99 protein-coding genes and 1 tRNA gene (2 of these 100 cut by a window edge) are annotated in these 115,343 nt (G+C 75.9%); 72 read left to right on the forward strand and 28 right to left on the reverse strand.

The genetic code is table 11. From position 1 onward, the window contains the following. The 11 genes from FBY24_RS14095 to FBY24_RS14145 form a co-directional block, all read left to right on the forward strand. Nucleotides 1-482, forward strand: the end of a protein-coding gene (locus FBY24_RS14095; protein WP_142161533.1) for an ATP-dependent DNA helicase RecG. 1,780 nt of this gene lie to the left of the window's left edge; the window shows 482 of its 2,262 coding nt (coding positions 1,781-2,262); its start codon lies beyond the left edge, outside the window; its stop codon occupies nt 480-482. Between the two features lie 25 nt (nt 483-507). Next, nucleotides 508-1,200, forward strand: a complete 693-nt coding sequence (locus FBY24_RS14100) for an ABC transporter ATP-binding protein (protein WP_142161535.1) — start codon at nt 508-510, stop codon at nt 1,198-1,200. Next, nucleotides 1,197-2,804 carry a DUF6297 family protein gene (locus FBY24_RS14105; RefSeq protein WP_142161537.1) on the forward strand — a complete coding sequence of 536 codons (1,608 nt, stop codon included), beginning with the start codon at nt 1,197-1,199 and terminating at the stop codon, nt 2,802-2,804. The genes FBY24_RS14100 and FBY24_RS14105 overlap by 4 nt, the downstream gene beginning before the upstream one ends. Beyond that, entirely contained in the window at nt 2,801-3,367 is a 567-nt protein-coding gene (rsmD, locus tag FBY24_RS14110) for a 16S rRNA (guanine(966)-N(2))-methyltransferase RsmD (RefSeq protein ID WP_142163565.1), read from the forward strand. Before FBY24_RS14105 ends, rsmD begins: the two co-directional genes overlap by 4 nt. 171 nt (nt 3,368-3,538) lie before the next feature. Further along, on the forward strand, nt 3,539-4,072 hold the full coding sequence (gene coaD, locus FBY24_RS14115) for a pantetheine-phosphate adenylyltransferase (protein WP_142161539.1): 534 nt from the start codon (nt 3,539-3,541) through the stop codon (nt 4,070-4,072). Beyond that, nucleotides 4,069-4,593: a hypothetical protein gene (locus FBY24_RS14120; RefSeq protein WP_142161541.1), complete on the forward strand. Its 525-nt coding sequence runs from the start codon at nt 4,069-4,071 to the stop codon at nt 4,591-4,593. The genes coaD and FBY24_RS14120 overlap by 4 nt, the downstream gene beginning before the upstream one ends. A 143-nt stretch (nt 4,594-4,736) precedes the next feature. Next, on the forward strand, nt 4,737-5,312 hold the full coding sequence (locus tag FBY24_RS14125; protein ID WP_140458607.1) for a DUF177 domain-containing protein: 576 nt from the start codon (nt 4,737-4,739) through the stop codon (nt 5,310-5,312). 2 nt (nt 5,313-5,314) lie between these two features. Beyond that, nucleotides 5,315-5,512 carry a 50S ribosomal protein L32 gene (gene rpmF, locus FBY24_RS14130; RefSeq protein WP_140458608.1) on the forward strand — a complete coding sequence of 66 codons (198 nt, stop codon included), beginning with the start codon at nt 5,315-5,317 and terminating at the stop codon, nt 5,510-5,512. A 17-nt stretch (nt 5,513-5,529) separates the two neighbouring features. Next, complete coding sequence (gene rnc / locus FBY24_RS14135; protein ID WP_142161543.1) at nt 5,530-6,303, forward strand: ribonuclease III; 774 nt, start codon at nt 5,530-5,532, stop codon at nt 6,301-6,303. A 12-nt stretch (nt 6,304-6,315) separates the two neighbouring features. Continuing rightward, nucleotides 6,316-7,251: a bifunctional DNA-formamidopyrimidine glycosylase/DNA-(apurinic or apyrimidinic site) lyase gene (gene mutM, locus FBY24_RS14140; protein ID WP_142161545.1), complete on the forward strand. Its 936-nt coding sequence runs from the start codon at nt 6,316-6,318 to the stop codon at nt 7,249-7,251. 137 nt (nt 7,252-7,388) lie between these two features. After that, nucleotides 7,389-8,015: a response regulator transcription factor gene (locus tag FBY24_RS14145; protein WP_140459158.1), complete on the forward strand. Its 627-nt coding sequence runs from the start codon at nt 7,389-7,391 to the stop codon at nt 8,013-8,015. Between the two features lie 24 nt (nt 8,016-8,039). Here the strand turns inward: FBY24_RS14145 and FBY24_RS14150 are convergent, their stop codons facing one another. Genes FBY24_RS14150 through FBY24_RS14170 form a run of 5 tightly spaced genes read right to left on the reverse strand, consistent with a single transcriptional unit; the run spans nt 8,040 to nt 15,889 of the window. Beyond that, entirely contained in the window at nt 8,040-9,800 is a 1,761-nt protein-coding gene (locus FBY24_RS14150) for a GAF domain-containing protein (protein ID WP_142161547.1), read from the reverse strand. After that, entirely contained in the window at nt 9,797-11,602 is a 1,806-nt protein-coding gene (cydC, locus tag FBY24_RS14155; RefSeq protein ID WP_142161549.1) for a thiol reductant ABC exporter subunit CydC, read from the reverse strand. Before cydC ends, FBY24_RS14150 begins: the two co-directional genes overlap by 4 nt. Then, a complete protein-coding gene (gene cydD / locus FBY24_RS14160) occupies nt 11,599-13,281 on the reverse strand; it encodes a thiol reductant ABC exporter subunit CydD (protein ID WP_142161551.1) in 1,683 nt (560 codons plus the stop codon). Before cydD ends, cydC begins: the two co-directional genes overlap by 4 nt. 18 nt (nt 13,282-13,299) lie before the next feature. Then, nucleotides 13,300-14,349 carry a cytochrome d ubiquinol oxidase subunit II gene (gene cydB / locus FBY24_RS14165; protein WP_142161553.1) on the reverse strand — a complete coding sequence of 350 codons (1,050 nt, stop codon included), beginning with the start codon at nt 14,347-14,349 and terminating at the stop codon, nt 13,300-13,302. A gap of 16 nt (nt 14,350-14,365) precedes the next feature. After that, a complete protein-coding gene (locus FBY24_RS14170; protein WP_142161555.1) occupies nt 14,366-15,889 on the reverse strand; it encodes a cytochrome ubiquinol oxidase subunit I in 1,524 nt (507 codons plus the stop codon). Nucleotides 15,890-16,410: 521 nt separating this feature from the next. Between FBY24_RS14170 and FBY24_RS14175 the strand changes: the two genes are divergently transcribed. The 12 genes from FBY24_RS14175 (at nt 16,411) to FBY24_RS14225 (ending at nt 28,540) form a co-directional block, all read left to right on the forward strand. Then, complete coding sequence (locus tag FBY24_RS14175; RefSeq protein WP_255432403.1) at nt 16,411-19,914, forward strand: Rne/Rng family ribonuclease; 3,504 nt, start codon at nt 16,411-16,413, stop codon at nt 19,912-19,914. 279 nt (nt 19,915-20,193) lie between these two features. After that, nucleotides 20,194-20,502 (forward strand): 50S ribosomal protein L21, encoded by a 309-nt coding sequence (gene rplU, locus FBY24_RS14180; RefSeq protein WP_203793542.1) that lies wholly within the window; start codon nt 20,194-20,196, stop codon nt 20,500-20,502. A gap of 60 nt (nt 20,503-20,562) precedes the next feature. Beyond that, nucleotides 20,563-20,817, forward strand: coding sequence for a 50S ribosomal protein L27 (gene rpmA / locus FBY24_RS14185; protein WP_142161557.1), 255 nt, complete (start codon nt 20,563-20,565; stop codon nt 20,815-20,817). A 169-nt stretch (nt 20,818-20,986) separates the two neighbouring features. Next, nucleotides 20,987-22,501, forward strand: a complete 1,515-nt coding sequence (gene obgE, locus FBY24_RS14190; protein WP_142161559.1) for a GTPase ObgE — start codon at nt 20,987-20,989, stop codon at nt 22,499-22,501. A gap of 94 nt (nt 22,502-22,595) precedes the next feature. Then, nucleotides 22,596-23,783: a glutamate 5-kinase gene (gene proB, locus FBY24_RS14195; protein WP_142161561.1), complete on the forward strand. Its 1,188-nt coding sequence runs from the start codon at nt 22,596-22,598 to the stop codon at nt 23,781-23,783. Beyond that, on the forward strand, nt 23,780-25,117 hold the full coding sequence (locus FBY24_RS14200) for a glutamate-5-semialdehyde dehydrogenase (protein WP_142161563.1): 1,338 nt from the start codon (nt 23,780-23,782) through the stop codon (nt 25,115-25,117). Before proB ends, FBY24_RS14200 begins: the two co-directional genes overlap by 4 nt. Nucleotides 25,118-25,263: 146 nt before the next feature. Then, entirely contained in the window at nt 25,264-25,416 is a 153-nt protein-coding gene (locus FBY24_RS19290; RefSeq protein ID WP_174243497.1) for a hypothetical protein, read from the forward strand. Between the two features lie 2 nt (nt 25,417-25,418). After that, nucleotides 25,419-26,036, forward strand: coding sequence for a nicotinate-nucleotide adenylyltransferase (gene nadD / locus FBY24_RS14205; RefSeq protein WP_255432404.1), 618 nt, complete (start codon nt 25,419-25,421; stop codon nt 26,034-26,036). Nucleotides 26,037-26,703: 667 nt separating this feature from the next. Further along, a complete protein-coding gene (locus FBY24_RS14210; RefSeq protein WP_142161566.1) occupies nt 26,704-27,165 on the forward strand; it encodes a hypothetical protein in 462 nt (153 codons plus the stop codon). A gap of 155 nt (nt 27,166-27,320) precedes the next feature. Beyond that, nucleotides 27,321-27,704, forward strand: a complete 384-nt coding sequence (gene rsfS / locus FBY24_RS14215) for a ribosome silencing factor (RefSeq protein ID WP_140458622.1) — start codon at nt 27,321-27,323, stop codon at nt 27,702-27,704. After that, nucleotides 27,701-28,396: a histidine phosphatase family protein gene (locus FBY24_RS14220; protein WP_142161568.1), complete on the forward strand. Its 696-nt coding sequence runs from the start codon at nt 27,701-27,703 to the stop codon at nt 28,394-28,396. The genes rsfS and FBY24_RS14220 overlap by 4 nt, the downstream gene beginning before the upstream one ends. Nucleotides 28,397-28,467: 71 nt before the next feature. Next, nucleotides 28,468-28,540, forward strand: a tRNA-Ala gene (locus tag FBY24_RS14225). Between the two features lie 150 nt (nt 28,541-28,690). Here the strand turns inward: FBY24_RS14225 and FBY24_RS14230 are convergent. Further along, nucleotides 28,691-29,929 carry an alpha-amylase family protein gene (locus tag FBY24_RS14230; RefSeq protein WP_142161570.1) on the reverse strand — a complete coding sequence of 413 codons (1,239 nt, stop codon included), beginning with the start codon at nt 29,927-29,929 and terminating at the stop codon, nt 28,691-28,693. Nucleotides 29,930-29,995: 66 nt separating this feature from the next. On the opposite strand from FBY24_RS14230, the gene FBY24_RS14235 reads away from it, so the two are divergent. Next, complete coding sequence (locus FBY24_RS14235; protein ID WP_142161571.1) at nt 29,996-30,604, forward strand: TetR/AcrR family transcriptional regulator; 609 nt, start codon at nt 29,996-29,998, stop codon at nt 30,602-30,604. Between the two features lie 9 nt (nt 30,605-30,613). Here FBY24_RS14235 and FBY24_RS14240 read toward each other — a convergent pair whose 3' ends face one another. After that, nucleotides 30,614-31,294, reverse strand: a complete 681-nt coding sequence (locus FBY24_RS14240; protein ID WP_142161574.1) for a TetR/AcrR family transcriptional regulator — start codon at nt 31,292-31,294, stop codon at nt 30,614-30,616. Nucleotides 31,295-31,406: 112 nt separating this feature from the next. Between FBY24_RS14240 and FBY24_RS14245 the strand changes: the two genes are divergently transcribed. The 3 genes from FBY24_RS14245 (at nt 31,407) to FBY24_RS14255 (ending at nt 36,270) form a co-directional block, all read left to right on the forward strand. Continuing rightward, nucleotides 31,407-32,450: an NAD(P)-dependent alcohol dehydrogenase gene (locus FBY24_RS14245; protein ID WP_222117254.1), complete on the forward strand. Its 1,044-nt coding sequence runs from the start codon at nt 31,407-31,409 to the stop codon at nt 32,448-32,450. Between the two features lie 81 nt (nt 32,451-32,531). Continuing rightward, a complete protein-coding gene (locus FBY24_RS14250; RefSeq protein WP_142161576.1) occupies nt 32,532-33,515 on the forward strand; it encodes a pirin family protein in 984 nt (327 codons plus the stop codon). Between the two features lie 79 nt (nt 33,516-33,594). Then, nucleotides 33,595-36,270 (forward strand): phosphoenolpyruvate carboxylase, encoded by a 2,676-nt coding sequence (locus tag FBY24_RS14255; RefSeq protein ID WP_174243498.1) that lies wholly within the window; start codon nt 33,595-33,597, stop codon nt 36,268-36,270. A gap of 73 nt (nt 36,271-36,343) precedes the next feature. On the opposite strand, the gene FBY24_RS14260 is transcribed toward FBY24_RS14255, so the two are convergent. Together FBY24_RS14260 and FBY24_RS14265 are read right to left on the reverse strand one after the other, a co-directional pair. Then, complete coding sequence (locus FBY24_RS14260) at nt 36,344-36,880, reverse strand: NUDIX domain-containing protein (RefSeq protein WP_142161580.1); 537 nt, start codon at nt 36,878-36,880, stop codon at nt 36,344-36,346. Nucleotides 36,881-36,904: 24 nt separating this feature from the next. Next, entirely contained in the window at nt 36,905-37,291 is a 387-nt protein-coding gene (locus FBY24_RS14265) for a VOC family protein (protein ID WP_255432527.1), read from the reverse strand. A gap of 130 nt (nt 37,292-37,421) precedes the next feature. On the opposite strand from FBY24_RS14265, the gene FBY24_RS14270 reads away from it, so the two are divergent. After that, nucleotides 37,422-38,441 carry a sigma-70 family RNA polymerase sigma factor gene (locus FBY24_RS14270; protein ID WP_255432405.1) on the forward strand — a complete coding sequence of 340 codons (1,020 nt, stop codon included), beginning with the start codon at nt 37,422-37,424 and terminating at the stop codon, nt 38,439-38,441. 63 nt (nt 38,442-38,504) lie between these two features. Here the strand turns inward: FBY24_RS14270 and FBY24_RS14275 are convergent, their stop codons facing one another. Beyond that, on the reverse strand, nt 38,505-40,604 hold the full coding sequence (locus tag FBY24_RS14275; RefSeq protein ID WP_142161584.1) for a polysaccharide lyase family 1 protein: 2,100 nt from the start codon (nt 40,602-40,604) through the stop codon (nt 38,505-38,507). 216 nt (nt 40,605-40,820) lie between these two features. Here FBY24_RS14275 and FBY24_RS14280 point away from each other — a divergent pair, with 216 nt between their 5' ends. Then, nucleotides 40,821-41,459, forward strand: a complete 639-nt coding sequence (locus FBY24_RS14280; RefSeq protein ID WP_142161586.1) for a hypothetical protein — start codon at nt 40,821-40,823, stop codon at nt 41,457-41,459. Between the two features lie 37 nt (nt 41,460-41,496). Here FBY24_RS14280 and FBY24_RS14285 read toward each other — a convergent pair whose 3' ends face one another. Continuing rightward, nucleotides 41,497-42,564, reverse strand: a complete 1,068-nt coding sequence (locus FBY24_RS14285; RefSeq protein WP_142163573.1) for a glutathione S-transferase family protein — start codon at nt 42,562-42,564, stop codon at nt 41,497-41,499. Nucleotides 42,565-42,797: 233 nt separating this feature from the next. Here FBY24_RS14285 and FBY24_RS14290 point away from each other — a divergent pair, with 233 nt between their 5' ends. From FBY24_RS14290 to holA, 11 genes are all read left to right on the forward strand, one after another. Beyond that, the gene (locus FBY24_RS14290) at nt 42,798-44,561 is read left to right on the forward strand and encodes a hypothetical protein (protein WP_142161588.1); all 1,764 of its coding nucleotides are present in this window, start codon (nt 42,798-42,800) and stop codon (nt 44,559-44,561) included. 46 nt (nt 44,562-44,607) lie between these two features. Next, complete coding sequence (locus FBY24_RS14295; protein WP_174243499.1) at nt 44,608-45,408, forward strand: LLM class F420-dependent oxidoreductase; 801 nt, start codon at nt 44,608-44,610, stop codon at nt 45,406-45,408. A 111-nt stretch (nt 45,409-45,519) separates the two neighbouring features. Beyond that, entirely contained in the window at nt 45,520-47,436 is a 1,917-nt protein-coding gene (locus tag FBY24_RS14300; protein WP_142161590.1) for a metallophosphoesterase, read from the forward strand. Between the two features lie 113 nt (nt 47,437-47,549). Further along, complete coding sequence (locus FBY24_RS14305) at nt 47,550-49,121, forward strand: D-alanyl-D-alanine carboxypeptidase family protein (RefSeq protein ID WP_142161592.1); 1,572 nt, start codon at nt 47,550-47,552, stop codon at nt 49,119-49,121. Between the two features lie 72 nt (nt 49,122-49,193). Beyond that, the gene (locus tag FBY24_RS14310; RefSeq protein ID WP_142161594.1) at nt 49,194-49,892 is read left to right on the forward strand and encodes a metal-dependent transcriptional regulator; all 699 of its coding nucleotides are present in this window, start codon (nt 49,194-49,196) and stop codon (nt 49,890-49,892) included. Between the two features lie 75 nt (nt 49,893-49,967). Next, nucleotides 49,968-51,170, forward strand: coding sequence for an MFS transporter (locus FBY24_RS14315; protein ID WP_142161596.1), 1,203 nt, complete (start codon nt 49,968-49,970; stop codon nt 51,168-51,170). Nucleotides 51,171-51,179: 9 nt separating this feature from the next. After that, the gene (gene leuS, locus FBY24_RS14320) at nt 51,180-54,104 is read left to right on the forward strand and encodes a leucine--tRNA ligase (protein WP_142161598.1); all 2,925 of its coding nucleotides are present in this window, start codon (nt 51,180-51,182) and stop codon (nt 54,102-54,104) included. After that, on the forward strand, nt 54,101-55,090 hold the full coding sequence (locus FBY24_RS14325) for a DegV family protein (protein WP_142163577.1): 990 nt from the start codon (nt 54,101-54,103) through the stop codon (nt 55,088-55,090). Before leuS ends, FBY24_RS14325 begins: the two co-directional genes overlap by 4 nt. A gap of 90 nt (nt 55,091-55,180) precedes the next feature. Next, nucleotides 55,181-56,146, forward strand: a complete 966-nt coding sequence (locus FBY24_RS19565; protein ID WP_142161600.1) for a ComEA family DNA-binding protein — start codon at nt 55,181-55,183, stop codon at nt 56,144-56,146. After that, nucleotides 56,143-57,702: a ComEC/Rec2 family competence protein gene (locus tag FBY24_RS14335; RefSeq protein WP_142161601.1), complete on the forward strand. Its 1,560-nt coding sequence runs from the start codon at nt 56,143-56,145 to the stop codon at nt 57,700-57,702. The genes FBY24_RS19565 and FBY24_RS14335 overlap by 4 nt, the downstream gene beginning before the upstream one ends. A gap of 28 nt (nt 57,703-57,730) precedes the next feature. Continuing rightward, nucleotides 57,731-58,762 (forward strand): DNA polymerase III subunit delta, encoded by a 1,032-nt coding sequence (gene holA, locus FBY24_RS14340; RefSeq protein ID WP_142161603.1) that lies wholly within the window; start codon nt 57,731-57,733, stop codon nt 58,760-58,762. A gap of 59 nt (nt 58,763-58,821) precedes the next feature. On the opposite strand, the gene FBY24_RS14345 is transcribed toward holA, so the two are convergent. Together FBY24_RS14345 and FBY24_RS14350 are read right to left on the reverse strand one after the other, a co-directional pair. Further along, a complete protein-coding gene (locus FBY24_RS14345; RefSeq protein WP_142161605.1) occupies nt 58,822-59,433 on the reverse strand; it encodes an EAL domain-containing protein in 612 nt (203 codons plus the stop codon). A gap of 114 nt (nt 59,434-59,547) precedes the next feature. Then, nucleotides 59,548-60,273, reverse strand: a complete 726-nt coding sequence (locus FBY24_RS14350; protein ID WP_142161607.1) for an EAL domain-containing protein — start codon at nt 60,271-60,273, stop codon at nt 59,548-59,550. Nucleotides 60,274-60,461: 188 nt separating this feature from the next. Between FBY24_RS14350 and FBY24_RS19570 the strand changes: the two genes are divergently transcribed. After that, nucleotides 60,462-60,590, forward strand: coding sequence for a hypothetical protein (locus FBY24_RS19570; RefSeq protein ID WP_255432406.1), 129 nt, complete (start codon nt 60,462-60,464; stop codon nt 60,588-60,590). A gap of 159 nt (nt 60,591-60,749) precedes the next feature. Further along, on the forward strand, nt 60,750-62,075 hold the full coding sequence (locus FBY24_RS14355) for a helix-turn-helix transcriptional regulator (protein ID WP_142161609.1): 1,326 nt from the start codon (nt 60,750-60,752) through the stop codon (nt 62,073-62,075). Between the two features lie 217 nt (nt 62,076-62,292). Here the strand turns inward: FBY24_RS14355 and rpsT are convergent, their stop codons facing one another. Both rpsT and FBY24_RS19795 read right to left on the reverse strand, forming a co-directional pair. Next, nucleotides 62,293-62,553: a 30S ribosomal protein S20 gene (gene rpsT / locus FBY24_RS14360; RefSeq protein WP_142161611.1), complete on the reverse strand. Its 261-nt coding sequence runs from the start codon at nt 62,551-62,553 to the stop codon at nt 62,293-62,295. Nucleotides 62,554-62,697: 144 nt separating this feature from the next. Then, entirely contained in the window at nt 62,698-63,078 is a 381-nt protein-coding gene (locus tag FBY24_RS19795; protein ID WP_370510994.1) for a type II toxin-antitoxin system PemK/MazF family toxin, read from the reverse strand. Between the two features lie 269 nt (nt 63,079-63,347). Here FBY24_RS19795 and FBY24_RS14370 point away from each other — a divergent pair, with 269 nt between their 5' ends. The 3 genes from FBY24_RS14370 to FBY24_RS14380 are packed head-to-tail and all read left to right on the forward strand — an operon-like array spanning nt 63,348 to nt 66,696. After that, nucleotides 63,348-64,934 carry a circularly permuted type 2 ATP-grasp protein gene (locus FBY24_RS14370; protein ID WP_140458645.1) on the forward strand — a complete coding sequence of 529 codons (1,587 nt, stop codon included), beginning with the start codon at nt 63,348-63,350 and terminating at the stop codon, nt 64,932-64,934. Next, nucleotides 64,928-65,857, forward strand: coding sequence for an alpha-E domain-containing protein (locus tag FBY24_RS14375; RefSeq protein ID WP_142161613.1), 930 nt, complete (start codon nt 64,928-64,930; stop codon nt 65,855-65,857). The genes FBY24_RS14370 and FBY24_RS14375 overlap by 7 nt, the downstream gene beginning before the upstream one ends. Continuing rightward, the gene (locus FBY24_RS14380) at nt 65,854-66,696 is read left to right on the forward strand and encodes a transglutaminase family protein (protein ID WP_142161615.1); all 843 of its coding nucleotides are present in this window, start codon (nt 65,854-65,856) and stop codon (nt 66,694-66,696) included. Before FBY24_RS14375 ends, FBY24_RS14380 begins: the two co-directional genes overlap by 4 nt. Before the next feature lie 121 nt (nt 66,697-66,817). Here the strand turns inward: FBY24_RS14380 and FBY24_RS14385 are convergent, their stop codons facing one another. After that, nucleotides 66,818-67,687, reverse strand: a complete 870-nt coding sequence (locus tag FBY24_RS14385) for a maleylpyruvate isomerase family mycothiol-dependent enzyme (RefSeq protein ID WP_142161617.1) — start codon at nt 67,685-67,687, stop codon at nt 66,818-66,820. Between the two features lie 115 nt (nt 67,688-67,802). Between FBY24_RS14385 and lepA the strand changes: the two genes are divergently transcribed. Both lepA and hemW read left to right on the forward strand, forming a co-directional pair. Beyond that, entirely contained in the window at nt 67,803-69,689 is a 1,887-nt protein-coding gene (lepA, locus tag FBY24_RS14390) for a translation elongation factor 4 (RefSeq protein ID WP_142161619.1), read from the forward strand. 13 nt (nt 69,690-69,702) lie between these two features. After that, complete coding sequence (hemW, locus tag FBY24_RS14395) at nt 69,703-70,941, forward strand: radical SAM family heme chaperone HemW (protein ID WP_142161621.1); 1,239 nt, start codon at nt 69,703-69,705, stop codon at nt 70,939-70,941. A gap of 63 nt (nt 70,942-71,004) precedes the next feature. Here the strand turns inward: hemW and FBY24_RS14400 are convergent, their stop codons facing one another. Continuing rightward, entirely contained in the window at nt 71,005-71,403 is a 399-nt protein-coding gene (locus FBY24_RS14400) for a DUF4870 domain-containing protein (protein ID WP_142161623.1), read from the reverse strand. Continuing rightward, nucleotides 71,400-71,780 (reverse strand): DUF4870 domain-containing protein, encoded by a 381-nt coding sequence (locus tag FBY24_RS14405; protein ID WP_140458652.1) that lies wholly within the window; start codon nt 71,778-71,780, stop codon nt 71,400-71,402. The genes FBY24_RS14400 and FBY24_RS14405 overlap by 4 nt, the downstream gene beginning before the upstream one ends. A 378-nt stretch (nt 71,781-72,158) precedes the next feature. Between FBY24_RS14405 and FBY24_RS14415 the strand changes: the two genes are divergently transcribed. Next, nucleotides 72,159-72,839 carry a hypothetical protein gene (locus FBY24_RS14415; RefSeq protein WP_142161625.1) on the forward strand — a complete coding sequence of 227 codons (681 nt, stop codon included), beginning with the start codon at nt 72,159-72,161 and terminating at the stop codon, nt 72,837-72,839. A 73-nt stretch (nt 72,840-72,912) separates the two neighbouring features. Here the strand turns inward: FBY24_RS14415 and FBY24_RS14420 are convergent, their stop codons facing one another. Then, nucleotides 72,913-73,770, reverse strand: a complete 858-nt coding sequence (locus FBY24_RS14420) for a DUF3097 domain-containing protein (protein ID WP_142161627.1) — start codon at nt 73,768-73,770, stop codon at nt 72,913-72,915. 200 nt (nt 73,771-73,970) lie between these two features. Between FBY24_RS14420 and hrcA the strand changes: the two genes are divergently transcribed. The 3 genes from hrcA to FBY24_RS14435 all read left to right on the forward strand — a co-directional run bounded on the left by hrcA (nt 73,971) and on the right by FBY24_RS14435 (nt 76,954). Continuing rightward, the gene (hrcA, locus tag FBY24_RS14425; RefSeq protein WP_140458655.1) at nt 73,971-74,993 is read left to right on the forward strand and encodes a heat-inducible transcriptional repressor HrcA; all 1,023 of its coding nucleotides are present in this window, start codon (nt 73,971-73,973) and stop codon (nt 74,991-74,993) included. 81 nt (nt 74,994-75,074) lie between these two features. Further along, nucleotides 75,075-76,199 carry a molecular chaperone DnaJ gene (gene dnaJ / locus FBY24_RS14430; RefSeq protein ID WP_142161629.1) on the forward strand — a complete coding sequence of 375 codons (1,125 nt, stop codon included), beginning with the start codon at nt 75,075-75,077 and terminating at the stop codon, nt 76,197-76,199. Then, nucleotides 76,196-76,954, forward strand: a complete 759-nt coding sequence (locus FBY24_RS14435; RefSeq protein ID WP_142161631.1) for a 16S rRNA (uracil(1498)-N(3))-methyltransferase — start codon at nt 76,196-76,198, stop codon at nt 76,952-76,954. The genes dnaJ and FBY24_RS14435 overlap by 4 nt, the downstream gene beginning before the upstream one ends. 137 nt (nt 76,955-77,091) lie before the next feature. Here the strand turns inward: FBY24_RS14435 and ppdK are convergent, their stop codons facing one another. After that, nucleotides 77,092-79,803 (reverse strand): pyruvate, phosphate dikinase, encoded by a 2,712-nt coding sequence (gene ppdK / locus FBY24_RS14440; protein ID WP_142161633.1) that lies wholly within the window; start codon nt 79,801-79,803, stop codon nt 77,092-77,094. A 252-nt stretch (nt 79,804-80,055) separates the two neighbouring features. Between ppdK and FBY24_RS14445 the strand changes: the two genes are divergently transcribed. The 15 genes from FBY24_RS14445 (at nt 80,056) to leuA (ending at nt 104,544) form a co-directional block, all read left to right on the forward strand. Continuing rightward, nucleotides 80,056-81,036, forward strand: a complete 981-nt coding sequence (locus tag FBY24_RS14445) for a PhoH family protein (protein ID WP_140458659.1) — start codon at nt 80,056-80,058, stop codon at nt 81,034-81,036. Further along, complete coding sequence (gene ybeY, locus FBY24_RS14450) at nt 81,033-81,485, forward strand: rRNA maturation RNase YbeY (protein ID WP_142161635.1); 453 nt, start codon at nt 81,033-81,035, stop codon at nt 81,483-81,485. Before FBY24_RS14445 ends, ybeY begins: the two co-directional genes overlap by 4 nt. Continuing rightward, nucleotides 81,482-82,855 (forward strand): hemolysin family protein, encoded by a 1,374-nt coding sequence (locus FBY24_RS14455; RefSeq protein WP_142161637.1) that lies wholly within the window; start codon nt 81,482-81,484, stop codon nt 82,853-82,855. The genes ybeY and FBY24_RS14455 overlap by 4 nt, the downstream gene beginning before the upstream one ends. Beyond that, nucleotides 82,852-83,769, forward strand: coding sequence for a GTPase Era (gene era / locus FBY24_RS14460; protein WP_140458662.1), 918 nt, complete (start codon nt 82,852-82,854; stop codon nt 83,767-83,769). The genes FBY24_RS14455 and era overlap by 4 nt, the downstream gene beginning before the upstream one ends. A 66-nt stretch (nt 83,770-83,835) precedes the next feature. Continuing rightward, nucleotides 83,836-85,425 carry a S9 family peptidase gene (locus FBY24_RS14465; RefSeq protein ID WP_174243500.1) on the forward strand — a complete coding sequence of 530 codons (1,590 nt, stop codon included), beginning with the start codon at nt 83,836-83,838 and terminating at the stop codon, nt 85,423-85,425. An 85-nt stretch (nt 85,426-85,510) separates the two neighbouring features. After that, complete coding sequence (locus FBY24_RS14470) at nt 85,511-86,398, forward strand: PP2C family serine/threonine-protein phosphatase (RefSeq protein WP_142161641.1); 888 nt, start codon at nt 85,511-85,513, stop codon at nt 86,396-86,398. Further along, nucleotides 86,395-87,759 carry an FHA domain-containing protein gene (locus FBY24_RS14475; protein ID WP_142161643.1) on the forward strand — a complete coding sequence of 455 codons (1,365 nt, stop codon included), beginning with the start codon at nt 86,395-86,397 and terminating at the stop codon, nt 87,757-87,759. The genes FBY24_RS14470 and FBY24_RS14475 overlap by 4 nt, the downstream gene beginning before the upstream one ends. Then, nucleotides 87,756-89,267 (forward strand): serine/threonine-protein kinase, encoded by a 1,512-nt coding sequence (locus tag FBY24_RS14480; RefSeq protein WP_142161645.1) that lies wholly within the window; start codon nt 87,756-87,758, stop codon nt 89,265-89,267. The genes FBY24_RS14475 and FBY24_RS14480 overlap by 4 nt, the downstream gene beginning before the upstream one ends. Next, nucleotides 89,264-95,287 (forward strand): tandem-95 repeat protein, encoded by a 6,024-nt coding sequence (locus FBY24_RS14485; protein ID WP_255432408.1) that lies wholly within the window; start codon nt 89,264-89,266, stop codon nt 95,285-95,287. The genes FBY24_RS14480 and FBY24_RS14485 overlap by 4 nt, the downstream gene beginning before the upstream one ends. A 67-nt stretch (nt 95,288-95,354) precedes the next feature. Then, nucleotides 95,355-96,311, forward strand: coding sequence for a MoxR family ATPase (locus FBY24_RS14490; RefSeq protein WP_142161647.1), 957 nt, complete (start codon nt 95,355-95,357; stop codon nt 96,309-96,311). A gap of 30 nt (nt 96,312-96,341) precedes the next feature. Continuing rightward, a complete protein-coding gene (locus tag FBY24_RS14495) occupies nt 96,342-97,457 on the forward strand; it encodes a DUF58 domain-containing protein (protein WP_255432409.1) in 1,116 nt (371 codons plus the stop codon). Continuing rightward, nucleotides 97,454-99,832: a transglutaminase-like domain-containing protein gene (locus FBY24_RS14500; protein WP_142161649.1), complete on the forward strand. Its 2,379-nt coding sequence runs from the start codon at nt 97,454-97,456 to the stop codon at nt 99,830-99,832. Before FBY24_RS14495 ends, FBY24_RS14500 begins: the two co-directional genes overlap by 4 nt. Further along, nucleotides 99,829-101,061 (forward strand): RDD family protein, encoded by a 1,233-nt coding sequence (locus FBY24_RS14505; protein WP_142161651.1) that lies wholly within the window; start codon nt 99,829-99,831, stop codon nt 101,059-101,061. The genes FBY24_RS14500 and FBY24_RS14505 overlap by 4 nt, the downstream gene beginning before the upstream one ends. Before the next feature lie 18 nt (nt 101,062-101,079). Next, nucleotides 101,080-102,552, forward strand: a complete 1,473-nt coding sequence (locus FBY24_RS14510; protein WP_142161653.1) for a PQQ-binding-like beta-propeller repeat protein — start codon at nt 101,080-101,082, stop codon at nt 102,550-102,552. A 198-nt stretch (nt 102,553-102,750) separates the two neighbouring features. Then, the gene (gene leuA / locus FBY24_RS14515) at nt 102,751-104,544 is read left to right on the forward strand and encodes a 2-isopropylmalate synthase (RefSeq protein ID WP_142161655.1); all 1,794 of its coding nucleotides are present in this window, start codon (nt 102,751-102,753) and stop codon (nt 104,542-104,544) included. Between the two features lie 103 nt (nt 104,545-104,647). On the opposite strand, the gene FBY24_RS14520 is transcribed toward leuA, so the two are convergent. After that, nucleotides 104,648-105,277 carry a GyrI-like domain-containing protein gene (locus FBY24_RS14520; RefSeq protein ID WP_142161657.1) on the reverse strand — a complete coding sequence of 210 codons (630 nt, stop codon included), beginning with the start codon at nt 105,275-105,277 and terminating at the stop codon, nt 104,648-104,650. 132 nt (nt 105,278-105,409) lie between these two features. On the opposite strand from FBY24_RS14520, the gene recO reads away from it, so the two are divergent. The 3 genes from recO to FBY24_RS14535 are packed head-to-tail and all read left to right on the forward strand — an operon-like array spanning nt 105,410 to nt 107,314. Beyond that, entirely contained in the window at nt 105,410-106,141 is a 732-nt protein-coding gene (gene recO, locus FBY24_RS14525) for a DNA repair protein RecO (RefSeq protein WP_142161659.1), read from the forward strand. Beyond that, on the forward strand, nt 106,141-106,938 hold the full coding sequence (locus FBY24_RS14530; protein WP_142161661.1) for an isoprenyl transferase: 798 nt from the start codon (nt 106,141-106,143) through the stop codon (nt 106,936-106,938). The genes recO and FBY24_RS14530 overlap by 1 nt, the downstream gene beginning before the upstream one ends. Nucleotides 106,939-106,948: 10 nt before the next feature. Further along, nucleotides 106,949-107,314: a VOC family protein gene (locus tag FBY24_RS14535; protein ID WP_222117255.1), complete on the forward strand. Its 366-nt coding sequence runs from the start codon at nt 106,949-106,951 to the stop codon at nt 107,312-107,314. Nucleotides 107,315-107,399: 85 nt separating this feature from the next. Here FBY24_RS14535 and FBY24_RS14540 read toward each other — a convergent pair whose 3' ends face one another. From FBY24_RS14540 to FBY24_RS14555, 4 genes are read right to left on the reverse strand one after another with little or no spacing between them, the layout of a single operon-like run. Further along, complete coding sequence (locus FBY24_RS14540; protein WP_142161663.1) at nt 107,400-107,972, reverse strand: DedA family protein; 573 nt, start codon at nt 107,970-107,972, stop codon at nt 107,400-107,402. A 52-nt stretch (nt 107,973-108,024) separates the two neighbouring features. After that, nucleotides 108,025-108,999: a metal ABC transporter permease gene (locus FBY24_RS14545; RefSeq protein ID WP_255432410.1), complete on the reverse strand. Its 975-nt coding sequence runs from the start codon at nt 108,997-108,999 to the stop codon at nt 108,025-108,027. Further along, entirely contained in the window at nt 108,996-109,772 is a 777-nt protein-coding gene (locus tag FBY24_RS14550; RefSeq protein WP_255432411.1) for a metal ABC transporter ATP-binding protein, read from the reverse strand. The genes FBY24_RS14545 and FBY24_RS14550 overlap by 4 nt, the downstream gene beginning before the upstream one ends. Next, nucleotides 109,769-110,752: a metal ABC transporter substrate-binding protein gene (locus FBY24_RS14555; protein ID WP_142161665.1), complete on the reverse strand. Its 984-nt coding sequence runs from the start codon at nt 110,750-110,752 to the stop codon at nt 109,769-109,771. Before FBY24_RS14555 ends, FBY24_RS14550 begins: the two co-directional genes overlap by 4 nt. A 162-nt stretch (nt 110,753-110,914) precedes the next feature. On the opposite strand from FBY24_RS14555, the gene FBY24_RS14560 reads away from it, so the two are divergent. Both FBY24_RS14560 and FBY24_RS14565 read left to right on the forward strand, forming a co-directional pair. Then, nucleotides 110,915-112,309 (forward strand): glycine--tRNA ligase, encoded by a 1,395-nt coding sequence (locus FBY24_RS14560; RefSeq protein WP_142161667.1) that lies wholly within the window; start codon nt 110,915-110,917, stop codon nt 112,307-112,309. A 23-nt stretch (nt 112,310-112,332) separates the two neighbouring features. Then, a complete protein-coding gene (locus tag FBY24_RS14565; protein ID WP_142161669.1) occupies nt 112,333-113,187 on the forward strand; it encodes a DNA polymerase beta superfamily protein in 855 nt (284 codons plus the stop codon). Between the two features lie 19 nt (nt 113,188-113,206). On the opposite strand, the gene FBY24_RS14570 is transcribed toward FBY24_RS14565, so the two are convergent. From FBY24_RS14570 to FBY24_RS14580, 3 genes are all read right to left on the reverse strand, one after another. Next, complete coding sequence (locus FBY24_RS14570; protein ID WP_142161671.1) at nt 113,207-113,848, reverse strand: hypothetical protein; 642 nt, start codon at nt 113,846-113,848, stop codon at nt 113,207-113,209. Nucleotides 113,849-113,963: 115 nt separating this feature from the next. Continuing rightward, the gene (locus tag FBY24_RS14575) at nt 113,964-114,380 is read right to left on the reverse strand and encodes a nitroreductase/quinone reductase family protein (protein ID WP_142161673.1); all 417 of its coding nucleotides are present in this window, start codon (nt 114,378-114,380) and stop codon (nt 113,964-113,966) included. Between the two features lie 87 nt (nt 114,381-114,467). After that, a complete protein-coding gene (locus tag FBY24_RS14580) occupies nt 114,468-114,728 on the reverse strand; it encodes a hypothetical protein (RefSeq protein ID WP_142161675.1) in 261 nt (86 codons plus the stop codon). 65 nt (nt 114,729-114,793) lie between these two features. Here FBY24_RS14580 and dusB point away from each other — a divergent pair, with 65 nt between their 5' ends. Then, nucleotides 114,794-115,343: the 5' end (the start) of a tRNA dihydrouridine synthase DusB gene (dusB, locus tag FBY24_RS14585; protein ID WP_142161677.1), read on the forward strand. Its footprint extends 653 nt past the window's final position; the window shows 550 of its 1,203 coding nt (coding positions 1-550); its start codon is at nt 114,794-114,796; the stop codon falls past the right edge of the window.

The following is a 115,343-nucleotide window of genomic DNA, read 5'->3' on the forward strand; positions in this document are numbered from 1 at the left end:
GCGCCTCGCCCGTGCTGGTGTCGACCACGGTCGTCGAGGTCGGCGTCGACGTGCCCGACGCGACGGTCATGGTCGTCCTCGACGCGGACCGCTTCGGGATCTCCCAGCTGCACCAGCTGCGCGGGCGGGTGGGCCGCGGCGGCCGGCCGGGCCTGTGCCTGCTCGTCAGCCGTGCGGTCCCGGGCAGCGATGCGCACGCCCGCCTCGAGACGCTCGCCAGCACGACCGACGGCTTCGCGCTCGCGGCCCTCGACCTGGAGCTGCGCCACGAGGGCGACGTCCTGGGCGCCGCGCAGCACGGCCGCACCAGCTCGCTGCGGCTGCTGCGGGTCACGCGCGACGCCGACGTCATCGACCGGGCCCGTGCCGACGCGCGGGCCCTCGTGGGGCAGGACGTGACGCTCGCCACGTGGCCGACGCTGGTCGCCGCGATCGAGGAGTCGCTGACGGGGGAGCGCGAGGAGTTCCTCGACCGGGCCTGACGGGCGCGCGGCTACCCTGGCGCGCATGGTGACAGCCCCGCCCGTGGTCCTGCGTGACGTGTCCGTCGGGTACGGCGGGGAGCCGGTCTGCGCCCCCGTGTCGTTCGAGCTCGCCGCGGGCGGGGCGGTCGCGCTCGTGGGTGCCAACGGCTCCGGCAAGTCCACCGTCCTGCGGGCGGTCCTCGGCCTGCTCGTGCCGACCGCCGGCACGGTCGAGGTCCTGGGGCGCCCCGTCGACGAGCGCTCGGCCCGGCACCGGCGCGAGGTCGCGGGGGTCCTCGACGACGACGCGTACTTCCCCGCGCTGACCGTCGCCGAGCACCTCTACCTCACGGCGCGCGGGCACGGCGTGCTGGGGGCCCACGACGTCGTCGCCGAGGTCCTCGACGAGTTCGGGCTCGCCGAGCACGCCCGCGCCCTGCCCGTCACGCTGTCCTCGGGGCAGCGGCGCCGGCTCCTGCTGGCCGCCGGCTTCGTGCGGCCGCGCTCGCTGCTCGTCCTCGACGAGCCCGAGCAGCGCCTCGACCGGCGGATGCGCGACCGGCTCGCCGCCCGCCTGCGCGACGAGCGCAGCGCCGGCGGCGCGGTGCTCCTCGCGACCCACGACCCCGAGCTGGTCGCCGAGGTGTGCGACTCCGCCGTGCACGTCGGCGAGGCCGTCAGCGAGGTCGTCGACCCCGACGAGGCCGCCCGGCGCATCGGGCGGGCCGTGCTGTGACCGCCGACGCCCACACCGCCGACGACCCCGTCGTCGGCGGGTTCGACCTCGGCGAGGTGCCGACGGCCCGGGAGATCCGCCGCTTCACGGCCCGTGCGGCGCGCGGCCGGGCGGGTGCTCGGGCAGGCGCCCTGCTGCAGGACCTCTACGAGGCCCTCGTCGCCGTCGGCATCGCCGCGCTCATCACCGGGGGCACGGTCCGCCAGCTGCGCGACGCCCTGCCCGCCGCGCCCGAGGTCCAGGCCCCTGGCGGCCTGAGCCTCCCCGTGCTCGTGGCCGTCCTGCTCGTCGCCGGGATCGGCGCGCTGCTGTCGCTCGCGGGACGCCTCGGCCCCGTCGGCCTGGGTGGGCCCGAGGCGGGCTGGTGGCTCGACCTCCCGGTCGGGCGCCGCGGGCTGCTGCGACCGACCGCCCGGCGACTGCCGCTGCTGGCCGCCGGGGTCGGGGCGCTCGTCGTGCTCCTGCTCGAGGCCGGCATGCTCGCGCGCACCGGGGGCCCCCTCGCCCTGTCCGCGCTCGCGGGCGCCGTCGTCGCCGCCGGTGCCGTGCTCGCCGCCGCTCTGGTCCAGACGCTCGGCGCGCCCCGGCGAGCGGCCGCGCTGGCCGGCGACCTCCTCGTGCTGGCAGCGCCCGTGGCGGCAGTGCTGCTCGTCGTGACGTCGGCCGCGCCCGCCGACCTGCCCACCCCCGGGGCGGGCGTCGTCCTGGCCGGCGCGCTGCTGGTCGCGGCGGGTGCCGTGGTCGTCGACCGCCGCCTCGACGACGTGCCCGCCCGTACCCTGCGCGAGGCCGGCTCCGTCACCTCCCAGGCCCTGGGTGCCGTCGTCTCGCTCGACTCGCGCGAGCTCGGCCGTGCGCTCGGGGCCGGCGTCGCTCCGCGTGCCCGCGCGTGGGTGTCACGGCTGCGCACCGTCCGAGGGGCCGCCTCCGCCCTGGTCACGGCAGACCTCGTGCTGCTGCGCCGCTCGTCGCGCCACGTCGTGCAGGTCGTCGTCGCCGTCCTCCTGCCCGTGCTCGCCACCGTGGTGCCGCAGCTGGCGAGCCCGGTCGGCGTGCTCCTCGCCCTGCTCGTGGGCGGGTGGGTCGCCGCGACCGCGACGGCCGAGGGCGCCCGCTGGGCCCAGGTCGCACCGGTCCTGGACGCGCTGCTCCCGCTGGACGCCGGGCACGTGCGTCGGCTGCGCATGCTCGTCCCCGCCGCCGTGATGCTCGTGTGGTCCGTCGTGGCGCTCGGCGCGGTCGGCCGGTGGGCGGGTGCGCCGGCCGACTGGCTCGTGCTCGCCGTGGTCAGCAGCCCGGTGTGGGCCGCCGCCGCGGTCCGTGCCGCGTACCGGCCGTCGCCCGACTGGTCGGCCCCGCTGGTGTCGACCCCCGCCGGTGCGCTGCCGTCCGGGGTGATGGCCGTCCTCGTGCGCGGCCCCGACCTCGTCGCCCTCTGCCTGCTGCCCCTGTGGGTGGGGGTCGCCCTGCAGGCCGCCCCGCCCGTGCTCGCGAGCGTCCAGCTGGTGCTGTCCGTCGTCGCGGTGGTCGTGGCCTCGTCCACGCACGAGCGGCCCTGGTACGAGCGCATGCTCGACGACCCCGCCACGGCGGCCCCGCGGTGACCCGGATCGTGGCGGGCTCGGCCGGCGGCCGCACGCTCGTCGTCCCCTCGACCGGCACCCGCCCCACCAGCGAGCGCGTGCGCGAGGCCCTCTTCTCGCGGCTCGAGCACCTCGACGCCGTCGACGGCGCCCGCGTGCTCGACCTGTACGCCGGCTCGGGCGCCCTCGGCCTGGAGGCCGCCAGCCGCCGCGCCGCCCACGTCGTCCTCGTCGACCAGGCCCGCGCCGCCGTCGAGGCCTGCCGGCGCAACGCGCGCGCCCTCGGCCTGCAGGCGCGCACGGAGGTCGTCGCCGACCGGGTCGACCGGTACCTCGTCCGCCGCCCCGACGGCGCCGAGCCGTTCGACCTCGTCCTCCTCGACCCGCCCTACGACCTGCCCGACGACGCGCTCGCCGACGACCTCGAGCACGTCGCCCGGCACGTCGCTCCCGGAGCCGTCGTCGTCGTCGAGCGCTCCGCGCGGTCCGCCGACCCGCGCTGGCCCGCGACCCTCGTGCCCTTCGGCGACCGCCGCTACGGCGAGACCCAGGTCTGGTTCGCCGAGCCGGCACCCGACGCGTAGGGGAGCCGCGGACCGCCGTCCAGCCCGCACGGAGGGGTCGGCGGGACGGCGGTCCGCGCAGTGCCCGGCACGGACGAGGCACCCTGCCGACCGCTGCGGCCCGACCTGCGCGACCGCTCCCGGCGGTGCGGTGCGCCGGCGTGCCGGGTGCCGTGACGTAGGTTGGCAGGCGTGAGGACAGCGGTGTGCCCGGGGTCGTTCGACCCGTTGACGCTCGGCCACGTCGACGTCGTGCGGCGCGCCCGGACGATGTTCGACGAGGTCGTGGTGGTCGTCGCGCACAACGCCGCCAAGCGGGCCCTGCTCGACGTCGACGAGCGCGTCGCGCTCGCGGCCGAGGCGCTCGCGGACGTCGGCGGGGTGCGGGTCGTGGCCACGTCGGGCCTGCTGGCGGACGCGGTGCGCGAGCTCGGGGCGTGTGCGGTCGTCAAGGGACTGCGCGGCGGTGCGGACGTGGACGCCGAGGTGCCGATGGCGCTGATGAACCGCCACCTGTCGGGGGTCGAGACGGTGTTCGTGCTCGGCGACCCCGCGCTCTCGCACATCGCGTCCTCGCTGGTCAAGGACGTGGCGCGGCACGGGGGGCCGATCGAGGACCTCGTGCCCGCCCCCGTGGCCGCGGCGGTGCGCCGCGCGCTCGCGGTGCAGGGACAGCAGCGCGGTCCGGCCGACGCCGGGCCGCGCAGGGGAGGGGACGGGCGATGACGCAGGAGCCGACGGGGGCCGCGCACCAGCGCGGCGACGACGGGCCGGGACGGACCGAGGGTGTCGGGGGCGTCCTCGACGCGATCGAGCAGGCGGTGGTCGTGGCGCGGGCGATGCCGATGTCGTCGTCCGTCCTGGTCAACCGTGCCGAGATCCTCGAGCTGGTCGAGCAGGTGCGCGAGGCCCTGCCCGCGCAGCTCGAGCGGGCCGACGAGGTGCTGGCCGACGCCGACGCGGCGCGGCGGGCCGCGCACGCCGAGGCCGAGGCGGTGCTGGACGACGCCCGGACCCGGGCCGCGGCGCTCGTCGAGCAGGAGGCGGTCGTGCGCGAGGCGCAGGCGCGGGCCGCGCAGCTGGTGGCCGAGGCCGAGGAGACCGCCCAGCGCCTGCGCCGCGAGGCGGACGACTACTGCGACCGGCGCCTGGCGGACTTCGAGATCGACCTCGGCAAGGTCCTCAGCCAGGTGCAGGCGGGGCGGGCGAAGCTCGCCGGGCGCCTGCAGCCGCCTGCCGGGGCCTGAGACCGCCTGGACGGTCGTCCGCCGGTTTGGGCGACGGGCGCTCGGTGACGTAGAGTCGACGGTTGGTCCTGCCGGTTCGTGGCGTGGGCCGAGCTCGGCTGACGCAGATCAGCTCCACCAGCACCACACGAGGGGACCGGACCGTGCGCCCAGCCCACCTCGATCCCCGCTCGCCGTTCGTGCTCGAGACACACGAGCTCGGTCGACGTCCGGGATCGACGCGGACGGTGCAGCGGACGGTTCCTGCGCCCGACGAGCTCGGCAGCGGCATGATCGGCATCCCCTCCGGGGACGACGTCGAGCTGGACCTCCGGCTCGAGGCCGTCATGGAGGGGGTCCTGGTCTCCGGCACGATCCACGGCCGAGCGGTCGGGGAGTGCGTGCGGTGCCTGGAGCAGGTCGTCGAGGACGTCGACGTGATGCTGCAGGAGCTGTTCGTCTACCCTGAGCGAGCTCAGGTCGCGGTGCAGAACGGCGACGAGGAGCAGGACGTGCGCGAGATGGAGGGCGATCTGATCGACCTCGAGCCCGCGCTGCGAGACACCGTCGTGCCCGTGCTGCCCTTCCGGCCCCTGTGCCGTCAGGACTGCGCGGGACTGTGCACCGAGTGCGGTGCACGACTGGACGACGACCCCGGGCACTCGCACGAGGTGCTCGACCCCCGGTGGGCCGCTCTGGGCGGTCTGCTGAGCATGGACGACGAGAAGGAAGAGAGCTGACCGTGGCGGTTCCGAAGCGCAAGATGTCGCGCAGCAACACCCGTGCGCGTCGCTCGCAGTGGAAGACCACTGCCACGACGCTCACCACCTGCCCGCAGTGCAAGAGCGCGGCGCGCCCTCACACGGCGTGCCCGTCGTGCGGCGCGTACGCCGGCCGCCGCTACGCGGAGGCCGTGCGCAGCGAGCACGAGGCGCTCTGACCCTCGCGGCCGGCGTGATGACCGACAACGACGGGGCCCCCGCGGCTCCCGGCGCACGGACGGCGGCCGACTCGCTCCTCGAGAAGCTCGGGGTCCAGCTGGACCCCGAGCTTCTCGTGCTGGCGCTGACCCACCGGTCGTTCGCGCACGAGGCGGGCGGCATCCCGACGAACGAACGCCTCGAGTTCCTGGGTGACACCGTCCTCGGGCTCGTGGTGACCGAGCACCTGTACCGCGAGCACCCCGGCCAGTCCGAGGGTGACCTGGCGAAGATGCGGGCGGCGACGGTGTCGCAGCGCGCGCTGGCCCGCGTGGCCCGGGTGCTCGACCTCGGCGGCTACGTGCTGCTCGGCAAGGGCGAGCTCGCGACGGGTGGCGCGGACAAGGACTCGATCCTGTCCGACACCCTCGAGGCCCTGTTCGGCGCCGTCTACCTGGCGCACGGTCTGGAGACCGCGCGCGATCTCGTCGCGCGCCTGGTCAGCCCCACCCTGGAGGCGGCAGCCGACCTCGGCGCAGGGCTGGACTGGAAGACGTCCCTGCAGGAGCTGTCCGCCGAGCTCGGCCTCGGTGCACCCTCCTACGACGTCACGGGCGAGGGCCCCGACCACGCCCGGACGTTCACGGCGCACGCCGTCGTCGGCGGCCAGGCGCGGGGCACCGGCACGGGATCGGCCAAGAAGCTCGCCGAGCAGGAGGCGGCCTCCGCCGCGTACGCCGAGCTGGTGCTGCTGCGCGACGTCGCGCCCGCGCCCGTCGTCGACGGCTCGTCCGGTCCCGCCCCGGCCTGACGCAGCCCCGCCGTGCCCGAGCTCCCCGAGGTCGAGACCGTCCGCGACGGCCTGGCGCGCCACGTGCTGGGACGCGTGGTGACCGACGTCCGCGTCCACCGCGACTACAGCGTCCGGCGCCACGAGGGTGGGCCCGTCGACTTCGCGGCCCGTCTGACGGGCCGGCGCCTCGACGCGGCCGTCCGGCGCGGGAAGTTCCTCTGGCTGCTCCTCGACGACGGCGCACGCGGCGACGACGCGCTGCTGGCGCACCTGGGCATGAGCGGTCAGCTGCTCGTCCGGGAGCCGGTCGGCCCCTCGGGGCCCGGGGACCCGACCGCCCGCGTCGACCACCAGCACCTGCGCGTGCGGCTCGAGCTGGACGACGGCTCGGCCCTGGACTTCGTCGACCAGCGGACGTTCGGGTACCTCGCCGTCGCGGACCTCGTGGCGACGCCCGACGGCGGCCCCGGGGGCCTCGGTGCCGACCTCCCGGCGGTGCCCGCACCCGTGGCGCACGTGGCCCGCGACCTGCTCGACCCCGCCCTGGACCGCGCGCGCCTCGTCGACGCGGTCCGGGCCCGGCGGACCGGACTCAAGCGTGCGCTGCTCGACCAGACGCTCGTGTCCGGCGTCGGCAACATCTACGCCGACGAGGGGCTGTGGCGTGCACGCCTGCACTACGCCCGGGCGACGGACGCCCTGCGCCGCCCGGAGGTGGGGCGTGCGCTCGACGGCGCCGCGGAGGTCATGGGCGAAGCCCTCGCGCAGGGCGGCACGAGCTTCGACGCCCTCTACGTCAACGTCAACGGAGCCTCGGGGTACTTCGACCGGTCGTTGGCCGTGTACGGGCAGGCCGGCCGTCCCTGCCCGCGGTGCGGCACCCCGGTGCGCCGCGACGAGTTCATGAACCGCTCGTCCTTCACCTGCCCGCGCTGCCAGCCCCGCCCGCGGGACGGGCGCTGGTGACGCGGCCGGGGGGCCGGGACGGACGTCCGGGGCGCGCCGCCGACCTGCACGAGGACGGGATCGCGGCGCGGGGTCGATACGATGCCACCGTGCCAGCCACCGCCGCCCCCACGGGCTCCACGGGCCCCATCACCGTCATGATCGTCGACGACCACGAGGTCGTGCGTCGTGGCATCGCCGAGGTCGTCGAGCGGACCGACGGCATGACCGTCGTCGCCGAGGCCGGTTCCGTCGCCGACGGCACCCGCCGGGCCACGCTCGTGCGGCCGCAGGTGATGCTCGTCGACCTCCAGCTGCCCGACGGCACGGGGATCGACCTCATGCGTGCCGTGCGCGAGACGCTCCCGGACGCGCGCGCGATCGTCCTGACCTCCTTCGACGACGACGACGCCCTCGCCGCGGCGCTGGACGCCGGGGCCGTCGCATACCTGCTCAAGAGCGTGCGGGGTGCCGAGATCACCGACGTGATCCGCGCCGTCGCCGCGGGTCGCACCCTCCTGGACGAGCGCACGGTGACGCGGCGCCGCGCCGGGCACGAGGACCCCACGGAGGGGCTGACACCGAGCGAGCTGCGGGTCCTCGACCTCATCGGCGAGGGCCTGTCGAACCGCGAGATCGCCGAGCGCCTCGGCGTCGCGGAGAAGACCGTCAAGAACCACATCACGTCGCTGCTGGCGAAGATGGGCCTGCAGCGGCGCACGCAGGTGGCCGCGTGGGTCGCCTCGCGCAAGCACTCCGGCTGGCGGGCCGAGCCGGGGCACTGAGACCCGGCGGGGCGGCTCCGGGCCTCAGCCGAGCGGTGCCTGCCAGGTGAGCAGCGTGCCGCGTCCGGACGGGGCCGCCCCGAGCGAGAACGTCCCGCCGTGCTGGCGGGCGCGCGAGGCCAGGTTCCCCGTGCCCGAGGAGCGGTCCCGCACGGCCGGCAGACCCGCCCCGTCGTCCTCGACGTCGACCTGCACGGAGCCCGTGTGGCCGCGACCGCGCACGTGCACGTGCACGCTCACCGACGAGGCCTGCGCGTGCCGGGCCGCGTTCGCCAGGCCCTCGCGGACGACCGCGACGACGTCGTCCGTCAGCTCGGTGCCCATCCGCTCGTCGATGCGGTCCTCGGTGTCACCGTCACCCCCCTCGAACGTCTCACCGTCGAGGGTGAGCACGAGCGACGGGGCGAAGCCCAGCCCGGTGCGCGCCAGCGACGTCTCGCGGCGCAGGCGCTCGACGAGGCCGGTGGCCGCGTCGGGGTCGCGCAGCGCGTAGACGATCTGCCGGATCTGGCGCACCGAGGAGTCGACGTTGTCCAGCGCCTCCTCGACGATGCTCGTCAGCTCGGTCGCGTCGACCCCGCGCGCGGCGCGCCGCCGGACCGTCTCCAGCTGCATGCCGGTCGCGAAGAGCTGCTGGATCGCCAGGTCGTGCAGGTCCCGGGCGATGCGCTCGCGCTCGTCGAGCAGCGCCGCCACGTCCTGCGCGTGCCGGGCCTCGGCGAGCACGTACGCGAGCGCGGCCTGCGAGGCGAACGATGCGGCCGTGGCCAGGTCGCCCTCGTCGAACGGCGTGGCGCCGATCCTGCGCAGCAGCACGAGCACGCCGACGCCGCGGCCCGAGGACTGCAGCGGGGCGTACATGGCGGGTCCGAACGCGCGCATCTGGTCGACCTTGACGGTGCGCGAGGCGCTCAGGGACGGCGTGAGCAGCCCCTGGTTCTCCTCCAGCGCGGTCCAGGCGCGCCCGCCACGGGGCATGACCAGCCCCGTGAGCTCGTCCGCCTTGTAGCCGTCCGCGAGCTCGAGGTACAGCTCGCCGCCGAGCCCGGGCAGGGCCAGGGCCGCGGTGTCCGCGCCCGCTACCTCGCGAGCGGTCCGCGCGATGTGCTCGAGCGCCTCCTCCTCGTCGATGCCCTCCAGCAGCATCGTCGTGATGTCCTGCCCGGCGCGCAGCCAGTGCTCGCGACGCCCGGCCTCGGCGTACAGCTGGGCGTTCGCGACGGCGACGCCCGCGGCGGCGGCGAGCGCCACGACGATCTCCTCGTCGTGCTCGGTGAACGTGCCGCTGCGCTTCTGCGACAGGTACAGCTGGCCGTACACGTGCTCGCCGACCCGCACGGACGCGCCGAGGAACGAGCCCATCGGCGGGTGGTGCGCCGGCCACCCCCGGAACGCGGGGTGCTGGGTGAGGTCGTCGAGCCGCAGCGCGCCGTCGAGGGGGATCTGCCCCAGGACGCCCTGCGCGTGAGGCGGGTGGCTCATCATGCGGGCCACGGCCGTCGGGACGCCGGTGTACACGAACGTCACCGACGTGCCCTGGTCGTCGAGCACGTTGATCGCCCCGAACTCGGCGTCGGTGAGCTCGGCGCTGACCTGGACGAACCGGTCCAGCACGGCGGGGAGCTCGAGCTGCCCGGCGACGGCGAGGATCGCGTTGAGGAGGTCGGTCAGGGCGTCGCCGGTGAGCGGCACCGGCAGCGGTGAGACCTCCGTGAGCACCCCCCGCTGGAACGGCGCGTGCTGACCTCCGCGCTCCCCGGCACGTGCCTCGGCCCGCTCGCTCATGCCCGCCCCGCGGCCGTCTGCTCCACGGCCTCACGGTAGCCCGGCACGTCGGCCCGCAGGGCCTCGTGGGTCCCGCGCGCCGCGACGCGCCCGTCCTCCAGCCAGAGCACCTCGTCGGCCGCCGCGAGGGGGCCCAGCCGGTGGGTGACCACGAGGACGCCACGGGCGGTGCCGTCACGCGTCGGGGGTGCGTTCCAGAGGGCGTCCAGGACGGCGTCGGCGGTCGCGGGGTCGAGATGCTCGGCGGGCTCGTCGACGAGCAGCAGGGGGGCGTCCGCGACCAGGGCGCGGGCGAGCAGCAGGCGGCGCCGCTCTCCGCCCGACACGGTGCGGCCGTCGGCGCCGAGCACCGTGGCGAGGCCGTCGGGCAGCGTCCGCAGCCACGCGCCGAGCCCGGCACGCCCCAGGGCCTCGACCGCCTCGTCCTCCGTCACGTCGCCGCGCGCCACCCGCAGGTTCTCCAGCACGGTGGTGCCGAACAGGTGGGCGTCCTCGGGGGTGGCGACGACCGCGCCGACGACGCGTGCGCGCTCGACGTCGGTCAGCGGCGCGCCGTCCAGGGTGACCGTGCCGCCGACGGGCGGGAGCAGCCCGGCGAGGGTGAGCAGCAGGCTCGTCTTTCCGGCGCCGCTCGCGCCGGCCACGCCGACCCGTCGGCCCGGTGACAGGTCGAGGGTGACGTCGCGCAGCGCGGGCGGCCGCCCGGGCCAGCCCACGTCCAGCCCGTGGGCGACCAGGAGCGGCCCGGCCGTCGTCGTCGGGGCCGGCACGACCGGACGGGTCGTGGCCGGAGCAAGGTCGGCGTCCGCGGCGTCCGCGGCGTCCGCGGCGTCGAGCAGGGCGAGCACGCGGGCGGCCGCGGCGCGTGACCGGTGCACCTGGACGGCCGCGGCCGGCAGGACCGACGCGGCCTCGAACGCGGCCAGCGGTGTGAGCACGACCACGGCCAGCGCGACGGGGGAGAGCAGACCGGCCGTGACGGCGGGGACGCCCGTGACGAGCGCGGACAGCACGGCCAGGCCGACGGCGAGCTGCCCGAGCGCGGCCCCGACGGCCGCGGGCCGTGCCCCGGCGTCGGCCGCGGCAGCGAGGCGGCGGTCGGCGTCCGCCAGCGCGTCGAGCTCGGCGCCCAGCCGTCCCGAGACGGCGAGCGGACCGGCGTCGTCGAGGACGGTGAGCGCGGCCGCGCTCATGTCGGCCCGCGCGACGCTGCCCTGCTCCTCGACCGTGCGGGCGCCCCGGGCCGCCATCAGCGGTGCCACGACCGACGCGAGCAGCAGGCACAGCGCCAGCGACAGCCCGGCGGGCGGCCACAGGACGGCCATCGTGACGCTCGTCAGCACGCCGAGGACGGCCGCCACGGCGGCCGGCACGAGGCCGCGCACCACGACGTCGCCCACGGTGTCGACGTCCGCGCCGACCCGCTGCAGGAGGTCCCCGCGCCGGACCGCGAGGACCGCCTCCGGGCGGCCGGCGGCCAGGCGCTCGTACAGCGTGGTGCGCAGCGCGACCATGCCGCGGAGCGCGACGTCGTGGGAGACGAGCCGCTCCAGGTAGCGGAGCAGGCCCCGGCCGATCCCGAAGGCCCGGACCGCCACCGTCGCCACGGACAGCTCGAGGACGGGGGGCATCTGCGACGCGCGGGCGATGAGCCAGGCCGCCGATGCGGCGAGGGCGACCGCGCAGCCGAGCGCCAGCGTGCCGAGGGTCACCGCCAGGGCGACGCGGCGCGGGTCGACGTCGAGCAGGCGCACCGCCCGGCGCAGGGTCCCGCGCGGGGGGGCCGGCCGTGGCGCGTTCATGCTGCTCCCGGGGTCGTGGCGGGCATCGCGTCGGGGAGCGCGGCCGCGGTGACGGGCACCACGACGTCGGCCCGTGCGGCGAGGGAGGGCCGGTGGGCGACGAGGAGCACGGCGCTGCCGGCGGCCCGCAGCGCGTCGACGGTGCGCAGGACGACACGCTCGCCCACGGCGTCCAGGTGCGCGGTCGGCTCGTCCAGCACGACCAGCGGTGTGGGGCGCAGCAGCGCCCGGGTGAGGGCCAGACGCTGACGCTGCCCGACGCTCAGGCCGGTGCCCCCCGCGCCCAGGCGGGTCCGCCAGCCGTCCGGGAGGCCGGCGACGACCGTGTCGAGGCCGGTGAGCGCGGCAGCCCGGTCGCGGTCGGCGCCGGCGGGGGAGCCGAGCACCTCGGCGACGGTGCCGGGTTCGAGGACGGGGCGCTGCGGCAGCCACGTGACCTGCGACCAGTACGTGCCGGGGTCCACGTCGCGGACGTCGACGCCCGCGCCGTCCGGCCCGACGAGCTCCACGCGGCCCTGGTCGGGCTCGACGAGGCCGAGCAGGACCTCGACGGCGGTCGTCTTGCCGACGCCCGAGGGGCCGGTGAGGGCGACGACCCGGCCCGGGGCCAGCTCGAGGTCCAGGCCGTCGGGGGTCAGCCCGCCGCGGCTGCGCACCCCCACGCCGTGCACGCGCACGCGCCCGGCCGACAGGTCCGGCGCGGGTGTGGTCCCGTGCGGGACCGCCGGGCCCTCGATGACCGTGAACGCCCGGTCCGCCGCGGCGATCCCGTCGGTGGAGGCGTGGAACTGGGCGCCGACCTGGCGCAGCGGTGCGAAGACCTCGGGCGCGAGCACCAGCACGGCCAGGCCAGTGACGAGGTCGATGTCGGCGTACACCAGCCGCAGGCCGACCCCGACGGCCACCAGGGCGACGCACAGCGTCGTCAGCAGCTCGAGGACCATCCCCGACAGGAACGCGATCCGCAGGGTGCCGGTGGTCGCCCGGCGGTGGGCGTCGCCCAGGTCGCGGACGCGGGCGCCGGGTCCGTGCTCGCGGCCGAAGGCGCGCAGCGTGGGCAGCCCGGCGAGCAGGTCGAGGACCTGGGTGCCGAGCCGGGCCATGATGGCCAGCCCCCGGGCGGACCGTCCCTGGGTCATCACGCCCACGAGCCACATGAACACCGGGACGAGCGGGAGGGTGCCGAGCAGGATCGCGAAGGAGATCCAGTCGAGCCCGAGCACGACGAGCAGCGTCGCGGGCGTGAGCGTCGCGGCGAGCACGAGCTGGGGGAGGTAGCGCACGAAGTACGGCTCGAGGGCGTCGAGGCCGCGGGTCGCCAGCGTGACGACCTCCGGGCCCTCGTGCGACCCGAGCAGCCGGGGGCCGGCCGCCGCCGCCCGGGCGACGACCTGCTCGCGCAGCTGCGCGACGGCCCGCGTCGCGGCCCGGTGCGCGTAGCGCTCCTGCACCCAGGTGACGGCGGTGCGGGCGGCGACGACGGCACCGAGCACCGCGACCGCAGCCCCGAGCGCCGGCAGCGTCGCTCCGTCGGAGACGGCGCTGCCGAGCGCGCGGGCGAGGACGAGGGCCTGGACGACCACGAGGGCGCCGGTGAGCACGCCGAGCGCGACGGTCAGCGCCAGGTAGGTGCGCGCGGCGTGCGCGTGGCGCAGGAGCCGGGGGTCGAGGGGCTTCACACGGACCAGCAGACCACGTCAGTCGCGGGCGACGACGCGCTCGAAGGTCAGGCCGATGTGGTCGGGGATGTGCTCGACCGTGAGGCGCTTGCGGAACACCCAGTACGTCCAGCCCTGGTAGAGCAGCACGATCGGGGTGAGGATCACGGCGACCCACGTCATGACGGTCAGGGTGTAGTCCGTGGAGGAGGCGTTGTCGACCGTCAGGGAGTTCGCGGGGTCGAACGCGGGCATCACGGCCGGGAACATCGCGCCGAAGATGAGCACGACGGCCGCGACGATCGCGACGGCGGAGGCGCCGAACGCCAGGCCCTCGCGGCGGGTCCGGGTGGCGGCCACGAGCAGCACGAGCGCGGCGGCGGCGACGAGCACCGCGCCCCACGTCCACACGTTGCGCGAGTAGGCCAGCTGCGCCCACACGGCCCAGCCGCCGGCCAGGACGAGCGTGACCACGGAGCTGCGGGCCGCGAACGACGCCGCACGCTCGCGCATGTCGCCGTCGGTCTTCATCGCGAGGAACGCGGCCCCGTGCGTGAGGAAGATCGACAGGGTCACGAGTCCGCCGAGCAGCGCGAACGGTGACAGCAGGGCGAAGAACCCGCCGACGTACTGGTGGTCGGCGTCGAGCTCGACGCCCCGGACCAGGTTGGCGAACGCCACCCCCCAGAGCAGCGACGGCAGGAACGACCCGAAGACCAGCGCCCGGTCCGCCCAGGCGCGCCACCGGTCGTCGTTGATCTTGCCGCGCCACTCGAACGCCACGACGCGCACGATGAGGGCGACGAGGATGAGGAACAGCGGCAGGTAGAACCCGGAGAACAGCGTCGCGTACCACTCGGGGAACGCGGCGAAGGTCGCGCCGCCCGCGGTGAGCAGCCAGACCTCGTTCCCGTCCCAGACGGGGCCGATGGTGTTGATCATCAGCCGGCGCTCCTTCTCCCGGCGGGCCTTGTCGCCCCGGGGGAGGATCGCGAGCAGCATGCCGACACCGAAGTCGAACCCCTCGAGGACGAGGTAGCCGGTCCACAGGACGGCGATGAGGAGGAACCAGACGGTCGAGAGCTCCATGGCGGTCGTCGTCTCCTCAGTAGGCGAAGGACAGCGGGCGGTCGGTGCCGTCCGTCGGCCTGTTGTCGGGGTTGTCAGGGCTGGGGTCCTTCTCGGTGTCGGCGACACCCTCCACCGCGTACCGCTTCATGAGGCGGAACCAGGCGACCGCGAGCACGCCGTACAGGGCGGTGAAGCCGATCATGGAGAACCACACCATGCCGGGGCTGACGACCTCGCTGACGCCCCGTGCGGTGAGCAGCCAGACGCCGTCGACGCCGGACGGGTCGGGGTTGGGCGCCACGACCCAGGGCTGACGGCCCATCTCGGTGAAGATCCACCCGAAGGCCGACGCCAGGAACGGGGTGGCGATCGCGGCGATCCCGAGCCGGCCGAACCACACCTTGCCGGTGACGGAGCCCTTGCGGCGCAGCAGCCACAGCGCGGCGAGCGCGAGCGCCGCCGAGCCGGCGCCGAGGCCGATCATGAGCCGGAAGGACCAGTAGGTCACGAAGAGGTTGGGGTAGAACTGCGTCGACTCGTCGATGGTGGGCTCGACGCCGTTCTCGGCCTCCCACGTGGTGATCCACTCGGTGTACTCGCCCTGCAGCTCCTCGACGCCGCGGATCGGCGCGTCGAACGTGCCGGTCGCCAGGAACGAGGTCAGGCCCGGGATCTCGATGAGGTGCCGGACGCCGGCGCAGTCGTTGTTGAGGTCGCCGACCGTGAGGATCGAGAAGGCGGCGCCGCCCTCGGTGGACTCGCACAGCCCCTCGGCGGCGGCCATCTTGGCGGGCTGCTGCTCGAACATCAGCTTGGCCTGCCAGTCGCCCGTGACCGCGACGCCCGCGCCCGAGACCAGCATGGTCACCAGGCCCAGCACGACCGCCGGGCGGTAGACGTCACAGGCGGTGGCCTCGTCGCCGGAGCGGACCAGGCGCACCATCCACCACGCGGCGATCCCGGCGACGAAGGTGCCGGCCGTGAGGAACGCGGCCGCGATGGTGTGCGGGAACGCGGCGAGCACGGTGGGGTTGGTCAGCACCGCGCCGATGTCGACCATCTCCGCGCGGCCGGTCTCCATGTTGAAGATCGCGCCGACCGGGTGCTGCATCCAGGAGTTCGCCGCGAGGATGAAGAACGCCGACAAGTTCGTGGCGATCGCGACCGCCCAGATGCACGCGAGGTGGATCTTCCTGGGCAGCTTGTCCCAGCCGAAGATCCACAGACCCAGGAACGTCGACTCGACGAAGAACGCCGCGAGGGCCTCCATGGCCAGCGGTGCGCCGAAGACGTCGCCGACGAACCGCGAGTACTCGGACCAGTTCATGCCGAACTGGAACTCCTGCACGATGCCGGTGGCGACGCCGATCGCGAAGTTGATCAGCAGGAGCTTGCCGAAGAACTTGGTCAGGCGCAGCCACCGCTCGTTGCCGGTGCGGTACCACGCCGTCTGCATGATCGCGACGAGCGGCGAGAGCCCGATCGTCAGCGGCACGAAGATGAAGTGGTAGACGGTCGTGATGCCGAACTGCCAGCGGGCCAGGTCGAGGGCGTCCACGTGGGTCTCCGTGGTGGTGCGGGCGGGGGGTCTGCCGCGGCGGGTGGGGCGGGCGGCGCGCCCGTCGGCGGACGGTCGCGCTGCCGTTCTGTGAACGGTAGGACGAGTGCCTCCGGGAGGCCAGGACGAAGGTCCCGGGTGCTGACGGGACGTCGTCTCCCGGGGGTCGTCCTGGGCGTGGCGGTCGTCACGCGGGCGGCGGGGCGTGACGCGGCCCACGCCCCCGGCCGCGTCGGCGGGCGTGTCAGAGCCCCTGTGCGATACTGACGCACGGCCCTGACGCCCACACCGTCAGGTCCGAACGAGCTCGCCGCACCGACGTCCCGTGCAGCCAGCCGCCGCCCCGCCCTCGTCGTCATCCGGAGCCTCCGGGTCGCGAGCAGGCCCGGCAGGCGATGGCGCCGCGGCCGGGGTGGTGGCCGTGACCGACGACTTCCGTCGCCGCCAGAGCGCGCGACGACCGACCGCCCGGGGGCGTACGACGTGTGGACGGGGCCTCCCGGTACACAGGAGCACCCCGCGTGACCCACGAGACCACCCCCGACAGCACGGCAGCGACGACGACGGACGGGGGAGCGGCGCCGGCGCCGCGACGCCGCCGACGGGTGACGCGGGACGTGACGACCCCGGCTCCCGCGGCGCAGGTCCCGCCCGCGCCCGTGGTGGACGCCGTCACCGACGACGTGACGACCGACGACGTGACGACCGACGACGTGACGACCGACGAGGGTGTGCCGACGAGCGCGGCCGCCGAGCCCGTCACGGAGGTCGTGGTGACGGCCGGGCCGGACGCCGAGTCCGGTGAGGACGACGTGCCGCCCGCTGCGACGGAGCCCGTCGTCGCCCCGCCCGCGTCCCGTGCCCGCCGGTCCCGTCGCGTCTCCCGCACGGTCGTGGTCCCTCCCGGTGACGAGGCCCCGGCCGTCGCGGTGACGCCCGAGCCGGTGGCGGTCGTCCCCGCGGCTGCCGCCGCGGTCGAGCCGGCCGCGGCGTCCGCGGACGCCGACGTGGTGGGCGCGTCCGACGACGGGGTGCCCGAGACCGTCGCGCCGGCCCGCCGGCGTCGACGGGCCGGTCGTGCGACCGGTGCGGTGGGCGCGAGCGCCGCCGAGCAGCCCGACGCACCGGGCACGACGCCGGTCGTGGAGCCTGCCGCTCCCGACGTCCCCGACGCCGACGCACCGGCCGACGCCCCGCGCGGGCGGGCCGCAGCCGGCCGCCGCAGCCGCCGCAAGACCGCCGAGGCGGCCGCACCGGCCGACGAGGCGACCGCTCCCACGCCGGCCGCCTCTGTCGCCGACCCGGCGACCGGCGGCACCGACGACGAGCCGGCCCGTTCTCTCGACGTGCTCGCCGAGTTCCGCGCCGCCGCCCCCGTCGCCGGTGAGCCGCAGCCGCCCGCCCGTCCCCGTCTGGCCACGACCGCGGTGCTCTTCCAGTCCCCCGAGGCGTCGACGCGCCCGCGCCGTCGCCGGGCGCAGGCCTCCGCGGGCTCGCCCGAGGAGATCTCGCAGGCGGCCCACGCCGAGGAGTCGCTGGCACCCGAGCCGGCCGACGAGAGCGGCGCGAACGCCGAGCAGCCGGCCGAGCAGGAGGGCACCGGCCGCGGCCGACGTCGTGGCCGGGGCGGACGCAGCCGGTCGCGTCGCGAGGAGCAGGTCGCGGACGACGCGACCGTCGAGGACGTGCCCGGGGCGGCCGCCCCGTCGGCCACCGACGCGCAGGACGCCGACGTCGACGACGTCGACCCCGACGACGCCGCGGACGACGCCACGGTCGACGGGGACGACGACGGCAGCACCCCCCGTCGCCGTCGGCGCCGTGGCGGTCGCGGGCGCCGTGGTCGCACCGACGCCGCAGGGACCGACGAGGACGACGCGAGCGCGGACGAGGGCGAGGACGAGCAGCCCGCGGACGGCGAGGCGTCCGACGACGACGCCGCGGGCGACGACGAGCAGGGCGGCTCGAGCCGCCGGCGCCGTCGTCGACGTCGCGGGTCGCGCGCGGAGACCGGCGACGCCGAGCCCCGCCGCCGTCCGGCGTCCGACGAGGTCACCGCGCTGCGGGGGTCCACGCGCCTGGAGGCGAAGCGGCAGCGCCGGCGGGAGGGCCGTGACGCCGGTCGTCGCCGCCAGATCATCACGGAGTCCGAGTTCCTCGCCCGGCGCGAGTCGGTGGAGCGCACCATGGTCGTGCGCGAGCGGGCCGGCCGCACGCAGATCGCGGTGCTCGAGGACGGCGTCCTCGTCGAGCACTACGTCTCCCACCAGGCCCAGGCCTCGATGGTCGGCAACGTGTACCTCGGGCGCGTGCAGAACGTGCTCCCGAGCATGGAGGCCGCGTTCGTCGACGTCGGCAAGGGGCGCAACGCCGTGCTGTACGCGGGCGAGGTCAACTGGGACGCCGCCGGGCTCGAGGGGCAGCCGCGCCGCATCGAGCAGGCCCTCAGGTCGGGCGACCCCGTGCTCGTCCAGGTCACCAAGGACCCGATCGGTCACAAGGGTGCGCGCCTGACCAGCCAGGTCACGCTCGCGGGCCGGTACCTCGTGTACGTGCCCGGTGGCGGGATGACCGGCATCAGCCGCAAGCTCCCCGACACCGAGCGCTCCCGCCTCAAGAAGATCCTGCGCGACGTCGTCCCGGACTCGGCGGGCGTCATCGTGCGCACCGCGGCCGAGGGGGCGAGCGAGGAGGAGCTCACCGCCGACATCGCGCGCCTGCAGGGCCAGTGGGAGGCCATCGAGAAGAAGTCCCGCACGGCGTCGGCCCCGGCGCTGCTGCAGGGTGAGCCCGACATGGCGATCCGCGTGGTCCGGGACATCTTCAACGACGACTTCTCGACCCTGGTCGTCCAGGGCGACGAGGCGCACGCGACGATCGCGTCCTACGTCGGCGACCTGGCGCCGGACCTCGCGACCAAGGTGTCCAAGTGGACCGGGACGCAGGACCTGTTCACCGTGCACCGCGTCGACGAGCAGCTCGCCAAGGGCATGGACCGCAAGGTGTGGCTGCCGTCGGGCGGCTCCCTGGTCATCGACCGCACCGAGGCGATGACGGTCGTCGACGTCAACACCGGCAAGTTCACCGGTGCCGGCGGGACGCTCGAGGAGACGGTCACGCGCAACAACCTCGAGGCCGCCGAGGAGATCGTCCGGCAGCTGCGCCTGCGGGACATCGGCGGGATCATCGTCATCGACTTCATCGACATGGTCCTCGAGTCGAACCGTGACCTCGTGCTGCGCCGCCTCGTGGAGTGCCTCGGCCGCGACCGCACGAAGCACCAGGTGGCCGAGGTCACGTCGCTCGGCCTGGTGCAGATGACGCGCAAGCGCGTGGGGCAGGGCCTGGTCGAGGCCTTCAGCGAGACGTGCGAGCACTGCCACGGTCGCGGCTTCATCGTGCACACCGACCCGGTGGAGAAGAACGTGCGCCCCGACGCGGGAGCCGTCCAGGCCCCCGAGGGCGAGTCCAAGCGCGCGCGGCGCAAGCGCGCCACGGCGGAGCAGGCCGCGCCCGCGGCCGCGCTCCCGGCCGTGCCCGTGCTCCCCGAGGCCCGTGAGGCGGTCAAGGCCACCCTCGCCACGATCGCGGCCGCGGCGGCGCACGCGCACGAGCACGAGCACGACCGGCACGAGGCCACCGACGAGCCCGGCGACGAGGCGTCGGCCGCGGCGCAGGACGTCGACGCTGCTGCTGCCGACGAGCCCGCGCCGGCCGAGCGGCTCGACGTCCTCGCCGAGCTGGCGTCGGTCGGCCGTCTCGCGGTCGACCCGGAGCCGACCTCGGAGGCAGACCCCGTGCTCGAGCTGCACGCGGTCGCCCCGGAGGTCTTCGCGGTCGACGAGGCCGAGGACGAGGCCGTCAGCCCGGTGGCCGACGGGCAGGAGCACGCCGCGCCGTCGGCGGAGGCGGAGGCGCTCGGCGAGCCGGTGGCCGACGAGCCGGCCTCGGACGAGCAGGGGCCTGACGAGCAGGGGCCTGACGAGCAGGTGCCCGACGAGACCGAGGCGGGCACGGTGCCCTGATCGTGCGAGCGGGCACCGCGCACCGGACGGGTTTGACCCCGGCCGAGCGGGTCCGTACGCTAGAACGTCGGTGCGTCGCGTGCGTGCTGGTCGGGCCTGCTGGTTCAGCACGGTCCGCACCGCCGCCGCGCAGCCGCTCCGGACGCCGACGCGAACCCCCATCCTCACGGGTCGGGTGGCGCGCGGGCACCGGCCGACGGTGAGCAAGTGGAAGACCAGCAGGGCCCGGGCAGGGTCCGGCAGACCAGCAGGGTCCGACGAGCAGAGATGAGCAGCAACGTGGTGTACGCGATCGTGAAGGCTGGCGGCCGCCAGGAGAAGGTCGCGGTGGGCGACGTCGTCGTCGTCGACCGCCTCGCCGCGCAGGCCGGTGCGACGGTCGAGCTGCCCGCGCTGCTCCTCGTCGACGGCGACAAGGTGACGACGGACGCTGCGGCGCTCGCCGCGATCACCGTCACCGCGGAGGTCGTCCGGGACGAGAAGGGCCCGAAGATCGACATCCTCAAGTACAAGAACAAGACCGGCTACCGCAAGCGTCAGGGTCACCGCCAGCGGCTGACCCGCCTGAAGGTCACCGGCATCAAGTGACCCGACGGCCGCACCGCGGCCCTCGAACCATCGTCTGAGCACGCAGAGAGCAGGGCAGTCATGGCACACAAGAAGGGCGCGAGCTCCTCGCGCAACGGTCGCGACTCCAACGCGCAGCGCCTCGGCGTCAAGCGCTTCGGCGGTCAGGTCGTGAAGGCCGGCGAGATCATCGTCCGCCAGCGCGGCACGCACTTCCACCCCGGCGCGAACGTCGGCCGTGGCGGCGACGACACGCTCTTCGCGCTGACCGCCGGGTCGGTGGCCTTCGGCACGCGTCGTGGCCGCAAGGTCGTCGACATCGTCGCGAGCCTCTGAGGTCTCGCGGCACCTGAACGCTGCACGAAGGGGCGCACCGGTGCGGTGCGCCCCTTCGTCGTTCGACCGCAGCCCGGTCCGCCACCGCTGATCGGGCACACGTGCACGGCCCTGCGCCGACGCACACCCGGGACCGTGACGGTCCCGGCTACAGGACGGGAGGTCCGCCGTGGCGACGTTCGTCGACCGTGTCGTGCTGCACGCGACCGGCGGTGACGGTGGGCACGGGTGCGCCTCCATCCACCGCGAGAAGTTCAAGCCCCTGGCGGGGCCCGACGGCGGGAACGGCGGGAACGGCGGCTCCGTCGTCCTCGAGGTCGACCCCCAGGTCACCACGCTGCTGCCGTTCCACCACCTGCCCCACCGGCACGCCCCCAACGGCACGCAGGGGATGGGCGACCACCGCAACGGCTCCACCGGCACGGACCTCGTGCTCGGGGTCCCGGACGGGACGGTCGTGAAGTCGCCGCAGGGCGAGGTCCTCGCCGACCTCGTCGGCCTCGGGGCGCGCTACGTGGTGGCCGCCGGCGGTCGTGGCGGGCTCGGCAACGCCGCCCTGGCCTCGACGCGCCGCAAGGCACCCGGGTTCGCGCTCCTCGGCGAGCCGGGCGACGAGGCCGACGTGGTCCTCGAGCTCAAGACGATCGCGGACGTCGCCCTCGTCGGCTTCCCGTCGGCCGGCAAGTCCAGCCTGGTCGCGGCCGTCTCGGCGGCGCGGCCGAAGATCGCGGACTACCCGTTCACGACGCTCGTCCCGAACCTCGGCGTGGTGCAGGCCGGCGACGCCCGGTACACGGTCGCCGACGTGCCGGGGCTGATCCCGGGCGCGTCGCAGGGCAAGGGGCTGGGCCTGGAGTTCCTCCGGCACATCGAGCGGTGCGCGGTCGTCGTGCACGTGCTGGACTGCGCGACGCTGGAGCCCGGCCGCGACCCCGTGAGCGACCTCGACGTCATCGAGGCCGAGCTGGCGGCGTACGCGGAGGACCTCGAGGTCGCGGCGGGCGGCGTCCCGCTCGCGCAGCGTCCGCGCGTCGTGGTGCTCAACAAGGTCGACGTGCCCGAGGCCCTCGAGCTCGCCGAGCTCGTGCGGCCCGAGCTCGAGGCCCGTGGGCTGCCGGTGCACGAGGTCTCGACCGCGAGCCACGTGGGGCTGCGCTCCCTGACGTTCGCCCTGGCCGAGCAGGTCGAGGCCGCGCGTCGTGCCGCGCCCGCACCGGAGCCGACGCGTGTCGTGCTGCGCCCCCGCGCCGTCGACGAGAGCGGGTTCACGGTCACACGGCGCGAGCAGGGCGGCGCGGTGTGGTTCTCGGTCCGCGGCGAGAAGCCCGAGCGGTGGGTCCGCCAGACGGACTTCACCAACGACGAGGCCGTCGGCTACCTGGCGGACCGGCTCGCACGCCTCGGCGTCGAGGACCAGCTCTTCGCCGCGGGAGCCGTCGCGGGCGACGAGGTCCGCATCGGCCCGGACGAGAACTCGGTGGTCTTCGACTGGGAGCCGACGCTGCTCACCGGCAGCGAGCTGCTGGGCGGGCCCCGCGGCACAGACCTGCGCCTGGAGGACCGCAGCCGTCCCACGCGCGGGGAGAAGCGCCAGGAGTACAAGGAGCGCATGGACGCGAAGTCCGCGGCCCGTGCCGAGCTGTGGACCGAGCGCGAGGCCGGCGTCTGGACCGACGAGGGCTGAGCCGCGCCCACGCCCCCGCCCGTGCCCGGGCGGGGGCGTGCACGGCCGTCCGGCCCGTGGCCCTCGGGGCGGTGCCGGGCCCGGGCGCGGCATCATGGCCCGCGTGAGTGCTGCAGCGCTGACCGGTCGGGACCAGCTCGCGTCCGCCGGTCGTCTCGTCGTCAAGGTCGGCTCGTCCTCGCTGACGACCCCCGACGGGCACCTCGACCCCGGGCGTCTCGACGCCGTCGTGGCGCTCCTGGCCGCACGGCGGGCGGCGGGCGCGCAGGTGGTGCTGGTCTCCTCCGGGGCGATCGCCGCCGGCATCGGGCCGCTGGGGCTGGCGGCCCGGCCCCGCGACCTCGCGACGCAGCAGGCGGCCGCGTCGGTCGGCCAGGGGCTGCTCGTCGCGCACTACACGCGGGCGTTCGCCGCCCACGGGCTCGGGGTCGCGCAGGTCCTCCTCACCGCGGAGGACACCTGGCGGCGCGGGCGGTACCGCAACGCGCACCGCGCCCTGACGCGGCTGCTGGACCTCGGCGTCGTGCCGATCATCAACGAGAACGACGCCGTGGCGACGGACGAGATCCGGTTCGGCGACAACGACCGGCTCGCGGCGCTGGTGTCGCACCTGGTGCACGCCGACGCGCTCGCGCTGCTGACCGACGTCGACGCGCTCTACACCGGCCCGCCCTCGCGGCCCGGGTCGCGACGCGTCGCCCACGTGCACGGACCGGAGGACCTTGCGGGCCTGGACGTGACGGCCCGGGGGAGCGCGGTGGGGACCGGCGGCATGGTGACCAAGCTCGACTCGGTGTCGATCGCGACGCAGTCGGGGGTGCCCGTCGTGCTGACGTCGGCGGCGCGTGCCGCGGAGGCGTTCGCCGGCGAGGACGTCGGGACCTGGTTCGCGGCCACGGGGCGCCGCGCGTCGATCCGGCTGCTGTGGCTCGCCCACGCGGCCCGCACGCGGGGACGGCTCGTGCTCGACGACGGTGCCGTCCGCGCGGTCGTCGAGCGGCGCACGTCGCTGCTGCCCGCGGGCGTCACGCACGTCGAGGGCGCGTTCGAGGCAGGTGACGCGGTGGACCTCGTCGACCCGCTCGGCGTGGTCGTGGCCCGCGGGCTCGTGGCGTACGGTGCGGACGAGGTGCCGCAGCTGCTCGGCCGGTCCACCGGCGAGCTGCGCGGTGCCCTCGGGCCCGGCTGGGACCGGGAGCTCGTGCACCGCGACGATCTCGTGCTGGTGCGCCGCGGACGGCCCCGGGGGGCGCGGGGCGAGCGGACTACGCTGGCCCCATGAGCCTCACCGTGGACCCGGGCGCCCCGACGACCGCCACCGGCGCGGCGCCGGCCCCGCGGTCGCCGGACGCCGACGCCGTCGCCGCGGTCCGGGACGTCGCGACGCGGGCGAAGGTGGCGTCCCGCCGCCTGGCGACCGCCACGCGCGCCGCCAAGGACGCCGCCCTGCGCGCGATGGCCGACGCGCTCGTCGCCGCCACCGCCGACCTCGTCGCGGCCAACGCCGTCGACCTGGAGCGGGGACGGGCGCGGGGCATGACGCCCGGCCTGCTCGACCGTCTCACGCTCGACGCCGCGCGCGTGGCCGCGATCGCCGACGCGCTGCGCGAGCTCGCGGCCCTGCCCGACCCGGTGGGCGAGGTGGTGCGCGGCTCGACGCTGCCCAACGGCCTGCGCCTGCGACAGCTGCGGGTGCCGATGGGTGTCGTCGGCATGATCTACGAGGCCCGGCCGAACGTCACGGTCGACGCGGCGGGCCTGGCGCTCAAGAGCGGCAACGCCGTGGTCCTGCGCGGCGGGTCCGCCGCGGCGGCGAGCAACGCCGCGGTCGTGGCCGTCCTGGCCGACGCCCTGCGGGGCCAGGGGCTGCCCGGTGACCTGGTGCAGTCCATCGACGCGTGGGGCCGCGAGGGTGCGGTCGCGCTCATGCACGCGCGGGGGCTGGTCGACGTGCTCGTCCCGCGCGGCGGGGCCGACCTCATCGCGACGGTCGTGCGCGAGTCGACCGTGCCCGTGATCGAGACCGGCGTCGGCAACGTGCACGTGTACGTCGACGCGGCCGCCGACCTCGGGCAGGTCCTGCCGATCGTGCTCAACGCCAAGACGCAGCGGGTGGGCGTGTGCAACGCCGCGGAGACGCTGCTGGTGCACGAGGACGTCGCCGACGAGCTGCTGCCGTCCCTGCTCGCGGCGCTCGCCGACGCGGGCGTCACGATCCACGGGTGCGACCGCACGCTGCGGCTGGCGCCGGAGGAGGTCGCGGTCGTGCCCGCGACCGACGAGGACTGGGCCACGGAGTACCTGTCGCTCGACCTGGCGGTCCGGGTCGTGCCGGACCTGGACGAGGCGCTCGAGCACATCCGGCGGTGGAGCTCGGGGCACACCGAGGCGATCCTCACGAACGACCTCGCGGCGAGCGAGCGGTTCGTGGCCGAGGTCGACTCCGCCGCGGTGATGGTCAACGCCTCGACCCGCTTCACGGACGGCGGGCAGCTCGGCCTGGGCGCGGAGATCGGGATCTCGACGCAGAAGCTGCACGCCCGCGGGCCCATGGGGCTGGCCGAGCTCACGACGACGAAGTGGGTCGTGCACGGCGACGGTCACGTGCGCCCGTGACGCCCGGCACGGGGTACGACCCGCGCGTGTGACGTCGCACGCGACCGCCCGCACGCCCCGGACCGAGGTCCGGGTCGTGCGACACTGGGGCGCTGCGCCGCCGACGCCGGTGCAGGACGCCAGCACCACCACGAGGAGGATCGACCGTGCACGCTGCACTGATCGCCGCGGCCGAGGAGGCCGCGCACGGGAACGAGCTGCCGTTCGCGCCGGAGGTGTTCGGCGTCGGCGGCTTCGTGGGTCTGCTCGCGCTGCTGCTCATCACCTACGCCTTCCGCTCCGTCGGGTCGCGCCACTGACCGTGCAGGCCGCCGCGCAGGGCCGAGCCCGCACCCGGCTGGGGGTGATGGGCGGCACGTTCGACCCCGTCCACCACGGCCACCTGGTCGCCGCGAGCGAGGCCGCCGCGCAGTTCGACCTCGACGAGGTCGTCTTCGTGCCCACGGGCCAGCCGTCGTTCAAGCAGGACCGTGACGTGACGGTCGCCGAGCACCGCTACCTCATGACGGTGATCGCCACGGCGTCGAACCCACGGTTCACCGTCAGCCGGGTCGACGTCGACCGGTCGGGTCTGACGTACACGGTCGACACGTTGCGGGACCTGCGGGCGCAGCGTCCCGAGGCCGACCTGTACTTCATCACCGGTGCCGACGCCGTCGCGCAGATGCTGACGTGGAAGGATGCTGCCGAGCTCTTCGAGATGGCGCGGTTCGTGGCGGTCAGCCGCCCCGGGCACGCGCTGTCCGTCGCCGGTCTGCCCGCCGGGCGGATCGACGTCCTGGAGGTCCCCGCCCTGGCGATCTCCTCGACCGACGTCCGTGCGCGTGCCCGCGCGGGGAAGCCGGTCTGGTACCTCGTCCCGGACGGGGTGGTCCAGTACATCGCCAAGCACAGGTTGTATCGAGGTCGCCATGAGTGAACCGGGAGAGCGCCGCCGCCGTCGTGAGATGGAGCGGTCGGCCCAGCAAGGTCCGGGTGGTCCCGTGCCCCCCCGTGACGACGTGGACGCCGCGCGCGGGGCAGGCCGTGCGGCTCCCGCGCCGTCGGGCACGCCGTCGTGGTCCGCCGGGCCGGTCGGACCCGACCCCGACGGGTCGCGGTCGCGCCGCTCGTACCGTGACGCGAACCTCGACCCGGCGTCCGCGCCGCGTCCCGCCACCCCGCCGGCAGCCCGCCCGATGCCGGCTCCCGGCCCCCCCGCGGGTCGGCCCGCGGGGCCTGGCGGCCGCGCGCCCTGGGAGCAGCCCGCACCTCAGGGGCCCGGCGCCCCCGGCGGGCGCTTCGCGGGCCCGTCGCCGGCCGGTCCTGCGGGCCCGCAGGCGTCGCCCGGCGGCGGCCCGTCCGGCTGGGCCGGTGGCGCGCCTGCGCCCGCACGGCGGTCAGCGCCGTCCGGCCCCGGTGCGCCGTCGGGTCCCGGTGCCCCCTCCGGCCCCGGGACGCCGGGCGACGGCCGGTCGTGGGGCGGGCGTGGGCCCGCCGACCCCGCGTCGCCGTCCGGTCCGGGCTGGACCTCGTCGGCTCCCGCGGCCGGTGCGCCGCGGACCTCGGCCTGGGGCGCTCCGGCGTCGGGCGCGGCCGGTGCGCCGGTGCGCGCGCCGTCCCCCGGGCCTGGTCCGGCAGGACCGTCCGGCTGGACGCCGGGCCAGCCTGCTCCCGCGCCCGAGGACACGCCGCGGCCCGTCTGGGCGGCGTCGGCACCGGCCGCGGCGCCGGCTCCCGCACCCGGACGGTCGACGGCGCGCTCGACCGCACCCGGCCGGGCTCCTGTCGACGGTCCGGGCTCCCCGGAGGGCGCGTGGCCCGGCGCAGGTGGCGCCGAGCAGCCCGCCGCAGCCTCCCGAGGATGGTCCCCGGAGGAGGACGACGACGAGGACGACGAGCCGCGCCGCCACCCGTACACGTGGCTGCACCTGCTGGTGCTGGCGCTGGTCGCGTTCGTCCTCGGCTTCCTCATCATGCTGCTGCTGATCAACCGGCAGGGCGACGCCGCGGCCGCCGCGCAGGCGCTCGCGCCCTGGGCGCCGCTCGCGGGCCCCACCCTCAGATGACCCGACCGACGGCACCGGACACCGCCCCCCGGGGTGGCCCGGTGCCGTCGCGGCCGACGCCGCACCCGACCGTCCGGCCCGTGCATCCCGCAGGCCGGTGCACGCCCCGACACCCCGCCCGACCGGGCGGTGTGCCCCTCACCCCTGGAGGACCTGTGACCGCGAGCGACCGCGCGCTGGAGCTGGCCGTTGCTGCTGCGCATGCCGCGTCCGACCTCAAGGCGCAGGAGATCATCGCGCTCGACGTGAGCGAGCAGCTGGTGCTCACCGACGTCTTCCTCATCGCCTCCGGCACCAACGAGCGGCAGGTCGGCGGCATCGTCGACGCCGTCGAGGAGCGCCTGCACGCGCTGGGCGCCAAGCCGGTGCGCCGCGAGGGCAAGGCGCAGGGCCGGTGGGTGCTCATCGACTTCGGCGAGATCGTCGTGCACGTGCAGCACGCCGAGGACCGGGTCTACTACGCCCTGGAGCGGCTCTGGAAGGACTGCCCCGTGGTCGAGCTCCCGCCGGAGGCGCGCGGCGAGCAGCAGGACGCGTGAGCGGCGCGCTGCTCCTCTGGCGGCACGGGCGCACCGCGTACAACGCGGGCGCGCGGCTGCAGGGGCAGGTCGACATCCCGCTCGACGAGGTCGGCCGCTGGCAGGCGCGCACGGCGGCGGCGACGATCCGCCGCCGGTACGCCCCGGCGCGGGTCGTGGCGTCGGACCTGTCCCGCGCGGCCGACACGGCGCGGGCGCTCGGCGCGCTGCTGGACCTGCCCGTCGAGCTGGACCCGCGGCTGCGCGAGCGCGGGTTCGGCGAGTGGGAGGGCATGGCGGGGCACGAGATCGAGGCGCGGTGGCCGCAGGAGTACGCGCGCTGGCGCGCCGGGTCCGACCCGGAGGGCGTCGGTGCCGAGTCCCGTGCCCAGGTGGCGGCCCGTGTGGGCGGTGCGGTGCGCGAGCACGCCGCCGACGTCGTGGACGGTCGCACGCTGGTCGTGGTGTCCCACGGTGCGGCCATCGGCTCGGTCGTCGCCGACCTGCTCGACCAGCCGCCGGGCTGGCGCGGGGTGTCCGGGCTGCGCAACGCCCACTGGGCCGAGCTGGCGCACGGGCCGTCCTCGACGCCGCGCTGGCGGCTGCTCGGGTTCAACCTCGGACCGACGGACGCGTCGTCGGACTGGGACGCAGGACCGGACGTCCCGCCGGCCCCGGAGACGGCCGACGACAGCACCCGGGACCCCGATTAGCGTTTCAGGGCTCCTTCGTCCTAAAGTATCCAGGCGCCCCACGGGGCGCACGAGGCCCGGCAACGGGTCACGGGGCTGTGGCGCAGCTGGTAGCGCACCTGCATGGCATGCAGGGGGTCAGGGGTTCGAGTCCCCTCAGCTCCACCCGTCGACGAAGGCCCGCACACCCTGGTGTGCGGGCCTTCGTCGTGCGCCGGCCTGAGGGCGCACCGCTCACCGCCGGGCGCAGCGCCCTTCACCCGGTCGCCGTGGCGGGCGGAGCCCGCGGCGACCGGGACGGGACGGGGCGGGCGGTCAGTCGCTCGCCGAGGACCACAGGGTCGAGCCGTCGGCGGCTCGGACGTGGGCCGTGGGGGTGCCGGTCAGGTCGAGGTCCACGTCGAGGTGGTCGGACCCGTCGCGGGCGGTCGAGCGGTACGTGCAGCGGGCGTTCTCGACCGCGAGCACCCGCGTCCGGGCGTCGACGAGCCACGGATGGCGGCGGCGCAGACCGATGAGCTGCTGGTGGGCGCGCAGCACGTGGGTGCCCCAGGGGGCGAGGTCGGCGGGGTCGTCGGGGAACGCCGGGCGGACGGCGTCGTCGCCGCCGACGCGGTCCTCCTTGACGCCGGTGAAGCCGTGCTCGTCGCCGGCGTAGACGGACGGCACGCCCGCGAGGGTCATGAGCACGGCCGCCGCGACGACGGCGCCGTCCTGGCCCACGCGGCTGGCGATGCGCGTCACGTCGTGGTTGCCGACGAACGTCTGCGGGACGAAGTGGTCCAGGAGGGCGTCGTGCCGGCCCAGCGTCCAGGCCAGCTCGTGCGGGTTGCGGTCGACGAGGCTGGACCAGACGGCCTTCCACAGCTCGTACTGCGTGACCGTGTCGACGCCGCTGGCCTCGACGAACGCCGGGTAGTCCCCGTGGATGACCTCGCCGAGCACCCAGACGTCGGGGTGCGCGGCGCGCACGCGGGGGAGGACCTGCGCCCAGAACGCGGGGTCGACCGAGTAGGCCGCGTCCAGGCGCCAGCCGTCGGCGCCGCGGTCGAGCCACCAGGTCATGACGTCGACGACGAGGTCCACGGTCGCCGGGTGCGTGTGGTCGAGGCGCACGAGCTGGTCGTGGCCCTCGAACACCCGCAGGCGCGGGCCGCCGGGTGCGTCCCGGTCGAGGTCCACGACGTCGCCGTCGGGCTCGCCGCGCAGCGCCGCGGCGACGGCGGGGTGGTCGCGGCCGACGTGGCTGAAGACGCCGTCGAGCACGACGCGCAGCCCGCGCGCGTGGCACGCGGTGATCAGGTCGTCCAGGTCGCGGTCGCCGCCGAGGCGCGGGTCCACGGCGCGGTGGTCGAGGGTGTCGTACCCGTGGGTCGAGGAGCGGAAGACCGGTCCGAGCAGGAGGCCGGACGCTCCGAGCCCGACCGCGTGGTCGAGCCACCCGAGCAGGCGGCGCAGGCGCGGGCCGGGGGAGGGGTCGGGCTCGTGGACGGGGGCCCCGCAGAAGCCGAGCGGGTAGACGTGCCACAGGACGGCGTGCTCGACCCAGCCCACGGGTACCTCCTACTGAGTTGATCTCACTAACGGGTCCACCGTACCCCCCGGTCGTAAGGTGTGCCAGTGACACGACGCGACGCCCGCCCGCGCCGCCGCCTGGACCCGCAGGAGCGCCGCGAGGCCCTGCTCACCGCCGCGGCCGACGTCTTCGCCGGTCAGGGCTACGCCGCGGCCACGATGGGGGCGGTCGCCGCCGCCGCGGACGCGTCCGAGGCGCTGGTCTACCGGTACTTCGCCGGCAAGGACGAGCTGTACGCCGCGGTGCTCGCACGGGAGGTCGACGCGCTCGTCGCCGCCGAGGAGCGGGCGCTGTCCGCCCTGCACCCGGGGGTGCCCGTGCGCGACCGCGTCCGGGCCGTCGTGCTGACCCGTCTCGACCGTGCCGCGGCCGACCCCGACGCCTGGCTGCGGCACGTCCGGCACCCCGCCGCCGAGCCGGTCGCCGCCGGGGTCGTGCGGGCCCGCGCCCACACCGAGCGGGTGGCACGCGTCGGCGCCCTGCTCGTGCCGCGCGCCGACGCCCGGCACGCGTACGCGGTCCCGGGCTGGCTCGCGTTCGTCGACGCCGCCTGCGAGCGGTGGGCCGAGCAGGGCTGCCCGCCCGACGACCGGTGGCCGCTCGTCGAGGCCTGCCTCGGCGCGCTCGAGGGCGCGCTGGGCGACTGGGGCTGAGCCCCGCGCTCACGCGTCGGTGACGCCTCCCCGCGCACCGGCCGTCGCCCCCGCGTGCAACGAGGCGATCGCGTCCAGCACGAGCTGCAGCCCCACCTCGAACTCGTCGCCGAACGCGTACCCGTCGCGGACCCGCTCGCGCGCGAACCGCACGAGGTGCGGGTACGCCCCTTCGGGCAGGGCGGTCACGATCTCGTCCGCGAGGTCGGTGGCCTGCGCGTCGTCGAACGGCAGCGTCGACTCCTGCAGCACGAACCCGTAGACGAACGCGTCCAGCAGCGCGTACGCGTGCCCCGCCGCCGGGACGTCGAAGCCTGCGTCGAGGAGCGTGCCGAGCACGGCGTCGTGGTGCGCGAGCGAGACCGGTCCCGGCGAGCGCCGGCTCTCGAGCAGCACCAGCGCCCAGGGGTGGGCGCGCAGCACCTCGCGGGCGGACCGGCACCGGACCGCGAGCGCGTCGCGCCACGGCGCTCCCGACGGCGGTGGCGCGACCTGGGCGAGCACCTCCTCGACCAGCAGGCCGAGCAGGGCGTCCTTGTGCGGGATGTGGTGGTACACGGCCATGGGGCGCACGCCGAGCCGCTCGGCCAGCGCGCGCATGGTCAGCGCGGCGAGGCCGTGCTCGTCCGCGAGGGCCGTGGCGGCCTGGACCGCGCGCTCGCGGGTCAGCGGTGCGCGTCGCGCCGTCATGCAGCCTCCCGGTGTCTGGCGCGCCCAGTCTAGGGCGTGCTGTACTTAGTACGTTCGTACTTAGTACAGGCGAGGTCGGGCGCGACGCGGGCACCGACGAGAGGTGGGCACGATGACGGAGCAGGCGCAGCGCCCTGACGCGCAGGGCGACGCACGGTCGGGGGGCACGATGCGCGCGGCGGTGCAGGACTCCTACACCGGACCCTGGCGCACGGCCGACGTGCCCGTGCCGGTCCCGGGTGCCGGCGAGGTGCTCGTACGCGTCGAGGCGGCGGGGGTCGACCGGGGCACCTGGCACCTGGCGGCGGGCGAGCCCTACCTCGTGCGCCCGTTCTTCGGCGTGCGGGGTCCGCGCCGGCCGGTGCCCGGGCGTGACCTGTCCGGCGTCGTCGTCGCCGTCGGCCCCGGCGTCACCCGCATCGCCGTGGGCGACCGGGTCCTCGGGGTCGGCCGCGGTGCGTTCGCCGAGCTCGCCGTGGCGCCCGAGCGCACGCTGGTGCCCGTCCCTGCCGGCCCCCACGGGCTGACCGGCGTGGAGGCCGCCGCGCTGCCGACGTCGGGGCAGACCGCCTGGCAGGCCCTGCACACCGCCGGCCGCGTCGAGGCGGGGCAGCGGGTGCTGGTGCTCGGGGCGTCCGGCGGGGTCGGCACCTTCGCCGTCCAGGTCGCCCTGGCCGCGGGCGCCGTGGTCACCGCCGTGACGAGCGCCGCCAAGGCGGACGTGGCGCGGGCCCTGCACGCCGACCACGTCGTCACCCACGACGTCGACGGCGACGGACCGCTGCTCGACGCCCCCCACGACCTGGTCGTCGACGTCGGCGGGTGCCGGCCGGTGGGCCTCCTGCGCCGGCTGACGACCCGCGACGGGACGGTCGTCGTGGTCGGCGGCGAGTCCGGCGGGCGGTGGACCTCGGGCTACGAGCGCCTGCTGCGCGTCGCGGCGGTGAACCCGTTCGTCCCGCAGCGCCTCGTCCCGCTCACGGCCCGGGACGACGCGCAGGACCTGGCCCGGCTCGTCGCGCTCGTCGAGGAGGGCCTGCTGCGGCCGGTGGTCGACCGCGTCGAGCCCCTCGACCGGGCCCAGGACGCCGTCGCCCACGTCGGTGCGGGGCGCGCACGTGGCAAGGTGGTCGTGCGCGTCGGCCCGACCGGCTGACGCCGGCCACGCCCGGCGGCCCGCCCCCGGCTCCCCCCGAGCCCGGGCCGGCCGCTCCGGGCCCCGACGGACGGAGGCGTGATGACCACGACCGAGGCGGGCCCCGAGCTCGCGCTGTGCCCCGCCGGTGCGCGCCCCGGCGTGCAGGTCCTCGCCCCGCGCGACGTGCCGCTGGGCGGGCCGCGGGCCATGGCCGTGCGCCGCACGCTCCCGCACCGGGACCGGTCCTTCGTCGGCGCCTGGTGCTTCGTCGACCACTACGGCCCCGACGACGTCGCCGCGACCGGCGGCATGGACGTCCCCCCGCACCCGCACACGGGTCTGGCGACCGTCTCGTGGCTCTTCGAGGGCGAGATCGAGCACCGCGACTCCGGGGGCGTGCACGCCGTCGTGCGCCCCGGCGAGGTCAACCTCATGACCGCCGGCCACGGCATCGCGCACTCCGAGGTGTCCACGCCCGGCACCGCACGCCTGCACGGCGTGCAGCTGTGGGTCGTGCTGCCCGCGTCCGCACGGGACGGCGAGCGGGGCTTCCAGCACCACGCCGCGCCGCTGGTCGACCTCGCGCCCGGCGTGCGCGGCCGCGTCTTCGTCGGGTCGTTCGCGGGGCACGCCTCGCCCGTGCGCACCGCCACACCGCTGCTCGGCGTCGAGGTGCACCTCGACGCCGGGACCCGCTGGGCGGCCCCGGTCGACCCGGCCCACGAGCACGCCCTCCTGCTGGACCGGGGGAGCGTCACGCTGGCGGGGACGACGCTCGCGCCCGGAGACCTCGGCGTGGTCGACGCGGGGCCGGGCGTCCTGGAGGTCGTCGCGCACGAGCCGGTCCGTGCCGTCCTGCTCGGCGGGGCGCCCTTCGAGGAGGAGGTCGTCATGTGGTGGAACTTCATCGCCCCGACGCACGACGACGTCGTCGCCGCCCGCGACGCCTGGCAGGCGCGCTCGGCCCGGTTCGGGCAGGTGCCGGGGTGGGACCGGGAGCCCGGGTGGCTGCCTGCCCCCCAGATCCCGCCCGTCCGGCTGCGCCCGCGCGGCCGCTCCGGGCGCGGCGGGCCGCCCGCCTGACGTCCTGCCGGGCCGGTCCGTGATCCGCCAGCCGGATCACGGACCCGCGCACGGGTGACGTTCCTCTACGGTGGGGCCCGTGACAGCGACGGAGAACGGGCCCGAGGTCCCTCGCGGACTCGCCCGCCACGACGTACCCGAGCCCCTGCGCAACGACGTCAGGCTGCTCGGCGAGCTCCTCGGCCGCGTCCTGCGCGAGTCGGGGGGCGAGGACCTGCTCGCCGACGTCGAACGGCTGCGCGAGCTGACGATCCGGTCCCACGCGGAGCCCGACGGCGAGGCGCTCGCGCAGGCGGAGGCGCTCGTCGCGGGCTTCGAGCCCGGACGGGCCGAGCAGGTGGCACGGGCGTTCACGTGCTACTTCCACCTGGCGAACCTCGCCGAGGAGTACCACCGCGTGCGCGTCCTGCACGAGCGCGAGTCGCGCCTCGCGCCGCACGAGCTCGCGCCCGACGACTCCCTGCCCGCCGCCTACCAGCAGCTCGCGGACGAGATCGGCGAGGACGCGGCGCGCGAGCGGCTGCGCTCGCTGGAGTTCCGGCCCGTGTTCACGGCGCACCCGACCGAGGCGCGCCGCCGGGCCGTCGCGCGGTCGATCCGACGGATCGCCGAGCTCGTGGCCGAGCGCGACGCCCTGCACCTGGGCGGCACCACGCTCGCGGAGAACGAGCGCCGCCTGCTCGCCGAGATCGACACGCTGTGGCGCACCTCGCCGCTGCGCGCCGCCAAGCCGACGGTCGTCGACGAGGTCGCGACGGTCCTGTCGATCGTCGACTCCACCCTCGCCGACGTGCTGCCGACCGTGTACCGGCGCCTGGACGACTGGCTGCTCGGCGACCAGGCCGGCACCACCGCACCCGTCGTGACGCCCTTCGCCCGCCTGGGCACCTGGATCGGCGGCGACCGCGACGGCAACCCCAACGTCACCGCCGAGGTGACCCGCGCGGCAGCCGTCCTGGCCTCCGAGCACGCGCTCGCCGCGCTGGAGGCCTCCGCCGTGCGGGCCGCGGGCGGCCTCACGCTCGACGGCGTCGGCACACCGGCGTCGTCCGAGCTGTCGGCCCTGTGGCAGCGCCAGCGTGCGCTGTCCGAGCAGCTCACCGCCCGGGTGGCCGCCGACGCGCCCAACGAGCCGCACCGGCGCGCCCTGCTCGTCATCGTCGAGCGTCTCGCGGCGACCCGCCGCCGCGACGCCGACCTGGCCTACGCCGGCCCCGACGAGCTCGAGGCCGAGCTGCTCGTGGTCCAGCAGTCCCTCGTGCAGGCCGGTGCGCCGCGCGCGGCCTACGGCGACCTGCAGCGGCTGCTGTGGCAGGTGCGGACCTTCGGGTTCCACCTCGCCGAGCTCGAGGTGCGCCAGCACTCCCAGGTGCACGCCGCCGCGCTCGCGGACATCGAGGCGCACGGCGTCGACGGCGACCTGGCCCCGCAGACCCTCGAGGTCCTCGACACGTTCCGCGCGCTCGGCACGGTCCAGCGCCGGTTCGGCGAGGCGGCCGCCCGGCGGTACATCGTCTCGTTCACCCAGTCGGCCGAGCACCTGGCCGCCGTCTACCGGCTCGCCGAGCACGCGTTCGGCGGTCCCGAGCACGCCCCGGTCATCGACGCGATCCCGCTGTTCGAGACCTTCGCCGACCTGCAGGCCAGCGTCGACATCCTCGAGGAGGCGCTGACCCACCCGCGGGTCCAGGAGCGTCTGGCGGCCAACGGCCGTCGTGTCGAGGTCATGCTCGGGTACTCCGACTCCTCCAAGGACGTCGGACCCGTGTCCGCGACGCTCGCGCTCGACGACGCCCAAAGGCGGATCGCCGAGTGGGCGCAGCGCCACGACATCGTCCTGACCCTCTTCCACGGCCGCGGCGGTGCGCTCGGCCGCGGCGGCGGCCCGGCCAACCGCGCGGTGCTCGCCCAGCCGCCCGGCTCCGTCGACGGCCGCTTCAAGCTCACCGAGCAGGGCGAGGTCATCTTCGCCCGGTACGGCGACCCCGACATCGCGACGCGGCACATCGAGCAGGTCGCCGCCGCCACGCTGCTGGCCGGCGCGCCGAGCGTCGAGCAGCGCAACGACGAGGCCGCGCAGCGCTTCGCCGACCTCGCCGCACGCCTCGACGCGGCGTCGCGCGAACGGTTCCACGCGCTCGTGCGGTCCGACGGCTTCCCCGCCTGGTTCGCGCAGGTGACCCCCCTGGAGGAGGTCGGTCTGCTGCCCATCGGGTCCCGCCCGGCCCGCCGCGGGCTGTCGGTCTCGTCCCTGGACGACCTGCGGGCGATCCCGTGGGTGTTCTCGTGGTCGCAGGCCCGGATCAACCTGGCCGGCTGGTTCGGGCTCGGCACGGCCCTCGCGGCTGTCGGGGACCTGGACGAGCTGCGCACCGCGTACGAGCGGTGGCCGCTGTTCGCGACGATCATCGACAACGTCGAGATGTCGCTGGCCAAGACCGACGAGCGGATCGCGGCCCGCTACCTCGCGCTGGGCGACCGCGACGACCTCGCGGGCATGGTGCTCGAGGAGATGCGCCTGACCCGCGAGTGGGTGCTGGCCACGACGGACTCGACGGCCGTGCTCTCGCGCCGGCGGATCCTCGGCCGGGCCGTCCAGCTGCGCTCGCCGTACGTCGACGCGCTGTCGCTGCTCCAGCTGCGTGCGCTGCGTGCGCTGCGCACCGCCGAGGCCGGGGACGTCCTCGACGAGCCCCGCCGGCTCATGCTGCTCTCGGTCAACGGGGTGGCTGCTGGTCTGCAGAACACCGGCTGAGCCGTCCCGTCCCTCGTCCCCGCCCGGCCCTGGTCCCGGCGGGGACGGGGACGCCGTGCCGAGGCGGGAGGCGTCAGGACGGCAGGGAGACGAACGGCGGCGGGGTCGTGCCGGCGGCGAGCGCGTCGAGCACCAGCCGCTCGTGCGGCACGACCTGCGCCGGCAGCGACCGCAGCGGCCACCAGCGCACCTGCTCGGCCTTGTCGGGCTCGCGCAGCACGGGCTCGCCCGTCCAGTCCTCGACGACGAAGAAGGCGTCGAGGCGCTGCTCCACGGGCGGGCCGGTGCGCTCGAACCGGTGCAGCGCCGTCAGCGGGCGCAGCGCGCCCGGGGCGACCGTGACGCCGGCCTCCTCGCGCGCCTCGCGGACCGCGGCCTCGTGCACGGACTCTCCGGGGTCGACGTGCCCGGCGAGCGTCGCCCACCAGCCGTCGCGGTACCCGGTGCCGCGACGCAGCTGCAGCAGCACCTCGGGGCCGTCGGGGCCGTGGCGCAGGAGCACGACGTAGGCGGCGGCGACGAGCAGCGTCCGCCCGGCGGCGTGGTCGTCGGGCGCGTACCGCTGCGCGTGCTGCGAGGGGTCGTGCGGCGGGGGTGCGGTGGCCGGCATGGCGGGCAGTCTGGCACGGCGGCGTCAGCACGTGCCGTCGGTGTGCAGGAGCTCCCACACGTGGCCGTCGGGGTCGGCGACCGTCCGCGCGTAGGTGCCCTGGTCGTCGAACGCCGGCCGGGGCTCGGTGCCGCCGAGCGCGAGGGCCAGCGCGGCGAGCGTGTTCACCTCGTGCCGCGAGCCCGCAGCCAGGCACATCATCACCTGCGTCGCTCCGCGCGCGTCGGGCACGGGGTGCGGCGCGTGCGCGGCGAAGCACGGGCGGGGGAGCACGACGAGGACGACGCCGGGCGCCAGCCGCACGGCGAGCGTGCGGGCGTCCGAGGACCGTGCGTCGACGCCGAAGCCGAGGCCGCCCCAGAAGCGCCGGGCCCGGTCGAGGTCGTGCGTCGGGAGGTTGACGACGACCATCCGGTCCACGGGTGCCTCCTGCGGTGGGCGCGGTCCGCGGTGCGCGGGCGCAGGGGTACGGACCTGTCACGTCGTCGGGACTCGTCGGTCGGGGGTGGGCGATGTCGGACGGCGGCGCTACCGTCGACGTGTGACGCTGACCACACCGCCGCCGCAGCCCTCCGCGCCCGACCCGCCGCCGACGTCGCCCGAGGAGTTCGCCGCCCGGCTCGCGCCGATGCGGCGCGAGATACTGGCGCACTGCTACCGCATGACCGGCTCGGTGCACGACGCCGAGGACGTGCTGCAGGAGACGTACCTGCGCGCGTGGCGCGCGATGCGCGGGTTCGAGAACCGGTCGTCGCTGCGCACCTGGATGTTCCGCATCGCCACCAACGCGTGCCTGACCCACCTCGACGGGCGCCGGCGCCGGCCGCTGCCCACCGGCATCGGCGCGCCGCCGGCCGACCCCCGCGACGAGCCGCGCGTGGACGCGGGCACGCCGTGGCTGGAGCCGCTGCCCGACGCGCTCGTGTGGTCCCACGCGCCGGCCGACCCCGCCGAGACGGTCGTGGACCGGGACACGGTGCGGCTCGCGTTCGTGGCGGCGCTGCAGCACCTGACGGCGCAGCAGCGTGCGGTGCTGCTGCTGCGCGACGTCCTGGCGTGGTCGGCCGCCGAGGTGGCCGAGGCGCTCGACCTCACAGTCGCGGGCGTGAACTCGACCCTGCAGCGGGCCCGTGCGCACATGGCGAACGTGCAGGACGTGACGCCGCTCGAGCCGACCGACCCGCGCCGTCGCCAGCTGCTGGAGCGGTACGTGGCGGCGTTCGAGGCGTACGACGTCGCCGCGATCGTGGACCTGCTCGCCGCCGACGTCGTCTGGGAGATGCCGCCGTACCCCGGCTGGTACTCCGGCCCGGCCGCCGTGGGCGAGCTCATCGCGACGTGGTGCCCGGCGACGGGCCCGGGGTCGATGCGGCTGGTGCCGACGGCGGCGAACGGGCTGCCCGCGTACGGCCTGTACATGCGCGACGCGGACGGCGCGCACCGGGCGTTCCAGGTCCAGCAGGTCACGGTCGGCGAGGACGGCGTGCGGCACGTCACCGTGTGGTTCGGCGCGCCGCTGTTCGCCCGGTTCGGCCTGCCCGAGGTCCTCGACCCGGCCTGAGCACCGCGGCCGTGCCCCGCACCGGGTGGGCGGGGCACGGCCTGTGCGGGGCACGGGGCCGGGTCAGCCGGGCACGACCACCCGGACGGGAGCGCTGTCCGTCGCGCCGGCCGCGTTGACCAGGCGGGCGACCACCTCGTGCGTGCCTGCGGTCAGGCCGGTGAGGGTGGTGGTGGCCCGCTGCCGGTGCGGGGTGCGGGCCTCGAGCACCTGCCGGTCGACCTCGACGCCGTCGACGAGGACGACGAGCTCGGTGCCGTTCGTGCCCCACCACAGGGTCGTCGTGGCGGTCGCGGACCCGTCGCGCACGGGTCCGACCGTGACGGTCGGGCGGCCGGGGGCGGCGTCGCGCACGGTCACCGTGAGGGGTGCCGAGCGCGCGGTGTCCCAGGGGTTGAGCGCCTCGACGACGTACGTGCGCGTCCCGTCGGTGCGTCCGGTGATCGCGAAGGTCGCCTGCTGCCGGGCGGGCGAGCCCCCGTCGACGGCCTGCGCGTCCACGAGGACCCCGTCCTCGTACAGGCGCAGCACGGTGGCGTTCTGCCCCCACCACAGGGTGGAGGTGATCGTGTAGTCGCCGTCGTGCAGGCCGGTGCCCCACCCGTTGTCGTGGGTCAGCCGGGGTGCGTCGGGCGCGCGCTCGGCGACGGGCGTGCCCGAGGGCAGGGTGGCGCCCGCGCCGGCACGCACGGCCTCGGCGACGTCCTGCGTCGCCTGGACCTGCGGGTCGTAGTGCTCGGCGGGCGTCCACCGTGCCGTCGGCGCCAGGGGTCGCGGTGCGGTGGCGTTGAACGCGGCGACCAGGTCGGCGGGCGCGCCGTCGACCAGGGTGCCCGTCTCGAGCAGCTGGGTGCCCTTCCACTCCGTCACGACGCGGGCCGGGTCGACGCCGTCGACGAGCTCGACCGCGTTGTTCTCCGCGACGATGCTCGACTCGATGCCGGCGCCCCACCAGTACACGAAGTGACCTTCGCGGGTCTGCTCGTACAGGTTGTTGTAGACGTGCACGTCGCCGAACCGCACGCGGGGAGCGCGCTGGCCGATGTCCGTCCACCGGTTGTGGTGGTAGGTGACGCGGTGCTGGCCGCGGTCCTGCAGGCGTGAGTCCGAGGAGCCGACGATGCTCGTCTTGTCGTGGTCGTCGAAGTGGTTCCAGGACACGGTCACGAGGTCCGAGCCGTGCGTGACGTCGAGCAGCCCGTCGTGCACCTCGAAGGGGCGTCCGAAGACCGTGGGCAGCGAGCTCGGCGGGTTCTCGCCGTCGTCGAGCGTGAGGTGGTCCGCCCACACGCTGGTGGACGACCAGACGGACAGGTTGTCGTACGCGGAGTTCCAGTTGCCGGCGGCGGTGTCGCCCGGGTCCCACTGCGGGAAGCAGTCGTACGCGTCGGAGAGGGTCAGGTTCCGCACGATGACGTTGGACGCGTCGCGGATCCGCAGGTTCGCGCCGGTGATCCCGGCGCCGGGGCCGACCCCGACGATGGTCACGTTCGACCCGACGTGCTGCTGGGTCGCCCGGGCCTGCACGGCCGCGGCCGCGACGCGGGCGTCCTCCAGCGGGCCGCTGGGGTCCACGCGGCCCCACGGGCCCTCGGGGTCGTAGTGCGCGATGTAGTCGTCCATCGAGAACGGCTCGCCGGTGCCGGCGACGGTCACCTGGGACGCAAAGTCGTCGCAGGTCAGCGGCGTGCCGTCGGCTGCGGTGAACGCGTCGAGCGTCCCGCGCACGTAGATCACGCGGGGCGTGGTGCTCGTGCGCGCGTCGGTCTGGGTGCCGCCGGGCCGGCCCGCGAGGGCGTCGCGCAGCTGGGCCCAGGTCTGCACGACGTGGACCTCGGCGGGCTCGGCCGCGGCGCCGCCGGTCGTGCCCCGCGCCTCGACGACCCGCCCGTCGGGACGGGTGGTGCCGTGCCAGGACGCCCAGCCGTCACCGTCGGCGAGCACCTCCCGGCCCAGGTCCCGCACCTCGCCCGGGCCGCCCGAGGGGGTCGGGGCGGCGTGCGCGGCGGGGCCGACGAGCAGGCCGGCGACGACCAGGGCCGCGCCGCTGCCGAGCGCGGCGGCCCGGCGGGCGGACGACGGTGCGCGGGCCGGCCGGTCGGTGCCGGTCGGGGCGGGGCCGGTGGGCCGGTCGGGTGCGGGCAGGTGGGGGGTGGCGCGCATGCCGGACTCCCTTGTCTCGGTCGCGTCGGGCGGAAACCGGTTTCTCGCCCTGCGCGGCGAGCCTTTCACGGCGCCGGCGGGAAGCGCAATCCCTCGGGCCCGCCGACCTCGTCGCCGAGCCCTGCACCGCCTCCGCGCCGCACCCCGTGGCGTGCGCACTACGGTGAGCCCTGACGGGTGCGCACCCGGGCGGCGACGGCGAGCGGTGGACGGACGATGAGCGACACGGGCAACGGGGACTTCGAGTTCGAGCGGCGCTTCCTCGCCCGCGACGTCCCTGCCGACATGCTCGACGACGCGCCCGCGCTCATCGTCCAGAGCTACTTCCTCGCCGAGGACGGCTACGCGCTGCGCGTCCGGGCCCAGGTGCCCGCCCTGCCCGTGCTGCCCTCGCCCCCCGGCCCCGGCGCCGACGAGCGCACGCTGCTCGAGGCGTACGCCGAGCACGTCGACTTCTGCGCCGTCACCGTCAAGGGCCCCATGGTCGGCGGCACCCGCTACGAGGCCGAGCGCGAGCTCGACCCCGAGGTCGGGGTGGAGATGGTCCGCCGCGGCGGCGCGCGGGTGGCCAAGCTCCGGCACGCCGTCTGGCTCGGCGACGACGGCTGGGTCGTCGACGTCTTCCTCGGCGCCAACGCCGGCCTGGTGATCGCCGAGGTCGAGCGCGGCGGCCCCGTCACGGACCTGGCCATCCCGTCCTTCTGCGTCACCGAGCTGACCGCCGACGCCCGCTTCGCCAACGACGCGCTCGCGGTGCGCCCCTACCGCGGCTGGGCCGGGGAGTGGGAGGCCGAGCTCGCCCGGACCGGCCCACGGTTCCTGCCCGGGTTCGGGCACGACCACCGCATGGTCTGACGTCGCACGGCCGGGCGCGCGGGCTGGTCGGCCCGGCTCAGGGCGCCTGCGGGGCGTGGTCGGCCGGCACGGCCTCGGACGCGTGCACCGGCCCCGGCGGGGTCCCGTCGCCGAACGGCCGCCCGCCCAGCTGCTCGCGGCCGTGGGGCGTCCACCACCCGCTCAGGTCCGGCCCGCCCGGCACGATGCCCGACGGGTTGATGTCCCGCTGGACCCGGTAGTAGTGCTCCTTGATGTGCACGAAGTCCACCGTGTCGCCGAACCCCGGTGTCTGGTAGAGGTCCCGGGCGTACGCCCACAGGGCCGGCATGGCGCTCAGCGTCGACCGGTTGCACCGGAAGTGCCCGTGGTAGACCGCGTCGAAGCGCACGAGCGTGGTGAACAGCCGCACGTCCGCCTCGGTGATCGTCTCCCCGACGAGGTACCGCTGCGTGCGCAGGCGGTCCTCCAGCCAGTCCAGGCGCGCGAACAGCCGCGCGTAGGCGCGGTCGTAGGACTCCTGCGAGCCGGCGAACCCGCACCGGTACACGCCGTTGTTCACGTCGGCGTACACGAGCGCGGCGACCTCGTCGATCTCGTCGCGCCGCGCGTCCGGGTACAGGTCCGGCGCGCCGGGCCGGTGGTGCGCCGTCCACTGCGTCGACAGGTCGAGCGTCATCTGCGCGTAGTCGTTGGTCACGACCTGCCCGCTGGGCACGTCCACGATCGCGGGCACGGTGATCCCGCGCGGGTACTGCGGGTCGCGCGCCAGGTACGCGTCGCGCAGGCGTTCGATGCCCAGCACGGGGTCCACGCCGCCCGGGTCGAGGTCGAAGGTCCACGACCGCCAGTCGTGCGTCGGCCCGCACACGCCCATGGGCAGCGCGTCCTCCAGCCCCAGCAGCCGGCGCACCACGATCGCCCGGCTCGCCCACGGGCAGGCGCGGGAGACCACGAGACGGTAGCGGCCGGCCTCGACCGGCCAGCCGTCCCGGCCGTCCGTGGTGATCCTGGTGGTGATGTACCGCGTGTCGCGGGAGAACTCGGCGCCCGGTGTGACGTAGACGCCCTGGTCGGCGGGCCTCTCCTCGGTCGTGCCCGGCGCGGCGGCGCCCTCCGTGGGCACGTCTGTGTCCGTGGTGCCTGTGGTGGTCGTGGTGGGGGTCTCGTCCGTCGTCGTCCGCGTCGCGTCGTCCACCCGCCCGATGATGCCCCGACCCGTCCTCTCGCGCAGGGTCGGCGCGCGAGGCGTCCGTGGGGCCGCCTACAGTGGCCGCGCACGATCGCCCGAGACCGGACCGAGGAGGACGTGTGCCGCGACCCGCTCGCCCCGGTGCCCGAGCCGACTCCCGCCGCGTCGTGACCGGCGGAGCAGTCCTGGTCGCCCTCGCGCTGCTCGCCGGCTGCACCTGGCTCGCCGATCCGGCCGCGCAGACGACCCATGCGGCGACGGCGTCGTCTACCAGGTCGCCCGACCCCGTCGCGGCCGTCCTGGCGGCGCCGACCGGTCCGGTGACGAGTCTCGTCCCCGCCGGTCCTGGTCCCGAGGCCGCGGCATCTGCCGCCGTGGCTGCGTCGCGCGCCCTGTTCGCGTCCGCGCCCGTGGTCGTGCTCGCCGCGACCGACGACCCCGCCGCGGGGCTGACGGCCGCGTCCGCCGCCGTCGCGCTCGGCGCACCTGCGCTCGTGGCCCCGCCCCGCCCGGAGACCGGCGCCCCCGCGCCTACGGGGGTCGAGGAGGAGGTCGTCCGCCTCGGCGCGACCGCGGCCCTCGTCGTCGGTGGCGCGCGCGTCGACGTGCTCCCGCCCGACGTCGCCGTCGTGCGCGTGCCTGCCGGGGCGGACGCCACGGCGCTGGCAGCCGCCACCGGGCTCGACGTGGGTGAGAGCGAGCCCGTGCCCGACGACGGGGTCGGCGCCGCTGTCCGGGCGCTCGACCCGGCGGAACCGACCGCGCTCGTCCGGCAGGTGCCCGAGGGCGGAGAGACGGCGCGCGCCACGGCCGCTGCCGAGGGAGCCGTGAGACCGACGTCGACGCAGGAGGCGGCGGTCCTGCCTCCGACGCTCCCGCCCGTCGCCCCCGATCGCACGACGGTCGCGCTGGCCGGCCGGGGTGGCACGTCCCCGGCGGTCCTGGCCACCCTCACGGCCGCCGGCGTCGACGTGCTCGACGTGCCGGGCGGCGACCCGCGTGCCACCAGCGCGACGGTCGAGGCCCTGGCCGAGGCCCGTCCGGACGCTGTTCTCCAGCTGACGGACGACCTCGGTCCGCCCGAGGCGCTGGCCCGGCGCGTCGCGTCCGCGTCGACGGGCGTGCAGCTGCCCGGCGGCGGCCAGCTCGTGTTCCCCGAGGGCGACGGTGTGCCCGGCAAGCGGTACGTGGCGCTCTACGGCACCCCCGGGACGCCGTCGCTCGGTGTGCTGGGCGAGCAGGACGTGCCCGCGACCCTCGCACGTGCGCAGCAGCACGCCGCGCCGTTCCGCGATCTGACCGACGACGTGGTCGTGCCCGCCGTCGAGATCATCGCGACCGTCGCCTCCGCCGGCCCGGGGGACGACGGCGACCACTCCCAGGAGCGGTCGGTCGACGACCTGCGCCCGCTCGTCGACGCGGCGCGCGAGGACGGCGCCTACGTGGTGCTCGACCTGCAGCCGGGGCGCACGGACTTCCGCACCCAGGCGCAGCGGTACGCCGACCTGCTCGACGAGCCGCACGTCGGGCTCGCCCTCGACCCCGAGTGGCGGCTCGCGCCCGACCAGGTGCACCTGCGCCAGATCGGCTCCGTCAGCGCCGCGGAGATCAACCAGACCTCCGAGTGGCTCGCCCGGTTCACGCGCGAGCGCGACCTGCCGCAGAAGATGCTCGTCCTGCACCAGTTCTCGCTGCGGATGATCAGCGACCGGCAGGACGTCGACACCTCGCACGACGAGCTGGCGGTCGTCATCCACGTCGACGGGCAGGGCACGCAGCCCGCCAAGCGCGGCACGTGGGACGCGCTGCGCACGAACGCGCCCGACGTGCACTGGGGCTGGAAGAACTTCTACGACGAGGACGAGCCGATGCTGGACCCGGCGCAGACGTACCAGGTCGACCCGGTGCCGGACCTGGTCACCTACCAGTAGGCGTGGGACGGGTGACGGCGCGGCCCGCCGCGTCTAGCGTGGCCGGGTGACCGGAACCGCAGCCCCGTCCCAGCCCCGCGTGCGCGTGGGCGTCCAGCTCCAGCCCCAGCACGCCGGGTACGGCCAGATCCGCGACGCGGTGCTGCGTGCCGAGGATCTCGGCGTCGACGTGATCTTCAACTGGGACCACTTCTTCCCGCTCTACGGGGACCCCGACGGTCGGCACTTCGAGTGCTGGACGATGCTCGGGGCCTGGGCGGAGCAGACCGAGCGCGTCGAGATCGGTGCGCTCGTGACGTGCAACTCGTACCGCAACCCCGAGCTGCTGGCCGACATGGCCCGCACGGTCGACCACATCAGCGGCGGGCGGCTGATCCTCGGCATCGGCGCCGGCTGGTTCCAGCGGGACTACGACGAGTACGGGTACGAGTTCGGCACGCCGGGCACGCGGATCGCGGACCTGGCGCAGGCGATGCCGCGGATCCGGGCGCGCTGGGCCGCGATGAACCCGGCCCCCACCCGCGAGATCCCCGTGATGATCGGCGGCGGCGGCGAGCGCAAGACGCTGCGGATCGTGGCGGAGCACGCGGACGTGTGGCACTCGTTCGGCGACGTGGAGACCCTGCGGCGCAAGAGCGGGATCCTCGACGATCACGGCGCCGCGGTCGGCCGCGACACGGCGTCCCTCGTGACGCGCTCGCTGGGCGTCGACGGGCAGGAGCCGGGCGAGGTGGGCGCCGACCTGCTCGCGGCCGGCGTCGGGCTGGTCACGCTGAGCACGAGCGGCCCGGACTACGACCTCGGCCTCGTCGGGCGCTGGGTGCGCTGGCGGGACGCGCAGGGCTGACCCGGGGCGGGCGCAGGGGTCTGACGTGCGACGACGCCCCGCGTGCGGCGCGCGGGGCGTCTGCGCTGCTGCCCGCGCGGGGTGCGGGGGCGGCGTCTAGGCTCGGTGCCGATGAACCGTCCCACTCCTCCGGCAGACCCGCCCGGACGCCCGTCCGCACGGTCCGCCGGTGCGTGGCGGGACGTCCTCGCCTCGCCCCGGCTGGACCCGCGCGGCTGGTGGCGCGCGGTCCGCGCCGTGCCGGCGTCCCGGTGGCGCCGCGGCGCCGCGCTGGGCGTGGTGGCCCTGCTCGCAGCGGGCACGTTCGGGGTGACGACGGCCTCGGTGCAGGCGTCGCTCGGGCCCCACCTGGCGCGGTACGACGTGACCACCGACGCGACGGTGACCATCGACCTCGGGCCGCTCGGCACGTTGCAGATCGACTCCCCGCTGCCGCTGACGCTCGGCGTGCGGGCCACCGTGCAGGAGATCCCCGCCGACCTGACCGAGCTGACGCAGGCGACGACGCTGCAGGCCCTGTCGGGCGACCTCGCGGCGTACCTGCAGTTCTTCTCCGGCCCCGAGGCCGCGGTGCAGGATGTCGCGATCGCGCTCGCGCAGGACGCGGCGCTGCGCACGGGCCTGGCGCTGCTCGTCCTGGTCGGTGCGGGCCTGGGCCTGGGGGCGCTCCTCGGCGGGGCGCGGCGCCGCGACCTGCGCGCGGCCGTGCACGCACGGCGGCGGGCGATCGCCGGGGGCACGGCGGTGGTCCTCGCCGGGGCTACCGTCCTCACGTCCAGCCTCGCCCCCGACGACCGGCCGACCGTGACGCGCACGACGTCGGCGGTGTTCGACGGGACGCCGCTGGCGGGGGCGCGGGTCACCGGTCGGCTCGGCGGTGTGATCGACACGTACGGCGGCTACGCGGTGGACGTGTGGCGGCAGAACGAGCAGTTCTACCAGGCGGCCGACGACGCGCTCGTCGTCGCGTGGGGCTCGTGGCAGGCGGAGCAGGACGCCCTGGTGCAGGGCGCGACCGGCGACGGGGCGACCCCTGGGGCGACGGCCGGAGCCGGGTCGGACGCCGTGGGGCCGACCTTCGCGGCGAGCCTGGAGCCGACGGGGTCGCCCACAGCCGCTGCCGCGCCCCCGACCGCCACGGCCACGCCCACCGAGGGTCCGGTCGTGGACCCCGTCGTCCTCGTCCTCGTCTCGGACCTGCACTGCAACGTGGGCATGGCCCAGGTGATGGGCACCCTCGCGACCCTCGCCGAGGCGGACGCCGTGATCGACGCGGGCGACACGACGATGAACGGCACGTCCGTCGAGCAGTACTGCGTGACCTCCTTCGCGCGGGCCGTGCCCGCCGGGGTGCCGCTCGTCACGTCGCCGGGCAACCACGACTCCGCCGAGACGTCGCGCGTGTACGCCCGGGCGGGCGCGACGGTGCTCGACGGCTCGGTCGTCGAGGTCGCGGGGCTGCGGCTGCTCGGCGACTCCGACCCGAACGAGACGCGGATCGGCGGCGGCACGAGCACCGCCGCCGAGGAGAGCGCCCCCGAGGCGGGACGCCGCCTGGCGGAGGTCGCGTGCGACGACGGGGACGTCGACCTGCTCGTGATCCACACCCCGACCGTCGGCGACCAGGCCCTCGAGGACGGGTGCGTGCCGGCGCAGGTGTCGGGGCACTACCACCGGCGCGTCGGGCCCGAGCCCGTGGGCGCCGGGGTGCGGTACATCAGCTCGAGCACCGCGGGCGCGACGCTCGGGCAGCCCACCGTCGGACCGCTGCGGGGCGTCGCGACGCTGACCGTGCTGCGGGCCGACCGCGAGACGGGGGCGCTGCTCGACCTGCAGGTCGTCGAGGTGACCCCGCAGGCGACCGTGACGGTCCGCGACCGCGAGCCCTGGCCCCCGCTGCCGGAGCCCGTCGAGGAGGACGGCGCGTCGGCGGACCCGACCGACGGCCCGACCGGCGGTGCGACGGCGGAGACCACCGGCGGACCCACGCCCCGCCCGACCGGGACCGGGGGCACCGGCGGCGGGTGAACCCGGCTGCTCGGCGCGCGCACCGTGCGGCAGGTCTTGCGCACCGGCCCCGCGCGTGCTCGCCTGGACGGGCGGGGACGCGCACGCGCCGCGTCGCCGCGCACGGGGGTGGCATGCGACGGCGACCGGGGGACCAGGGCGCCGGCCCGGCGCGTGCGCTCGCGCGGGCGGTGCCGGTGGCCGTGGTGGCCGGCGGGCTGCTCCTGACCGCACCGCTCGCCGCGTCGGCCGGGCCGGGGGAGGACGTGCTGCGCCCCGGCGAGACCCTGGCGCCGGGGCAGGCGCTGCTCGCGCCCGGCGGTGCGCAGACCCTCGTGGTCCAGCCCGACGGCTCGCTCGGCCTCTACGGGCTCGACGGCGTCGCCCGCTGGTCCACGGGCGCCGGGGTGCCGGGGTCGCGCCTGACCGCCACCGACGCCGGCGACGTCGTCCTCACGGCTCCCGACCAGACGGTGGTGTGGAGCACCGCGACCACGGCGGCGGGCTCGGTGCTGCGCGTGCAGGACGACGGCGAGGTCGTCGTGGTCGACGGCGGTGGGGCCGTGCACTGGTCGGCCGGCACGGCCCTGGTGCCCTCGTCGCTGCGCGCGCCGGCGCGGCTCGCCGCCGGTGGCACGCTGGCGTCCCCCGACGGCCGGCACCTGCTGGTCGTCGACGAGGGCGGCGACGTGCGCCTGCTCGGCCCGGACGGTCGCGAGCGCTGGTCGACCGCGACGCAGGGCGACGGCGTGGGCCTCGAGCTGCGGGCGAACGGGAACCTCGTCGTGGCCGACGAGGACGGTGAGCGGCTGTGGCGCAGCCGCACCGCCGGGCAGGACGCCACGACGCTGACGCTCCAGGACGACGGCAACCTCGTGCTCGCACGCGACGACGGGTCGGTGGTCTGGAGCAGCGGCACGCCCGTCGGGCCGTCGCGGCTCGGGCCGGGCGGGTCGATGGCGGCCCCGGCGTCGCTCGGGTCGCCGTCGGGCCACGTGCGGGTCGACGTGCGGGACGGGCGTCTGGTCGTGGCCTCCGACGGCGAACCCGTGTGGGCCTCGGACCAGGACGTGCCCGGCGTGCAGGTGCGCGTCGGCGAGGACGGTGACGTGGTGCTGCTCGACGCCGCGGGGGAGCCCGTGTGGCGCACGGGGACCGCCGGGCAGCCCGGGGCGGCGCTCGTCGTGGAGGACCAGGCCCTGCTGCTGCGGGCCGCCGACGGCGCGACCCTGTGGCAGGTCGCCGTCCCCGAGCCGCCGGCTCCGGCCGGGGTGCAGCCGACCCGCTGCGAGGACGTCGACGGGCCTGTCGCGCAGGAGGCCACCGTCGTGACGCGGGCGGGGATCCGCGTCCACCCCTGCCTGGCCGACGCGCTGGACGCCATGCTCGCCGCGGCCGCCGACGACGGGGTGGTGCTGCAGGGCGGCGGGTGGCGCAGCGCCGAGCAGCAGGTCGCCCTGCGGCGGGCGCACTGCGGCGCGTCGCCGGAGGCGGTGCACGAGGCCCCCGCGAGCGCGTGCACCCCGAGCACGGCGCGCCCGGGCACGTCGCGGCACGAGCGCGGCCTGGCCGTCGACCTCACGCAGGGGGGTCGGTCGCTGACGGCGTCGTCGACGGGGTACGCGTGGCTGGTCGAGCACGCGCACGCGTACGGCCTGGAGAACCTGCCGGGCGAGCCGTGGCACTGGAGCGTCGACGGTCGGTGAGCGGCCGCGCCCCGGGTGCTGGCGCCGGGACGGCGCCGACCGGTGTCGGGGGCGCCCCCTACCCTGGTGCGCGTGAGCGTGGAGAGCCCCGCACCGCTGAGTGCCGTCGTGCAGGACTACCTCAAGGTCATCTGGGGTGCGCAGGAGTGGTCGGCGACGCCGGTGACGACCAAGCTGCTGGCGACCCGTCTCGGGGTCGGTGCGTCGACGGTGTCCGAGACGGTACGGCGGCTCGCCGACGCCGGGCTGGTGAGCCACCGCCCCTACGGTGCGGTCGAGCTCACCGACGCGGGGCGCGCGCACGCCGTGGCGATGGTGCGTCGGCACCGCCTCCTGGAGACGTACCTCGTCGAGCGCATGGGCTACGGCTGGGACGAGGTCCACGACGAGGCGGAGGTGCTCGAGCACGCGGTGAGCGACCGCTTCGTCGAGCGGGTCGCCGAGCTGCTGGGGCACCCCGACCGGGACCCGCACGGCGACCCGATCCCGGGCCCGGACGGCACCGTGCACCTGCCCGACGCCCACCCCATGTGGGAGGTGCCGGCCGGTCCCTACACGGTGGCGCGGATCTCCGACGCCGACCCCGAGCTGCTGCGCTACCTCGAGGGCGTGGGCGTCGTGCTCGACGCGCGCGTCGACCTCGACGAGCGGCGTGCCGTGACCGGTGTGGTGAGCGTGCAGGTGATGGCGGGCGCACCGGCCGCGACGGCCGGTCGGGTCGAGCTGGGGGAGGTCGCGGCGCGGGCGATCTGGCTCGCGCACGTGCGCTGACGTACTCTCGGTGCATCCCTGCGAGGCGGTCGACGGCGCCCCCTCCTCCCGCATCGAATCGTTTCGAGGAGCGTCGTGACCACCACGAGCGCGCGTCCGGCGCCGCCGTCGGCCGCCCCCGGTACCCGCCCGGGCCTGGCCCTGCTCGCGCTCGCGCTCGGCGGGTTCGGCATCGGGACCACCGAGTTCGCCACGATGGGGCTGCTGCCCGAGATCGCCACCGACCTCGGCGTCGACATCCCCACGGCCGGGCACACCATCACCGCCTACGCCGTGGGGGTCGTGCTCGGCGCTCCCACGCTGGCGGCCCTCGGTGCGCGCCTGGACCGGCGCCGGCTCCTGCTCCTCCTCATGGTCGCGTTCACCGTCGGCAACGTGGCGTCCGCGTTCGCGCCGACCGCCGAGTCCCTCGTCGTCGCCCGCGTGCTCGCGGGCCTGCCGCACGGGGCGTACTTCGGCGTCGGCGCCGTCATGGGCACGGCCGTCGTCGGCCCCGCGCGCCGCGGCCGCGCCGTCGCGTCGATGATGGCCGGCCTCACCGTGGCCTGCGCCGTCGGCGTCCCCCTGGCAGCCGTCGTCGGGCAGTCCGTGGGCTGGCGGTGGGCCTTCGTCGGCGTCGGCGCCCTCGGCCTGCTCACGCTGGCCGCGCTGGCCGCCTGGACGCCGTCGCTGCCGGCCGACCCCGCCGCGAGCGTGCGCAGCGAGGTCGGCGCGCTGCGCAACGGGCCGCTGTGGGTCGCGTTCGGCGCCGGCGCCGTCGGCTTCGGGGGCATGTTCGCCGTCTACTCCTACGTCAAGCCCCTGCTCACCGACGTGACCGGGCTCGACGTGGCGCTCGTGCCCGCCGTGCTCGCCGCGTACGGCGTGGGCATGACCGCCGGCACGCTCCTCGGCGGGCGCCTGGCGGACCGGTCCGTCCTCGGCACGGTCGTGGCCGGCATGGTCGCCACGATCGTCGTGCTCGTCGTCATCGCGCTGGTCGGCCCGTGGGCGTGGGCGGCCGTGCCCGCGATCGTGCTGCTCGGCGTCACGTCGCAGGTGCTGGGCCTGGCGCTGCAGACCCGCCTCATGGACCTCTCCCCGGACGCCCCGTCGCTGGGGGCCGCGCTGTGCCACTCGGCGCTCAACCTGGGCAACGCCGCGGGAGCCTTCCTCGGCGGCCTCGTCATCGCCGCCGGGTGGGGGCTGCTGGCCCCCGCGTGGGTCGGTGCGGCGCTCACGGCCGTGGGTCTGCTGGTCGTCGTCACGGTGGGGCGGGCGCCCGCGCCGCATCGGTAGGATCGACGGGTGAACGCCCAGCCCACACCCGCCCCCGCGAGCCCCGCCGACGACGTCCCCTACCGCTACACCGCGGCGCTCGCGGAGACGATCGAGCTCGCGTGGCAGGACGAGTGGGAGCGGCGGGGGACCTACCACACGCCCAACCCCGTCGGCCCGCTGACCGACGGCGAGGGGCGGCACGCCGCCCCCGGCGCGCGGCCGTTCTTCGTGATGGACATGTTCCCGTACCCGTCGGGCGCCGGGCTGCACGTCGGCCACCCCCTGGGGTACATCGCGACCGACGTCGTCGGCCGGTACCGGCGCATGTGCGGCGACAACGTGCTGCACGCCCTCGGCTTCGACGCGTTCGGCCTGCCCGCGGAGCAGTACGCGGTGCAGACCGGCGCGCACCCGCGCACCACCACCGAGGCGAACATCGCGATCATGCAGCGCCAGCTGCGCCGCCTGGGCCTGGCGCACGACCCGCGCCGCTCGTTCGCGACGATCGACCCCGAGTACGTGCGCTGGACGCAGTGGATCTTCCTGCAGATCTTCGGGTCCTGGTACGACGAGGACGCCGTGCGCCCCGACGGGGGCCGCGGCCGGGCGCGCCCCGTGACCGAGCTGGTCGCCGAGCTGGAGGCCGGGACGCGCGCCGTGCCCGACGACGTCGAGGGCGTCACGCCCGGTGCGACCTGGGCGGACCTGGACGAGGCGACCCGCCGTCGCGTCGTGGACTCGCGGCGCCTGGCGTACCTGTCGCAGACCCCGGTGAACTGGTGCCCCGGCCTGGGCACGGTCCTGGCCAACGAGGAGGTCACCGCCGACGGCCGCTCCGAGCGCGGCAACTTCCCGGTGTTCCAGCGCAACCTGCGGCAGTGGAACATGCGGATCACCGCCTACGCCGACCGCCTGACCGACGACCTCGCGCTGATCGACTGGCCCGAGAAGGTCAAGGCCATGCAGCGGCACTGGATCGGCCGGTCCACGGGCGCGCGCGTGCGGTTCGCCGTGCAGGGCGGCACCGAGGTCGAGGTGTTCACCACCCGGCCCGACACGCTGTTCGGCGCCACGTTCCTCGTCGTGTCCCCCGAGCACCCCCTGCTGGACGAGGTGCCCGAGGCCTGGCCCGACGGCACGCACGGCGCCTGGACCGGCGGGCACGCGTCCCCGGTCGAGGCCGTCGCCGCGTACCGCGCGCAGGCCGCCGCCAAGACCGCCGTCGAGCGCCAGCAGGACGCCGGCCGCAAGACCGGCGTCTTCACGGGGCACCTCGCGGCCAACCCCGTCACCGGCGACCTGCTGCCGGTGTTCACCGCCGACTACGTCCTCATGGGCTACGGCACCGGCGCGATCATGGCGGTGCCGGGCGGCGACGAGCGCGACTACGCGTTCGCGCAGGCCTTCGAGCTGCCCGTCGTCTACACCGTCGACGCCCCCGAGGGCACGCCCGACGGCGCCCGCACGGGTGACGGCGTCCTCGTCAACTCCTCGAACGAGCACGTGCAGCTCGACGGCCTGGACGTGCCGACCGCCAAGGAGCGCATCGTCGCGTGGCTGTCGGACCAGGGCGTGGGCGAGGGCACGACCACCTACCGGCTGCGCGACTGGCTGTTCAGCCGCCAGCGCTACTGGGGCGAGCCGTTCCCGATCGTCTACGACGAGGACGACACGCCCCTGCCGCTGCCCGAGTCGGCGCTGCCCGTCGAGCTGCCGGACGTCCCGGACTTCTCCCCGCGCACCTACGCGCCCGACGACGCGCAGTCCGAGCCCGAGCCGCCGCTGGGCCGCAACACCGACTGGCTGCACGTCGAGCTCGACCTGGGCGACGGGCCCCGGACGTACCGGCGCGACGCGAACACCATGCCCAACTGGGCCGGGTCCTGCTGGTACTACCTGCGTTACCTCGACCCCACGTCCGCCGAGGTGCTCATCGACCCCGCCCTCGAGGAGTACTGGATGGGCGGCGGCCACGGCAGCCAGCCCGAGGGCTCCGTGGGCGGCGTCGACCTGTACGTCGGCGGCGTCGAGCACGCCGTGCTGCACCTGCTGTACGCCCGGTTCTGGCACAAGGTGCTGCACGACCTGGGGCACGTCCGCAGCGCCGAGCCGTTCTACCGGCTGTTCAACCAGGGCTACATCCAGGCCTACGCCTACACCGACGCCCGCGGCGTCTACGTCCCCTCGGCCGAGGTCGTCGAGGACGACGCGTCGCCCACCGGGTTCACCTGGCAGGGCGAGCCCGTCGAGCGCGAGTACGGCAAGATCGGCAAGTCGCTGAAGAACGCCGTCTCGCCGGACGAGATGTACGAGGCGTACGGCGCGGACACGCTGCGCGTCTACGAGATGTCGATGGGCCCGCTGGACCTGTCGCGCCCGTGGGAGACCCGGGCCGTCGTCGGTGCCCAGCGGTTCCTCCAGCGCCTGTGGCGCAACGTCGTCGACGAGCGCACCGGCGAGACCGTCGTGGGTGACCAGGAGCCCGGCCCCGACACGCTGCGGCTGCTGCACCGCACGATCGCCGACGTCCGCGAGGACATGGCCGCGATGCGCATCAACACCGCGATCGCCAAGCTCATCGTGCTGAACAACCACCTCACCACCCTCGAGCCCGCGCCGCGCTCGACCGTCGAGGCGCTCGTCGCCATGACGGCCCCCGTCGCGCCGCACATCGCGGAGGAGCTGTGGAAGCGGCTGGGCCACGACACGTCCGTCGTGCACGCCGCCTACCCCGAGGCCGACCCGGCGCTGCTCGTCGAGGACACTGTCACGTGCGTCCTGCAGGTCGCGGGCAAGGTCCGCGGCCGTGCCGAGGTGCCCGCGTCCGTCGGGGACGACGAGCTGCGGGCGATCGCGCTCGCCGACCCCGGCGTGCAGCGCGCCCTCGACGGGCGCGACGTGCGGACCGTGGTCGTGCGCGCGCCCAAGCTCGTCAACGTGGTGCCCGCCTGAGCCGGCCCGCCGGCCCGGCCCCGCACGTCGCGGTCGTCACGGACTCCACCGCCGCGCTGCCGCCCGGGCTCGCGGCGGCGGCCGGGGTCCGCGTCGTGCCGCTGCGCGTCGTCGTCGACGGCGAGGAGCACCGCGAGGACGACCTCAGCGGCGACGCGCTGGCCGAGGCCCTCGCGCGCGGCGCCCGGGTGAGCACGTCGCAGCCGCCGCCCTCGGCGTTCGCCGCGGCCTACGAGGACCTGGCCGCCGCGGGGGCGACGCACGTGGTGTCCGTGCACCTGGCGGGCGGGCTCTCCGGCACCGCGGACTCGGCGCGCACCGCGGCGACCGTGAGCCCGGTGCCGGTGCACGTCGTGGACTCCGGGACCGTCGGGCTCGGGCTCGGGTACGCGGTGCTCGCCGCCGCCCGGGTCGCCTGGCCGGCACCCGCCACCGAGGTCGCCCCCGGTGCCTGGGCGCGGTGGCGGGCCGCGCTCGCCCGGCCGGGCATCCCGCTGCCTGCACCCGACCCCGCACCTGTCGTCGCGGCGGCCCGTGCGGCGGCCGACGGCGCCCGCGTCTGGTTCCTCGTCGACTCCCTCGAGCACCTGCGCCGCGGCGGCCGTCTCGGTGCGCCCGCCGCCGCCCTCGGCACCGTGCTCGGCCTGCGCCCCCTGCTGACCGTCCGCGACGGGCGCCTCGTCGTCGCGGAGAAGGTCCGCACGCGCCGTGCCGCCCGTGAGCGGCTCGAGCAGGTCGCGCTCGACGACGCCGCCACGCGAGGTGCCGTGCGGGTCGGGATCCACCACGTCGGCCCGGCCGACGCCGCGCGCGAGGTCGCCGCACGGCTGAGCGCCGCGCTCGGCGCGCAGGCCGTCGAGGTGCACGTCACGGACGCGGGCGCCGTCCTCGCCGCCCACGTGGGACCCGGGACGCTCGCCGTGGTGCTCACCGACGCCGTGCCGACCGCCGCAGCCGTGCCGCCGGACGTGACCGAACCCCGCTGAGCCGCCCTCAGCCCGGTGCGCGCGTGCCGGGCCCGCCGGCGCCACCCCTCGACGCGGCGCCCGTGGCCCAGCGCCCTAGCGTCACCGGCGATGACCGCCGACCCCGCCTCCGCACGGGAGGACGTCGCCCGCCGCCTCGCCGCCCTCGCCCGGGCGCCCCGCCCGGCGGTGACGCCCGCCCTGCCGACCCCCGTGCCTGGGACCCCCGTGCCTGCGACCTCCGTGCCCGCGACCCCCCTGCCTGGGACCTCCGTGCCTGGGACCTCCGGGGCCGGTGAGCCCGCGACACGCTCCGTGCCGTGGGTCCCCACGTCGGTGGACGCGCTGGCCCACGCCGCCCGGACGGTGCGCGACCCGGCCCCGCAGGGCCGACCCACCGCACCCCCGCCCCGGGGCCGGGCGCCGGGCCGCGCACGGTGGGCCGTCGACGCCCGGACGGCGGGCGCCGCGATCGGCGTGGTCGCCCTCGTCGTCGGTGCGGTCGTGCTGCGAGCCGCAGCTGCCCCCGCCGGGGAGGCCGTGGCGTTGCCCACGCCCGCGGTCAGCGCGGGGGTGCCGGCAACGGTCGCCGGGACCGCGCCGACCCCGGGGGCGACGACCGCCCCGACCACCGCCCCGGCGACGCCGGCGGACCTCCTCGTGCACGTGGTGGGTGCCGTCGCCCACCCCGGGGTTGTGCACCTGACGGTCGGCGCACGGGTGGCCGATGCGCTCGACGCCGCGGGTGGCGTCGTCGACGGGGCCGACCCGGCGGCGCTGAACCTCGCGCGCACCGTGGTCGACGGCGAGCAGGTCCGTGTCCCCCTCGTCGGCGAGGTGCTCGCCCCGCCGGTCGACGCGCCCCCGGTCCCCGTCACGGGCGGGGAGGTCGCCGGCACGCCGGTGGACCTCAACACCGCGGACCTGGCCACTCTCGAAGGGCTGCCGGGTGTCGGACCGGTCCTGGCCGGACGGATCGTCGAGGGCCGCCCCTACGCGAGCGTCGACGCGCTGGACGACGTGCCCGGCATCGGACCGACGCTCATGGCCGACCTGCGTGACCGGGTCCGCGTGTGACCGCGCGCACGGACCTGCGTCTGCTCCCGGGCGCGGCGGCCGCCTGGTGCGCCGGCCTGGTCGGCACCCGTGCCCCGGTGCCTGCCGCCGCCGCGGGCGTCCTGGTCGTGGCCGCCGTGCTGGCGGCGGTGCTGCTCGCGGCTGTCCTGACGGTCCCGCCCGCCCGCCGGGCCCCGAGGGCCGGTGCGCGCGACCGTGCGGCACCGGACCCTCTCGCCCGCCTGCGCGGCGCGGCACCGTCGGCGGCGCTCGTGCTGGCGGTCGCCGGGGCGGTGCTCGTGTCGGCGCTGGTGCAGCGCGCGGCCCACGACCCGCCGGTCGTCCGTGCCGCGGTGGTGGCCGGCGACCGCGTCGACGTGCGTGCCCGCGTGCTCGCGGAGCCGCAGCCCCTCGCCGGCGGTGCCGGCATGCCGCCGCGGGTCCGGGTCGACGTCGTCGTCGAGCAGCTCACCACCGGGGGGAGGCGCGTCGCGGTGGCGGTCCCGGCGGTGGTGCTCGCGCCGGCGGGCGCCGCCACGGGCAGCGTCGTCACCTGGTCGGGCACGCCACGGGCGGCCGGGCCGGGGGAGCGTGCGGCGCTCGTGCTGGTCGCCCGCGAGGCGCCCGAGGTCGTCGCCGCGCCCCGCGGCCTGCACGCGTGGGCCGGGGAGGTCCGCGCCGCGGCGGCCCGGCTCGGGGCCGACCTGCCGGGCGATGCGGGGGCCCTGCTCCCTGCGGTCACGGTGGGGGACACGACGGCGGTCCCCGCGGACCTGCGCGACGCGATGCGCGTGGCGGGGCTGGCGCACGTGATGGCGGTCTCCGGCGCGCACTTCACGATCGTCGGCGGGCTGCTGGCGGCCGCGGCAGCCGCAGCAGGGGGTCCGGCCCCGGTGCGTGCGGGTGCCGTCGCGGCCGCAGGTGCGCTCCTCGTCCTCGTGGTCCAGCCGCAGCCGAGCGTCGTGCGCGCGGCCGCCATGGGGGCGCTCGGGCTGGTCGGCGTGCTCCTGGGCCGGCGGGCGGCGGGGCCCGCCGCGCTGGCGTGCGCGGTCGTCCTGCTGCTCGTCGTCGACCCGTGGCTGGCGGGCGAGCCGGGCGCCGCGCTCTCGGTCGCGGCGACGGCTGGCCTGGTGCTGCTCGGTCCGTCCCTCGTGCGGCGGTGGTCCGGCCTGTGCGGGCGCGGGGTCGCCACGGCGCTCGCTGCGCCCGTCGCCGCCCAGCTGGGCTGCCTGCCGGTCGTGCTCGCGCTGTGGCCGACGCTCAGCACGTGGGCGGTCGCGGCGAACGTCGCGGTCGCGCCGGCGGTCGCCCCGGCGACGGTGGTCGGCCTGGGGGCGGTGCTGCTGGCGCCGGTGTGGCCCGCGGGGGCCGCCGCGTTCGCCGCGGCGGCGGGCGCGGCGTGCTGGTGGGTCGGGGCGGTCGCGCGCGTCGTGGCGCAGGCACCGGGTGCCGGGCTGGCGTGGGCGCCGGGCGTGACGGGGGCCCTGTGCGCCCTCGTCGCCGCAGCGGCCGGTGCGCGGCTGCTGCTCGTCGGACGCCGGGGCGCCCCGCCCGGGGCCGAGGGGACGGTCGGGTGACGTCGGCGGCGTCTGGCAGGCTGTCCCCGTGGCAGCCCGTACCCCCGCCCGACGTCCGGCACGCGGCGGGTCCGGACGCGCCGGGACCTCCGGGGTCCCGTGGACCCAGGCGGCCCCGGCCCCCGTCGTCCTGGTGCAGGGCTCCGAGGACCTGCTGGCCGAGCGCGCGGTCGAGCGCGTCGTCTCCCTCGCCCGGGAGCAGGACCCGCAGATCGAGGTCACCCGGCTCGACGCGGGCACCTACGCGACGGGCGAGCTGAGGGTCGTGACCAGCCCGTCGCTCTTCGCCGACGACAAGGTCGTCGTCGTCGAGGGCGTCGAGCGGGGCACGGACGACCTCATGCGGGACCTGGAGGCGTACGTGGGCGCCCCGGCGGAGGGCGTCGTCCTCGTGGCCCGGCACGGCGGCGGGCAGCGGGGCAAGCGCCTGCTCGACGCGATCCGCGCGGCGGGCGGCCCCGTGGTGGCCTGCGACCCGGTCCGCACGGACGCGGACAAGGCCGCGTTCGTCGCGGACGAGCTGGGGCGTGCGGGACGGCGCGCCCACGCGCGGGCGGTGCGGGCGCTGGTGGACGCGGTGGGCAGCGACCTGCGCGAGCTCGCGGCGGCGTGCGCGCAGCTGGTGGCGGACACGACGGGCCTCATCGGTGAGGAGACCGTCGAGCGGTACCACGGGGGCCGGGTCGAGGCGACCGGCTTCCAGGTGGCCGACGCGGCGGTCGCCGGTGACCCGGGCCGGGCCGTGGCGCTGCTGCGGCACGCGATGGCGACCGGCGTGGACCCCGTCCCGGTGGTGGCGGCCCTGGCTGCGCGCCTGCGCACGCTGGCTCGTGTGGGTGCCGTCCGCGGCCGCGGTGCCGGTGCGGCCCGTGACCTCGGCATGGCGCCCTGGCAGGTCGACCGGGCGGTCGCCGATCTGCGCCGCTGGACGCCGGAGGGGCTGGCGACCGCGATCTCGGCGGTCGCGCAGGCCGACGCCGAGGTCAAGGGGGAGAGTCGCGACCCGCGCTTCGCGGTCGAGCGGGCCGTGCTCCGGGTCGCGGGGGCCGTCGAGCGCTGAGGCGGGCGGTGCGTCGTGCGATGGTGCGGTGCGGTGCGGTGCGGTGCGGTGCGGTGCGGTCAGGCGCAGAGCGCCGGCATGCCGAGGGCGTTGCCCTGCAGCAGGTCGAACCGCAGCAGCCGGCACACGTCGACGAGGTCGGGCCCCGAGACGCGCTCGGCCACGAGGCGCGCGCCCCCGGACCGGGCGCGGTGAAGCCCGCGCGGCCCGAGCCGGTGCAGGTCGCGGCAGTCGACCTTGACGTAGTCGGCCAGCGGCAGCATCGCGAGCTGCGCCGGGGTCCCCGTCCAGTCGTCGAGCGCGATCCGGTAGCCCGCGGCGCGCAGCGCGGCCAGGCCGTCGAGGACCGCGGCGTCGGCGTCGACGGTCTCGACGACCTCCAGCACGAGCCGGGTGTCCGGTGCGGGCAGCGGCAGCCCGCCCACGAGGAACGTCCGGGTGACGTTGACGAACACCAGCGCGGTGCCGGCCGGTGGTCCGTCGTCGTAGAGCGCGGCCAGCACGTCCCGTGTGGCCAGGTCCTGGCGGGCGGGTTCCCACCGGTCGACGCCGGCGGGCAGCCCTTGCGCCGTGCGGTAGAGGTACTCGTGCCCGAGGAGCCTGCCGTCAGGGGTCCAGATGGGCTGCCGGGCGACGTGCCGAGGGCGGTGGGCCCTGGTGCGAGTGGTCACACCTGATGAGAGGGGGCGCCGGCCGGATCATGACGCCGCTGCCGCGTGCCAGTCATGGCGTTCACTCGTCCGAGTGCGTCCGGACGGGGTCCGCGTCGGCGGAGCAGGTGCCGCTCAGTGCCCGACGAGGCGGGCGTTCGCGCGGTCGAGCACACCGGCGCGCTCGATGAGGTTCCCCTGGAAGAGCGTGAAGCCGAGGTCGCGGGCGTGCGCGAGGGAGCTGCCCTGCTCCACGTACTCGGCGATGAGCAGCGCGCCGAACGACCGCGCGACCCGGACCACGGGGTGCCCCTCGACGTCGAGGTCGCGGACGTCGACCTTGACGAAGTCGGCGTGGGGGAGCAGGCGGCGCTGCTCGGGGTGGTCGGCGAACGACGGGACCGCGATCCGGAAGCCCTGCTCGCGCAGGCGCCGCAGCCCGGCGATGACCGTGCCGTCGATCTCGGTGGTCGTGCTGACCTCGATGACGAGGCGGTCGGGCCGGGGCGGCACGGGCAGGTCCCCGACGAGGTAGGCGCGGGGGCACCGGACGAACAGCAGCCGCCCGTGGGCGACGGACTCCAGGTCGGTCCTGCCGAAGGTCGCGCGCAGCACGTGCGCGGTGGCTCGCTCGTGGTCGAGCGCGCCCCACCGGCTGACGAGCTCGGGGTGGTGCCCGGGTGCGCGGTACGACACCTGGTACGCGAAGGGGCGCCCGTGCGCGGAGTAGATGCCCTGGCGAGCGACGAGCACGGGCTCGTTCGAGACGTGCGTGGCCCAGGCGTCGCGCAGCTCCGCGGGGATCGCTGCGTCGACCGCCGCGCCCAGCTGCTCGAGCGCCGACCCGTGCTCCGATGTCATGATGACTATGACATCACATCTTGGGGCTTGTGATCCCCCCCGTAGCGGGTGGAAAACTAGGGTCCGTCCCGTTCGCGGGAACCCGCCGGGCGGAAGGAGCGCGCCTGCGTGGTGCTCCACCGGCGTCGACGGTGCCCGAGGTGCCGTCGGCCGCTCGACCCCGATCGCAACGACAGGAGACCGTCACCATGAAGAAGTCCCTCACCGCTGCACTCGCCGCCCTCGTCCTCGCAGGCTCGCTGGCCGCTGCCGCTCCCGCGGTCGCCGCGGGCTCGACGGTCCACGGCGGCATCGGGTGCTGCAAGAACGCCCTCTGACCGAGCCCTCGGACTGCCTCGCACCGGGTGCGGCCCGGCCCCGTCGGGTCGACGTCGCGCCCGGTGCGCGCCGCGTGGCACGCGGCTGATCCTGTGACTTTGCTGCAAGTTCGGCGTGGGGGATGTCTTCCGCGATCGTCACACGTAGAATGACCGACCATGACGACTATCGGTGACCGTGTGCGCGAGTCGCGGCTGGCGGCCGGGCTCTCCCAGACCGCCCTCGCCGGCGAGGCCTTCTCACCCAGCTACATCTCGCTCATCGAGGCCGGGCACCGCGACCCGACCGACTCGGCGCTGACCGTGCTGGCCGAGCGGCTCGGCACGACGCTCGAGTACCTCAAGCACGGCGAGGACGGCCCGAACGAGGCCCGGACGCGCCTCGAGCTGGACTACGCGCGGCTCGACCTCGCGAACGGCGACGCCGCGGCCGCGGCCCGACGCATCGCCGAGCTCGACCTGAGCGTGGTCACCCCGACCCTGCGGGTCGACGCCCTCGCCACGCTCGCCCGCGCGCACGAGCTGTCCGGCGAGCTCGAGGACGCGATCGGGCTCCTCGAGCCGCTCCTCGCCGAGACGCAGGGGCGGGCGGACCACCTGCGCTCGGCCTCGATCGCCATGGCGCTGGTGGGGTGCTACCTCGAGGCCGGCGACCTGCACCGCGCGGTCGAGGTCGGCGAGCACCAGGTCGAGGCCCTCGACCGCGCCGACCTGGTCGGCACCGACGAGCACCTGCGCCTGGCGTCCACCGTGCTGTGGGCGTACGTGGAGCGCGGCGACCTGCTGTACGCGACGCACCGGGCCGCCGAGCTCGTGCGGCTCGCGGAGTCGCTCGGTACCCCGCGCGGGCGCGGGAGCGTGTACTGGAACGCGGCGTTCGTCGCCGAGCAGCGCCGCGACTACGACCTGGCGCAGCGCTACACCGAGCGCGCCCTCGCGCTGCTCTCCGAGGGTGAGCCCGACCGCGACCTGCCGCGTCTACGACTGAACTACGCCTGGCTGCTGCTGCGGTCCGAGCCCGCCGAGCCCCAGGCGGCGCTCGACCAGATCCGGCTCGCGGAGCCGGGGCTGCGGGCCATCGCGTCGATCCTCGACACCGCGCGCCTGCTCGTCGAGCGGTCCCGCGCGCACCTGCTGCTCGACGACGCGGAGGCGGCGGAGCGCGACGCGCGCGACGCGCTCACGGTCCTCGGCACCGGGCCCCGGTCGGCGGCGGCGATGGCGCGTATCGCGCTCGGCGACGTGCTGGCGGCCCGGGGCGACCTCACGGGCGCTGCGGCCGAGTTCGGCTCCGCGGCGGACCTGCTCGGCATGATGTCCGCGTCCCGCCAGTCGGCCGCCGTGTGGCGCGACCTCGGCGACCGCTACCTGCGCCACGGCGACGCCGAGGCGGCCGCGCGGGCCTTCGACCGGGCGCTGCGCGAGGCCGGGTTCCGGGCGTCGGCCCCCGCGGGCGCGCCGCACGAGACCTGGTCGATCGGCTGACGTCGCCCGCACCACGGTCACCGACGCCGCAGGCCCCGTCGCCCACCCGGGCGGGCGGGGCCTGTGCGCGTCTGCCTTCGCACGGGGCAGGGCGGGCAGCACGAAGGGCGCCACCCTGACGGGGTGGCGCCCTTCGGCACTGCTGGTCGTGATGCCGTCACGGGCGGTGGAAGCGCACGGGACGGGGTGCGCGGCCGACGGGGGCCGCGCGACGATCTCAGAGGCTGCTGACCGACTTCGCCAGGGCCGACTTCTTGTTCGCGGCCTGGTTGGTGTGGATGACACCCTTGGAGACGGCCTTGTCGAGCTTGCGCGTCGCGGCCTGGAGCGCCGTGCCGGCCGCGTCCTTGTCACCGGCGGCGACGGCCTCGCGGACGCGTCGGACGTACGTCTTCAGCTCCGACTTGACGGCCTTGTTGCGCAGGCGCGCCTTCTCGTTGGTGCCGATGCGCTTGATCTGGGACTTGATGTTCGCCACGTGTGGACTCTCTGGTGTGTTCGCCGAAGCGTTCGGAACAGGTCGTAGAGGGCGGCGCAGCGCCTGGACTGGGGCGTGGGGACACCCGTGCAAATGGCCTGCGCCTGTGCCCGCCGACCCCGGGCGGACACGCGGGTCAAGATCCTACCAGCCGTGCAGCCGGCCGGCCGCCTCGACGACCTCGTCGAAGACGGCACGGTCGAGCGCCGCGCCCTCCCGCCGCACCGCGGTCCGGTCGAGCCGCAGCACCCGGTCGAGGCGCACCTCGCTCGGTCGTCCGCGCGCGTCCCACCCGCCCGTGCCGACGTCCATCCAGGCGCGCCCCCAGCGGGCCTCGTCCGCGGCGTCACGGTCGTGGTCCTTGCTCGTGAGCATCAGGGCGACGAGCGTGCGGCCCTCGCGGGACAGCACCAGCACCGGTCGGTCCTTGCCCCGGGCCGGGTCGTCCTCGAACGCGACCCAGGCCCACACGACCTCGCCCGGGTCGGGCTCGCCGTCCGCGCGCGGGGCGTACGCGGGGCGCACCGTCGCGCCTGCACCCGCACCGGCCGGCGGTGCAGGGCGAGCACCCGACCCTGCCGGTCGGCCGGCGCGCGCGGGCCGACCCCGGGGCGGGGCCGGCTGCGGCGCCCCTGTGCCGCCTGACCCGCCCGCACCGCGGGGTCGACCCGTCACGGCGCCCAGGAGCCCCCGGAGGACGTCACGAAGAACCGCCGACCATCCGCGCTCTGCCACGCCCGCACCCTAGCCGCCACGTAACGCGACGTTGACACGCGACGACTACGGTGACCTGCATGGCGGACCTGTTCGACGACTACCCGGCAGGGCCGGCCTGGGACGAGATGATCGGCCCGGACGGCGACGTCCACGCGGCCTACCGGCACGTGCACCGTGCCCTGGCGACGCTCTCCGACGGCGAGCTGCGCGCCCGCGCCGACACCCTCGCCCGCTCCTACCTCACGCAGGGCGTGACATTCGACTTCGCCGGCGAGGAACGCCCGTTCCCGCTCGACGTCGTGCCCCGCGTCCTCGGCGGCGACGAGTGGGAGCACGTCGCCCCCGGCGTCTCGCAGCGCGTGCGCGCCCTGGAGGCGTTCCTCGCCGACGTCTACGGCGCGCAGAAGGCGGTCGCGGACGGGGTCGTCCCGCGCTCGGTCATCGTCTCCTCCACCCACTTCCACCGCGCCGTCCGGGGCGTGCAGCCGCCCAACGGTGTCCGCGTGCACGTCTCCGGCATCGACCTCGTGCGCGACTCCCTCGGCGGGTGGCGCGTGCTGGAGGACAACGTGCGGGTGCCCTCGGGCGTCAGCTACGTGCTGTCGAACCGCCGCGCCATGGCCCAGACGTTCCCCGAGCTGTTCGCGACGCTGCGGATCCGCCCCGTCGTCGACTACTCCCGCCGCCTGCTCTCGGCGCTGATGGCCGCGGCCCCGCCCGGCGTCGACGACCCGACCGTCGTCGTGCTGACCCCCGGGGTCTTCAACAGCGCCTACTTCGAGCACTCCCTCCTGGCCCGGACGATGGGCGTCGAGCTCGTCGAGGGCCGCGACCTGTTCTGCGCCGGCGGCCGCGTGTGGATGCGCACCACGCAGGGTCGGCGCCGCGTCGACGTGATCTACCGCCGCGTCGACGACGAGTTCCTCGACCCCGTGGTGTTCCGCTCCGACTCGCTGCTGGGCTGCCCGGGCCTCATGACCTGCGCACGCCTGGGCAACGTGACCATCGCCAACGCCGTGGGCAACGGCGTCGCCGACGACAAGCTGCTGTACACGTACGTGCCGGACCTCATCCGGTACTACCTGCACGAGGAGCCGATCCTGCCCAACGTCGACACGTGGCGCCTGGAGGACCCCGGTGCGCTCGAGGAGGTCCTCGACCGGCTCGACGAGCTCGTGGTCAAGCCCGTCGACGGCTCGGGCGGCAAAGGCCTGGTGGTCGGCCCGCGCGCGAGCCGCGCCGAGCTCGACACCCTGCGCGACCGGCTGCGCGCCGACCCGCGCGGCTGGATCGCCCAGCCCGTCGTCCAGCTCTCGACCGTGCCCACCCTCGTCGAGGACGGGCTGCGTCCCCGGCACGTCGACCTGCGCCCCTTCGCGGTCAACGACGGCGACAACGTCTACGTCCTGCCGGGCGGGCTCACGCGCGTCGCGCTGCCCGAGGGCCAGCTCGTCGTCAACTCCTCCCAGGGCGGCGGCTCGAAGGACACGTGGGTGCTCGGCGGCCGGGTGCCGCGGCGCGCCCAGGCGCAGGCCGGCGGGCAGTCGCTGCCGCAGGCGGTGCCCAAGGACGCGGCCGTGCCCATCGACGCGAACCCCGACGACGTGCGGGTGCAGGTCATGCAGCAGCAGCAGCAACGGGTGGACGGGGGTGCGACGTGCTGAGCCGCATCGCGGAGTCGCTGTTCTGGATCGGGCGCTACGTCGAGCGGGCGGACGACACCGCACGCCTGCTCGACGTCCACGTGCAGATCCTGCTCGAGGATCCCTGGGCCGAGGAGGACCTCGCCTGCCGCTCCCTGCTGTCCGTCATGGACCGCCCCGCGCCCGCGTCCGAGGTCGTCGTCGGGCGCGAGCAGGTGCTCGACGTGCTCGCGTACGACCGGTACTCCCCGTCGTCGATCGCCGGCGCGCTCGTCTCCGCGCGGGAGAACGCGCGCCGCGCCCGCGAGATCGTCTCGACCGAGCTGTGGGAGTGCCTCAACACCACCTGGAACCAGCTCCCGTCGCACATGCGCCCGGCCCGCGCGCACGACTACTTCGGGTGGGTCCGCGAGCGCGCGTCCGTCGTCGCCGGGATCATGGACTCGCAGACCTCGCGCGACGAGACCTGGCACTTCATGGTCCTGGGTCGCTCCATCGAGCGTGCCGACATGACCGCGCGCCTGCTCACCACCCGGGCGCTCGCGGGCTCCGCCGGTCCCTCGTGGGCGACGCTGCTGCGCTCGTGCGGTGCCCACGAGGCGTTCCTGCGCACGTACCGGGGCACGGCCTCCGACGAGCGCGCCGCCGGGTTCCTGCTGCTCGACCGGCTGTTCCCGCGGTCCATCGTCCACGCGCTGCACCAGGCCGAGGCCTGCCTGACCGGCCTGGAGCCCGTCACCGACCGGGCGGGCGTCGACGACGCACGCCGTCACATCGGCCACGTGCGCACCAGCCTGGAGTACCGCCCCCTCATGGAGATCCTCGACGACCTGCCGCGCGAGATGGAGCGCGTGCAGCGCGCCTGCTCGGCCGCCTCCGACGCCGTCCGGGGCCGGTACTTCCCGTCCGGCTCGGCCACGACCTGGGTGGGGGAGGCGCTGTGAGCCGCCTGCGGATCGTGCACACGTCGTCGTTCCGGTACCCCTCGCCGGTGACCGCGTCGTACAACGAGGCCCGGATGACCCCGGTGTCCCAGCCCGGGCAGAGCGTCGTCGAGACCCGCGTCGACATCCAGCCGCAGACCTGGTCGCACGACTACCGCGACTACTGGGGCACCCAGGTCACGGCCTTCGAGGTGCTCGCACCCCACCAGGCGCTGGTGCTCACCGCCGAGCACGTGGTCGACGTGACCGACCGGCCCGGCACGCCGGTGCCCGGCACGTCCTGGGAGGTGCTGCGCGGGCCCGAGGTGCGCGACCGGCTGGCCGAGCACCTGGCGGACACCCCCACCACGGCGCCGCCGGCCGAGGTGGTCGCGCTGGCCGCTGCCGCGGCCGAGGGGCTCGAGCCCGCCGAGGCCGCGGTCGCGGTGTGCCGGGCCCTGCGCGACCGGCTGGAGTACATCCCCGGCGTGACGACCGTGCACACGCCCGCCGCCGAGGCCTGGGAGGCCCGCACGGGCGTGTGCCAGGACATGGCGCACCTCGCCCTCGGTGCGCTGCGGTCCCTGGGCATCCCGGCCCGGTACGTCTCGGGGTACCTGCACCCCGCCCAGGACGCCGAGATCGGCACGACCGTCACGGGCGAGTCGCACGCCTGGGTCGAGTGGTGGGCGGGGGAGTGGACGGGGTACGACCCGACGAACCGGGTCCCTGCCGGCGAGCACCACGTGATCCTGGGGCGCGGGCGCTCGTACGACGACGTGCCGCCGCTGCGGGGCGTGTTCGCCGGCCCGCAGGCCGACGAGCTGGCCGTGGTGGTCCGCATCACCCGCGAGGCCTGAGCCCGCCCCGGTCGCTCCCGCCCCGATCCGTCCCGCGCAGGTCCCTCTCCGCGCGCGCCCGCGTCGGCGCGCGGATCACGTCCTCCGGGGGAACCGACGCAGGGGGCCTGCGGGGCGGACGTCAGGGCACCAGCCGGGACGTCAGCAACGCCTCGAGGGCCGCGGCCTCGCCGTCGACCGCGAGGACGGGCGCGTCGGCGGGGAGTCGGCGCCACAGCAGGAGCGCGAGCGCGTCCGCCGGTGCGCGCACCTCGACCCGGGGCGCCGCCGCCGGGTCCTCGGCACCCGTGGCGGCGAACGTCCACGACCGGTCCGCGTCGACGGCGTGCAGGTCGACGCGCACGGGCAGCGGCGCGGTGCGGCCGAGGGCGACCTGCCGCGGCTGCATGACCGTCACGACCTCGTCGACCGTGTCGGCCCACACCGTCGGGTCGGCGTGGGTCGGGCTGCCGGTCGCCGTGCGCAGGTCCCACAGGTGCACGAGCGTCTCGTGCACCTGGCGCCGGTGCCAGAACGCGACCGGGCCGGGGCCGAGCAGGGTGGACGACGTGGCGTCCGGGGCGAGCGTGCGCAGCGTGGTCATCAGCTCCGCCGCGCACGTGCCGTACAGCTCGGGCAGGTCGAACGGGCCGCGCCCCAACGGCACCTCCCGGCGCCGGGAGGCCTGGCCCGCCGCCCAGTGGTGGATGCGGGCCAGGTGCACGACCAGGTCCCGGACCTTCCACCGGCCGCACCACGGCACCGGCAGGAGGGGGTCGGCCCCGCGCACCCCGGCGAGGAACGCGTCCTGGAGCGCGGCGAGCACGTCGAGGTACGGCTGCGCGGTGCCCGGCACGAGCACTGCGGGCGGCGTCCCGGCGTCGGGGCCGCCGGTGCCGGCGGCTGCGTCGGGCGTGGCGCCGGCCGGTCCGTCGGCCGGCGCGCCGGGTGGCCGGTCGAGCGGCCGGCCGGGCGGCGGGTCGGCCGGGGAGGTGCCGGGGTGCGCGCGCATGGGACGATGGTGCCGCAGACCGCCGACACGGTGCGCCCCGGCGCCCGGTCGTGGTCGTCCGCCGACCGTCCGGCGCCCCCGCGGCGCCCACCGAACCCCCCGGAGCCCTGAGCGCGTGTCCCCGATCCCGAGCGCCGCCGCGACCTCGCGCATCCTGCCGGCCGCCACGCCGCCCGAGCTGCTGCGCAACTTCTGCATCATCGCGCACATCGACCACGGCAAGTCGACGCTCGCCGACCGCATGCTCCAGCTCACCGGCGTGGTCGACGCCCGGGCGATGCGCGCGCAGTACCTCGACCGGATGGACATCGAGCGCGAGCGCGGCATCACCATCAAGTCGCAGGCCGTGCGCATGCCCTGGGAGGCCGACGGCACGCCGTACGCCCTCAACATGATCGACACCCCCGGGCACGTGGACTTCACGTACGAGGTGTCGCGCTCGCTCGCGGCGTGCGAGGGTGCGGTGCTGCTCGTCGACGCAGCGCAGGGCATCGAGGCGCAGACGCTGGCCAACCTGTACCTCGCGCTGGAGAACGACCTGCAGGTCATCCCGGTGCTCAACAAGATCGACCTGCCCGCCGCGCAGCCCGAGAAGTACGCCGAGGAGCTCGCCGGGCTGGTCGGCGGCGACCCCGCGGACGTGCTCAAGGTGTCCGGCAAGACGGGCGTGGGCGTCACCGAGCTGCTCGACCGCATCGTCGAGCTCGTGCCGGCCCCCGTGGGCGACGCGGACGCGCCCGCCCGCGCCATGATCTTCGACTCGGTCTACGACACCTACCGGGGCGTCGTCACGTACGTCCGGGTGGTCGACGGCAGCCTGAGCCCGCGCGAGCGGATCGCCATGATGTCGACGCGGGCGACGCACGAGCTCCTGGAGATCGGCGTCATCTCGCCCGAGCCCGTGCCGACCAAGGGGCTGGGCGTCGGCGAGGTCGGCTACCTCATCACGGGCGTGAAGGACGTGCGCCAGTCGAAGGTCGGCGACACGGTCACGAACGCCGCCAAGCCCGCCGCCGACGCGCTCGGCGGGTACTCCGACCCCAAGCCGATGGTGTTCTCCGGGCTGTACCCGATCGACGGGTCCGACTACCCCGTGCTGCGCGACGCGCTGGACAAGCTCAAGCTCAACGACGCGGCGCTCAACTACGAGCCCGAGACGTCCGTCGCCCTGGGCTTCGGGTTCCGGGTGGGCTTCCTCGGGCTGCTGCACCTGGAGATCGTGCGCGAGCGCCTCGAGCGCGAGTTCGACCTCGACCTCATCTCCACCGCGCCCAACGTCGTCTACGACGTGACGATGGAGGACCGCACGCAGGTCCACGTGACGAACCCCAGCGAGTTCCCCGGCGGCAAGATCCGCGAGGTCCGCGAGCCGGTGGTCAAGGCCACGATCCTGACGCCCAGCGAGTTCGTCGGCACGATCATGGAGCTGTGCCAGTCCAAGCGCGGCGACCTGCAGGGCATGGACTACCTGTCCGAGGACCGCGTCGAGATGCGGTACATGCTGCCGCTGGCGGAGATCGTCTTCGACTTCTTCGACGCCCTGAAGTCGCGCACCCGCGGGTACGCGAGCCTCGACTACGAGGCCGTCGGCGACCAGGTCGCGGACCTGGTGAAGGTCGACATCCTGCTCCAGGGCGAGCAGGTCGACGCCTTCAGCGCGATCGCGCACAAGGACAAGGCCTACGGGTACGGCGTCATGATGACCGCGAAGCTCAAGGAGCTCATCCCGCGCCAGCAGTTCGAGGTGCCGATCCAGGCGGCGATCGGGTCCCGCATCATCGCCCGCGAGACGATCCGGGCCATCCGCAAGGACGTCCTGGCCAAGTGCTACGGCGGTGACATCACCCGCAAGCGCAAGCTGCTGGAGAAGCAGAAGGAGGGCAAGAAGCGCATGAAGACCATCGGCCGGGTCGACGTGCCGCAGGAGGCCTTCATCGCCGCGCTGTCCTCCGAGCCCGCGGGCTCCAAGGACGGCAAGGACAAGGACGCGAAGAAGAAGTGACGGGCGGGCCGGCGTGAGCCCGGCGCTGCCCGAGGGGGACGTGCCGCCCGACGACGGCGCGCTGCCGGCGTCGGTGCTCGACGGTGCGCAGCGCCGTGCGTTCGGGGTGTACCTGCACGTCCCCTTCTGCGCGGTGCGCTGCGGCTACTGCGACTTCAACACGTACACGGCGACCGAGCTGGGCGGCGGGGCCAGCCAGGCCGCGTACGCCGCGACCGCGCTCGACGAGATCGCCCTCGCGGCGCGCGTCCTGCGCGACGCCGGGCTGCCCGCGCGGCCCGTGCAGACGGTGTTCGTCGGTGGCGGCACCCCGACGCTGCTGCCCGTCGACGACCTCGTCCGGCTGCTCGACGGTGTGCGGGACGCGTGGGGCCTCGCCCCGGGCGCGGAGGTGACCACCGAGGCGAACCCCGACTCCGTGACGCCCGACGGGCTGGCGCGCCTCGCGGCGGCCGGGTTCACGCGGGTCTCGTTCGGCATGCAGTCGGCGGTGCCGCACGTGCTCGCCACGCTCGAGCGCACGCACGACCCGGCCCGCGTGCCGGACGTGGTGCGGTGGGCGCGCGACGCGGGCCTGCGGGTCTCGCTCGACCTCATCTACGGCACGCCGGGGGAGTCCCTGGCCGACTGGCGGCGCAGCGTCGAGTCCGCGCTGGCGACCGGCGTCGACCACGTCAGCGCGTACGCCCTGGTGGTGGAGCCGGGCACCCGCATGGCCGGGCAGGTGCGGCGCGGGGAGCTGACGCTGCCCGACGAGGACGACCAGGCCGCGAAGTACGAGCTCGCGGACGACCTGCTGACGGCGGCCGGGCTGGGCTGGTACGAGGTGAGCAACTGGGCGCGCACGCCCGCGGACGCCTCGCGGCACAACCTCGGCTACTGGCGCGGGGACGACTGGTGGGGCGTGGGCCCCGGGGCGCACAGCCACGTGGGCGGCACCCGCTGGTGGAACGTCAAGCACCCGCGGGCGTACGCCGACCGCCTCGCCGCGGGCCGCAGCCCCGCCGCTGGTCGGGAGACCGTCGACACGGCCACGGCGCGGCTGGAGCGGGTCATGCTCGGCGTGCGGATCGCCGAGGGCCTGCCGCTGGACGACCTCGACGCGACCGCGCGCGCGGCCGTCGCCGGGCTGGTCGCCGACGGGCTCGTCGACGCGCGGGCCGCCCTCGGGGCGGACGGTCCGCGGCGCGTGCTGCTCACCCGCCGGGGCCGGCTGCTGGCCGACGCGGTCGTGCGCGCGCTGGTCGGCTGACGCCCGGCCCAGGAGCGGGCACGCGCCGGTCGGGCGCGCCCGGCACGAGTCGGACGTCCGCCGTCAGGAGACGAAGCGGATGGTCACCGGGTACCGGTACCACTCCCACCGGCTGGCGGCCACGGCGGCGAGGATCTGCAGGACCAGCGCACCGAGGTAGACGGCGACGGGGGCGAGCGCGAGGAACCCGAACGTCAGCGCGAAGGCGACGACCGACACCAGCAGCGCGATCAGGACGGTGAGCTGGAAGTTCAGGGACTCCTTGGCGTGGTGCTCGAGGAACGGCCCGCGCCCGCGGAACACGAGCCACACGACCAGCGGGCCGAGGAAGCCGACGCTGAGCAGCGGCAGCAGGTGCACGAGGATCGCCCACGTGCGCTCGTCCTCGGGCCGCAGCGGCGGCGCGGGGACCGGCTGGTACGGCGGCTGGTGCGGGTGCTGCTCGGAGGACGGCGTGCTCATCGGACCAGCTCCAGGCTCAGCGGGTACCGGGCGGGCCGCCCGGCGTTGACGGCCACGGCCGCCATGACGGACAGCACGAGGCTCGCGATCCCCAGCGCGACCGCGGCGACCCAGCCCACGAACCCGAGCAGCGGGATCTCGCCGACGATCCGCGCGGCGACCAGTGCCACCAGCACGGTGAGCTGGAAGTTCAGGGCGACCGCGGCCTCCCGGGCCACGGCGTGGTCGCGCTCGCGGTGCACGAGCCAGACGACCAGGGCCACGACCCAGCCTGCCCAGAAGTACGCGAGGATCCCGCCGAGGTGCGCGAGCACCGCCCACGGGGTGCTCGACGGGGTGCCCGACGAGGCGGGCGGACCGGGCGGCGGGTAGGACACGGGGCGGTCTCCAGGGGTCGTCGGGCGGTGCGGGCAGCGTACCGGGCGAGGGGTCGGAGCGCGGCGTGGAGCCTTGACACGGTCTGTCCCGCTTCGGTTCGCTCGGGTCGGGCGTGATCACGCCCACCTGGTGACCGGAGGTCATGATGAGCGAGAACCCGGGCGGTCAGCCGCCGCGCGACGACGACCCCACGCCGCCGCCCCCGCCCGGCGGGTCGTACCCGCCCCCGGCCTACGGCCAGCCCGCCGGCGCCCCCGGCGGCGGGTACCCGCCGCCCGGCGGTGCCTACCCTCCGCCGGCCCAGCCCTACGGGCCCGCCCCGACGGCGGGACCCGGCGGCTACGGCGCCGCCGGCTACGCCCCGCAGGGGCCCGCGCGTGGACGCCGGGGCTGCGTTCTCCTGGGCGTTCTCGGCGTTCGGTCGCAGCTGGGGCGCCTGGGTGCTCGGCGGGGTCGCGTGGTTCCTCGTCATCGCCATGGTCGTCAGCGTCGTCGCGCTGGTGTTCGGTGGCTTCGGCGCACTGATCGGTGCCGGCGGCCGTGACACGAGCATGTTCGCGGGCTTCGGCGCGAGCCTGGCCTACGCCGTGGTGTCCGCCGTCGCGGTCCTGCTGGGTGCGTTGTTCACGGGGTCCTTCGTGTCCGCGGCGCTCAAGGTGGCGGACGGACGCCCGATCGGCGTCGGGGACATGTTCGACTTCTCCCGGGTCGGGCCGGTCTTCGTCGTCGGGCTGCTGTTCGCCGCGGCCAACTTCGTGGCGAGCCTCATCCCGTTTCTCGGCTGGATCCTGTCGATCGCGGTCGTCTACCTCGGCTTCTTCGCCTACCACCACGTCCTCGACCGGGGGCTGGCGCCGATCGACGCGGTGCGTGCCTCCGTGCAGATGCAGACCCGCGACGTCGGCTCGACGATCCTCGTGGTGCTGCTCGCGTGGGTGGCCGTCGGCGTGGGGAGCGCCCTGTGCGGCATCGGCGCGCTGGTCGGCGTCCCGGTGGCCGTCCTGCTGTCGGTGTACACGTTCCGCCAGCTCACCGGCGGTCCCGTGGCCCCCGCCTGACCTGTTGTGCCTGCTCGCCTCCGGCCGCCCGCGCCTCGCGCCGGCGGCCGGAGACGTCCAGGGGCCCGGGCGGTCAGGCGGTGACGAAGTCGATGAGCTCCTCGACGCGTCCGAGCAGGCTCGGCTCGAGGTCGGCGTAGCTGCGCACCGAGCGCAGGATCCGCTGCCACGCGCGGGCGACGTCGGCCTGGTCGGCGGCCGGCCAGCCGAGCTCGCGCAGGATCCCGTGCTTCCACTCGGTGCCGCGCTCGATCGTCGGCCAGGCGTCGAGGCCGAGCCGCTGCGGCCGCACGGCCTGCCAGACGTCGACGTACGGGTGGCCGAGCACCAGCACCGACCCGGTCGGGGTGCCGCGGACCGCCTGGGCGGCGATCCGGCTCTCCTTGGACCCGGGCACCAGGTGGTCGACGAGCACCCCGACGCGCCGGTCGGTCGTGGGCCGGAAGTCGCGCAGCGCGTCGGCGAGGTGGTCGACGCCGTCGAGCAGCTCGACGACGACGCCCTCGACGCGCAGGTCGTCGCCCCAGACCTTCTCGACGAGCTCGGCGTCGTGCTTGCCCTCGACCCAGATGCGCGACCCGCGGGCGACCCGTGCGGGCGCGTCGTGCACGGCGCGCGAGCCGGACGCCGTGCGGGCCGGTGCGGCGGGCGCGCGGCGGGCGACGGGTGCGGTGAGCACCACCGGCGCCCCGTTCACCCAGAACCCGGGCCCGAGGGTGAACGTGCGCGTGCGCCCGCGCCGGTCCTCCAGCACGACGACGTGCAGGCCTCCGGACTTCTCCACGCGCACGACCGCGCCGACCCACCCGGACTCGACGTCCTCGACGACGAGCCCGCGCTCGGCGGGCTGCTCGCGGGCCGTCGGGCGCGGCGCGTGGTGGGCGGTCGGGCCGGTGGACAGGACGTCCGATCCGTAGCGGTCGCTGGTCACCGGGGCACTGTAGGGCGCGGGGCCCACGGACGCCGCGCGGCCGGCCCGGCGCGTCGGCGGCCCGGGGTGCGACCCTGGTGCCCCGCGGCGGGGCGCGTAGGATTGGCACTCGGCAGCCGCGAGTGCTACCAGGCGGGCCCCGTGGGCGCCGCCCGCACGCCCGCGGGACGCGGCCCGGACGAGGAGGCGAGGAGGTGGCGGTGAGCGACGACAGACGGCTGGACGTGCTGCGCGCGATCGTCGAGGACTACGTCGCCACCCGTGAGCCCGTCGGCTCGCGGGCCCTGACGGAGCGGCACCGCCTCGGGGTGTCGCCCGCGACGATCCGCAACGACATGGCCGCGCTCGAGGACGCCGGGCTCATCCACCAGCCCCACACCTCGGCCGGCCGGGTGCCGACCGACCTGGGCTACCGGGTGTTCGTCGACCGCCTCTCCACGGTCAAGCCGCTGTCCCCGGCGGAGAAGCGGGCCATCGGCGCGCTTCTGGAGGAGGCCGTCGACCTCGACGACGTCATCGACCGTGCGGTCCGCCTGCTGGCCCAGCTCACGCAGCAGGTCGCGGTCGTGCAGTACCCGTCGTTGCGACGCTCCGCCCTGCGGCACGTCGAGCTCGTGCCCGTCGGCCCCCGGCACCTGCTCGTGGTCATCATCACCACGACCGGCCGGGTCGAGCAGCGCACGGTCGAGGTGCCGCAGGACCTCGACGAGGCGGTGGTCGCGAGCCTGCGCGTGCGCCTGAACCTCGCCGCCGCGGGCCTGCGCCTGGCCGACCTGGACGTGGCGCTGGCCGCGCTCGTCGACGAGGTCGGCACCGACGGCGCCCCGCTGGCCCGTGCGGTCGTGGAGGTCGTCGCGCAGACGCTCGCGCAGGAGCGCGAGGAGCGCGTCGTCGTCGCCGGCGTCGGCCACCTGGCCCGCACGGCCGGCACGGACTTCACGCACACCCTCGGCCCGGTCCTCGAGGCCCTCGAGGAGCAGGTCGTGCTCATGCGGCTGCTGTCCGAGATGGCCGAGGACGGCGCCGGGGTGGCCGTGCGGATCGGCCGCGAGACCCAGCACGAGGGCCTGTCGGAGACCAGCATCGTGACCAGCGGCTACGGCGGCGAGGGGTCGGCCGTGGCCCTCCTCGGCTCCGTGGGGCCGCTGCGCATGGACTACCCCGGGACGATGTCGGCGGTGCGGGCCGTGGCCCGCTACCTCACGCGCATCCTCGCCGGCTGACCGGGCACCACCCACCGACATCCCCGCACCGATCGCGCCGGCCCGCCGGCGACCACGACCAGGAAGCGAGCCCCACCGCACGTGACCGACTACTACGAGGTCCTCGGGGTGCCGCGCGACGCGGCGCCCGAGCAGATCAAGAAGGCCTACCGCCGCCTGGCCCGCGAGCTGCACCCCGACGTCGCGGGTGCCGACCCGCAGGCCGAGGAGCGCTTCAAGGACGTCTCGCGCGCCTACGACGTGCTCGGCAACGCCGACAAGCGCCGCGCCTACGACATGGGTGCCGACCCCGCCTCGCCCGGCGGTGGCGCCGGTGGCGGGTTCGGTTTCCAGGACATCTTCGAGACGTTCTTCGGCGCCGCCGCCGGTGGCGCCCAGCGCGGCCCCGCGTCCCGTGCCCGGCGCGGCCAGGACGCGCTCGTGCGCCTCGACCTCGACCTCGCCGAGACGGTGTTCGGCGTGCACCGCGAGATCCAGGTCGACACGGCCGTGCTGTGCCCGACGTGCGGCGGCACGTGCTGCCGCCCGGGCACGTCGCCGCGCACCTGCGAGGTCTGCGCGGGCCGCGGCTCGGTCCAGCGCGTCGCCCGCTCGTTCCTCGGGCAGGTCATGACGACCCAGCCCTGCGCCGCGTGCCACGGCTTCGGCACGGTCATCCCCGAGCCCTGCACGGAGTGCGCCGGCGAGGGGCGCGTGCGCTCGCGCCGCACGCTCTCGGTGGACGTCCCCGCGGGCGTCGACACCGGCACCCGCATCAAGCTCACCGGGCAGGGCGAGGTCGGCCCCGCCGGCGGCCCGGCCGGCGACGTGTACCTCGAGGTGCGCGAGCGCAAGCACGAGACGTTCGTGCGCAAGGGCGACGACCTGCACGCCACCCTTGAGGTGCCGATGACCGCCGCCGCGCTGGGCACCGTCCTCGCGCTCGACACCCTCGACGGCGAGCGCGAGATCGACCTGCGCCCGGGCACGCAGCCCGGTCAGGTCGTGACCCTCAAGGGCCTGGGCGTCGGGCACCTGCACGTCGGCGGCCGCGGCGACCTGCACGTGCACGTCGACGTGACCGTGCCGCTGCCCGCCGACGACGAGCAGACCGAGCTGCTGCGGCGCCTGGCGGCCCTGCGCGGCGAGGAGCGCCCCGACGCGCGCCTGGCGGCCGCGAACCCGGGGGTGTTCGCCAAGCTCCGCGACAAGCTCGCGGGCCGGTGAGCGCACCGGTCTTCCTCGTCGATCCCGGCGACCTCGCGGACGTCGTGGCCGGCGGCGAGCTCCTGCTGACCGGGGCCGAGGGGCGGCACGCGGGCGTCGTGCAGCGCAAGACCCCCGGCGAGCGGGTCGACGTCGTCGACGGCGCCGGCGTGCGCGCCGTCGGCACGGTCGCCGACGTGCACCCCGACGGCGTGCGCGTGGCCGTGCTCCGCGTCGACGTCGAGCCCGAGCCCGCCCCGCGGCTCGTGCTGGTGCAGGCCCTCGCCAAGGGCGACCGCGACGAGATGGCGATCGAGGCGGCCACCGAGGTCGGCGTCGACGCGGTCGTGCCCTGGCAGGCGGAGCGCTCCATCGTGATCTGGCGCGGCGACCGCGCGCAGAAGAGCCGGCAGCGCTGGGTCGGGACCGTGCGCGCGGCCACCAAGCAGGCCCGCCGGGCGCGCACCCCCGACGTCGAGCACTCCCTCGACGGGCGGGGCCTGCGCGAGCGCACGGCGGCGACCGTCGCGGCCGGCGGCGCCGTCCTCGTCCTGCACGAGGAGGCCACCGTGCCGCTCGCCGACGTGGACCTGCCCGCCGCGGGGGACCTGCTCGTCGTCGTCGGCCCCGAGGGCGGGATCAGCGCCCGCGAGACCGACGACCTCGGCGCGGCCGGCGCGCGGACGGTCCGGCTCGGCCCGCACGTGCTGCGGACGTCGACCGCCGGGCCCGTCGCCCTGGCCCTGCTCGCCCAGCGCCTCGGCCGCTGGGGCTGACAGCCGGTCCGCCAGGGCTGACCGGCGAGCCGCCCAGGGCCCGCGCGGGCGAGGGCCGGTGCACCCGGACGCAGGTGCACCGGCCCCGCCGTGGCCCGTCCGGCGCGTGACGGGTGGGGCGCCGGACGGGACGTCCCTCAGCGGGCGTCGCTGCCCCCGTCCTCGACGGCCGCGCGACCGGCCTCCAGGCGGGCGATCGGCACCCGGAACGGCGAGCACGACACGTAGTCCAGCCCGGCGCCGTGGAAGAACCGGATCGACTCCGGGTCACCGCCGTGCTCCCCGCACACGCCCAGGCCGATGGCCGGCCGCGTGGCGCGGCCCTCGGCGACCGCGACCTCGACGAGGCGCCCGACCCCCCGCACGTCGATGGTCTCGAACGGGGACACCGCGAGCACGCCGTTCGCCGTGTACTGCGCGAAGAACGCCCCCTCGACGTCGTCGCGGCTGAAGCCCCACGTGGTCTGCGTGAGGTCGTTCGTGCCGAACGAGAAGAACTCGGCCTCCTCGGCGATGCGGCCCGCCGTCAGCGCGGCACGCGGCAGCTCGATCATGCAGCCCACCGGCAGCGTCAGGGCCACGCCCCGGTCCGCGCCGACCTGCGCCATGGTCGCCAGGGCCCGCTCCCGCACGATCCGCAGCTCCTGCACCGAGCCCACGAGCGGCACCATGATCTCCGCGTGCGGGGACCCGCCGGCCTCCAGCCGGTCGGCCACCGCCTCGCAGACGGCCCGCACCTGCAGGTCGAACAGCCCTGGCACGACCAGGCCGAGGCGCACGCCGCGCAGCCCGAGCATCGGGTTGGCCTCGTGCATGCGCTGCACCGCCGCGAGCAGGCGCTCGTCGCCGGGGTCGACCTCTCCGCGCTCGCGGTCCACGGCGACCTTCACCGACAGGGCGGTCAGGTCGGGCAGGAACTCGTGCAGCGGCGGGTCGATGAGCCGGATCGTCGTCGGCAGGCCGTCCATGGCCTCGAGGAGCTCGACGAAGTCCGCGCGCTGCAGGGGGAGCAGCGCGTCGAGCGCGGCCTGCCGCTCGGTGTCGTCCGCGGCCAGCACGACCCGCTCGACGAGCACCCGTCGCTCACCGAGGAACATGTGCTCGGTCCGGCACAGCCCGATGCCCTGCGCCCCCAGCCGGCGGGCGCGGGCGGCGTCGGCCGCGGTGTCGGCGTTGGCGTGCACGCGCAGCCGCCGGGCGGTGTCCGCGTGCGTGAGGATCCGGTCGACGGCGCGCACCAGGTCGCGCGTCTCGTCGTCCGCCGCCTCGGCCAGCGCCACGTCCAGGCCGTCCTCGAGGTACCGGCTCACGGGTGAGGGCACCACGGGGACGTCGCCGACGAACACCTCGCCGGTCGTCCCGTCGAGGGCCACGACGTCGCCCTCGTGCACCGTGCGCCCGCGGGCGGTGACCGTGCCGGCCTCGGTGTCGATGACCAGCTCCTCGGCGCCGACGACGCAGGTGCGGCCCATGCCCCGGGCCACGACGGCCGCGTGGGAGGTCTTGCCGCCGCGGGCCGTGAGGACCCCGACCGCGGCGATCATGCCGCCGAGGTCGTCGGGGTTGGTCTCGCGGCGCACCAGCACCACGTCCCGCCCCTGCGCGGCCCACTCCTCGGCCCGCGCCGGGTCCAGGACGACCTGCCCCACGGCGGCGCCCGGCGACGCGGGCATCGCGCGCGTCAGCAGCTCGGCCCCGGCGACGTCGGCGGCGAACTGGGGGAACAGCAGCTGTGAGAGCTGTGCGCCGCTGACCCGCGCCAGGGCCTCGTCCATGGTGATGAGGTGCTCGTCGACGAGCTGGCACGCGATCCGGAAGGCCGCCGGCGCGGTGCGCTTGCCCACCCGGGTCTGCAGCATCCACAGCTTGCCGCGCTCGATGGTGAACTCGATGTCGCACAGGTCGCGGTAGTGCGTCTCCAGCCGGCGCATGGCCTGGCGCAGCTCGGCGTACGCGGCGGGGTCGACGCCCTCGAGGTCCGCCAGCGACAGCGTGTTGCGGATGCCCGCGACCACGTCCTCGCCCTGCGCGTTGACCAGGTAGTCGCCGTAGTCGCCCGTGCGGCCCGTCGCGGGGTCGCGCGTGAAGGCCACGCCCGTGCCCGACGTCGGGCCCAGGTTGCCGAAGACCATGGTGCACACGTTCACCGCGGTGCCCAGGTCGTCGGGGATCCGCTCCTTGCGGCGGTACAGCCGTGCACGCTCGGTTCCCCACGAGTCCAGCACCGCGACGATCGCCAGGTCGAGCTGCTCGCGCGGGTGCTGGGGGAACTCGCGCCCCGACTCGTCCCGGACGATCTGCTTGTACGTGTCGACGAGCCCGCGCAGGTCGGCGGCGTCCAGGTCGACGTCGGCGCTGACGCCCCGGGCCGCCTTCGCCTTGTCGAGCGCGTCGGCGAACAGGTCGGCGTCGATGCCCAGCACCGTCCGCCCGAACATCTGCACCAGCCGCCGGTAGGAGTCCCACGCGAACCGCTCGTCGCCCGACAACGACGCCAGGCCCTGCACCGACGCGTCGTTGAGACCCACGTTGAGGACCGTCTCCATCATCCCGGGCATGGAGAACTTCGCGCCCGAGCGCACCGAGACCAGCAGCGGCTCGTGGAAGTCCCCGAGCCGACGGCCGAGCGCGTCCTCCAGGTGCCGCACCGCCATCGTCACCTCGACGCGCAGCTCGGGCGGCACCTCGCCGGTGCGCATGTACGCCCGGCAGGCCTCGGTCGTGATCGTGAAGCCCGGCGGGACGGGCAGCCCCAGCCGGGTCATCTCCGCGAGGTTCGCCCCCTTCCCGCCGAGCAGGTCCTTCTGGTCCTTGTCGCCCTCGCTGAAGTCCCTGACGTAGCGGGCCATGGTGCCTCCTTCGTCGCAGCCACCGCACCGGGCCCCCTCGCCCGGCGTCTGGCCCCAGTGTTCTCCGGTCCACGACGACGCGCCGGGGGACGAAGGGCCCACGCGGGTGCCCGTCGCGTGCGTCGTCGACCCGGCACCCGCCCGGGGCGTCGGTAGACTCGGGCGAGACCGCCGCAGGACCGGGCGGTCGCGTGCCCGCCCCGCCGGGACGCACCCCACGAGCCGAAGGAGCGCACGGCGCCTGCCGAGCACATGACTGAGACCTCATCACCGCACCCGCGCGTGGAGCACCGCGTCACCGTGCCCGCCGAGGTCTCGATGGTCGAGCTCCTCGGGCAGCGCGACGAGGTGCTGCGCGCCGTCGAGGACGGCTTCCGCACCGTCGACGTGCACGTGCGCGGCAACGAGGTGACCCTCGCCGGCACCCCCGGGGACGTCGCCCTCGTGACCCGCCTCGTCGACGAGCTCGTCGACATGGCCGCCGCCGGCACCCCGCTGAGCCCCGACGTCGTGCGCCGCACCGTCACCATGCTCGCCGCCGGCGCCGACGCCCGGCCCGCCGACGTCCTGACCTTCAACATCCTGTCCTCGCGCGGGAAGACCATCCGCCCCAAGACCGCCGGCCAGAAGGACTACGTCGACGCGATCGACCGGCACACCGTGACCTTCGGGATCGGCCCCGCCGGCACCGGCAAGACGTACCTGGCCATGGCCAAGGCCGTGCAGGCGCTGCAGGCCCGCCAGGTCAACCGCATCGTGCTGACCCGCCCCGCCGTCGAGGCCGGCGAGCGCCTCGGGTTCCTGCCCGGCACCCTCGCCGACAAGATCGACCCCTACCTGCGGCCGCTGCACGACGCGCTGCACGACATGGTCGACCCGGAGTCGATCCCGCGGCTCATGGAGGCCGGCACCATCGAGGTCGCCCCGCTGGCGTACATGCGCGGGCGCACCCTCAACGACGCGTTCATCATCCTCGACGAGGCGCAGAACACCTCGACCGAGCAGATGAAGATGTTCCTCACGCGTCTGGGCTTCGGCTCCAAGGTCGTCGTCACCGGCGACGTCACGCAGACCGACCTGCCGTCCGGCACGACGTCGGGCCTGCGCGTCGTGGAGAGCATCCTGGCCGACGTCGACGACGTCGCGTTCTGCCGGCTGAGCTCCCACGACGTCGTCCGCCACCGCCTGGTGGGGGAGATCATCGACGCCTACGCGAGGTGGGACAGGTCATGAGCATCGAGGTCAGCAACGAGTCCGGGCACGAGGTCGACGAGGCGGAGTTCGCCGCGCTCGGCCGGTACGTGCTCGACGCGATGCACGTGCACCCCCAGGCGGACCTGTTCGTCCGCCTCGTCGACACCGACGCGATGAGCGACCTGCACGTGAAGTGGATGGACGAGCCCGGCCCGACCGACGTGCTCTCGTTCCCCATGGACGAGCTGCGCCCCGGCCGCGAGGGCGACCCCACCCCGCCCGGCGTGCTCGGCGACGTCGTCCTGTGCCCCGAGGTGGCCGCCACGCAGGCGCGTGCCGCCGGGCACTCCACCGTCGAGGAGCTGCTGCTCCTGACGACCCACGGGATCCTGCACCTGCTCGGCTACGACCACGCCGAGCCGGAGGAGGAGAAGGAGATGTTCGCGCTCCAGCGACAGCTGCTCCTGACCTTCCTCGCCGGCCGATGACCGGGACGCCCGTCGCGCTGCTCCTCGCCGTCGCGGTCGTCGGGTTCGTCCTCGCGGCCGCGCTGTCCGCCGGCGAGGTCGCGGTGCTACGGGTCACGCGCTCGCGGGTCGCCGAGCTCGAGGCCGAGCGGCACCGTGCCGCGGGGCGGGTGCTGCGCCTGGTCGAGCAGCCCGAGCGGGTCGTGGCCGCGGCGTCGTTCGTGCGGATCCTCGCCGAGACGGCCGCGGCGGTCTGCCTGACGCTGGCCATCAGCGCCGCCGGGGACCTGTCGTGGTGGGCCACCGCGCTGCTGGCCACCGCGGCGTGCGGCGTCGTGGCGTTCGGCCTCGTGCGGGTCAGCCCGCGGTCCATGGGCCGGCGCCACCCCGCCGGCGTGCTGACCGCGCTGTCCGGGCTGCTGCTGGCCGTCGCGTGGCTGGCACCGGTGGTCTCGCGCGCGCAGCCGGCGGGCGAGGGGCCCAGCGAGCAGGACGAGGACGAGCTGCGGGACATGGTCGAGCGCGTCAGCGAGTCCGAGGCCATCGAGGACACCGAGCGGGAGATGTTCCGCTCGGTGCTCGAGCTCGGGGACACGCTCACGCGCGAGGTCATGGTGCCGCGCACCGACATGATCACCACGCACGCGGACACCCCGCTGCACAAGGCGCTGGCGCTGCTGCTGCGCTCCGGGTTCTCCCGGGTCCCGGTCGTGGGGGACTCCGTCGACGACCTCGTGGGCGTGCTGTACCTCAAGGACGTCGTGCGCCGCCTGCCCGAGCGCGGCACGGCCGCCGCCGGGGAGCCGGACCCGCTCGACGCGCCGGCCTCGTCCCTGGCGCGGCCGCCCGTGTTCGTGCCGGAGTCCAAGCCGGTCGACGACCTGCTGCGGGACCTGCGCGACGGCTCCTCGCACATCGCGCTCGTCGTCGACGAGTACGGGGGCATCGCCGGCCTCGTGACCATCGAGGACGCGCTCGAGGAGATCGTCGGCGAGCTCACGGACGAGCACGACCCCAGCGCGCCGGTCGTCGAGGACCTCGGCGACGGCGTGTACCGGGTGCCGGCGCGCATGGGCCGCGACGAGCTCGGCGACCTGTTCGGCCTCGAGGTCGAGGACGAGGACGTCGACACCGCTGCGGGCCTGCTGGCCAAGGCGATCGGCAAGGTCCCGCTGCCCGGCTCCGCGGCCGACGTCCACGGCCTGCACCTGGTGGCCGAGCGCGCCGAGGGCCGCCGCAAGCGCCTGGCCACGCTGCTCGTCAGCCGCACGCCCGACCCCGAGGCCGACGCCGAGGACGCACGCACCCCTGGCCGCGGCACCGCCGCGCGCACCCCCGCCCGTGGCACGCCCCAGGTGCGCCCGACGTCCGCCTCGGAGGCGACCCGATGACCCACCGCTCCGGCTTCGCCTGCTTCGTCGGGCGCCCCAACGCCGGCAAGTCCACGCTCACCAACGCCCTCGTCGGGCAGAAGGTCGCGATCACGTCGGGCCGGCCCCAGACGACGCGGCACGTGGTGCGCGGCATCGTCCACCGCGACGACGCCCAGCTCGTGCTCGTCGACACCCCCGGCCTGCACCGGCCGCGCACGCTGCTCGGCGAGCGCCTCAACGACCTCGTGCGCGACACGCTGACCGAGGTCGACGTCGTCGGGTTCTGCCTGCCCGCGAACGAGAAGATCGGCCCCGGCGACCGGTACATCGCCGAGCAGCTCGCCCGCCTCGCGCCCGAGGGCCGTGCCGGGACCCCGGTGGTCGCGGTCGTCACCAAGGCGGACCTCGTGCCGCGGGGCCGACTCGCCGAGCAGCTGCTCGCCGTGGACGCGCTGGGGGAGTGGGCCGACGTCGTGCCCGTGTCCGCCCGCGACGGCTACCAGGTCGGCGAGCTCACCGAGGTGCTCGTGGGCCACCTGCCCGAGGGGCCGGCGCTCTACCCGGACGGCGAGCTGACGGACGAGCCCGAGCAGGTCATGGTCGCCGAGCTCGTGCGCGAGGCCGCCCTCGAGGGCGTGCGCGACGAGCTGCCGCACTCCCTGGCCGTCGTCGTCGACGAGATCGTCGAGCGCGAGGAGCCCGCGCGCGACGGTGTGCCCATGCTCGACGTGCGCGTCCACATGTTCGTCGAGCGTGACAGCCAGAAGGCCATCGTCATCGGCCGCGGCGGCGCGCGGCTGCGCGACGTCGGCACCCGGGCGCGCACGGAGATCGAGGCCCTGCTCGGTGCGCGCGTGTTCCTCGACCTGCACGTCAAGGTCGCCAAGGACTGGCAGCGCGACCCCAAGCAGCTCGGCCGGCTGGGCTTCTGATGGCGGTGCTCGTGACGGCTGGCCCGATCGCCACGGTCCCGGCGTGAGGACCGCGCGCCGATGGGCATGACGACGACGGCCGCGTGGCGCCGTGTGACCCGCACCGGCGAGGGCGACGGCGTGCCGACCGCCGCCTACCGCGTCGCCGCGGCCGTCGCGCTCGCCCTGCTCGTGCTGGCGGCCCTCGGCGCGGTCCTCGGGCCGCAGTGGGACCCCGAGCTCATGCACGACTCGATCCCGGTGACGACCCGCTCCACCGCGATCGGCGACGCGCCGCTCGCGCAGACGTACGAGGTGCGCACCGAGGACGTCCGGGTCGAGCTCGACGGCGGGTGGGTCGAGGCCCGGCTGAGCCTGCCCGTGGGGGCCACCGGACCGCTGCCGGGAGTGGTGTTCGTCCACGGGGCCGGCACCGGGCGGTTCACGCAGGCGTTCGTCACGCAGGCGCACGCGCTGGCCGCGTCGGGCGTCGTGGCGATGGTGCCGAACAAGCGCCTGGACACCTACACGCTGCGGCACCGCGACTACGTCGAGATGGCGGCCGACTACGCCCGGTCCGTCGACGTGCTGCGCGCGCGGCCCGAGGTCGACCCCGCCCGCGTCGGGGTGTACGCGGAGAGCGAGGGCGGCTGGATCGCGCCCGTCATGGCCGCGCAGGACCCCGACCTCGCGTTCGTGGTGCTCGTGTCCTCGCCCGTCGTGCCGCCGCGCCAGCAGGCCGCGTTCGCCGTCGACGCCTACCTGCGCAACACCGGGGTGCCGCAGGGCGTCTTCCGGGCCATCCCGCGCGCCGTGGGGCTCACGTCCTTCCCCGGCGGCAACTTCGACTACATCGACTTCGACGTCACGCCGTACCAGCAGCGGATGACGCAGCCCGTCCTGGTGGTCTACGGCACGGGGGACGCGTCGATGCCCATCGAGCAGGGCGCGCTGCAGGTGCTGCACGACACCGCGCAGGCCGGCAACGAGGACGTCACGGTGCGCTACTACGACGGGGCCAACCACGGCATCCGCGTCGGCGGCGACGTCGTCCCGGCGTTCCTGCGGGACCTGTCCGGGTGGGTGCGCGGGCTGCCCGGCACGGCCGGGGCGACGCCGCAGGTGGCCGGCGAGCAGCCCACCCAGGTGTACCTCGCGGGGCCCGTTCCCCAGCCGCGGTGGCTCGTCGACGGTTCGGTCATGCTCGCGACCGTCGTCGCGGCGGCGGGGATGCTGGCGCTCGCCGGTGCCGCGGTGGCCCTCGACCGGGGCGTGCACGAGGTGCGCACGCGGCGCAGGCAGGACCTGACGGCCGACGAGCGGGCGGGCCACCGTCTCGCCCCTGGTGTCGTGGGCCCGCTCGTCGCGCTCGGTGCGGGCGCGGCGGTGACCGTCGTGGCGCTGGTCTGGTACCTGCTGTCGGTCGCACGTCTGGCGATGGACTACCAGCGGGACCCGTGGGTCGTGCAGGGCGGCTGGCTCACGGTGCGTGTGCTCGGCATCATGACGGTGGTGGCCGCCGTGCTGCTCGGGCGCCGCGTCCAGGCGGTGCGCCGGGCCGGGCGGCGGGTCGCGCCCGGGCTGGTCCGCACGGCCGCGGTGTGGGTCGTGGTGGCCGGTGCGGGCGTGCTGCTCGTGGTGCTGGCCTACTGGGGCGTGTACCAGCTGGGCATCTGACGCGCGCCGGGGATGAGCCCCGGGCCCCGCGTGGGGCACCATGTGCGCCGGTGCAGTGACGGGTGACGGAAGGTCGGGTGGTGCAGTGCGGACGTCGTGGGGTTCGGCGACCGATCGCGGGAGGGTCCGCGAGGTCAACGAGGACGCCCTGCTGGCGTACCCGCCCGTGTTCCTCGTCGCCGACGGGATGGGCGGGCACGACGCAGGGGACCTGGCCAGCAGGATCGCCGTGGAGGAGTTCGCCCAGCTGGCGGGGCAGCCCACCGCGACGGCCGACGACGTGCACGCGTGCTTCGCGCGGACCTCGACCCGCATCCGGGCCGAGTTCACCGGCGGGCGCCAGGGTGGCACGACCGTCGCGGGCGTGGCCGTCACCGAGCACGACGGCGGGTACTACTGGCTGGTGTTCAACGTCGGCGACTCGCGGGTGTACCGCTGGTCGGACGCCGCGCTGGAGCAGGTGAGCGTCGACCACTCGGTGGTGCAGGAGCTCCTCGAGGCGGGTCGGATCACGCCCGCGGAGGCGGGCCGGCACCCCGAGCGGCACGTGCTGACCCGCGCCCTGGGCACCGGCGAGCCCCCGGAGCCCGACTACTGGCTGCTGCCCGCCGGGGTCGACGACCGCCTCGTCATCTGCACCGACGGCCTCACCCGTGAGCTGACCGACCTCGACGTCGAGCGTGCGCTGCTCCGGTCCGCCGACCCGCAGGAGGTGGCGGCCAACCTGGTGCAGGACGCGCTCGCGCACGGGGCCCGCGACAACGTCAGCGTCGTCGTCGTCGACGTCGCGTCGCCCGCAGGGGCCCAGGAGCAGGTGCAGATGACCGTCCCGCGGCCCGCCGAGCTCGGCCCGCACCTGTGGGACGAGATGCTCAACGGATCGACCGTCCCGCGCGGGCCGAGGGACACCACCGACGCCGGGCACGACGCCGGCACGAGCGAGCGGCCCGAGCCGCAGGAGGACCCGCGATGAGCGCCCACGAGCACCACGAGTACGTCCCGGGCGACTGGACCGCGGTCCTCGGCGACGGGTTCGTCGCCGTCGTCGAGCCCGGCACGGCCACGGCGACCGTCGACGGCCTGTGGCAGGTGGCGCGCGACGGCGGCGGCGTGCTCGCGGCCCTCGGCGTCCTCGCGGCCGGCGGGTTCGCCGACCTGCCGGACTTCGTCGTCGTCGACCTGGCCGCCGGCGGCGACGTGCACGCCGTGCTGCGCGGCGACATCCACCTGGCGGTGCCCGGCGCGGACGGCGCGCAGGACGTCGAGGCGCAGCCCGGGGCCGTGTGGACCGAGCACCGTGCGACCTCCGCCGGCGGGGCGACGATGCGCGTCGGCGGCGCGGGCACGCAGGGCCGCGCGTGGTGGCCGGTGCGGTCGGGCGTCGTGCGGGCGTCGGCGGTGCGGCTGGCCGGGGCGCAGGACGCCGCGGCCACCGGCGCGCCGGTGCGGGCCGCGGACGTCGCGGTCCCCACCTCGGGCGCCGCACCGGGTGCGCTGCGGGAGCGGCGTGGCTCCGGCCGGGCCGCGCGCTCGGAGGCGAGCATCGCCGCGGCGACGCTGGGCGCCCCGGTCGTGGCACCCGCGCCGGACCCCGTCGGAGGTGCGGCGGGCGCCGACGTCCCCGTCCCGGCGGACCTGCCGCCGCTCGACCTCGTGCCTGACCCGGCGCCCGTCGTCGAGGCCGTCGGCACCGCCACGCCGTGGTGGGCCGGCGACGACGGTGGCGCGGCCGCGGACCCCGTGACGCCCGTGCCGGACCTGCCCGTGCTCGAGCCCGCCGCCGACGAGCCGTTCGTGCTCACCCCGGCGGACGTGCCGACGCCCGCCGTGGCGGACGTGCCGATGATCCGCGTCGGCACGCACCAGCCCGGCGACGACGACCACGACGGCATGACCATCCTCTCGAGCGACCTCGCGCAGATCCGCGACCAGCTGCCGACGTGGAGCCAGGACGCCGTGCCCGGGCCGTTCCTCGCACCGGTGCCCGCGCCGCTGTCCGCGCGTCTGGTGCTCTCCACCGGGCTCGTCGTCCCCCTGGACCGTTCCGTGCTGCTCGGGCGCGCGCCCCAGGTGGCCCGCGTCACCAACCGTGAGCTGCCGCGGCTGGTCACCGTGCCGAGCCCCAACCAGGACATCTCGCGCACCCACGCCGAGGTCCGGGTCGACGGCGAGCACGTCGTGGTCACCGACCTCGACTCCACCAACGGCGTGCACGTCTCGCGCGCGGGCGACGGCGTGCGCCGGCTGCACCCGGGCGAGCCGAGCGTCGTGGCCACCGACGAGGTCGTCGACCTGGGCGACGGCGTGACGTTCACGGTGGAGCGCACGGCGTGACCGCACGGCGCGCGCCGTCGACGCCCCCGCGGCTGCCCGGGTACGAGCACGTGCGCGTGCTCGGGCTCGGCGGGTTCGCGGACGTGTTCCTCTACCGCCAGCTGCTGCCGCGCCGCGACGTCGCGGTCAAGGTGCTGCTCGCGGGGAGCCTCGACGACGACGTGCGCGAGCGGTTCCAGACCGAGGCCAACCTCATGGCCCAGCTGTCGCACCACCCCTCCATCGTCACGATCCACCAGGCGGCGATCGCCGACGACGGCCGCCCCTACCTCGTCATGGAGTACTGCTCGCGCCCGGGACTGGCCGACCGGTACCGCGTGGAGCGGCTGTCCGTGGCGGAGGTGCTGCGCGTGGGCGTGCGCCTCGCGTCGGCGGTGGAGACCGCGCACCGGGCGGGGATCCTGCACCGCGACATCAAGCCCGCGAACGTCCTGACGACCGACTTCGGCTGGCCCGCCCTCACGGACTTCGGGATCGCCGCGACGACGGGCCCGGGCGCGGGCGCCGCCACCGGGATGTCGATCCCGTGGTCCCCGCCGGAGCTGCTGGCCGAGCCGCCCGCGGGCGACGTGCGCTCCGACGTGTACTCCCTCGCCGCCACGATCTACTCCCTGCTCGCCGGCCGGACGCCCTTCGAGGTGCCCGGCGGGGCCAACAGCGCCCAGCAGCTCGTCGCCCGCATCGAGCGTGCACCCGTCCCGCCGATCGGCCGCGACGACGTCCCGGCGACGCTGCACGCGGTGCTCGACCGGGCGATGGCGAAGAACCCGTCGCGCCGGTACCCGTCGGCGGTCGCGGTCGCGCGTGCGCTGCAGGAGGTCGAGGCGTCCTTGCACCTGCCGGTCACCGCGCTGGACCTGCCCGACGAGGGGCTGCGCGAGGCCGTCGACGCCGGACCGTCCGTGGCGCCGGACCCCGACGACGCCACGCGCGTGCGCTCGGTGCTCCAGCTGGACCCGGGGCCCGCACCGGCGCCGGCACCCGTCGCCCTCGACGACGGCGTGACCCGACGGCGGCCCGTGCTGACGTTCGACCCCGCACCCGTCCCCGGCGTGGCCGAGCCGACGGGGGAGCCCGACGCCCCGCCGACGCGACGCCGGGTCGCGGCCGCCGTGTCCGCGGTGGTCGTCCTCGCCGTGGTCGCCGTGCTGCTCGTCGTCACCCTCGGCGGGCGGGGCACGCCCGGGCCGGGGCCCGCCAGCACCGAGTTCACCTCGCCCCCGCAGGAGCCCGTCGCCGCTGCCGTGCCCGCACCGGTCGGCATCGCGGGCACCCGTCTGGCGGACGGGTCCGTCGAGGTCACGTGGCAGAATCCGGACCCGCAGGAGGGTGACGCCTACCTGTGGGGGATCCTGACCGCGACCGGCGAGCCCGAGCTCGTCCTCGTCGACGAGCCCCGGGCCGTCGTGCCCGCGCAGCAGGCCGGTGAGGAGGTGTGCGTCCAGGTGTCCGTCGTGCGCGTCGACCGCAGCTCCTCCGCCCGCCCGGCCCAGGGGTGCGTGCCGTGACCTGGTGGGACCCCCGCACGTGGCGCCGGCGGCCCATGACCACGGCCGCCGCGGTCGTCACCGTCCCCGCGCTCGTGCTGTCCCTCGCGCTGCTCGACCGCGGGTTCCCGCTCGCGCGCGTCGAGCTCAACGACGGCGGCGTGTGGCTGACCGCGACGAGCCAGCTCAGCCTCGGCAGGTACAACGTGCCCGTCGAGGAGCTCGACGGGGGCCTGGTCACCACCGGTGGCACGTTCGACGTCCTCCAGGACGCCGGCGACGTCCTGCTGGTCGAGCCCGCCGTGCTGTCGGTCGTCGACCCCGTGACCGTGACGACCACCACCCAGGTCGCGATCGGGGGCGTCGACGTCGACATGGCCGCGGGCCGGGTCGTGCTCGTGGACCGCGACGGCGGCGTGTGGGTGCGGACCATGACGACGCTCGACGGGCTGCGCGTCGAGGACGACGCCCCGGACCTCGAGCTCGGCGAGGGCGGGCGGGCCGTCGTCGCGACGTCAGGCGTCGTGCTGGCCGTCTCGCCCGAGGACGGTGCGGTGACCCGGGTGCCGGCCCTCGACGGGGCGGTGCAGACGGAGGAGGCCGGTGCCTTCGGGGCTCTCGAGCTCGACGCCCTCACCGCGGTCGGCGACGAGGCCGTCGCGCTGTCGGGCAGCACCGTGCACACGCCCGGCGGCGCCGTCACGGTGGACGACGAGGGCCTGGTGCTCCAGCAGCCGGGCCCGCAGGCGTCGTCGGTGCTCGTGGCGGGGTCGTCGGCGCTCTGGGAGGTGCCGCTCGACGGCGGCGCCGCGCGCGAGCACCCGACGACCGGCTCGGGCCCGCCCGCGGCTCCCGTGCGGGTCGGGTCCTGCGCGTACGCGGCGTGGTCGTCGACCGTCGGGTCGTCGTTGCGCCTGTGCGACGGGCAGGACGCGGTCGTGGAGGACCTCGAGGGCATGCGGCCGGGGGACACGCTGGCGTTCCGCGTGAACCGCGGCATGGTCGTGCTCAACGAGACCGCGGGCGGGCGCGTGTGGCTGCCGCAGCTCGACACCCAGGTGCGGGTGCCCAACTGGGAGGACGTCGTCCCCGAGGAGGACCCCGAGGACTCCCAGGAGGAGTCCGACGGCGCCCAGGTGACCCAGCAGCCGGTGAACGAGTGCGCCGAGCAGAGCACGGCGCCCGTCGCCGTCGACGACACGTTCGGCGTCCGGCCCGGGCGCACGCGTCTGCTGCCCGTCATCGACAACGACTCGTCGTCCGACTGCGGGATCCTCGTGGTCTCCGAGTTCGCGCCGCTGCCCGAGGAGTTCGGCACGGTCGAGGCCGTGCAGGGCGGCCGGGCGCTCCAGGTCCGTGTCGCCGACGGCGCCACCGGGTCCGCCGAGCTGACGTACACGGTCACGGACGGACGCGGGCTGAACGCGCCGTCGACGGCGACCGTCGTGCTGACGGTCAGCGACGGCGACGCGCCGCCCACCCAGGTGCGCACGTCCACGGCGACCGTCGACGCCGGCGGGTTCGTCGAGCACGCGGTGCTCGCCGACTTCGCCGACCCCGACGGCGACGACCTGCTGCTCGTCGGCGCGAGCGCCGACCCCGCGGCCGGGACCGCCCGGTTCCGGCAGGACGGCGTGCTGACGTTCACCGCCGACGGCGGCACCCTCGGGCGCACCCAGGTCACCGTACAGGTCAGCGACGGCACGAACGTCGTGGACGGCGTCGTCGAGGTCGACGTGCGCGCCGCAGGCTCCGTGCCGCCGCGCATCGACCCCGTGCACGCCGTGACGTACGTGGGCCAGGAGGTCACCCTCCGCCCGCTGGACGCCGTGCGCAGCGGGTCGGCCGAGCCGGCCCGCCTCGCCGCGGTGGGCGAGGTCGCCGGCGCGACGATCGTCCCGGACCTGCAGCAGGGCACCTTCACCTTCCGGGCCGCCCGCTCGGGTCCCTTCTACGTGCAGTTCGTCGTGACGGCCGCGCCGCAGCAGGCCACGGGCCTCGCGCGCATCGACGTGCTGGAGTGGCCGGAGGAGGCCCTCCCCCCGGTTGCCGTGCGCGACGTGGCGTACCTGCCGGCCGGTGGCGAGGTCACCGTCGACCCGCTCGCCAACGACGAGGACCCCGCCGGGAACGTGCTCGTGGTGCAGCGCGTCGACGTGCCGGACGGCAGCGGGCTGGAGGTCGCGCTCCTCGAGCACCGGTACGTCCAGATCAGCGCCCGACGCACCCTGGACGCGCCCGTGGTGCTCGACTACCAGGTGTCCAACGGCTCGGCGAGCGCGGTCGGCCAGATCGTGGTGCAGCCCGTGGCGCCGAACGCGTCCCAGCAGCCACCGGTCGTCCCGAACGTCGAGGTCCGGGTCCGCACGGGCGGCGTCGTGACCATCCCGGTGCTGGAGGGGGCGTCCGACCCGGACGGCGACGAGCTCACGCTGCTGCGCCAGCTGCCCGAGCCGCTCGCCGAGGGCCAGGGCCTGCTGTTCGTGTCCGGCGACGTGCTGCGGTACCAGGCGCCGGACGAGCCGATCACGGCCCGCGCGACGTTCGCGGTCGAGGACGCGACCGGCAACGTGACCGCCGCGACCGTCACCGTGCGCGTGCACGAGTCCGACCCCACGACGAAGTCGCCGCCCCGCCCGCGGGACGTGGTCGCCCGCGTCTTCGAGGGGGAGACCGTGCGCATCCCGATCCCGCTGGTCGGCATCGACGACGACGGCGACGGCGTGACGCTGCTCGGCCAGGCCAGCGCCGCCACCCTCGGCCGGGTCACCACGACCGGGCCGGACTGGCTGGAGTACGAGTCGTTCGCGGGGAGCACGGGCACCGACACCTTCACGTACGCCGTCGAGGACTGGGTGGGGCAGCGCGCGGTCGCGACCATCCGCGTCGGCGTCGCCCCCCGGCCCACCCAGGCCTCGACCGTGCAGGCGCGGCCCGACGAGGTGACGCTGCGGCCGGGGCAGCGGGTGGAGGTCCGCGTCCTGGCCAACGACCTGGCGTCCGGCGCCGGCGAGCTCACGCTGGAGGAGATCGTCGACATGCCCGAGGGCCTCGACGCCGAGGTGGCGGGGCGCCGGATCGCCCTGACCGCCCCGGACGAGGCGGGGGTCCTCCTCGTCGTCTACCGCGTGGCCGACAGCCGCGGCGGCACGGACACCGGCGTGCTCACGGTGACCGTCGACCCCGACGCGCCCGTGCTGCCGCCGGTCGCCCGGGACGTGACCGTCCCCGCCATCGACACGCTCGGCCGCACCGAGGTGCGGGTCGACGTGCTCGAGGTCGCGCAGAACCCGTCCGGTCCGACGTCCGACCTCGAGGTCGGGGTGCCCACGTCGCACCGCGACGTGGCGCAGGTCACCGACGAGGGCGACGTCGTCGTCACGCTCGCCGACCAGGCGCAGACGGTGCCGTACGTGCTGGTGAACAGCACGGACCGGTCCGCGTCGGCGTACGCCTTCATCACCGTCCCGGCGCTCGGCTTCTTCCCGCCGCAGGTGCGCCCCCGCGCCCCCGAGCTGCGCGTGGCCGAGGGCGAGCAGCTGCGGATCGACCTCGGCGAGCAGGTGCAGGTGGCGCCCGGGCGCACTGCACGGATCGCCGACGCCGGCCAGGTCACGGCGGTCAACTCCGACGGGTCGGCGCTGGTCCAGGACGACGACCTCGAGACCCTGCACTTCCGCGCCCGTGACGGGTACGTCGGCCCCGCGTCGATCAGCGTGCTCGTCACCGACGCGACGGACGCCGGCGACGAGACGGCACGCACGTCGCTCATCACGCTGCCCATCACCGTGTACGCGCTCGACGACTACCCGCCGACGTTCGGGCCCGCCGCCCTCGACGTCGGCCAGGGCGACGCGGCGCGCGCGGTCGACCTCCTGTCGTTCACCACGGGCCCTGAGGGGCCGGCGACCGTCGAGGACGGCTACACGTACCGCATCACGTCGCCGCCGGTGCCGGGCTTCACGGTCGCGCTCGACGGGTCCGATCTGCGGGTGTCGGCGAACGCGTCGACGCCGCGCGGCACGACCGCGCAGGTCGAGGTCACCATCGGGTACGGGCGGGCCGGCAGCATGACGACCGTCGTCGACCTGGCCGTCGTGGCCTCGACGCAGCCGCTGGCGACGGTCCGGGCCTGGGACGTGCCCGACGGCGTCCAGGGGCAGACGACGTCCGTGCCCGTGCTCGACGACGCCTACAACCCGTTCCCCGGCTCCCCGCTCACCGTCACGGGTGCCACGGTGGAGACCCCCGGGGCGGGGACCGCGTCCGCCACGAGCTCGAGCGTCGCGGTGCGGCCGGCCGACGACTTCGTCGGGCAGATGTCGGTGCGCTACCGGGTCCGCGACGCCACGGGGGACCCGGCGCGCGAGGTCGAGGGCCGCGTCACCGTGCGCGTGCGCGGCGTGCCCGCGACGCCCGTGCCCCCGCGGGTCGGCGAGGTCCGCGACCGCACCGTCGTGCTGTCCTGGACGGCGCCCGACAGCCGGGGCGAGCCCATCACCGAGTACCAGGTCACCGCTTCCCCGAGCGGGCGCACGTACCCGTGCGCGAGCACGACCTGCACGATCGACGAGCTCCAGAACGACGTCGAGCACACGTTCACCGTCGCGGCGCGCAACGCCGTCGGCTGGTCCGAGCCGAGCGCGTCGTCGGCCCCGGCGCGCCCCGACGCGGTGCCGGACGCCCCGGCGGCGCCGTCCCTGGAGGACGACGACCGCGCGCTGACGGCCACGTGGTCCGCCCCGACGTCGACCGGGTCGCCGATCACCAGCTACACGCTGGAGATCACCCCGGCCCCGGCGTCGGGCCCGGCGGTCGTGACGACGCCGACGACGTCCTACCGGTTCACGGGCCTGACCAACGGCACCGCCTACACCGTGCGGGTCCGCGCGCAGAACCGTGCGCCCGAGCCGAGCGCGTGGAGCCCCTCGTCCGCGCCGGAGACACCGGCGGGCGTACCCACCACCCCCGTCGTGACCGCCGAGCGCAAGACCCAGCCGTGGGGCGACACCGCCGCGATCCAGGTGAGCTGGACCGTCGCGTCGAGCAACGGCGACGAGGTGGCGGAGTACGAGGTGCGGGTCGACGGTGCGGCGACGTGCGTGTCGAACGGTCCGACGTCCTGCACCATCAGTCCCGCCGAGCGGGGCAGGACGTACGCGATCGCCGTCCGGGCGCGCAACAAGGCCGGGTGGTCCGCCGCCGGCACCACCACGGGCGAGACGATCAGCGCACCGACGGCGCCGCAGAACGTCGCGCTGACCGCCGGCCCCGACGCCGACTTCGGCCAGGGCACGGCCGAGCTGACCTGGAACGCGCCCACCAGCACCGGCGGGGCGGGCATCACGATCACCGGCTACCGGATCACCGGTCCGAACCTGGACACGACGGTCGGTCCCACGGTCCGCTCCCGGTCGTTCTCGGGTCTCGGCGCGGGCGCTCTGGGGCCCTTCACCGTGACGGCGACCAGCTCGCGCGGGCTCAGCGGTGACGGTGCGACCTCGGGGAGCGTGACGATCCGCACGCGGCCGCAGCAGCCGACCGTCACCGCGTCACCCGGTGGCGTCGACGAGATCGTGGTGTCGTTCGCCGACAACGGCACGGGCGGTGCCTCGATCGACGCCCGTGAGTACCGCGTCGACGGTGCGCCCGTCGGGTCGGTGGACTCGCCGTACAGCACGCAGGACCGCACGAGGTTCGAGTACCGGGTGCGCAACGCCGTGGGCTGGAGCCCCTGGGCCTCGGCCGAGTCCGACCCCGGTCAGCCCAGCAGGGCGACGGTGCGCGCGCAGGTCCTCGACGGGTCCGGCACGGGTGCGCTGCGGTTCCAGATCGTGCTGGAGAGCGACGGTGGCCGCGGCGTCGAGCAGGTGCAGTGGCAGCTCGCCGGCCCCGAGAACGGGTCCGACGACAACGCCGCCGTCGACGACACCGTCACGCTCAACGACCTCGACGCGGGCACGTACACACTGACGCTGCGCGCGCGCAACGCCGTCGGCTGGAGCGACTGGACCGCACCCCTCGAGGTGATGGTGCAGTGACGCCCACCCGCCCGACCCCGCCCGCCCCGACCGCCCCGCCCGCCCGCGAACCAGGAGCGCCCCGCACATGACCCCCGAGCAGACCACCTGGTTCGGCGAGACCTTCGAGGCCCTCGTCGCCAACGTCGGCCGTGCCCTGCTGGGCAAGGAGGAGCCGATCCGCCTCGTGCTGGTCGCGATGCTCGCCGAGGGGCACGTCCTGCTCGAGGACGCCCCCGGCACCGGCAAGACGTCCTTGGCCAAGGCCATCGCGGCCACCGTCCAGGGCAGCCACCACCGCATCCAGTTCACGCCGGACCTGCTGCCGTCGGACGTGACGGGCGTGACGATCTACGACCAGTCGACGCAGCGGTTCGAGTTCCACCCGGGCCCGATCTTCGCCTCGGTGGTGCTCGCCGACGAGATCAACCGGGCGTCGCCCAAGACGCAGGCGGCGCTGCTGGAGGTCATGGAGGAGGCCAACGTCACGGTCGACGGCGTGACGCACCCCGTGGGGCGCCCGTTCATGGTCATCGCGACGCAGAACCCGATCGAGCAGGCCGGCACGTACCGGCTGCCGGAGGCCCAGCTCGACCGCTTCATCCTCAAGACGTCGCTCGGCTACCCCGACCGGGCCGCGTCCGTCGAGATCCTCGCCGGCGCCAAGGACCGCACCCTCGCGCTGCACCCGCGGATCACGACGCAGGCGATCGGCACCATGGCGGACCTCGCACTGACCGTGCACGTCGACCCGGCGCTGCTGGACTACGTCGCCCGTCTGCTGGAGGCCACGCGCGACGACCCGCAGACCGCGCTCGGCGCGTCCGTGCGCGGCGGCCTGGCGCTGGTGCGGTGCGCGAAGGTCTCCGCGGCCGCCGCCGGGCGGGACTACGTCGTCCCCGACGACGTCAAGGTGCTGGCGCAGCCGGTGCTCGCGCACCGGCTCGTGCTCGACGCGGAGGCGGAGTTCGCCGGTGTCACGGCCGAGCACGTCGTCGCCCGCGTGCTCGAGCAGGTCGCGCCGCCGACGATGCGGGTGGCCTGACCGGTGCACGTCTCGCCCGTCGGGTGGGGGGTGGCCGTCCTCGCCGTGGTGTCGCTCGTGGCCGGCCGTCTCCTGGGCTGGGGCGAGCTCGCGGGCCTGGGCGTCGCCCTGGTCTGCGCCCTGCTCGTGTCCGTGCTGATGACCGCCGGGCGGCCCCGGTACGGGGTCGTGCTGGACCTCGCGGACCGGCGCGTGCGCATCGGCCAGCGTGCCGTGGGGCGGCTCGACGTCCGCAACGCGGCCCGGCGCCGCTCGCTGCCGTCGCAGGTCGAGCTGCCCGTGGGGGAGCGCACCGCCGAGCTCGCGGTGCCGTCGCTGGCGCCCGGCGCCGTGCACGACGAGCTGTTCGCGATCCCCACCGACCGGCGGGCCGTCGTCGTCGTCGGCCCGGTGCTCTCGCGCCGCGGCGACCCCCTGGGCCTGGCGCGCCGCCGGCTGCGGTGGACCGAGCCGTACGAGCTGTTCGTGCACCCCGAGGTCGTGGCGCTGGGCGGGGCGAACGCGGGCCTGCTGCGCGACCTGGAGGGCCAGGCCACGCGCGACCTGTCCGACTCGGACCTGAACTTCCACGCGCTGCGCGACTACGTCGCGGGCGACGACCGGCGGTACATCCACTGGCGCACGACCGCCCGCACGGGCCAGCTCATGGTCAAGCAGTTCGAGGACACGCGCCGCACCCTCACGACCGTCGCGCTGGCCACCGCGACGGGCGACTACGCCGACGCCGACGAGTTCGAGACCGCCGTGTCGGTGGCCGCGTCGATCGCCGTGCAGGCGATCCGCGACGAGCGCGAGGTCGAGGTGCTCGCGGGCCCGGGACGGCTGCGGACCGGCACGCCGCCGCTCCTGCTCGACGACTGCGCCCGGGTGGCGTCGACCGCCGCCGGGGCGGGCGTCGCGCTGCTGGGCCGCCGCGTCGTGCGCGAGACCCCCGACGTGTCCGTCGCCTTCCTCGTGACCGGCGGCGTGCCCACGGACGCCGAGGTGCGCCTGGGCACCCGGCACCTGCCGGCGGGCACCCGCGCGGTCGTGCTGCGCTGCACGCGGGGGGCGGACGTCGCCGTCCGCACGCAGGGCTCGACGACCCTGGCGACGCTCGGCCGGCTCGAGGACCTGCCGCGGGCGCTGCGCCGGGTGGCCGGATGAGCCCCACGTCCGCCCCGCGGGCGGTGGGTGTGCGGACCCCGTCCGCGGCCCTGACCGACCTGCTGGTCCTGCTCGCGACGCTCGCGCTCGCGCTGACCCCGCTCCTGCCCGCGTACGGCACGGGTGCGGTGCTGCCGGCACTCGTCGGCGGGCTCGTGCTCGGCACGGGCGTCGCGGTGCTGGGGGCCGTGCGCCGGTGGTCGGCGCTGTCGGTGGTCGCGGCGCTCCTGGCGGGGTACTTCCTGCTCGGCGGTGCGCTGGCGGCTCCCACCACGACCGTGGCGGGCGTCGTGCCGACGCCGGCCACCGTCACGGCGCTGGCCCGCGGGCTGGTGTCCACGTGGGCGCAGGTCGTCACGCTGCAGCCGCCGGTGGGGGCGTCGGGCACGCTGCTGGTCGCGGCGCTGGTCGTCGCCCTCGTGGGGGCAGCGGCGTCGGCGGCGCTGACGCTGCGCGTGCGCCGGTCCGGTGCGGCGGCGACCGCGGCGCTCGTGCCCCTCGTGGTGCTCGTGGCGTCGGTGGTGCTGGGGACGCGCACGCCGCCGGTGCCGCCGGTCCTCGCGGGGGTGGTCATGACCCTCGCGCTGCTGCCGTGGGCGGCGGCCCGCACCGGCACCTTCCGACCGCGCCGGGTGCTGGCGACCGGGCTGATGGCCGCGGTCGTGGCAGCCGGCGGGCTGGTCGGCGGACCGCTCGTGACCGGTTCGACGCCGCGGTTCGTCGTCCGCGACGAGATCACCCCGCCCTTCGACCCCCGCGACTACCCGAGCCCGTTGGCCGCGTTCCGGCGCATGGTCAAGCAGGACGAGACGGTGCTGCTCACCGTCGACGGGCTCCCGGCCGACGCCCGCGTCCGACTGGCGACGTTCGACCGGTACGACGGGGTGGTGTGGAACGTCGCCGGCGACGGCTCCGCGCAGGCGTCCGGGGAGTTCCGGCGCGTCGGCGACGTCGTCGAGACGTCGGCCACGGGGGAGCGCGCGACCGTCCGGGTGACGATCGAGGCGCTGCGCGGGGTGTGGCTGCCGACGGTGGGCCAGGCGACCGCGTTCGACCTGGGCGCCGACGCGGCCGACCTGCGGTACAACGACGCGACGGGCGGCGCGGTCCTCACCTCGGGCGTCCGGCAGGGCCAGACGTACGCCGTGGACGTCGTCGTGCCGACCACGCCCGACGACGACACCATCGGTGCCGCGCCCGCCGCGCCCGTCGTGCAGCCCCCGTCGGTGGGCGTCCCGCAGAGCGTGGCGGTCACCGCGGCCGACGTCGCGCGCGACGCGGGCACGCCCGTTCAGGTGGCGCGCACCCTGGAGACGTGGCTGGCCACCGAGGGGTTCTTCAGCCACGGCCTCACCGACGCCGGCGACCACCCCTCGCTCGCCGGCCACGGCGCGGCGCGCCTCGCGGCCCTGCTCGGCGGGTCGTCGATCATGGTCGGCGACGGCGAGCAGTACGCCGCGGCGATGGCCCTCATGGCCCGTGAGATGGGGCTGCCCGCCCGTGTCGTCCTCGGCTTCGTGCCGGGGGCGGGCGACGCCGGCGACGGCGGCGAGGTGACCGTCCCGACCACGGAGGACGGCGCCGTCGAGATCCGCGGCAAGGACGTCCAGGCGTGGGTCGAGGTCGCCTTCGCCGGGCACGGCTGGGTCGCGTTCGACCCCACGCCCCCGTCGTCGCAGACCCCCGAGGAGGAGGAGGAGAACACCCCCTCGGACCCGCAGCCGCAGGTCGTGCAGCCGCCGGACCTGCCCGAGGACCGCGTCGACCCGCCCGAGGACGACACCGAGCAGCCGCAGACCGAGGACGAGGAGCGCGAGAGCGCCGTCGCCCGCTGGCTGCGCGTCGTGCTCACGGCCACCGGGATCGGCCTCGCCGGCCTGCTCGTGCTGCTCAGCCCCCTGCTCGTCGTGGTGGCGCTCAAGGCACGCCGCCGACGGCGCCGCCGCGCCCTGGCGGAGCCCGTGCACCGGGTCGCGGGCGGGTGGGACGAGGTCGTCGACGCCGCCCACGACATGGGCGCGCCGCCGCCCGCGTCCGCGACCCGTCAGGAGGCCGCCGGGTCGTGGGCCGGCACGCTCGTCGCCGCGCACCCGGCCGTCGCCGCGCGCCTGCGGGCGCTCGCCGCCCGCGCCGACCGTGCGGTCTTCGGCGCCGGTGACCCCGCACCGGCGGAGGTCGACGCCTACTGGAGCGACGTCGAGGCGGTCGTCGCCGAGCTCCGCGGCACCCTGTCCCGCCGTGCCCGTCTGCGGGCGCTGGCCTCGGTGGCGTCGCTGCGGCGCCCCTCCCGGCGGGCCGGTGCGTCCGGCCCCCGGTCCCGTCCGACGCGCGGCCGGTCCGCGCGTCGTCCCCCTCGTCCCCGAGGAGAACGATGACCCGCACGTCCCTGCGACCACCGGTCGGCGACCAGCCCGCGGGGCTGGGGCGACGCTTCGTCGCCGTCGCCGTCGACCAGGTGCTCGTCCTGCTCCTCGGCGGCGGCCTGGTGGTGCTGGCCCTGGCCGACGCGGTCCGTGCCGTGGTCGGCGGCGCGGAGCCCGGGTCCGTCGCCGGCGCGGTCCCCGTGCCGCTGCTCGTCGCCGGCACCGTCGTGGCCGCCGTGCTGACCCTCGTGCAGTGGCTGCTGCACGGCCGGCTCGGCTGGACGCTCGGGCGCCTGCTGCTCGGTGTGCGCACGGTCGACGCCGACGCCCGGACGCCCGTCGGGGCGTGGCGGGTGCTCGTGCGCGGCCTCGTCGTGGCCGCGGGGGCGCTGGCGTGCGGCGTCGGCCAGATCGTGGTGCTGGCGTCACCGCTGCTGGACCGCACCGGCAGGCGTCGGGGATGGCACGACCAGGCCGTCGGCGCCGAGGTGCTCCGGGTCGACCGTCAGGAGGCCGCCCGGAGGGCGGCCCGTGCGGGTGCCCGGGCCCGGGGCACGGACGGGCCGGGCCTGGTGCCGCCGGTGCCGGGCCTCGGCGACGGCGCACCGGTGCCCGCGCAGGCCGTCCCCGTGCAGGCCGTGGCCCCCCGCCCCGGCGCCTCCTCGCCCGGGCCGGGCACGCCGTCGGCCGGCGTCCCGACCGCCACGGGCGCGCTGCGCCTGGCCCCCCTGCACCAGCAGCGCTCAGGCCCCGACCTCGACACCCGTGCGGTGCCGCTGGTGCGCCCGGGCTCGCCCGACCTCGTCTTCGGCCTCGCCCCCGAGCTGGAGATGACCCGGCCCGCACCGCCACGGGCCGACGTGCGTCCCGTGCAGCCGGAGCCGGGTGCGCGGGGCGCGCGGCTGGCGTTCGACGACGGCCGGGTCGTGGTGGTGGAGGCCAGCGCCCTCGTCGGACGCAACCCCGCACCGGCCCCGGGCGTGCAGGTCGTGCGCGTGATGGACCCGGGTCGCTCGGTGTCCAAGACGCACCTGCAGGTGGGCGTGGACGCGGACGGCGCGTGGGTCGCGGACCGCGGGTCGACCAACGGCACGGTCGTCACGCTGCCCGACGGCCAGCAGGTGGTGTGCCGGGTCGACCACCCCGTGCGGCTGCGTCCCGGCGCGACGGTGCAGCTCGGGGACTGCACGTTCCGGGTGCTGGCCGTCCCGGCGGGAGATGGACGGGCGTCCGTGCCCTGACCGTCCTAGAGTCGTGGCATGGCCGGCGACCGCCCGGCTGCGCGGATGCAGCTGGTCGAGATCGCCGACCCGGACGAGGACGTCCCGCCCGGGCCGGCGCCCTCTCGTGCGCGCCCGCCGCGCGGTCGGACCCCGGGTGACGACCCGACCCCGGGCGGTGCACGGTGGCTCCCGTGGTGGGCGTGGTCGCTCGCGGCGGTGCTCGTCCTGGTGGTCGTGGCGGCCGTCGTCGCGACCGGGGCGGTCGCCCGGCGCGCGGACGCCCGGGCCGACCGGCTCGCGCAGCTGCCGGGGTTCGTGCGGGCGCTGGACCACACGCCGCGCGAGGTGTGGCGCGCCGCCGTGCCGCACCGGTACGGCACGGTGCTGGCCGCGGGCGGGACGCTCGTCACGGTCTCGGACGTCACCGGCACGTGGACGGTCACGGGCCGTGACCCCGTGACCGGGGGAGCGGCGTGGGAGCAGGACGTGGTCGAGGTCTCCCGGGCGGGGTTCGAGACCGTGTCGGTCGTGTGCCTGCCTGGCCCGGCCGCCAGCACCCTGGTGGTGTGCGGCTGGGTGGAGCCGGGCGTCGTCTACGGGCGTCGCCAGACGCCGGAGCCGGTGGTGCCGGTGACCCGCCTCGTCGCGTTCGACGCGTCGTCCGGCGCACCCGCGGGATCCTGGCAGGTGCGCCAGCGGCTCGTGGGCGTGGGGCGCGTCGGCGACGACCTCGTGGTCGCCACGGCCACCCCCGACCGGCGGGTCCGCGTGGAGCGCCGCGCGGGGGCCGACGGCACCCTGCGGTGGGGCGTGACGAGCCAGGACGAGCGCGTGACGACCGACGGGTCGCGGCCCGACCCGCGGCTCGAGGTCGGCGAGGACCTGGTCGTGCTGACGGGCACCTCGACGGCGGTCCTCGACGCGGTGGACGGGGAACGGCTGTCCGGCAGCGCGTCGGGCCGCCAGCTGCTCGTCGTCCCCCTCACGGGTGGCGGCTTCGCGTCGTGGGCGTCCACCGGTGACGCCCGCCTGCACGACGCCGACGGCGAGGTCCGGGCCCAGGTCGTGGGCCTGCCCGTGCGGCTGTCCGCGGACGACCGCTCGTCGGGCGCGCTGCTGGTCGACCTCGGGCGCCGGGTCGTGGCGGTCGACCCCGACGACGGGGCGCAGCGCTGGGAGCAGGTGGTGCCGCTGTCGCCCGTCGCGGTCGTGGACGGCGTGGTGGTGCTGGGCGGCGACGTCGGGGTCGGTGCCGTCGACGCCGGGGACGGCGCGGTGCTGTGGCAGCAGCGGGTGCCGCAGGTCGTGCCGTTCGGGCCGGTGACCGACGGCCTCGTGGTGGTCGGCCCCGAGCCGGCCCCGGGCGACGGGTGGGCGCTCGTCGGCCGCGGGCTGCGGGACGGGGTGCGGGTGTGGTCGGTCCCGCTGCCCGACGGCGCCCGCGGGCTGGACGTGGTCGGGGGGCGCATGGTCGTGCGGACCTCCGACGAGGTGGTCGTGCTCGGCTGAGGTGCGCCCGGGTGTCCGCGGTGCGGACCGGTCGCGTGCCGGGTTGCCGCAGGTGCGGGCCACGGGGGTATGGTCGCCTGGTGCCGACGTCCCTGCTTCTCCTTCGTCGCCGCGGCGAGGCCTTCTAGGCCGGATCCTCGCCGCGGTGTGCGCCGTGCCGGCTGACCCCGCCGAGACCCCGCGACGAAGGACGACCCCATGAGCGAGCAGACGACCACCCCCGGCACGACCCCCCGGACGACCAGCGCCCCCGCCGCCGGGCGCAACCCCCAGCAGCCGTCGGGCATGCCGGCGCACCGCTACCGCCCGTTCCACGAGCAGATCACCGTCGACCTGCCCGACCGGACCTGGCCGTCGCGGCGCATGACGACCGCCCCGCGGTGGTGCGCGGTCGACCTGCGCGACGGCAACCAGGCGCTGATCGAGCCGATGAGCCCCGCCCGCAAGCTCGAGATGTTCGAGCTGCTGGTCTCGATGGGCTACAAGGAGATCGAGGTCGGCTTCCCGTCGGCGTCGCAGACGGACTACGACTTCGTGCGGATGCTCATCGAGGAGGGCCGCATCCCCGACGACGTGGTCATCCAGGTCCTGACGCAGGCGCGCGAGCACCTCATCGAGCGGACGTACGAGTCCATCGCGGGCGCCAAGCAGGCGATCGTGCACCTGTACAACTCGACGTCGGTGCTGCAGCGCGAGGTCGTGTTCCGCTCCGACGAGGACGGGATCGCCGACATCGCCGTCTCGGGCGCACGGTTCTGCAAGAAGTACGAGGAGCTCGTGCCGGACACCGAGGTGTTCTACGAGTACAGCCCCGAGTCGTACACGGGCACCGAGCTGGAGTACGCGGTGCGCGTGTGCAACGCGGTCCTCGACGTGCTGGAGCCGACGCCCGAGCGCAAGGTCATCATCAACCTGCCGGCGACCGTCGAGATGGCCACGCCCAACGTGTACGCCGACTCGATCGAGTGGATGGGCCGGCACCTGCACCACCGCGAGAACGTCGTCATCTCGCTGCACCCGCACAACGACCGTGGCACGGCGGTGGCCGCCGCCGAGCTGGGCTACCTGGCCGGTGCGGACCGCATCGAGGGCTGCCTGTTCGGCAACGGCGAGCGCACGGGCAACGTCGACCTGGTGACGCTGGGCATGAACCTGTTCAGCCAGGGCATCGACCCGCAGATCGACTTCTCCGACATCGACCGCGTGCGGCGCACGGTCGAGCGGTGCAACCAGATGCCCGTGCACGAGCGCCACCCCTACGGCGGCGACCTCGTCTTCACGGCGTTCTCCGGCTCGCACCAGGACGCGATCAAGAAGGGCCTGGACGCGCTGCAGGTGCGCGCGGACGCGGCCGGGACGAGCGTCGACGAGGTCGAGTGGGCGGTGCCGTACCTGCCCATCGACCCGAAGGACGTCGGCCGCTCCTACGAGGCGATCATCCGCGTGAACTCCCAGTCCGGGAAGGGCGGGATCTCCTACCTGCTGAAGTCCGAGCGGGACCTGGACCTGCCGCGGCGCCTGCAGATCGAGTTCTCCCAGGTCGTGCAGCGGCACACCGACACGTACGGCACCGAGGTCACGGCCGACGAGCTGTGGTCGATCTTCAGCGACGAGTACCTGCCGGCGACGCCGGGCGGGCACCTGGAGCCGTGGGGCCGGTTCGCGCTGCGCGGCACGCGCGCCACGAGCACCGAGGGCGGGCAGGACACCCTGGAGGTCGACCTCGTCGACCGCGGTGTCGAGCGGACCCTGCGCGGCACGGGCAACGGCCCGGTCGCGGCGTTCGTCGACGCGCTGGCCGAGGTCGGCGTGCGCGTGTCCGTGCTCGACTACGCCGAGCACGCGCTGTCGTCCGGCGGCGACGCCACGGCTGCCGCGTACGTCGAGTGCGCCATCGGCGACGACGTGCTGTGGGGCGTCGGCATCGACCCGTCGATCACGACGGCCTCGCTCAAGGCGATCGTGTCCGCGGTCAACCGCCACGAGCGCTGACGCGGTCCACGACGACGGTCCGGCAGCAGCCGGACGACGGCCGGTCCCGGGTGCGGGGCCGGCCGTCGTCGTCCGGCCGTCCGCGTCCCGCCGTCCTCCGTCGTCAGCCGGTCGCCGACGTCCGGGCGGGGGACACGGGCTGGCGCAGGATCGTCCGCAGGCGCTCCGGTGCGGTGCGCCGGGGGTCGCCGAGGTAGATCTCGTGGTGCCGGCCCCGCATCCGCAGCCCGCGGGCGGCGACGTGCTCGTCGTGCATCCGCGCGAGGACGGGTCCCTCGGCGTCGTACGGCCCGACGTGCAGCGTCTGCACGCACAGCCCCTCGTCGAGGGTCTCCAGGCGCAGGGCGTCGAGGGACGGTCCGCGTCCGGCGACGCGCACGGCGTCCCGTGCGGCCTCGACGACCCCGGGCGTCACGGTGCCGGGCATCATGATCATCACCGTCCACGCCCACCGGGACTTCTCGCGCGCCGTCGTGAAGGCCGCCATGTCGTCGGCCCACCACAGCGCCTCCAGGGGCATCACCGTGTGGTCCTCGCCCTGCGCGCGGCACAGGGCCTTGACCTTGTACGCGACGGGGTAGAGCGTCGCGAGCGCGTCCCGGTAGGCGTCGCAGGTGTTGGGGTCGCCCTCGCCGTCGACCATGAGGTACTGCAGCACCGGCACGGTCACCAGCTCGACGGCGCCCCGGGGCGCGCGGTACGTCGGGACGAGCCTCTTGTGGTCGGTCGTCATCGGCTGTCCTCACGGTCGGCCACCCCGGCGGTGGCGGGTCCCGTCGCCATCCTCGCGCACCGTGCCGGCACCGTGCGGCCGTCTCCGGCCTCCCCGTGCGGCGGCGTGGGCGGCACGGGGCAGAATGCTCCGGTGAGCCTCTACCGCGACGAGGCGATCGTGCTGCGGACCCACGCGCTGGGCGAGGCCGATCGGATCGTCACCCTCCTGACCCGTGGTCACGGCAAGGTCCGTGCCGTGGGCAAGGGCGTGCGTCGCACGACCTCGCGGTTCGGCTCGCGGCTGGAGCCGTTCATGCACGTCGACCTGCAGCTGAGCACCGGGCGGTCGCTGGACGTGGTGACCCAGGCCGAGACGATCGGCGCGTACGGCCGCCGCGTCGGCGAGGACTACACCCTCTACACCGCGGGCACGGTGATGCTCGAGACCGCCGAGCGCCTGGTCGAGGCCGAGCACGAGCCCGCCGTGCCGCAGTACTGGCTCCTCGTCGGAGCGGTCCGTGCGCTCGCGACCCGCGAGCACAGCCCGGGCCTCGTGCTGGACTCGTACCTGCTGCGCGCCCTGGCGATCGCCGGGTGGGCGCCGAGCTTCACCGACTGCGCCCGTTGCGGCGCGCCGGGGCCGCACCACGCGTTCGCGCCCGCGGTCGGCGGTGCCGTCTGCGGCGCGTGCCGCCCGCCCGGTGCCGCAGCGCCCGCGCCGGAGACGTTCACGCTGCTCGCGGCCCTGCTCGGCGGCGACTGGCCGGTCGCCGACGCCAGCCACGAGCGGCACCGCGTCGAGGGCAACGGCCTCGTCGCGGCCTTCTGCCAGTTCCACCTCGAGCGCCGCCTGCGCTCGCTGCCGATGGTCGAGAGGATCTGATGCCCGTCCCGCCCCCGCCCCACCCGAGCGGTGCCCGCCCCCCGGCGGTCCCGCGCGCCCTGGTGCCCAAGCACGTGGCCGTCGTCATGGACGGCAACGGCCGCTGGGCCAACGCCCGTGGTCTGCCGCGCACGGCCGGGCACGAGGCGGGCGAGGCCTCGCTGATCGAGGTCGTGGCCGGTGCGATCGAGGTCGGCGTCACGCACGTGTCGGCGTACGCGTTCTCGACGGAGAACTGGTCGCGCTCGCCCGACGAGGTGCGGTTCCTCATGGGGTTCAGCAAGGACGTGCTGCGCCGCCGGCAGGACACCCTGGACTCGTGGGGCGTGCGCATCCGCTGGGCGGGGCGCCGTCCGCGCCTGTGGCGGTCGGTCGTCTCCCAGCTGGAGGAGGCGGAGCGCGCCACGGCGGGCAACTCGACGTGCACGCTCACGATGTGCGTGAACTACGGCGGACGCGCGGAGATCGCCGACGCGGCGCAGGCGATCGCCCGTGAGGTCGCGGCGGGCAGGCTGAAGCCGGACAAGGTCAACGAGAAGATGTTCGCGCGGTACCTCGACGAGCCCGACATGCCGGACGTCGACCTGTTCCTGCGGTCGTCCGGCGAGCAGCGGATCTCCAACTTCCTGCTCTGGCAGTCGGCGTACGCGGAGATGATCTTCCTCGACGAGCCGTGGCCCGACGTGGACCGCCGGCACCTGTGGCGGGCGGTCGAGCAGTACGCGCGGCGCGACCGGCGCTACGGCGGGGCGGTGGACCGGCCCGGGGCGACCGCGCCCGTGGGTGGCGCCCGCTAGCGTGCCGTCCATGACGAGCACGGGTGTGCGGGTGGGGATGGTCACGTTCGACACGCGCGACGCGGTGCGCCTCGCGTCGTGGTGGGCGGGCGCGCTGGGTGGCCGGGTCGAGCAGCACGAGGGGTTCGCGATGCTGCTGCCCGCTGCGCCGGGCGGGCTGACCCTGGGCTTCCAGCAGCTCGACGACCCGACCCCGGGCAAGAACCGGCAGCACCTCGACCTCGCGGCGGACGACGTCGCGGCCACGGTCGGGCGTCTGGTCGCCGCGGGGGCGCAGCCGGTCGGGGAGCACTCCCTGCCGGACGGCTTCACGTGGACGGTGCTGGCGGACCCCGACGGCAACCAGTTCTGCGTGTCGCCCGCGCACGGCTCCTGACGGCCGGTCCGGCCCCGCACGGCCACAGGGCGGGCGCCGGTCGGGCACCGGGCCAGGCGCAGGCGTCGGGTCGGGCGCCGGGGCCTCAGGTGTCGTGGCGGTCGGGATCGGCGACGACGAGCGCGGGCTCGGTGCGCCGGCGGCGGCGCACCGCGGCGCCCACGACCGTCCCGAGCACGAGCACGACCGCACCGAGCGCGGCGAGCCCCCACGGCGACCCGGCGGCGAGCGTGACGGCGCCCCAGACGGCCCCCATGCCGACCGTGCCCCACACGACCGCCCAGGCGGCGGAGCCGGGGAGCGACGCGAGCGTGAAACGCAGGTACGGCATGCGCACGAGGCCCGAGCCGAGGAACACCGCGGTCTGCACGCCGACCGTGACGTAGGCCAGGGTCACGGCGGCCGGCCCCCACCGGTGCACGAGGGCGATGCCCCGCCGGGCCCCGGGGGTCGCGGAGACCCGCGCGGCCCGCTCGACGGTCCGCTGCCACCCGGCGGGTCCGCGGCGGCGCAGACCCTCGTGCTGCGCACCGCGGGCGACGGCCCGCCCGGCCCAGTACGTCAGGTGCGAGCGGGCGAGGACGATGGCGAAGAGGGCGACGAGCACCACGGCGACGGGCAGCCCGCCGAGCCCGTACTCGCGCGCGACGTCCGTCATGCCCCCGATCCTACGTGGCTCCTGAGGTCTGCCTAACCTGCGCCCGGGCGGGTCACCCGGCCGGGCGCGTGGCCGGCGCCGGCGTGCAGGCGTCGTCGCCGACGGCCGTGCGGCCCTGCGGGGGCAGGTCGACGTCGTCGGGGACCGAGGGGTGCGGGTCGCCCGGCGTCGGGCGTCGCCGCTGGACGAGCGGCCGCACCACCGAGCCCGCCGCGTACAGGCCGATCGCGAGCACGACGATCGTCGCGCCCGGCGGGACGTCGTTCCAGTAGGTGAACGTCAGGCCGACGACGCTGACGACGACGCCGATCGCCGACGCGACGGCCATGGTGCGGCCGAACGACCGGGCGAACAGCTGCGCGGTCGCGACCGGGACGATCATCAGGGCGCTGACGAGCAGCAGCCCGACGACGCGCATCGCGATGGTGACGGTCAGGGCGGCGAGCGCGGCCACGGCCATCGACACCAGGCGCACCGGCAGACCGCTGGCGCGCGCGAACTCCTCGTCGTGGCTCACGGCGAACAGCACCCAGCGCAGGCCCACGCCGACGCCGAGCACGAGCACGGCCAGCGCCACCGTCCACCACAGGTCGGCGGTGGTGACGGTGGCGATCGAGCCGAACAGGTAGCTCATGAGGTTGGCGTTGGTGCCGCCGGCGACCTTGATGAGCAGCACGCCGCCCGCGATGCCGCCGTAGAACATGATCGCCAGCGCGAGGTCGCCGCTCGTGCGGCCGCGCTCGCGCACCAGCTCGATCACGACGGCACCGACGACGGCCGCGACGACCGCCCCGGGCACGGCGAGCGCGTCGGCCGGGCTCACGGCCGCCCAGCTGCCGACGAGCCAGCCCAGCGCCACACCGGTGAGGGCGACGTGGCCGACGCCGTCGCCCATGAGCGCGAGGCGCCGCTGGACGAGGAACGTGCCGACGACGGGGGCGGTCGCGCCCACCAGGACGGCCGCGACGAGCGCCCGCTGCATGAGGGGCGAGGTGAGCATGAGCGCGAGCTCGGACCACCAGGTCACGGGGCCACCCCCAGCGTGAGGTCGGGGCCGTCCTGCGGCGTGGCGGGGTCGGCGTGCGGGTGGGTGTGGTCGTGCCCGGCGCCGCCGTGCTCGGCACGCGCGTGGACGGGGTCGCCGTCGTGCACGACGCGCCCGTGCCGCAGCACCACGGTCCGGTCGATCAGCGGGGCGAAGGGGCCGATCTCGTGCAGGATCACCACGACGGTCGTGCCCTCGTCGCGCAGGCGCGCGACGGTGGAGACGAAGGCCTCCTGGGTGGGCAGGTCGATGCCGGACGTCGGCTCGTCGAGCACGAGCAGCCGGGGACGGCGCACGAGCGCCCGGGCGATGAGGACCCGCTGCTGCTGCCCGCCGGAGAGCTCCTGCACGCGACGGTCCTGCAGGTCGCCGACGCCGAGCTCGGAGAGGGCGGCCCGGGCGCGGGCCCGGCGGTCGCGCGGCGGGACGAGCCGTCGGCCGTGCAGGGTGCCGGAGACGACGACCTCGAGGGCGGTGGTGGGCACGCCCCCGCCGGCGGCCATGCGCTGGGGCACGTACCCGACGCGGTCCCAGGGCACGCGCGGGCCCAGCGGTGCGCCGAGCAGGCGGACCTGCCCGGCGGCCAGGGGCACGACCCCGAGGAGGGAGCGCACGAGCGTCGACTTGCCCGACCCGTTGGCGCCCAGGAGCGCGAGCACCTGGCCGGACGGGACGAGCAGGTCGACGCCGCGCACGATCTGCTGGCCGCCCAGCGTCACGTGGACGCCGGTGGCCTCGAGCGCTGCTTCGGTCACGAGCAGGACAATGCCACGCTCAGCGCGTCGAGGTTGGCCTCGGCGACCGAGAAGTAGTCCTGCGTCTCGTCGGTCAGGCCCTCCAGCGGGTCGAGCAGGGCGGCCTCGACGCCGAGGTCGGCGGCCAGGGTCTCGGCGACCTTGGGGCTGACGAGGGTCTCGAAGAAGATCGTCGTGACGCCCTCGGCCTCGACGAGCTCGCCGACCTCGCGCAGACGGGCGGGGGACGGCTCGGCCTCGGGGTCGAGACCGGAGATGCCGACCTGCTCGAGGTCGTAGCGCAGCGCCAGGTACCCGAACGCCTCGTGCGAGGTCACGAACGTGGTGCGCTCGCAGGTGGCCAGGCCGGCGGCGTAGGCCTCGTCGAGGGCCGTGAAGCGGTCGGCGAGCTCGTCGGCGTTGGCCTGGTAGGTGGCGGCGCCGTCGGGGTCGACCTCGGCGAGGGCGTCGGCGACGGCCTGCGCGACGGCGGGCATGCGGCTGGGGTCGAGCCAGAAGTGCGGGTCGAGCTCGCCCTCCGCGTGCTCCTCCTCGGCGTGCTCGTGCTCGTCCTCGGCGTGCTCCTCGTCGGCGTGCTCGTCCTCCGCCCCGTGGTCGTGGCCGTCGTCGGCGCCCGTGACCTGCAGGTCGGCGACGTCGGTGGCGTCGACGACGTGCGCGGGGGCGGACTGCTCGACGGCCTCGTCCACGGCGGCCTGGAAGCCGGACTGGTAGACGACGAGCTGCGCGGCGGAGACGGACGCGACCTGGGCGGGGGAGAGCTCGACGTCGTGCGGCTCGGCGCCCGGGGGCGTGAGGGAGGTGACGGCGACGCGGTCGCCGCCGACCTGCTCGGTGACGAGCTGCAGCGGGTAGAACGACGCCAGGGCCTCGACCGCGGCGTCGTCCGAGCCGCCTGCCGGAGCGGCGCCGGACGAGCAGCCGGCGACGAGGAGGGCGGGGAGCGCGAGCAGCGCGAGGGCGCGGGAGGACCTGGACATGAGACCGATTCTCACCGAACCCGAGAATGGTTGTCAAAGTCGCAGGTGCCGGCGGGTGCGCGCGGCGTTGCGCCCGTCCGGGCCGCCTGCGCCCGCCGGTAGCCTGGGGAGGTTGTGCCCCGCGGCATCCGGTCGCGGGCTTCCTCGACCCAGGAGAACCTCGTGGCACCGTCCGCAGCACCCTCACGCCTCGACGCCGTCGTCGCCCTCGCCAAGCGCCGCGGGTTCGTCTTCCCCAGCGGTGAGATCTACGGCGGCACGCGGTCGGCCTGGGACTACGGGCCGCTGGGCGTCGAGCTCAAGGAGAACATCAAGCGCCAGTGGTGGCGCACGATGGTGCAGGGCCGTGACGACGTCGTCGGCCTCGACTCCTCCGTGATCCTTCCCCGCCAGGTGTGGGTGGCCTCGGGCCACGTCGGCGTGTTCACCGACCCGCTCACCGAGTGCCTGTCGTGCCACAAGCGGTTCCGCGAGGACCACCTCCTGGAGGACTTCGAGGCCAAGAAGGGCCGCGCCCCGGAGAACGGCCTGGCCGACCTCGCGTGCCCCAACTGCGGCACCCGCGGGCGCTGGACCGAGCCGCGCGACTTCAACATGATGCTCAAGACGTACCTCGGCCCGGTCGAGGACGAGTCCGGGCTGCACTACCTGCGGCCCGAGACCGCGCAGGGCATCTTCGTGAACTTCCGCAACGTGTACACCGCGGCGCGCATGAAGCCCCCGTTCGGCATCGGCCAGATCGGCAAGTCGTTCCGCAACGAGATCACGCCCGGCAACTTCATCTTCCGCACGCGCGAGTTCGAGCAGATGGAGATGGAGTTCTTCGTCGAGCCCGGCACCGACGAGACGTGGCACCAGTACTGGATCGACGCGCGCACCGCCTGGTACACCGACCTCGGCATCAGCCCGGACAACCTGCGCCACTACGAGCACCCGGCCGAGAAGCTCTCGCACTACTCCAAGCGCACGGTCGACATCGAGTACCGCTTCGGCTTCACCGGCGGGGAGTGGGGCGAGCTCGAGGGCATCGCCAACCGCACCGACTTCGACCTGTCGACGCACGGCGAGCACTCCGGCCAGGACCTGGCGTACCGCGACCAGGCCAAGAACGAGAAGTACGTGCCCTACGTCATCGAGCCCGCCGCGGGCCTGACGCGCTCCCTCATGGCGTTCCTGGTCGAGGCGTACCACGAGGACCAGGCGCCCAACACCAAGGGCGGCGTCGACACCCGCGTCGTGCTGCGCCTCGACCCGCGCCTGGCGCCGGTCAAGGCCGCGGTGCTGCCGCTGTCGCGCAACGAGCAGCTCTCGCCCAAGGCCCGCGACCTCGCGGCCGAGCTGCGCCGCAGCTGGAACGTCGACTTCGACGACGCGGGCGCGATCGGGCGCCGGTACCGCCGTCAGGACGAGATCGGCACGCCGTTCTGCATCACCGTCGACTTCGACACGCTCGAGGACCACGCCGTGACCATCCGGCACCGGGACGAGATGACGCAGGAGCGGGTCGCGCTCGACCAGGTCGCCGGGTACCTCGCCCAGCGCCTCGTCGGCGCCTGAGGCCCGTGCCGACGGGCGCACCCGTGCCTGCGGGCGCCGGCGCGCCCGTCGGCGTCGCGCCGCGCAGCCGCGACCTGCCGGCGTCCTTCGACGCGCAGGTCGTGGCCGCGGTCGACGCACGCCTGGCGGGCGTCGCGCGCGAGCACGGCGTGGCCGTGCCGTGGGCGGTCGAGAGCGGCAGCCGCGCGTGGGGCTTCCCCTCGCCCGACAGCGACTACGACTGCCGGTTCCTGTACGTGCGCACCGTGGACGCGTACCTCGACCCGTGGCCCGCGCGCGACGTGGTCGAGACCCCGCTGGACGCCGTCCTCGACGTCAGCGGGTGGGACGTGCTCAAGGCCGTGCGGCTGGCGGTGGCGGGCAACGCGACCGTCGGGGAGTGGTTGCGGTCCCCGCACGTCTACGCCGGCCACGAGGACTTCCGCGAGGAGCTGCTCGCGCTCGTCGACGCCGTCAGCGACCGGGCGCGCGTCGTGCGGCACTACGCGCACGTCGGCGCCGACCACTGGGACCGCTCCGGCGCGGCCGCGGGTCGGACGGTGCCGCTGAAGAAGGTGCTCTACGCGGTGCGTCCCGCGGCGGTGCTGGCGTGGTTCGACGCGCACCCGGGCGCGCTGGTCCCGCCGATGGCGCTCGACGCGCTCCTCGACGGCGCACCCGTGCCCGGGGACGTCCGCGCCGCCGTGGCGGACCTCGTCGCGGCCAAGGCCGTCACGCGCGAGCTCGGCACCGGTGTCGTGCCGCCCGTCCTGCGCGCCTGGGTGCAGGGCCGCCTCGACCGGTCGGACCTCCCGGCCACCCACGACGCGTCCGAGCCGGAGCGTCGGGCGCGGGCGGCCGACGGGTTCCGTGCGCTCGTGCGCCGGTGGGCGCCCTGACGTCCGACGCCCCGGTCGGTCAGCCGGCGAGCCGGGCAGCGAGGTCGTGCACCGCGGCCGGGACGTCCCCGGCCTGGCAGCCGGCCCGGTCGTCGGTCGTGCAGCCGGCGACCTCGACCTCGCCGCCGCGGACGTAGGCGACCCCGGAGGACACCTCGGCGAAGGAGTCCGTGGCCGGCGGGCGGACCGCCAGGACGTAGGCCCGGCGGTCCGTCGAGTCCCCGTCGAGCGCGAACGTCGGGACCTCGACGAGCGTGCGGCCCTCCTCCGCGTCGCCGACCCACCACAGCACGTGGGTGACGCCGTCGGGCACGAGCCCGGCGTAGGCGACCCGGTCGAGGCCGTCGCCCAGGGTGGCCGACGCGCGGTCCTGGTCCAGCGGCAGGCCGGCGTGCTCGCCGCCCCAGCCGACGTCGAGGACCCCGTCGCGGACCTGCAGCGTGACCTGCCGGCCGTGCAGGGACCCGACGTCCTCGGCGCCGGGGTCCACGGACGTGACCGCACCGACCCCCGGGGCCAGGCCCGTGCGGGTGCCGTGCAGCATCAGGCCCTCGGTCAGCAGGAACCACACGAGCGCGGCCACGACGAGCGCGCCCACGACCCCTGCCGTCCCGCCGACCACGCGCAGCGGCCTGCGCGCCGCACCCTGACGAACCGCCACGTCCCCCATGCTGCCCCCCGAGCCGGTGCCGATGTCCTCGCAGGCTAGCGGCCGGGGACGGCCCGCGTCCGGGACTTGCCGGTGCGGGTCCGCGCCCGTCGGAGCGCCCGGGCCGTCAGGGGGTGCGACGGGTCAGCGCGACCACGGGGATGGTCCGCGTCGTCTTCTCCTGGTAGCCGCGGAACCCGTCGGACGCCGCGGTGAACCGTGCCCAGGCGGTGTCGCGACCGGCGCCCGTGAGCTCGCGCGCGTGCACGGGCACGGTCCCGTCGTCGGGGGTCTCGACGACGGTGTCGGGGTGGGCGAGCAGGTTGTGGAACCACGCGGGGTGCTCGGGCGCACCGGCCTTCGACGCCGCGACGAGCCACGTGTCCTCGTCGTCACGGATCGCGAACACCGGCGAGACGCGCGCGGCGCCCGTGCGCGCACCGGTGTGGTGCAGCAGGACGAGGCTGCGGCCGAAGCCCATGGTGGTCACGGTGCCGCCGTTCGCGCGGAACTCGGCGACGATCTGCTCGTTCCAGTCGGCCATGGGTGCTCCTCCTGCCGGGTGCGGGCACGGCTGCGCCCGGGTGCCAGCCTGCCCCAGCGGTGCCCGGCGGCGCGACCGCGCGTGCGCTCAGGGCTGCGGCGGCGCCACGAGCAGGTCCGCACCGGCGCGGGCGCGGACCTGGGCGACGTGGTCGGCGTCGCCCGGCAGGCCGGCACGCACGAGCAGGGCCGCGACCTGCTCGTCCGTCAGCGGCGACGGGCCGCCGCGCAGGGCGGCCGCCATGGCGAGGGAGGCGACCACGCCGTCGACCGCGTCGCCGGGGGTGCCCTCGAGGAAGGCGGGCACGCCGGGCGGCAGGAACGAGGGGAGCGGGGAGTCGTCGGTCACGCCCCGATCGTCGCAGGTCGGGCCCCGTCCGCGGACCCGCCCCGCCGTCGGGCGACAATGGGGGCATGACCACGACGCCCGAGACGCTCCCGGCCGCCGCGGGCGACGCGCGCGCCCCCGGCGCGGTGCTCCCGCCGCTGCACATCGGCCCCCTCACCGTCACGACGCCCGTGGTGCTCGCGCCCATGGCCGGGGTGACCAACGCCGCGTTCCGGCGGCTGTGCCGCGAGTCGGGCGCGGGCCTGTACGTCGCCGAGATGGTCACCAGCCGCGCGCTCGTCGAGCGCAGCCCCGAGTCGTTCCGCATCATCTCGTTCGAGCCCGACGAGGTCCCGCGCTCCGTCCAGCTCTACGGCGTCGACCCCGTGACGATCGGTGCGGCGGTGCGCCTGCTCGTCGAGGAGGACCGTGCCGACCACGTCGACCTGAACTTCGGCTGCCCGGTGCCCAAGGTCACCCGCCGCGGCGGCGGAGCCGTGCTGCCGTGGAAGCGGGAGCTGTTCGCCTCGATCGTGCGCGCCGCGGTCGACGCGGCCCGGCCGCACGGCGTGCCGGTGACCGTGAAGATGCGCAAGGGCATCGACGACGACCACCTCACCTACGTCGAGGCCGGCC

It is taken from the genome of Cellulomonas sp. SLBN-39 (assembly GCF_006715865.1).
GTDB lineage: Bacteria > Actinomycetota > Actinomycetes > Actinomycetales > Cellulomonadaceae > Cellulomonas.

Excerpts from the sequence above, each read along its gene's own strand:
- FBY24_RS14500 (WP_142161649.1), top strand. The coding sequence starts at position 97,454 with ATGAGCCCCACGTCCGCCCCGCGGGCGGTGGGTGTGCGGACCCCGTCC.
- rnc (WP_142161543.1), top strand. The coding sequence starts at position 5,530 with ATGACCGACAACGACGGGGCCCCCGCGGCTCCCGGCGCACGGACGGCG.
- FBY24_RS14265 (WP_255432527.1), bottom strand. The coding sequence starts at position 37,291 with ATGGTCGTCGTCAACCTCCCGACGCACGACCTCGACCGGGCCCGGCGC.
- FBY24_RS14445 (WP_140458659.1), top strand. The coding sequence starts at position 80,056 with ATGACTGAGACCTCATCACCGCACCCGCGCGTGGAGCACCGCGTCACC.
- FBY24_RS14505 (WP_142161651.1), top strand. The coding sequence starts at position 99,829 with ATGACCCGCACGTCCCTGCGACCACCGGTCGGCGACCAGCCCGCGGGG.
- FBY24_RS14200 (WP_142161563.1), top strand. The coding sequence starts at position 23,780 with ATGAGCCTCACCGTGGACCCGGGCGCCCCGACGACCGCCACCGGCGCG.
- FBY24_RS14120 (WP_142161541.1), top strand. The coding sequence starts at position 4,069 with ATGACGCAGGAGCCGACGGGGGCCGCGCACCAGCGCGGCGACGACGGG.
- FBY24_RS14535 (WP_222117255.1), top strand. The coding sequence starts at position 106,949 with ATGACGAGCACGGGTGTGCGGGTGGGGATGGTCACGTTCGACACGCGC.
- FBY24_RS14490 (WP_142161647.1), top strand. The coding sequence starts at position 95,355 with ATGACCCCCGAGCAGACCACCTGGTTCGGCGAGACCTTCGAGGCCCTC.
- FBY24_RS14510 (WP_142161653.1), top strand. The coding sequence starts at position 101,080 with ATGGCCGGCGACCGCCCGGCTGCGCGGATGCAGCTGGTCGAGATCGCC.
- FBY24_RS14575 (WP_142161673.1), bottom strand. The coding sequence starts at position 114,380 with ATGGCCGACTGGAACGAGCAGATCGTCGCCGAGTTCCGCGCGAACGGC.
- ybeY (WP_142161635.1), top strand. The coding sequence starts at position 81,033 with ATGAGCATCGAGGTCAGCAACGAGTCCGGGCACGAGGTCGACGAGGCG.
- FBY24_RS14400 (WP_142161623.1), bottom strand. The coding sequence starts at position 71,403 with ATGAGCACGCCGTCCTCCGAGCAGCACCCGCACCAGCCGCCGTACCAG.
- FBY24_RS14530 (WP_142161661.1), top strand. The coding sequence starts at position 106,141 with ATGCCCGTCCCGCCCCCGCCCCACCCGAGCGGTGCCCGCCCCCCGGCG.
- FBY24_RS14305 (WP_142161592.1), top strand. The coding sequence starts at position 47,550 with ATGCGACGGCGACCGGGGGACCAGGGCGCCGGCCCGGCGCGTGCGCTC.
- FBY24_RS14555 (WP_142161665.1), bottom strand. The coding sequence starts at position 110,752 with ATGTCCAGGTCCTCCCGCGCCCTCGCGCTGCTCGCGCTCCCCGCCCTC.
- FBY24_RS14240 (WP_142161574.1), bottom strand. The coding sequence starts at position 31,294 with ATGACGGCGCGACGCGCACCGCTGACCCGCGAGCGCGCGGTCCAGGCC.
- era (WP_140458662.1), top strand. The coding sequence starts at position 82,852 with ATGACCCACCGCTCCGGCTTCGCCTGCTTCGTCGGGCGCCCCAACGCC.
- FBY24_RS19570 (WP_255432406.1), top strand. The coding sequence starts at position 60,462 with ATGAAGAAGTCCCTCACCGCTGCACTCGCCGCCCTCGTCCTCGCAGGC.
- cydB (WP_142161553.1), bottom strand. The coding sequence starts at position 14,349 with ATGGAGCTCTCGACCGTCTGGTTCCTCCTCATCGCCGTCCTGTGGACC.
- FBY24_RS14250 (WP_142161576.1), top strand. The coding sequence starts at position 32,532 with ATGACCACGACCGAGGCGGGCCCCGAGCTCGCGCTGTGCCCCGCCGGT.
- FBY24_RS14145 (WP_140459158.1), top strand. The coding sequence starts at position 7,389 with ATGATCGTCGACGACCACGAGGTCGTGCGTCGTGGCATCGCCGAGGTC.
- cydC (WP_142161549.1), bottom strand. The coding sequence starts at position 11,602 with ATGAACGCGCCACGGCCGGCCCCCCCGCGCGGGACCCTGCGCCGGGCG.
- FBY24_RS14275 (WP_142161584.1), bottom strand. The coding sequence starts at position 40,604 with ATGCGCGCCACCCCCCACCTGCCCGCACCCGACCGGCCCACCGGCCCC.
- FBY24_RS14100 (WP_142161535.1), top strand. The coding sequence starts at position 508 with ATGGTGACAGCCCCGCCCGTGGTCCTGCGTGACGTGTCCGTCGGGTAC.
- FBY24_RS14350 (WP_142161607.1), bottom strand. The coding sequence starts at position 60,273 with ATGACATCGGAGCACGGGTCGGCGCTCGAGCAGCTGGGCGCGGCGGTC.
- FBY24_RS14465 (WP_174243500.1), top strand. The coding sequence starts at position 83,836 with ATGACGACGACGGCCGCGTGGCGCCGTGTGACCCGCACCGGCGAGGGC.
- FBY24_RS14385 (WP_142161617.1), bottom strand. The coding sequence starts at position 67,687 with ATGCGCGCGCACCCCGGCACCTCCCCGGCCGACCCGCCGCCCGGCCGG.
- FBY24_RS14260 (WP_142161580.1), bottom strand. The coding sequence starts at position 36,880 with ATGCCGGCCACCGCACCCCCGCCGCACGACCCCTCGCAGCACGCGCAG.
- FBY24_RS14370 (WP_140458645.1), top strand. The coding sequence starts at position 63,348 with ATGGCGGACCTGTTCGACGACTACCCGGCAGGGCCGGCCTGGGACGAG.
- leuA (WP_142161655.1), top strand. The coding sequence starts at position 102,751 with ATGAGCGAGCAGACGACCACCCCCGGCACGACCCCCCGGACGACCAGC.
- FBY24_RS14520 (WP_142161657.1), bottom strand. The coding sequence starts at position 105,277 with ATGACGACCGACCACAAGAGGCTCGTCCCGACGTACCGCGCGCCCCGG.
- FBY24_RS14540 (WP_142161663.1), bottom strand. The coding sequence starts at position 107,972 with ATGACGGACGTCGCGCGCGAGTACGGGCTCGGCGGGCTGCCCGTCGCC.
- rpmA (WP_142161557.1), top strand. The coding sequence starts at position 20,563 with ATGGCACACAAGAAGGGCGCGAGCTCCTCGCGCAACGGTCGCGACTCC.
- FBY24_RS14280 (WP_142161586.1), top strand. The coding sequence starts at position 40,821 with ATGAGCGACACGGGCAACGGGGACTTCGAGTTCGAGCGGCGCTTCCTC.
- proB (WP_142161561.1), top strand. The coding sequence starts at position 22,596 with ATGGCCCGCGTGAGTGCTGCAGCGCTGACCGGTCGGGACCAGCTCGCG.
- FBY24_RS14245 (WP_222117254.1), top strand. The coding sequence starts at position 31,407 with ATGACGGAGCAGGCGCAGCGCCCTGACGCGCAGGGCGACGCACGGTCG.
- FBY24_RS14150 (WP_142161547.1), bottom strand. The coding sequence starts at position 9,800 with ATGAGCGAGCGGGCCGAGGCACGTGCCGGGGAGCGCGGAGGTCAGCAC.
- FBY24_RS14455 (WP_142161637.1), top strand. The coding sequence starts at position 81,482 with ATGACCGGGACGCCCGTCGCGCTGCTCCTCGCCGTCGCGGTCGTCGGG.
- FBY24_RS14300 (WP_142161590.1), top strand. The coding sequence starts at position 45,520 with ATGAACCGTCCCACTCCTCCGGCAGACCCGCCCGGACGCCCGTCCGCA.
- FBY24_RS14355 (WP_142161609.1), top strand. The coding sequence starts at position 60,750 with ATGACGACTATCGGTGACCGTGTGCGCGAGTCGCGGCTGGCGGCCGGG.
- FBY24_RS19565 (WP_142161600.1), top strand. The coding sequence starts at position 55,181 with ATGACCGCCGACCCCGCCTCCGCACGGGAGGACGTCGCCCGCCGCCTC.
- FBY24_RS14475 (WP_142161643.1), top strand. The coding sequence starts at position 86,395 with ATGAGCGCCCACGAGCACCACGAGTACGTCCCGGGCGACTGGACCGCG.
- ppdK (WP_142161633.1), bottom strand. The coding sequence starts at position 79,803 with ATGGCCCGCTACGTCAGGGACTTCAGCGAGGGCGACAAGGACCAGAAG.